This is a genomic window from Geotalea sp. SG265, assembly GCF_022808985.1.
Lineage (GTDB): Bacteria > Desulfobacterota > Desulfuromonadia > Geobacterales > Geobacteraceae > Geotalea.
This window is the reverse complement of sequence record NZ_JAKZFT010000002.1, coordinates 230,687-346,029: the sequence shown is the minus strand read 5'-3', so window position 1 is coordinate 346,029 and position 115,343 is coordinate 230,687. Positions and strand designations below refer to the sequence as shown.

Sequence of the window (115,343 nt, the reverse complement as noted above, 5' to 3'; positions counted from 1 at the left end):
CGGGACATGCGCTTCGCCACGGTGAAATCCCTGCTGAAGATCCCGCCGGTGGCCCTGGCCATCAGCCAGGACAAGTACGACACCGTGGTGCTGGATGCCATCCGGACCATGAGCGCGGAAGCATAAACCGGTGTCCCAGAGGTCCCTGGAAAATGCCGTCATCCGCCTGCTGAAGCAGTATCCTTTCTACGGGCAGTTCCTGCTCAATTTCCATCGTCAACAGGTGGACAGCAAAGAGCCGTTGGGGGTGACCATCCGTGGCGGGGTCCCGGTACTGACCTTCAATGGATCCTGTTTTGCCAAGCTTCAGCCCCGGGAGCAGGAGGCGCTTTTGCAGCACGGAGTGAAGCATGTCCTCCATCTGCACATGCTGCGCCGCAAGGGGCGCAATGGGCACGACTGGGACATTGCCTGTGATCTGGCTGTTAATCCGGGCATCGAGGGACTACCGGAGGAGGCGGCCTACCCTGCCCTGTTCGGGCAGCCGGATAGCCTTGCGGCAGAGGAATACTATGCCCGGCTTACCTCCCGGTTCGATATGGGGAACCTGGCCGGTGGAGGGATCGGCGATGCGTCCCGGGATGTTGGGGGACATGCGGGGCCGGACCAAAGCGGGGAAGCTGCCTGCCAGAGGGCAAGCACCATCGACAGCCATGCCTCTTGGCATGAGGCGGACAGTACGCCGCTGAAGCTGGGCGAAGAGGTGGTGCGGGGGATGGTTAACGAGGCGCTGAAGGCGGCAGATGGAGCGGTCCCGCCGGAACTGCGCCGGGTGGTGGAAGGCTACCTGCTCCCATCGCCGATACCGTGGAAACAGGTGTTGCGCCAGTTCATGGCCACTGCAGGACGGACCGGCAGGCGCACCACCTGGAGCCGCGAGCATCGCCGCTTCGAGCATATCACCCCCGGCATCAGGAAGAATCATAAACTGAATCTCCTGGTGGGGGTGGATGTGAGCGACTCCACCAATGCAGGTGAATTACGGGAAGCCTTTGCCCGGGAACTGCTGCACATCGCTCGCGGCCGTGAGGCGGTCATCACCGTGATCTACGCCAACAGCCGCATTCAGAAGATCGAAAGCCTGAACGGCAGGGGAGTGGTGCAGAGCTACCACGGTGGTGGCTTCACCGACCTGCGTCCACTCTTCGACTACGCCCGTATCTTGCAGCCGCGGCCGGCGGCGGTCATCTACCTTACGGACGGCTTCGGCCAGGCACCGGAAACCATGGAAATTCCGACGCTTTGGGTGTTGACCAGGGAGGGGGAGAGGCCGGTGCCGTGGGGACTCGAGCTGCGACTCGATATCTAGCAGTATTGAAGAACTACACGGTGTGTGACGGTGGTCGTGACTTCGTCCGTTCGTTCTGTCGCTACAGCTGCGGACCTTGCGCTGTCCCTCAATCTTATCGCCTGAAAGGGTAGTTTGTCGGGGCACGCCCTGTTCATCATCGGGCGGGTGTCCGCTCGCCGCTACGGCTCGGTCACTCACTTCCGAAGACACGACCACCGCCAGTATTTTTGCAGAGAGTAAAGGAAACCAATGGAAGAATTCAAGCCAATGACAGCAGCATCGGTCCAGGCACTGCTCGAGGATGCAGGGGCACAGACCATGGCCCGCGACGGGCGTTCGGAGAGCTACGGGTCTCCCCGGGAGTTCTCCTTCGAGGTGAAGGGGGCGTTTGCCAACGGCATGGGACTGCATGTGGTCGCCCGCCAGTTCAACTACCGCGATCCATGGGAGGCGGAGGGGCGGGTCAACGACCTAGTGGATGTGTCACTGCTGCGGGACGGCGGTTATTCGCCACTGCCCAAGGGATACCCTTTCTTTCAGGAAACGGACATGGAAGAGGGGGTGGATGATGCGCGGCTCAAGGAGATCATTGCCGCGGTCCGGGACCTTAACCCCAAGATCTACCTGCTTCAGGAGCTGACCGGGGGCTGAACCTGTTTGAAGCGAAACGCACCCGGGGTGATACACTTAAAAGAAAAAAACCGAGGTGAATCGCATGGTGAAGTTCTATGATCCGAAGAACGAGGAAGAGCTGGCCCGGGTGGAAAAGGTGCTCAAGGCTGAAGGGATCGAATATTTCCTCTCCCGGGAGCCGGTGCAGGGCATTGCCTCCCTTCAGGTGCTGGTGGCGGAAGAGGACCTGCCCCATGCCAACGACTTGATAAAGGAACTGAAGAAGTAATCCGGTTGTCAATGCCTGCCCCCTCCCAGCGGAGGGGGTATTCCTCTTACTTTTCCTTCCTGATGAACCGCTCCACCAGAAAATCCGTGACTGCTGCCGGATTGTTCAGGTCCAGCACTGGCACGTCCAGCGTTAACGGCTGATCGCTGGCGACTGCCACCAGCGTCGGATCATTCTTTTCCCCCCTGCAGATGAGAGTCTCGCTCCGTTCTTTCCGGTTAAGTTCGATCTTGGGCATCCCACCCATCTTGTACCCTTCCGTGATGACGATATCCACATCGTTGAAATAAGTTGCCACCAGTTCTTCCACGTTCGGCGCGGTCTCGTGCTGCTTGATCATGGCCAGTTTCTGTGGCGAGCAGATCAGCATGGTGTCGGCACCGGCGGCGGTGAGCCGGTAACTGTCCTTGCCGGGATAATCGATGTCGAAGCGATGGGCATCATGTTTGATCACCCCCACCCGATAGCCGCGCCCCTTTAAATCGGCGATGACCTTTTCCAGCAGGGTCGTCTTGCCGGTACCAGATTTTGCCACAAATGATACGGCACTTTTTTCCATTTATTACCTCGTTCTTTCAAGTCTGTGGGTGCTGCTTCCGTAACCGTTCCAGATCTGCCGGCGTATTGAGGTTGCAAAAGTCGGTGGCGGTGTCGCCAATGTTTGCCAGCTCCGCTTCCGATATGGTGCGGGTGTTGAGTTTTGGAAAGATATCGAGAATGCAGGGGTTGCCCGCCTCAAGCTGCAAGCGTATCGTCTCCAGGCATGACTTGCCATAAGCGGCGAAGAGTGGTTCGAGACCTGAGCTGGTCCTGGCGACGACGGTGTCGCATTCCTGGCGAAGGGAGAGCAACAGGTCCATCACCCGTTTTGACGGGTAAGGGAGATCGCATGCCGAGACGAAGATATTGGGGGTCTCTGCGTGGTAAAGGCCGGTGTAGAGCCCGCCGAGGGCGCAGCCGGGATAAATGTCGGGGTAGTGGGCCAGATTGTAGCCGGCGAAACGGTCAGGATCGCCGCCGATAATAAGTACCGAGGCGAAGCTGGCGGTAAAGAGCCGAATCACCCGCTCTACCATGGGGCGTCCGTCGATGGGGAGAAAGGCTTTGTCCCGTCCCATGCGCCGGCTTTTGCCGCCGGTAAGGATAATGCCCGTCACAGTGTGGAAATATGATGGTTCTTCGGCCATGGCAGCACGGGTCATGCGTCGGGAATAGCGGCAGAAGAGAGCGATTCCGGAGGATCAACGTTCAGCGCCCGGTAGATGCCGTGGATGAAATCGAGCAGGATCGGATCGATCTTCTGCCCTTCGTTGAGAACAAGGCTGCGGGCTCTGGAAGGTGCGAAACCCGCGGCATGATACGCCACGAGAGTACCTTCATCCAACTGCCTGCCGACCATGCTCCGGGAGATGAAGGTTATTCCTTCGTCGGCCATCACCTGGTCGATGATGAAGGGAATGTCGTCGAAGAAGACGGTGTTGGTGAAGTCGCTGCTGCTTCTCCCCAGGGCCAGCATACTTTTGTCCAGGAAGCGTCGGGCGCAACAGCCGGCCTTCTTGCAGTAGAGCCGCTCTTTGAGCAGTGTCTCGATTGGGACCGTTTTACCCGTGATTCCACGTTTTGGCGAACTGACGAAGATCATCTCATCATCGGGCAGGGGAAAAGTCTTGAATGCCGAGAGGTTCAGCTCTTCGCAGTATTCAATGAGCACCAGGTCGAAGATGCCATCCTTCAGCCCCTGCAGGGCAACCTCCGGCATCTCGAAAACGAAGCTCATTTCGCTGGTTTCGGCATGGGTCGCCATGAATTCCTTGAGAATCCCCGGCAGGTAGCTGGTGCCGAAGGGGAAGGTGCAGCAGAAGCTTTTTTTGCGCCTGCCTGCCTGGGCCTGCAATTCCTTTATCATCTCCCGCTCGATGTCCAGTACCTTTGCCGCCTTGGCGATAAGAATCTCACCCGCCCGGGTCGGCTTCAGTGCCGGCCCTGACCGATCAAGCAAGACCTGACCGTAGTGTTCCTCCAGGCATTGGATTCTTCTCGATACCGCCGATTGGGTGACGCACAGGCTGAGGGCGGCCTTGGAAAAACTGCCGACCTTGGCCAGTATGAGAAGGGTTTTCAGGTAGGTGAAATCCATGTCCTTACCCCAAAGGGTGCTCGTATGCGTAAAACGCATTATACCGATGAAAATCTTTCGTTTGAATATATTGCAGATATTCCGATAGATTACAAGGGTAAAGTTCTCTAATGACGCAACGTTTAGTGGTGAATGCGTAAGCTGTTAACCCCCCTGTTCTGGAGGGAATGTGAAAACGAAGGAGCTCTGATGTGCAGGAAGCGGCATGGTGGATATACGTAAGCCATAAAGGGATGAAAAAAATCAGTTTAAAAATTTTTTGAAATTCCGATGAGTTGAAGAGTGTGTCCGTAGATGGGCTTCCAAACTTCAGGCAAAGGAGGGTGCGGCTTTCTGATGACATGGATGTAAATTAGATTTCACACAAAGGAGGTTGTATGTCTGAAAAGGTGATGAACAAGAGCAGATTGATACTGTTTTCGCTATTGGGCATTCTCGCAATGGCCGCCTTCGCCATCTGGGGGTGCGGAACGAGCGGGTACGACAACCCTACAACCGAGGCGGTAACGACGAAAACCGCAACAGCGCTGATCCAGGCTTCGGATCTGAAACAGTGGGTTGATGCCGGGTTGGTGAATAAGGCTGGGGGGTATGATCGGGTGGTGATCATGGATGTAAGCTCAGCTCCCAACTACAGCACAGCCCACATACCCGGTGCGCAGTATGTCAGCCTGACAGACGATCTGACGCAAAGCCGTGTGGAAGGGCCGATGCTGACTGGGTCGATGGTGCCGGAGGGTGCCAAGATGGACGCACTGATCCAGAAACTGGGAATTGACGCCAATACGACTATTGTCTTTACATCGTCTGAGGCCGAGGTTGGTTCTCCGTGGAATCTTACCCGCGGCTATGCCACGTTCCGTTACTGGGGCTTCCCCAAAAACCGTCTGAAGGTGCTTGACGGTGGCAACAAAGCCTGGAAAGCGGCCGGCTTTGCCATGACCACCGATATTCCAACCATCGCCAGGTCCACCTATGTGGTAACTCCCAACAATGTCAATCGAGTGCGCACCGACCTGCGGGCTTCTCTGACCGACATGATAGCAGCGGTCACAGCAGGCACCGCCACCAACGACTTCATCGACGGCCGTGCTTCCTCACCTACTGTTCCTGGCCCAACTCAAGACTTGATTGATTTGTCAACTCCGCCAACCAAATATGTTGTTTTTGAGGGTCTGGTGAAGGGGGGACGGGCATACGGCTACGCCAACCTCATTGACGCAACGACGAAACAGTTCAAATCCATCGATGCCGTAAAGGCAGGGTTGAATATTTCTGCAACCGCAAAATCGGTCTATACCATCTGTCGTGCCGGCAACATTGCTTCAACACTGTTCTTCGCCATTGACGGTTACGCTTACTACAATGAAGTAGAAACGGGTGCTTTCAAGGCGGTCTGGTACGACGGCTCATGGGGACAGTGGGGGCTGCTGGCATCATCCAACAAGGTTGGCTCATCGACTGTAAACGCAGGTGGCAAACTGGCTGTGGGCTCGGTCTGGGATACTACGCTTCTTACCGACTCGATCTCCTACAATGTTGATGCGGTTCCTGCCCGTGCCATTGTTACCTATAACACCCGGCTTTCCAGTCCAGAGCCATCCCTTGCTGACGGCAACCAGCTTGAAAAGGCCGATGCAGCCTACCGTAGCCCTGTTACTTCATCGACCGGCGGCGCTGCTGCCGGCGGGGGAGGCGGCGGCTGCTGATTTGTGCCCGGTTCGACACCTCCTGCACAGGCAGGGGGGAAACCTGACAAGAAAAGGAGTGCATGCATGATAAAGATAACCAAGGCAGGAAGAAGCTTGACACTGGCCGCCGGTTTGCTTCTGGTCGCCGGCACCGCCTTCGCCGGTCCGCGCATGACCTTCGGTCCCGAGGAAGAGGGAGCGCTGCAGCTCGACTACAAGGGGCAGTTCCAGATGACGGTCCGGGACAGCGGCTCGGGGGCCAATAACGATGACACCACCACCAATTTCAACTTCCGGCGTAACCGCCTGGCACTCATGGGCAAGTATGGCGATATGCTCAGCCTCTATGTCCAGACGGAGTTCACCGAGGATCCCAACGTTACCACCCTCGGTGTCGCCAGCACCAACCAGGGGACGGAATTCCAGCTTCTCGACGCGGTAATGCGCTTCAAGCTCCATGACAGCTTCCGGATCAATGCCGGCAAGTTCAAGTACAATCTGTCCAGGGAAAACCTGGAGGCGTGCGAGATGCCACTGACCCTCGACAGATCGCTCTTCATCCGCACCGCCTACACAACTACCCGCGATACGGGTGTGGCGGTCTGGGGAAATCTCTTCAACGATATCTTTCAGTACCGCATCGATGCCATGGAGGGGCGCAAGGCCGTATCTGGAGAAACCGCACCCAGTTCCAATTTCCGTTATTCGTTCCGCGGACATTTGTCGGTTCTGGATCCGGAAAACGACTATGGCTACAAGGGAACCTACCTGGGCAAGAAGAAGGTGCTGACCGTTGGCGGCGCCTATCAGTTCGAGCCGGACGTGGCTTATGGGGATACGGTGGCCAGGGCCGACAAGAAGGATTACAAGGCCTGGACGGTTGACGGCTTCTTCGAATATCCTCTGGAAGGAATCGGCACCGTCACCGCTTCGGCAGCCTATGAGGACGTGGATTTGGACAATGCCCACAAGGGTGCCAATCCCGACCAGGGAACAATCGGTCTCAACGGACAGAAAAACGGTTGGTATGCCAAGGCGGGCTACATGCTTCCCAACCTGCCGTTGCAGTTCTTCGGCCGCTACGAGAAGTGGCGGTTTGCATCCCTCAATAATATCTTCGATCAGAAAGTTGACTGGTACGGTGGTGGCGCCAACTATTACTTCCGCGGTCAGAACCTGAAGCTTACTTTCGAGGCGTCCCGTACAGACTTCAATAGCGAAGGGACCGTCAACGGTGTCAGGAGCAAGGACTTCACCAGCTTTGTCACCCAATTGCAGCTGATTTTCTGATAACTCGGTCACGGCGGCGGTCCCCGAAGGACCGCCGCCGTAATGTCGCATCCTGCTTGGAAGGATAAACGAATGAAACCAGGAATATGGGCACTTGCCGTTGTATGCACGGCACTTGCGGGCATCGCCGATGCGGACCAGATGGTCATAACCTACCGGTCGGGGCGTATGCAGACCCTGCACCTGGATGAATCGAGCAGCGCCATATCGGGTATCAGCTACCAGCCGGACAACGCAGCAGCGACAGGATCCCCGTCCTCTTTCCTGCCACCGGCGGGTTCTACGGGTAAAACGGCAATAACCGCGGCACCAGGGGCGCAGGGTGCTCCGCAAACCGGCCGCAAGCCGCAGGTACATATGGAGTGGGCGCAGCCTCTGGAATGACCGCTTTTGCGGATCGCAACACCAACCGAAAAAGGAGAATCAGTGATGAAGAGATTGCTTGCAGGAATGTTTACCATCGTTGCCACGACCGCGTTCACCGCGGCCGCCTTTGCTGCAGGATCATGCAGTGGGAAAGTAACTGCCATCGACGGGGAGAAGGTCTCGGTGACGGTGGACAATAATCTGCCTGCCTGGGTGAAGAAGGGTGAGTCCGTTCAGGCCATGGGAGGGGCTCCCAAGATAGTCGATGTGAAGGGGAATGTGGTGGTTCTGAGATTCGGCAAGGCCAAGGCGGCTAAGATCAAGACTGGAAGTACCATGACCATTGGCGAAGCTGCAGGGGACGAGCTCCAGGGCTGTTGAACGATTGGGAGGAATGCGATGAAGCAACGCTTTTACGGCGCCATGGTTCTTCTTGCGGGCCTCTCCCTGCTCCCGGCTCCTGCCATAGCCGGCGGCAAGGCGGGGGTGGGCTGGCAGGAGACCATCGCTGCCAAATCGGGCAAGGCGAAGACCCTTGCCGAGCTGGCAAAGATGTATGACTCCAGTTCCTGCATCCAATGCCACCAGGACAAGCACGACGAAGCGCAGAAATCAATACATTCCCGCTCCATATACGGAACGGGCAGAACAGCATCGACTATCATTTCCGCCATTGAGAATGGCCTCATGGAGGAGCCTTACTCGGGGGTGAAAAGCCCGAAGGATGTGAAGGTGGAGCATCTGATGGGGTGCGCCAAGTGTCATCTGCCGCAGCTGAAAGATGCCGAGGACTCGGTGGCCCAAGAGCTTGTATCCACCCTGTACAGCTGGAAGGATGCCCAGAAGAAAAAGGACAAGGCGGCGGTAAAGCAGGCGGAAGACAAGCTGAAAAGCGTCAATATCAGCTGCCTGATCTGTCACAACCGCAACGCCATCACCCATAAGTGGCAGGATGGCTATCCCAAGGCGGGTGCGGTTTACGGCTCGAAGGACGGGGAACATCCTTCCGACCAGTTCCCAAAAATGGGAGTCAGTCCCATCATGGGCGAATCGATCCAGTGTGGCCAATGCCACGGCATGGGACCGAACATGGAGCTGGATGAGCCGACTCAGTGCTGCACCTCCTATGGCAGTTACCTCTGGGCCTACAAATCGGAAGGGGGCCAGGAGACCTGCCAGGAATGTCACATGAAGAAGAGCAAGCTCGGTCACAACATCCAGTCCTATCGTGATCCTGCCATGACCAAGGCGGCTGTCGATTTCAAGGTGGAGTCCTTCGGCTACCACTGGCGTGACGGTGCCGAGATCAAGCCCAAGGCGGTCGTCAAGGTGGAAATGACCAATCGGGCGGGGCATTCAATCCCCGATGGCTGACCGACTCCCAACCGACTGGTTCTGTCGGTCATTGCAACAACCAAGGATGGCAAGGAAGTTTTCAACCAAGAAAAAATATACATGCCTGTTCCGCAGCAGTTGGGACGGGGTGACCGGATGGGGCGCGGCCCCTACGAGAAGAGCGGCATGATCGAAGACACGGGGTTGCCGCCGGGGAAAACGGTCCATGAGCGATTCGATATCATGTTTCCCCTCGAAGAGGTGGAAGTGGATGGCAAGTTTGTCAACAAACCCACTGCTTACGACCTGGATGTGACCGTGCAGCTCTGGTATCTCCCCTTCGGCACGACAAAGACCGATCCCTTCCTCTGGCACGAAGCAAGCAAAACGATCAGCATCAGCAAGAGCGGCAAATAATCATTGTTGTACCTCCTTGTCATGACCGGCGGAACTCCCGCCGGTCTTTTTTTGTTGAATCCGGGAGTTTTGTGAAATAAAAGGCAGTCGCGACATCGTCCGTTCGCTCTGTCGCTACAGCTGCGGACCTTGCGGTGCCATCCGTTTAATCGTGCCTGACGCTTGAATCGGCGGGATTGCCTCCGTTAACATGCGGCGGGTGTCCGCTCGCCGCTGTAGCTCGTCGCTCTCTCACGATGCCACGACTGCCTTCACGGAAATGTACGAAGAACAAAAAAGGCCGTCCCCGGGAAGGGACAGCCTCAAAAATCGGCATCCGCAGGTGTTCTACTATGCCAGATGAAACTGGCCGATGAGCTGCTGCAGTTCACTGGAGAGGCCGGTGAGCCGGCGAGCCGCTGCCGCCGTTTCCTGGGCGCCCCGTGCCGTACCCTGGACAACGGTGGTGATCTGCAGGATGTTGCTGCTGATCTCTGCTGTGGTGGCGGTCTGCTGCTCGGCGGCCGTTGCCATCTGATTCACCTGCATGGTGACGCTCCCCACCTGATCGAGGATTTCTTCAAGGGCCTTGCCCGATTCGGCGGCTTCGGCGGTGCCCCGCTCAGCCTCAGTGACTCCTTGTTCCATGATGGCAACGGCATCTTCGGTTTCCTGCTGAATGGCCTTGATCATGACGCCGATTTCCTTGGTTGCCTTGGTGGTTCGTTCAGCCAGTGCCCGTACCTCGTCCGCCACCACGGCAAAGCCGCGCCCCTGCTCACCGGCACGGGCCGCCTCGATGGCAGCGTTCAGTGCCAGAAGGTTGGTCTGGTCGGCAATATCCTCGATCGTGCCGATGATTTCGCCGATCTGGTCGCTACGGGTGCCGAGGTTTTCCACCGTTTTTGCCGTCTCACGAACCCGCTCGGCGATTCTGGTCATCTCGGCCACCGTATGGCGGATTACCTCAGAGCCCTTGCCTGCTGTCTCGCTTGCCCGGCGCGCCTCTTCGGCAGCGTTTGAGCAGTTTGCCGCAATCTCGGTGGAAGTGGCGGCCATCTCTTCACTGGCGGTGGCGACGGTGCCGGTTTGGGCGGCTACTTCTTCTGCGCCGGTTGCCATCTGCTCGGCATTGGCGGTCAACTGACCGGCAGCCGCCGCCACCTGTGTGGCGTTGTCGGCTACACCGGCAATGAGCCGGTTGAGGCGGTCGGCCATGACGTTTACCGCTTCGGCCAGCTGGCCGGTTTCATCCTTCCGGTCCATCTGAAGGTGATGGGTAAGGTCGCCCTGGGCGATGGCCCGGGCGAAGTCGACTACACTCATGAGGGGGGCAGTGATCTGTCGCGCTATGAGCAGACCGAAAAGGATGGCGATGACCATGCCGGCGATGGCGAAGCTCGCCATCTCGATGGTTGCATTGCGGGCGGTAGAGTTATTGGCTTTGTTCCGCTGTTCTGCCATGGCAATTTTCATATCGAAGAGCTTTTTGATTGCCTCATCGATCTTGCGCTCGTAGGAGAGCCCCTGGGTCCGCATGATATCCAGGGCCGTCTCCCGGTCGCCACTAAGGGTTGCGGTAACGATTTCCTCCCGCACCGGTCCATACTCCTTGAGGAGATTGCGCAGGAGTGCGAATTGCTTTTTCCCCTCGGCGGTTTCCAGGGTTTTTTCCAGTGCTGTCAGCTGTTCGTCAATGTCAGCATAAAATTTGGTGATGGTCTTGGCATTGGCATGGGCACGCTGGGGGTTGTCGTCGAGGATCATGCCGCGCACATTCACCCGGGCCTTCTGGAAGGCGATTCCGACCATGCCGAATGTTCCCAATGGTTCAGTGTTGAAGATGAACATCTCCTCGGCCTCGTTGGCCAGCATGGTAATCTTCGACGTGCCGATGAAGCCGGCGATTCCGGCGATTAAGGCGACCAATGCGAAACTTGAAACCAATTTCCCTTTCAGATGTGCATTGCGGATGAAGTTCATGCAAAACTCCTTGGGTGAAGTGTTAGTAGAGACTGTGGTTCGGCGTCCGAAGACGAACTCCCTCGTGTGCTGTCCCCCTTTACTTTATGTATCGGTCGGTGGGCCAGTGAGTTTAGGAGCTTGTGGTGAAAAAATGCCCCATGGGGGCATGGCTAGAAATATGCTGTGGTTAGTTTTTGTCAATGATTTGACTTTTACGGTCGCCTCTGACGGGGCATCAGCTTCACAGAATATTGGGCCTCCTTGGGGCGCCGGCAGTAAGGGCCTATAAAAACAAATAGTTCTGCCCGGATTAGTGTCTGCATAATGTGTGGCACCGCGCTTGCACAATGGATGCATTGCCGGCTCCAGCTCCATTTGGGCAACTACAAAACACAGGAGGAAACAGCAGATGAAAAAGATCATGATGGCAGTCGCGGCGGCCCTTGCCGCCCTTTCCCTGGCGGCGGTCGCCTTTGCCGGTGGCTCCTTCTCGGGCAAGGTCACAAAGGTGGACGGTGAAAAAATCACCGTCAAGGCCGACAATGTACCCGCCTGGGTGAAGAAGGGGGCCAATGTGCAGGCCATGGGGGGGGCTCCCAAGGTGCTCAGCGTCAAAGGTGGTGAGATTGTCCTCAAGTTCGGCAAAGCTAAGGCTGCCAAAATCAAGGTCGATTCCACCCTGCGGGTCGGCGAGCTCGCCGGCGAAGAACTCCAGGGATGCTGACCCGAATGCCTCCCCGTCCCAAAAGGCCAGGGGAGGCATTTTTGTTTTTCTGCCTTCCCGGGGGCGTGTGAAGCTTTCTTTCATTTTTCCCGCTATCCATTGCAACCGGCTGGATATTTCCCGTTTGCTGCATTATAGTGACCCATCACCAATAGCGTCACTACAGACCATGGCAATGGAACCTTACATCGTCCCCAAGCTGATCCTTATTCCCAGTATGTTGTTGTTTTTCTTTCTTGCCGGATGCGGCCGGGGTGAATCGACCTGTGTATCGTGCCATCGCGGCATCGAGCATGCCTCTGCCAGCCATGCATCCTGTGTCGCCTGCCATGGCGGCAACGAAAAGGCTCGGAACAAGGATGTCAGCCACAACACCATGTTCGGCCCGAAGAATCCCGCCGACCCGGAACACTGGGAACGGACCTGCGGCGCCTGCCATGCCTATCAACTCGATCGGGTGCGGTCGAACCTCATGTATACCAATACCGGCATGATCAAGAACATCCAGCTGACCTGGGAAGGGGAGAACGGGCGACTTTATGGAGGTCGCGGCGACAAGGTTTTTGATGCTGCCGGTCGGGAGCACCTCCTGCAAGGAGTCAGCGGACTGGATAACCTGTCGGGCGAGCTGTACCGGAAATTCTGCTCCCAATGCCACGTGGGGATTGAAACCAGTGGTGTTTACAGCGCCGGTCACGGGTCGGGCTGCACTGCCTGTCACTTTCCATACAACGACGAGGCCACTTATGAAGGGAAGGACCGGACAGTGAGAGGAAAGGGCTCCTATTCGGCCAGCCATGCCATGGAAAAGCTGCCGGGCAACCAAGTCTGTTACCGCTGCCACAACCGCAGCGGCCGCATTGCACTTTCCTACGAGGGACTGTATGACGGCAATAACGGCCTTGTGCCGACCAGGAGGGGGCTGCCTGGGCCGGTAATGGCCAGCGGCGGCCGCAACCTGGTTCACATCGCCCCCGATGTCCATGCTGCCGCGGGTATGGATTGCATCGACTGTCACACCTCTCGTGACGTCATGGGAGACGGCTATGCCTACGAAAACATGTACCTGCAGACGGAGATAAGCTGTGAGGACTGCCACGGAGGTAGACGCAGCCCACGCCTGCTGGCGCTCGGACGGGAAAACGACCAGCCCCTGCGCGAGTCGCAGAACTACCGCATGCAGATGCGCCACGGCATGCGCATGGTGCTGACCGCCAAGGGGCGCCCCTATTCCAATGTCTTCTACCAGGACGGCACGATCTACGTGCTGGGGAAGAGGAGCGGCAAGCTGTTCAGGAGCAAGGTGATCACCGGCACTCCCGAGCATGCCGTGGTCGGTCACGGGCGGATGGAGTGCTACGCCTGCCATTCCCGGACCGTGGTCCAGTGCTACGGCTGCCACACCACCTACGACAAGGGGCGGATGGGCACCGATTTCATCCGCCAGGAAGAGACGCCGGGCCGGTTCAGCGAAAAGGAAGATTACCGCATGCTCTATCCCTTTCCCCTTGCCATCAATCAGCGGGGACGAATCTCCCCCGTGACTCCGGGCTGCCAGACCTTCATCACAGTCGTGGAGGAAACGGGACTTAGGTCGAAGAATGAATACGTGGCCCGCTACAAGGGAAAGAATCAGCTCCGTTTTGCCCCCTTTTATTCCCACAATACCGGCAAAAAAGCGGTCGGCTGCAAGGAGTGCCACGGCAATCCGGCCTTTCTCGGTTTCGGGCAGCATGTGATTGCGGGGAACAGTATCGAAGGCACCATGATCTGCGAGCGCTCAGCCGACAAGCCGTTGGACGGCTTCCTGACGCTGCAACAGGGAAGGGTGAAGGCCTACTCGGCGATCACCAGGGAGAAATCACGGCCGCTGGACGGCAAGGAAGTGAAAAGGACTCTTGCGGTCAATCTCTGCCTTGTCTGCCATCTGGGCGCCAAGGACCCCATTTACAGGAAGGAGCTGGATTATCGTGCGCTGGACGATGCTTTACATCGCCGCCTGCTTTCTGATCGCAGCCGCTAGTACCGTCGCGGCAGAAGAAAATTGCCGGGTCTGCCACCGGGTTGCCGTCAGCGGCATCCATGCCACCCTTGCCTGCAAGGATTGCCATGGTGATGATTCGGCTACCATTGCCGATCCAGCCTCAACCGTGCATAAGGCAAAAGGGTGCACCGGTTGCCACAACGGCTACGGCCGGTTTTTCGACCATGCCATGGCAACGCGAGTAAGGGAAAAACAGTTTGTGGAAAAATCTTTCGCAAAAGCTGACCCGCACTTTTTCGAGCGAAACTGCCAGTCCTGCCACCTGAGTGGGTGCACCGATTGTCATGGCGGCAGCGGTCACGCCCTGGCCGGGGCAAGGGATCGCAGCTGCTTTGCCTGCCACCGGGGCTACTTCGTTGGCGGCGAATACTACGGCATGGCGCCCCGGGAGGACAGTCTCCGCTATCAGCGGGGTGAGAGCGCCTATGGTGAGACTTTCCTCAAGATGCTCCCCGATGTCCACGCTGAGGCAGGCATTGCCTGCGGCACCTGCCATACCATGAAAAGCCTGATCGTCGGGGCCAGGGCGGCGAAAGCGTGCCGAGACTGCCATCTGCCCAGCAATAAGGTGCTGGAACACCGGATAAAGGGGCACCTGGAGCGGATGGAATGCTACGCCTGCCACTCGGCGTGGGGCGCCCAGGAGTACGGCACCTTCTATCTGCGCTTTACGGACAGTCCTTCCATTGAAAACTACCGGCTGAAGACCGTCAACGGCCAGTATGTTAAGAGCGCCTATCTGAAGAAGCAGGACGCCCCGCCGCTCGGGGTCAATGCCCGGGGCATGGTCAGTCCGATCCGTCCCCAGTTCGTCGCCTACTTCAGCGATATCCGCAACGATCGGGTGCAGGGGGAGGAGAACCGGCTGCTGACCGCTTCGTGGAAGGCCTTTTTCCCCCACACGGTGCGGCGGGGTACGGTCATGTGCGACGGTTGTCATGACGCGCCGCGGCGCTTCCTCATGGAAGGGAAGGAGGACCGCATCTACCGGTTGCAGGAGGACGGCATGAGGCTTCCTTCCTTTTGGGACCGGAGCGGGCAGGAGGTCACAAACGGCGCCTTTCTCAGTCCTGCCCGATACCGGGCGGTCACCGGCCGCAGTGCTGCATATCAAAGGGCCTATGTGGAAAAATGGAAAAGCTTGACAGATCGCGTCGACAATTCATCATCACCCTGATCAGCCTTCTCTCGGGCCTTTTTCTGCTGAGGAAGTTTCTGGTGACGGGAAAGGCGCGGAAGAAGGTGCTCCTTTCCGTGGCCAAGGCCGATATTCCTCCCCTGGGTGCCTTGGTCTATCGCCAGTCGCGGGTGGCGGTCATCGGGGGGGAGGGTCCCGTCACCGCCTTAAGCCTGGTCTGCACCCACCTGGGGTGTACGGTGACGGTGACCCCCCAGGGATTGACCTGCCCCTGCCACGGCAGTGCCTTCGACAGGCAGGGGAGGGTCCTCAAGGGGCCGGCCGACCGCCCACTTGTCCGCCTGCCCATCGAGGACCGGGGCGACCACATTGTCGTGCTGGCAGGGGGGTAGAGTGATCAAGGAATTTCTCAAACATCTCTTTCCGCGGGTCGTGCTGAAGGACAACCTCCGTTTCACCTATACCTTCTGCTTGGGGGGGATGGCCTTTACCGCCTTCTCCCTGCTCATTGCCTCGGGAATGCTGCTGCTCTTCTATTACCAGCCATCCCCGGACAAGGCCTTCGACTCCATTCTCCTGCTGGAGTCGTCGGTCTACGGCGGGCGCTATCTGCGCAGCCTGCATCGCCTTGCCTCCCATTTCTTTCTCGTGTTCATATTTCTCCATGCCCTGCGGGTCATTCTCACCGGTGCCTACCAGAGGCCCCGGCACCTGAACTGGGTGGTGGGCTTGTTCCTGCTCTGTCTGGCCGTGTTCGCCGCCTACACCGGCTATCTGCTCCCCATGGACCAACTCGCCCTCTGGGCGTCCCAGACCGGTATGGAACTGCTCAACACTGCACCCTTCGGCGGTGCCATCAGGGACGTGCTCGTCCCCGACGGGGTCGGCCAGCCCCTGTCGCTCCTTCGCTTCTATGTACTGCATATCGTGCTGGTGCCCCTGGCCGTTCTGCTCCTCTCGTTTCTCCATTTCTACCGGATCAGGAAAAACAAGGGAATTCTGCCGTATCTGTGAACCTTATCTCGGGAGCGTTATGAAACAGTACATAAAGAGTTCGCCCCACTTCTTTCGCCTGATCAAGATGGCGACGGTCGCTGCCGTTCTGGCGATCGCGCTCCTGGCGGTCCTTATCCCTGCCCCCCTCCAGGAGCCGGCTTCCCTGTCGAAGGTGCCCAATCCTGTCAAATCGGCCTGGTTTCTCCTCTGGATCCAGGAACTGGTCAGCTACTCCAAATACCTGATTTATGCCGTGGCCGCCACCGGGCTCTTTTTTCTCTTCCTTCCCTGGTTGCCGAGCCGTGAAGGGAGCGAGACCGCCCGCTGGTTCCCCGGAGGGCAGCGGTGGGTGACGGCAGTGACCCTCGCGGTCTTTGTCGCCATCGTAGCGTTAACCGTTATCGCCATGTTCTTCAGAGGTGCCAACTGGTCGCTGGTCGTCTTTTCATAATCATTCTCCTGATTCTTCCTGTCCCCGCCATGGCGGCGCAACGAAGTGTCTGCCTGTCCTGCCATCCGGTCCATCATGGGGATTGCGGCAATTGTACCGGTTGCCACCGGGGCAACGATCGCAGCGAGCGGAAAAACATCGCCCACGCCGGACTGATTGGTGGTTACTATGCCCACTTCACCATCCCGGGAAGTCCCATCGTGGCCGAGGGTAAAAAGCTCATCGATGCCGCTGGCTGCAGGCGCTGCCACCGGACTGGGGGAAAGGGGAATGGACTGGCTTCCGATCTGGATCGGTTCTTCCTTGAGGCCTCGCCGAAGGAGATCGCCTCCGCGATAAAGGAACCGGTGCTTTATATGCCGCATTTCCGCTTTACCGACGGGCAGCTAACGGCGCTGGTCAATGCCGTTGCAGAGGGAAGCAGACAGGAGGCGGAGCCTCGGGGCGAGACGGTGCGGGTGGTTCATTTTGCAGATAAAAATCTGGAAAATAGCTTTGTCAAACGATGTGGTTCCTGTCACAAACTGTTGAGCGAGGCCTACGGTGGCCTGGGGAGTGGCCGGATCGGTCCGAACCTCTCGGGGATTTTCAGCGAATTTTATCCCGTCACTTTTTCGGGGAAAGAGCGCTGGAACGAAGTAAACCTGAAAAGATGGCTGAAGAACCCACGCATGGTACGCCCCAATGCCCTGATGCCGCCCGTCCCCGTATCGGCCGCAGAGTTCAGGCAACTGCTGGATGCCCTGGTGGTAAGCCGTCGCGGCAAAGGTCCATTGCGAAAATAGTCGGTCAAAGCCCGTCCCTTGCACTCCTGCAGGTTGTTTATTACTGAACCCATGCTAATCTTTCTGTAGCAAGGCTGTGGAAACTTACCTAATTTCCGGGGGAGGTCGAGCTATGGCAAAGATAGCGTATGTGGATCAGGACGTATGCATCAGCTGCGGTCTGTGCGTGAACAATCTTTCGGCAGTGTTCCGCTTCAACGAGGACGGCAAGGCGGAGTGCTACAATCCGGAGGGTGCTGCAGAAGACGAAATTCAGCGGGAGGCCATCGATGCCTGTCCAGTTTCGTGCATCCACTGGAAGGAGTAACGAACGTTCTCCAATTCAGCGGCAGAGGAGGAAGCATGAGACGAAGCTATCATTTTATTTCGATTGCGGTCGGTCTGTTCGGCCTCTTCATCGCCCTATCTGCCAACGGGCTTGCTGCATCGCCAGGGGGGACGGGACAGAAGAAGGGCAAATCCCAGTGCATCAGCTGCCATGAAAAGGTTTCTGCCGGGATCGTCAGCCAGTTCCTTGCCGGAAAGATGGGGAAAGCTCTGGATTGTTCGGACTGCCATGGCTCCGAACACACATCAGAAGCGGATGTGGCCAAAGCAAAACTGCCCACCCCGGAGACCTGCGGAAGGTGCCATGCCGGTAGAGTTCAGCAGTACCGGGAAGGGAAACACGCCCTGGCCTGGGCTGCGATGAAGGCGATGCCGATGCTGAACCACCAACCTCCGGGGGTTGGCGGCGGGGGGCTGAAAGGGTGCTCAGCGTGCCATAAGATCGGTGAGAAGGCAGCATCCGAGCTGACCCGCTATGGCAGCGGCGCCTGCGATTCATGCCATACGCGGCACAGTTTTTCGGTGAAGGAGGCACGAGATCCGCGGGCCTGTCGGACCTGTCACATGGGCTTTGATCATCCCCAATGGGAAATGTGGCAGACCTCCAAGCATGGCACCATCTGGGAACTGGAGCCGACCAGCGGCCGGGCGCCCACCTGCCAGACCTGCCACATGCATGACGGCAACCATGGGGTCATGACCGCCTGGGGATTCCTCGCCCTGCGCATGCCGGAAGATGACAAGGCATGGTTGGAAGATCGCATCACCATCCTCAAGGCGATCGGCGTCCTGGATGAAAAGGGGAACCCGACGGAACGGTTCGATGCGGTGAAAGGGGCCAAGGTGGCCCGGTTGGACAAGGAGAGCTTCGACAGGGAACGGAACAAGATGATCCATACCTGCTCCAGCTGCCATTCCCGCAGCTATGCGGAGACGAACTTGAAGGCGGGAGACGACATCATTCGTGAAACCGACCGGATCTTTGCCGATTCCATCCGCACCGTCAAAGCTCTCTACGATGATGGGATTTTGAAAAAGCCTGCCGATTGGAAATACGCCCCCGATCTTTTACAGTTCTACGAGGCAAAAACAGCAGCCGAACAGGAACTGTACCTGATCTTCCTCGAATACCGGCAGCGGGCGTTCCAGGGCGCTTTCCACGCCAACCCCGACTACATGCACTGGTATGGGTGGGCCAAGGTGAAGGAGGCGGCGACACGCATCAAGGAGGATGCGGAAAACCTCAGGCGGGAGAAGAACAAATAATAGAACTAATGACAAACTGGAAAGAAAAGGCGGGGCAATCAAATGCTCCGCCTTTTTTGTACCTTACCAGCTCCAGCGCCAGGCGGCCAGGATCAGAATGATGCAGAAGACGATGGTGAGATTCATGTAGGCCATGAAGTAAAAGACCATTTCGTGGAGCGGGCGTCCTTGTTTAGTTTCCCCCGGCACCAGCGTGGCGACGACCGGCATGGCGAGTACCTTGTCTTCCCCGTGGGGGGCCAGCTTCAGCGCCTCCGTGAGGTTGGTGCCGGCGGCATGGCGGCGCATGTGGTCGCCGTCCTTCCAGAGCCTGCTCGCCGTAACGTCATAGACCCTCCCGTTGTATCCGAAGCAGGCAGGCATGCCTTCCTTGCCGTTGCAGTCATCCAGGTCCGCCGTTGTCATTTCCGGCTTGATGCTCCCTTTGCCCCCCTTTTTCTTCTGCCGCAGTCTGGGACCGATGACCAGCACCACGAATAGCGCCGAGATGACCATGATGAGAAACAGTCCGATCTTTACGGACAGGAGAATCCCGAAACGGCTCTGGAAGAGGTCGGCGAGGGATGAGAAGCGGAAGACCGTGAGAAATGCGCCGGTGAGCCCCATGACCAGCATGGAGACGAGCCCGACGAGCATTTCCCCCCGTGGCAAACCGTTGGCGGCGTAGGCGGGTTTGAGCACCAGGTGGACATAGAGGATGGTGCCGAACCAGAGGAAGGCAGTCAGGATGTGGAGATACCCGGCGCCAAACCTGAGCAGGCGCAAGCTCGACGGTGGGGACTGTCTCCAGTCGCTTAAGGTTGCCGCATACTCCTTCCCTGCCGGGGTCAGTTCTCCCCCACCCGAGCTGCTTACGTGGCAGGCGGAGCAGGCCCGGCCCGTTTTCTGCGCATATTCCTCGGTGCAGAAGGCGGCGGCCGGGAGCATGAGGGCCAAAATGGCGACTGCCAACAGGATCAGAAGGGTTCTTTTCATAGCAGCCTTATAACCCACGCCAATGCCAACTGTCAATTGCAGTCTGCCGCTGTTCATGGTACTTTTTCCGCTGTAGCCATTTCCATGGCTCATCTCTTGTCGGCACGGGGAAAGGTGCGGCGGAGATGACCGAACCGGGTGGTGTTATGGAGAAAGACATCCTGATAGTTATGCAGGAGGACCTGGAGCGCGCCCTGCAGAAACGGGCTGAGGACCGCCGCTGGGCCATGCTCATCGATACGCGCAAATGTGTCGGCTGCCATGCCTGCACCATTGGCTGCGTTTCGGAAAACAAGCTGCCGCCGAAGCTCTATTACCGGCCTGTTTACGAGTACGAGCGGGGGAAATTCCCCAGGGTAAAGCGGAGCTGGCTGCCCCGACCCTGCATGCAGTGCGACCGGCCACCCTGCGTCGGGGCCTGCCCGGTTAAAGGCCCGGACGGCGCCACCTGGAAGGAGAGCAAGGGCATCGGCAGCGGCATTGTACCCATCAACTATGCCAGGTGCATCGGTTGCGGCAAATGTGTTACCGCTTGCCCCTACCAGGCCAGGACCATGGACGACGGCTCATTCCATACGGTGGGGACACCGCAGCTGCAGGGCTACGAAGCGCTCTCCGCCTTCGAATACGGCAGAAGACTGGAGCGTAAGGATAAGGGACTCCCAGTGGGCAAAGCGCGCAAGTGCCACTTCTGCATCCACCGCCTGGCCAACGGCATGCTTCCCCAGTGCATCACCACCTGCATCGGCAGGGCAGGCTATTTCGGCGACGAGAGCGATCCCGGAAGCCTCATTGCCCAGGTGAAGAAAGGGCACAAGGTCCAGGTGCTGAAGAAGAAACTCGGCACGGAGCCGCGGGTTTACTACATAGCCGATGAAAAGCTGGAGGTGATCCATGGCTGACCGGGAAGAGAGGGACCTGCGCCCGGGCATGAGCCGCAGGAGGTTTCTCAAGACCAGTGCCATGGCCGGTTGTACCGCACTGGTTGCCTCCCAACTGGAATTCATCCATGGAGTCCTGGCACGGGTCGAGGCGGCGGAACTGACGGAGATGGAGGCCTACGAGTTGCTGCGGGTGGACCGAAATCTCCATACCGCCTGCTTGAACTGCAATACCGGCTGTGGACTGAAGGTGAAGATCATCGACGGCGTCATTGCCAAGATCGACGGTAACCCTTACAGCCCATTTACCCTCCATCCACATCTCTCCATGGCTGCATCCCCTTTCAAGACGCCCAAGGTGGATGGTGCCATCTGTGCAAAAGGGCAATCGGCCCACCAGGGGGCCTATGATCCCTACCGGATCCGCAAAGTCCTGAAGCGGGCGGGGAAGCGGGGGGAAGGCAAATGGATTTCCGTCCCCTTTCAGCAAGCCATCGATGAGATCGTCAATGGCGGGCAGCTTTTCCATCATGTGCCGGGGGAAGAAAAGCGGCAGGTGACAGGCCTCAAAGAGCTGTATGCCATGCGGGATCCGCAGCTCTTCCGGGAGATGGCGGATGATGTGACCCTTATTCGCAGCAAGAAAATGACGGTGGCCGAATTTAAGCTCAAGCACGCCGCCGACCTGCACCTGCTCATCGATCCGAATCATCCCGATTTCGGGCCGAAGAACAACCAGTTCATCCATTGCTGGGGGCGGATCAAGGGGGGGCGGAGCGACTTTGCCCGGCGTTTCACCGATGCCTTCGGCACGGTCAATACCCATGGGAATACCACCGTCTGCCAGGGCTCTCTCGCCTTTGCCTGCAAGGCCATGAGCGAGCAGTACGCGGGCAACGGCTTCGCGGATGGCCGGACCTTTTATTGGCAGGCGGACCAGGAATATGCCGAGTATATCCTCTTCGTCGGCGCCAACCTCTTCGAAGCCAACTTCGGTCCTCCCAACCGTACGCCGCGCATGACCGAACGGCTGGCGACGGGCAAGCTGAAGGTGACGGTCGTCGATCCGCGCTTCACCCGGCTTGCCGCCAAGGCCCAGCGGTGGGTGCCGATCAAGCCGGGAACTGACGCTGCCTTTGCCATGGGGATGACCCGCTGGATCCTTGAGAACAAACGCTTCGACGCCACCTACCTGGCCAATGCCAACAAAGCAGGCGCCACCAAGGATCAGGAGCCGACCTGGAGCAACGCCTCCTGGCTGGTGAAGATCGATGCTGACGGCAGACCCGGTGCCTTTCTCCGGGCTTCCGAAATCGGGCTGAAGCCCAAGGAGGTGCGGGCAGGCAGGGACGGCAAGCAATACGATTTCGAGTACCTGGTGGCCCTGCGGGACGGGGAGCCTGTTGCCTTCGATCCCAACGATACAAGGCTGCGGGTCAGGGGAGAGCTGTTCGTCGATATGGTGCTCAAGGGGGAACACGGCCCGGTGCGGGTGAAGAGCTCGCTGCAGCTCATGCTGGAGGAATCGCGGAAAAGAACATTGGCGGAATATGCGGCCATTTGCGGCATTGAGCCGGGGGTGATCGAGGCGGTGGCGCGGGAATTCACCTCCCACGGCAAGAAGGCCTGCGTCGAAATCCATCGCGGCGCCGTGCAGCACACCAACGGCTTTTATGCTGCGTCCGCACTGATGAACCTGAACCTGCTCGTTGGCAATTTCGACTGGAAGGGGGGCATGATCGCCCCTTCGACTTTCAACTATGACGGCAGCAGCAACGACCGTCAGCCTTACAGCCTGAAGAAACATACCCCGCACACCGGCACACCCTTCGGCCTTTCCGTCATCCGCCACGGTGCGACTTACGAGGAATCGACCCTCTTTGCCGGGTATCCGGCCAAACGCAACTGGTGGCCCCTTTCCGCCGATGTCTACCAGGAGATACTCCCCTCCATTGCCGAGGCCTACCCATATCCCATAAAGGCACTTTTCTCATACATGGGAAGCCCGTCCTATGCCCTTCCCGCCGGGGACAAAGGCATTGCCGCTCTCACCGACCTGGAACGGGTGCCCCTCTACTTTGCCAGCGATATAACAATCGGCAGCACCAGCATGTACGCCGATTATGTCTTCCCGGATCTCCATTTTCTGGAGCGGTGGGAATTCCAGGGTTCCCATCCCAATATGCCGCTCAAGGTGCAGCCGGTCCGGCATCCGCTGATCGTCTCCCCCAACGAGGTGGTGAAGGTATTCGGTGAGGACCAGCCTATCTCCTTTGAAACCCTCTGGCTGGCCCTGGCGGAAAAACTGGGATTGTCCGGCTTTGGCACGGAGGGCTTCGGACCGGGTCTGGACCTGAAAACTCCGGAGCAGTTTTACTGGCGGCTTGTCGCCAACCTTGCCTACGACGGCAGGGAGCCGGTGGCCGATGCGGGACACGAGGAGGTGGGCCTCTTCTTCGATGGCCATCGGCATCTCCCCAGAAGCGTCATGAGGATCGAACAGGCGGGGGACCTGGAAACCATCCAGTTGAGCAAAGCCATTCACATCCTCAACCGGGGGGGGCGCTTCGATCCTCCCGAGGCAGCCTATGACGGCGATTATGCGGCGAACCGCTACGGCCGGCTCATCAACCTCTACCAAGAAAAGACGGCCCTGGTGAAGGATGCCTTTACCGGCAAGAGCTTCCATGGTCTTCCAGGCTATCATCCCGTAGCTGACACCCTGGACCGGAAACCGGCGGCGCTGGCCAAAGGGTATCACCTCCAACTCATCAGCCAGAAGGACGTCAGGATGACCAATAGCCGCACCATCAGCAATCAGTACCTCAGCGAGCTGGTGCCTGAAAATACATTGGTTGTCAATGCGGCTGACGGCAGGAGGCTGGGTTTGAAAAACGGCGAGCGGGTCAAGGTGGTCTCAGCCAGCAACCCGCGGGGGGAGTGGGATCTGGGCAATGGCGTGAAGAAGCCGATTGTCGGGCGGGTACAGCTGAGCGAGGGAATTCGCCCCGGCGTCGTCACCTTCAGCCATGGTCACGGCCTCTGGGCGACCGGTGCCACAGATATGGTCATTGACGGCATACTAATCAAGGGGGATCCGCGCCGCGCCGGCGGGGTCAATGCCAATGCGTCCATGTGGCTCGATCCGCACCTGAAGAACACCTGCATGCTTGACAAGGTAGGGGGGAGCGTCTCCTTCTATGATACGCAGGTGCGCCTGGTGAAGGTTTAGCCCCTGGTGCCGTTCAGGAAGGTTCGACAATAAGGCGGGGGGCCGCAAATTTACGACCGACTATGGATGCGTGGCGCAGGCGCAGGTCGTCCATCGTTCCGTCCAGGAATGCCAGGTGCGATCTGTCCTCCAATCCCAGAAGGTAGCGGTCCACCAGGTTTGCCATGAGGGCGTTGTATCTTTTCGTCGAGCTGCCGTGGGCATAGTTTCGGCCTGGAAAGCGGCGGAGATCGCCGTTGAACCGTGGAGAGACGTGATAGAGCTCGTGGAAGACGGTAATGAGCTTCTCCCGTTGGGGGAGATTGAGAAAGCGCGGGACTAGAAAGTAGATGATGTAGAGGATTTCGGCGCCGCGGTGCTCCACCTGGGGCATGGTGCAGGTATAGGTGCGCCTGCCGCGCCGGGCGGTGGTGGTGCGGGCGCCTTCCGCGAAGCGCAGGGGATGGATCTTGGCATAGGTGCCGTGGATGCCACCGTTACGGGTGGTCGAGATGCAGACGAGGAGCTGGCGCGTGTCGATGTGGCCAAGTTCCGGCACCTCCCGGACGATGTGCCCGATGAGCCGTTCCAGCTCCTCCGTCAGGTTGAGGGTGGTCACTTGCCGGTCTGCTGCAGCTTGTGGCAGAACAGGCAGCGCATGGGGCCGTCCTTGGGCTTGACCGGATGCTTCGGCGGAAAGGGAATACCTCCCTGCTCGTTGTGGCAGGTGGGACAACCCTTGTCGGCCTCCATTTTGCTGCCGGTCTTGGCGACAATCTCGTAAAAGGGTTTGTGCTTGTCGTCCAGGGGGACCTTCTTCGTCTTCTCTTTGCCGGAAATGGCGAAGAAGATGATGAGGACGATGCCGATCAGGGCGATGAACAGCCAGTCTTTTTTGCCGATTTTCATTTGTTGTTCTCCATGGTTAAATGGTGGCACAGCCGATGGCGCCGTTGTGCTGGGGGTGGGGGGGGACGATGATGTTTCTGCCTATCTCCTTTTCCAGCAGTTTCACCAGGGCTCGGTTCAGAGCGACCCCTCCCGTCAGCACCAGGTTCTCGGAGGGAAACCTGTTGAGCATGGGCATGACTCGTTTGACCAGTGTCTGGTTGACCCCGGCGCAGAGCCGCTCCACGGGGAAGCCGCGCAGGATCTGGCCGATCAGCTCCGATTCGCCGAAGATGCCGCAGGTGGCATCCAGCGGTACCGGTTCTTCCCAGTGGGATGAGAGCTCCTCAAGGCTTACCTCCAGGATGGCGGCCATATTTTCCAGGTAACGGCCGCTGCTGGCGGCGCACTTGTCATTCATGACGAAATCGGCGAGCTTGCCGCTGGTGATGAGGGCGACCTTGGTGTCCTGCCCCCCCATGTCGAGCATGGTGAAGTTTTTCAGGCCGGTCTGCTTGATGGCGCCGGCAACATGAGCCCTGATCTCGGAGATGACTCTGGCTCCCCGCAGGGACAGGGTGTTGCGGCCATAGCCCGTAACTGTCACTGCAGACACCGACAATTCCTCCGGCGAAAAAAGCTCGCTTCCCGCCAGATCCAGGAGGAGTTCCCCCCCCTCCATCCTGCCGAAGCGCTTGTAGAAGGTTACCGTGTCCCGGTCGGCCAGTTTGGCGATATTGTTACCGACGAGCAGGGCGAATTTGGCCTTTCTGCTCCCCAGGTCGATGCCGATTCTGCTGCTGCCGCTCTCCATCAATCCTCCGCCATGGCCTGTTTGTCGGCAAGCATTTCCACGAATCCCTCCAGCCTGATCCTGGTCCTGGCATCCAGCCGTGCCGGCTTGTCCCCTTCCAGGGTCAGGATGGGCAGGTGGAGCTTCCTGCGGATGACCATGTCCTCGATCTGTCGAAAGCAGAAGGACTGGACGTAGTGGATGATACCGTCGATGCGCCGCCGGGCGATCTCCAACTCGATGTCGGTGATGCGGTGAAAGATGTCGTAGGGGTAGGTATAGCGCCGGTACTGCTCGACCAGATCAGCGGTGTCGTAAGGCATGGAGAATTGGCGCTGGGTTTCGTTGAAGATAACCCGGGCGCCAAGGCTTTCCAGGAACGGGTAAAGCTCGCTGAGGATCGGCGGCACCCCCAGGTAAGCGAGCCTGATCTGCCTGCCGAAGACTGGGCGTGCTGCCGCCTCTGCCAGAAAGGCATCCACCTCCTGTTCGAAGGTTGCGGGATCGCTGTTGAAATCGGAGGTACAGACCTGGAAATAGTGGTTTTCCTCGCCGGCGACCTTGTTCTCCTGCCAGGTGAGGCGGTCTATTTCCGCAACCTTCCGGCGAATGGCATCCAGGCGTGCCTTGGCCCGGTCCACTTCCTTCCAGTCCACTCCGAAGTGGGCCATGAGCTTTTCCATCTCCGCCTTGAGGGTTTGCGGATTACGGTCCATGGGATAGGCGAAGGGGACGACGGTGATGCCTCCCATGGAAAGGATCTCCATGAGTGCCTTGGTGTAGCTGCAATCCCCTTCCGTTACGGCGATCATTTCGTCGATGCCGCTTTCCAGGACGGTGGCGTAAATCCCCTTGATCCAGCCGCAGACATTACGGGGGAAGCCGGCAACTTCGGCTTCCTCTATGAGCTGTGCGCTCCGCTCGCTGGTAATGAAGATGTTGTTGAGATCCACCGGCGTCTTTCCGGCCGCCACCAGGATCTCGACGGGTATGGTTGAGGTAAAGCCGACTCGGGACAAGGACAGGCTACTCCGTCTTGATGAAAATGAAGTAAATCAGAGCTGCGCCGATGGCCAGACCGCCGAAGGCGAAGGGGAGCGTGGAACTGAGGGTGAGCTCGTTGCCGCCGTCGGCGGGGAGAGTGAAACGTATCAAGAGCATGATGGAGATGGCGGCAAAGAGGGAGGCGAGGACGAACTTGGACCGCTTGACCACCGCATAAAAGGCTAGGATGAGGAAAAAGCCGATGATCCATGGATTTTCCATGGCGCTCTTCATGGTCAAGTTCTGCATGAAATGAACGATGTTGCCCGTTTCGAAAGGGCTGAGGGTCTCGACGGTTTTCTCGATCAGTTCCTGTTTTTCCATATGGTCTCCAACCTTGCGAAGATTACTGAGGATACATAGCAGATTTTCCTGAGAAATTAAAGATTTATTGTATTCATAAAGTGGAGCAAATGCCTTGACAACGGGGGTAGGCTAAAATACTATTAAACGTTTCAATTCACGTCAACTGCGGTTTTGGGAGAGAGTGTGGCTTGGAAAGCTATCGGCATATTTGATTCCGGGGTTGGGGGGCTGACGGTCCTCAAGGAGATCATTAAGGTTCTGCCCCAGGAAGATACTATCTATCTTGGGGATACGGCGCGCGTGCCTTACGGAACCAAGTCCCCTGAAACGGTTACCCGCTACTCGCGGCAGATCACCTCGTTTCTGGTCAGTCGGGACATCAAGATGCTGGTGGTTGCCTGCAATACCGCCTCTGCTGTTTCCCTGGCGGCCTTGAAAAAGGAATTCTCCATTCCCATCGTCGGTGTTATCGAGCCGGGCGCCCGGCGGGCCGCCGCAGTTACCCGCAGCGGCAAGGTGGGGGTCATCGGCACGGCAGGTACGATCAAGAGCAGTGCCTATGCCAAGGCCATCAAACGCATCAATCCGGAGATCGAGGTGGTGACCCGGGCCTGCCCGCTGTTCGTCCCCCTGGCTGAGGAAGGGTGGATCGACAACGAGGTCGCCAGGCTGACGGCACAGGCCTATCTCAAGGGGCTCAAGGAAGAGGCGGTCGATACCCTGGTCCTGGGCTGCACCCATTATCCCATCCTCAAGGGGATCATCGCCGAGGTCATGGGGGATGGGGTGACCCTGGTGGACTCAGCCGAGGAAACCGCCTTCACCGTGGCGGAAATTCTTGGCAAAAAATCGCTGCTGCGCCCGTCGTCGGAAAAGGGAAACCACCACTTCTTTGTTACCGACGTTCCGGCCGGATTTATCCGGGTCGGTAACCGCTTTCTCGGCGAGCGCCTGGGAGATGTGTACCAGGTGAACCTGGACGATGAAACCCGTGAAGAGGAGCAACCCGGTGAAGAAAAATAGACAGCCCCGCAGGGGGATGCGGTTCATCGTCATTGCCTTTCTTGTCTTCGCCGCAATCGTTGGTGCCCTGGTGGTGAAGAAATACCGCATCAGCACCACTCCCAGGATCTCCCCCCCCATGGAGCAGGCCGGGACCATGATGGTCACCTTGTTTTTTGCCGATGAAAACGGCAATCTCGTTCGCGAAGGGCGGGAAATAGAGGCCGGAGCCAGCCCTGCCGAATCCATCGAGGCAATCATCGACGAGTTGGCCAGCGGCCCGGTGGGGGATTACGGCCCGGTCGTGCCCGACAGCACCCAGGTCAGGAGCGTCACCCTGCAGGTAGACGAGGCAGTTGTCGATTTCGGCAGGGAACTATACGACGATCTCCCTTCCGGGAGTGCAGCCGAAATGACGGCGGTGTACGCAGTTGTCGATACCATTGCCGTCAATTTCCCCCAGGTAAAAAAAGTTCTTTTTCTCAAGGAAGGACAACCGGTCACCACCATCAAGGGGCATCTGGACCTGCGCCAAGCGCTCGTTCCTGACTTTAACCTGGAAAAGCGGTAAATTCCGGGGCTGGCCTTCTGCTGATTGCCACTACATTACCTTTGCGAGGGGTACCAATGAAACAACCTTTCCTGCAGGCCATCAAAGAGCGGGTGCTGGTGCTGGATGGCGCCATGGGGACCATGCTCCAGCAGCGTGGGCTTAAGCCGGGGCAGTCTCCTGAGGAGTTGATCCTGACCCTGCCGGGGACTGTGGCAGAGGTGCACCGGCAATATTTGGATGCAGGCGCCGATATTATCGTTACCAATACCTTCGGTGGCAGCCGGGAAAAGCTCTCCCATTACGGCCTTGAAGGGCGGCTTGCAGAGATCAATGCCAGAGCGGTGGAAATTGCCCGCGGTGTGGCGGGGAAGCGGGCCTATGTGGCAGCTTCCATGGGGCCTACCGGGAAATTCGTGGAGCCGGTGGGAGACCTGACCTTTGACCAGATGGCAGCCCAGTTCCGCGAGCAGGCTGAGGCTCTCGTCGGTGCCGGTGCCGATCTCATCACCCTGGAAACCTTTCTGGATATCAAGGAGATCCGTGCTGCCATCATTGCCATCCGGGAAATTTCTGCGGAAATCCCCATCATAGCCATGCTTACCTTCGACGACAAGGGACGCACTGTGCTCGGCACGCCTCCTGAGGCTGCCGCCATCACCCTTGAGGCGGTCGGCGCTGACATCATAGGCTCAAACTGCGGCTTGGGAGTTGAGGGGATTTACGATATCCTCTCCGCCATGCGCCGCGTCTCCACCCTTCCCCTTATTTCCCAGGCCAATGCAGGTTTGCCGGTGCTGAAGGATGGCAATACCGTATTCCCTGCCACCCCCGACGAGATGACCGTCTACCATGAAAGGATGCTCGCACTGGGCGTGCGGATCATCGGTGGCTGCTGCGGTACCACCCCTGCACACATCCGGGCCATCAAGGATGCCTTGGCGGGCAAGGATCAGACCTTGCCGCAGTTTGCTTTCACCGACGGGACAACGTGGCTCTCCGGTCGTGGCGGTTGCGGGGCCATTGGTGGCGGCCGGCCGGTGGCCATCATCGGCGAGCGGATCAATCCTACCGGCAAGAAAGCCTTTGCTGCCGAGCTGCGGGAGGGGAAGGTTTCCTATATCCGGCGGGAAGCAATGGAACAGATTGCCGCCGGGGCGACACTCCTCGATGTGAATGTGGGTGCCCCAGGAATCGATGAGCCGGCTGCCATGGAACAGGCGGTGTTCTGCGCCGCCGGGGCTGCCTCTGTGCCGTTGGTCCTGGATTCCTCTAACCCAGAGGCTTTGGAGCGAGGGCTCAAGTCGGCCGACGGCAAGGTGCTGATCAATTCCGTCAACGGCGAGGAAAAGAGCCTGCGCCGCATCCTGCCGCTGGCAAAGAAATACGGCGCCGCCGTCATCGGCCTTACCCTGGACGAGAGCGGCATACCCGAGACTGCCGAGGCCCGCACTGCCATTGCCGCCACAATAGCAGAGAGAGCCGTTTCCCTGGGGATCAGGAGAAACGACGTGGTTATCGACTGCCTGACCCTGGCGGTCAGTGCCGAGCAGAAGCGGGCCATGGAAACACTCTCGGCCATCCGCCGGGTCAAGGGGGAGTTGCAACTCAACACGGTACTTGGTGTCAGTAACATCTCCTTTGGACTGCCGTGCCGCCCGCTCATTTCCTCGGCCTTTTTCGCCATGGCCATGGAGGCCGGACTCGATGCGGCGATCATCAATCCCAAGGAGCAGGCGATGATGGATGTCTGGCGCTCGGTCATGGTCCTGCTCAACCGTGATGCCAACGCTGCCGCCTACATCGATGCCTATAAGGGGACGGTCGCTGTTCAGCCGGGTGCGCCGGCGGAGCAGGCTCCTCTGGATATCCGGGGCATCCTGGCCAAGGCGGTCATTGACGGCGACGGGGAGAATATCGTCGCCCATGTGGAAGCCGCCTTGGCTCAGGGATTGAGCCCGCTGGAGATCAGCAACGAAGGACTTCTGCCGGGATTGGAAGAGGTGGGACGCCGTTTCGAGAAGAATATCGTCTATCTGCCCCAGGTGATGCTTTCGGCGGAGACCATGAAGACCGCCTTTGCCCGGCTGAAGCAGGAAATGCAGGGAATGAACCTGGCAAGCCTCGGCAGGATACTAATGGCCACGGTGGAGGGGGACATCCACGACATCGGCAAGAACATCGTCTGCACCCTCCTTGAAAATCACGGCTTCGAGGTGATCGATCTCGGCAAAAACGTCCCGGCGGCGAAAATTGTTGCCGAAGCCAAGGCCCGCAATGTGGATGCCGTCGGTCTTTCGGCCCTGATGACGACGACTATGGCCGAGATGGAGAATGTGGTGAGCCTGTTGCGGGAGGCCGGGGTCAAGACGTTTACCATGGTGGGTGGGGCTGTTCTGACCCAGGATTACGCCACCGAAATCGGTGCCGATCTCTATGCCAAGGATGCCATGGAAGCGGTATCGAAAATCAAGGTCCTTCTCGGCAAAAACAATGGAAACTGAGGTCCTTACCCAACCATAACCCATTGAGATATTCGCTGTTTTACTTGTTGCAACTCTCGGTTGCCTATGGTAGGTTGACAACTTGTACGTCATTTGGCGGAGAAACACATAATGGTAGGCGGATTCAATCACAACATCAGGTACAAGGGGGAAATATTCCATGTCCAGACAGAGGACAGCGGCATAGCCAATCCCCACATCATCACGCTCCTTTACCGGGGCGGTACTATTCTCGCCTCGATCAAGACAAGTTATGCGGACATCATCAAGGTTGACAACCTGGAACAGGTCGTCGAAGACCTGATGAAGGAGCAGCACAAGGATATGATGCGCCGGCTGAAGGCGGCGGAATTTGATCAGCGCATCTTCAATCAGCCGGGAGAAAATGTCGCGCCTCTCCCGTCTCCCGCAAAAGATACAACAGCAAAGCCTGCTGAAAACGGCCAGGCAAGCCAAAGTCTCGATGAGATCATCCTTGATTATCTCATTACCGACGACGACTAACTCATCGTCTGAAAGGAAGAGCTTCACGTGAACGATCGCATAACGCAACTGGAGGAAAAGGCCCGGCAACTTCGCATCTCCATAGTCAGGGCCCTGCACAAATCACAGTCCGGTCATACCGGCGGCTCACTGTCCGCCACCGACATGGTCACCGCCCTTTATTTTCACAAAATGCGCCACAACCCCGCCGACCCTGCATGGCCGGAACGGGATCGGTTCGTCCTCAGCAAAGGGCATGCTGCACCTGCACTCTATGCGGCTCTCGCTGAAGCAGGCTATTTTCCCAAAGAGGACATGATGATGTTGCGCCGTCTCGGCAGCCACCTCCAGGGCCACCCGGACTGCAAAGGAACTCCCGGCGTGGATGTCTGCACCGGCTCCCTTGGACAGGGGCTTTCCATGGCCAACGGCATGGCCCTCGGCCTCAAGACTGACGGCAAAGACAGCAGGGTTTATGCCATACTCGGAGATGGCGAACTTCAGGAGGGGCAGGTATGGGAAGCGGCCATGGCTAGCGCCCATTACCAGTTGGACAACCTCTGTGCCATGGTCGACGCCAACAACCTGCAAATCGACGGCGAGGTGAGCCGGGTCATGAATGTCGCCCCCATCACCGATAAGTTCCGGGCCTTCGGCTGGAACGTCCTGGATATCGACGGCCATGACATGGGGGCCATCATCGGCGCCCTCGATGCCGCCGAAACGGTCAAGGGGAAACCGACGATGATCGTCGCCAGGACGGTGAAGGGAAAAGGTGTATCCTTCTTCGAGAACAAAGCCTCCTACCATGGCGTTCCTCCCAGTGACGAGGAGCTGCCGCGGGCACTGGAGTGTCTCGGCTGCTTCTGCGAATAAAAACCTATAATAAGAAGGGATTGGATAAATGAGTAAAATGATTGCCACCAGGGACGCATATGGGGAGGCCCTTGCGGAACTGGGCGAGGAGAATATAGATATCGTCGCGCTGGATGCTGATCTTTCCGGCTCCACCAAGACCGGGGTGTTTGCAAAGAAATTTCCCGAGCGTTTTTTCAATATGGGCATTGCCGAGGCGAACATGATCGGTACTGCAGCAGGTCTGGCCGCTGTGGGGAAAATACCTTTTCTTTCCACCTTCGCCATTTTCGCTGCGGGGCGCGGCTGGGAACAGATTCGCCAGTCGGCCGCCTATCCGAAAGCCAATGTCAAGGTCGTTGCCACCCACGGCGGGGTTACGGTAGGTGAGGATGGCGGTTCCCACCAGTCGGTGGAGGATATTGCCATCATGCGCGCCATTCCCAACATGACCGTTATCGTTCCTGCCGACGGCGTCGAGACCAAAGGGGCGATCAGGGCTGCAGCCGCTGCGAAGGGGCCGTTCTACATCAGGCTCGGCCGCAACAAGGTGCCGACCGTCTTCCCTGAGGACCATGTCTTCCAGATCGGCAAAGGCTCTGAGCTTGCCAAGGGGACCGATATGACCTTCATCACCACCGGTCTCATGACCGCCCAGGCCCTTGCCGCTGCCGAACAACTGAAAAGCGAGGGCATATCGGCCCGTGTCGTCCACATCGGCACCATCAAGCCCCTGGATGGGGAGATTGTTATCAAGGCAGCAAAGGAAACGGGGGCCATCGTCACCGCCGAGGAGCATTCCATAATCGGCGGTCTGGGGGGGGCAGTCGCCGAGCTGCTTGCCGAAAACTGCCCCACACCCGTGAAGAGGGTCGGCATCAACGACCGCTTCGGTACCTCGGGCAAGGCGGATGAACTGCTCAAATATTTCAACCTCATGCCGGAAAATCTCGTTGAAGCTGCAAAGGACGTGCTTGCGAGGAAATAAATGTTCCTGCACCCGCTCAAATCCACTGCCGGATTCACCTATCTTGCTGCCCTGATGATCGTCGTCATCATGGGGATCATGATGGGAGTGGCGGGACAGTCCTGGAAGATGATCATGGACCGGGAGCGGGAAGAAGAGCTTTTGTGGGCCGGGACCCAGTACAGGGATGCCATGATCCGCTGGTATAAGCCGAGACCGGGACAGCATGTGGCCACCCCCTTGCGAGACCTGAAAGACCTGCTGAAGGATCCACGATCCCTGCAGAATGTTCGATACCTTCGCAGACTGTATCCGGACCCGATAACCGGCGAGAACTGGGTCCCGATCAAGGACGCCAACCAGGGCATCGTCGGCGTAGCCAGCTCCAGTGAGAAGGAGCCCATCAAACAGGCCAACTTCCCCAAAGACTTCATTGACTTCGAAGGGAAGAAGAAATATAGCGACTGGCAATTTATCTGGAACAAAGTGCCGGCACCACGTGGGACAAAAACAACCATAACCGGATTGCCCACACCACCGGGAAAACCTTCACCGTAATCAGCGAAACCTTCCGCCACTGCCGCACGGGAGTCTGATTGATCTTTAAGAGTCTCACCACACGGGTTATAGTCATCTCCATCCTGCTGCTCGTTTTCGGCATCAGCACCTTTACCTTCGTCACCCTGAGGCGGGAGCAGATGCAGCTGATCGATGCCGCCAGGGAGAGCAGCGAACTCCTGCTCAGTACCATCGAACGCAGTACCTACAACTCCATGCGCATCGGCAACAGCGAAGATGTGCAGACCATTCTGGAGCTGGTGGGGCAGAACCAGAAGCTGCTCGCTGTTCGCATCTTCCATCCCCACGGCGTTGTGCTCAAATCTTCCCGCCCGAGCGAAGTCGGTAAGGCGGTCGATGACCGTGATTATCAGCTGTTCATCAACAACCGGAAAGAGGGGGTCTTCTTCCTGGAGGGACATGGGGAAGTCCTCGGCATGCTGAAGCCGATCTATAACGACGAACAGTGCCATGTCTGTCACGGCCACAAAAGCCGCATTATTGGCCTGCTCAACGTGAACTATTCCTTGGTGGAGACACGGAAGCGGATCATGGATGCGTCGAAACTGTTCGTTTTTTCCACCATCGCCATCATATCCTTCCTCTCCCTTGCCATTGCCATGGTCATGCTGAAATTCGTCAAGAAGCCGCTCCATCTGCTGGCGGAAAATATGGCCCGGGTCGAGCAGGGCGATCTGTCCGTACGGATGAAACCCGACGGTAAAGATGAGATCGGCCGACTCATCATCAGTTTCGACTCCATGGTGGACCGCCTCGATACGGCAAAGCAGGAACTGGAGCATTACCATTTCCAGCAGATGGAGCGGGCGGATCGTTTGGCTTCCGTCGGCGAAATGGCCTCCGGCATTGCCCATGAGATAAAGAATCCCCTGACCGGCATCGCCTCGGCCATGACCATCATAAAAGAGGATTTTGCCCCTTCCGATTCACGCATATCCATTGTCGACGAGGTGCTGGAGCAGATCAACAGGCTCGATAAGACGGTCAACGATCTGCTGTTCTTCGGCAAGCCGGCTCAACCGGAACCGACCTTCATCGACATCAACTCTACCATTCGCAAGACGCTCAAGTTTGCATCCCAGCATCGGGGCAGCAGGGATATAGAGAAAAAGCTGGAGCTCCAGGAGGACCTGCCTCCGGTTTATGTGGACCCGAAGCAGATCCAGCAGGTTCTGCTCAATTTAATCCTTAATGCCATGCAGGCAATGCAGGATGGTGGCACCCTGACCATCACCACCGCTCTGGAGAATTCCGATCCCGAACGGGTTCTCATCATGGTAAAGGATACGGGGCAGGGGATTCCTCCCCAGATCCTGGAGAAGATATTTACGCCGTTCTTTACGACAAAAGCCCAGGGAACGGGGCTGGGACTGGCCATCTGCCACAAGCTGGTGTCACAGCATAACGGAACGCTGACCGTTTCCAGCAAGGACGGCAAAGGGACAGAATTTACCGTATCTTTGCCGGCGCTGCCTATGCCGACCTCGGAAAATCTGGTTGAGGCGGCTGCCATATAAAGTACGACTGCTTTTGAATACTTCCGAAAAGGGGAATTGCCTTGAGAAAAACGAAAATACTGGTGGTTGACGACGAACATCTGATCCGTTGGTCCCTTGAGCAGAACCTGAAAAAGCAGGGTTATGAGGTCTATACTGCCGGAAACGGCGAAGATGCCCTTCGCCTTGTGCGTGAGGAGCAGCCCGAACTGGTGCTTCTCGATATTCAACTTCCCGGCATCGGGGGCTTGGAGGTTCTGGAAAAGATCAAGGAATTCGACGATGACATAATCGTCATCATGCTCACGGCCCATGGTGGGCTGGAGACGGCCGTGAATACCATGCGTATGGGGGCCTATGATTACATCAATAAGCCTTTCAACCTAGATGAGCTATCCATTGTCATAAAGAAGGCCCTGGAGACCTCAGACCTGCGTCGCGAAGTGGTGCAGCTGAGGAGTGAGCACAAGAAGCTGGGACCCCCGAAGATTATCGGCACCAGCAAGCACATGAAAAACGTCCTGGACATGATGGGGAAGGTTGCCAAGAGCGAAGCCTCGACAGTTCTCGTTCAGGGTGAATCGGGTACCGGCAAGGAACTTGTTGCCAAGTGGATCCACTATCAGTCGAGCAGGGCGGAGAAGCCATTTGTCGCCATAAATTGCGCCGCTGTCCCTGCGACCCTTCTTGAAAGCGAGCTTTTTGGCCACGAGAAAGGGGCTTTTACCGATGCCAAGACCGCAAAAAAAGGATTGTTCGAGCTCGCCGACGGTGGGACGGTATTCCTCGACGAGATCGGCGATATGGAGATGGGAATGCAGGCCAAGCTCCTCAGGTTCCTCGAAGACCGGACCTTCAGGCGTATCGGCGGCGCCAAGGTTATTTCAGTCGATGTGCGGATTATTTCCGCCACCAATAAGGAGTTGCTCAAGGCCATCGAGGAGAAGTCGTTCCGTAACGACCTCTATTACCGGCTGCAGGTAATTCCCATCTTCCTGCCGGCGCTGCGTGAGCGGAAGGAAGACATTATTCAGCTCGCTAATCACTTTATGGAATCCTTCGGCAAGGAATTCAACAAGTCGGTGAAATCCATTTCCAGCATGGCAGAGAAGATGCTCCTTGACTATAGCTGGCCCGGCAATATCAGAGAGCTGAAAAATGTTATCGAGCGGGCTATCATACTCGGAACGGAAGATACTCTGCTCATCGAAAATCTGCCCCTGGAGATCATCGCCAAAAGCTCAGCCTCCTCAGTCCCTGTCTCCACCTTCAAACTCCCCCCAGAAGGAGTCGATATCGAAGAGGTGGAAAAGGAACTGATCCGGCAATCGCTGGAGATGACCGACTGGAACCAATCAAAAGCCGCCAAAAAACTTAGCCTTGGCATCGATGCCTTTCGTTATCGAATGAAAAAGTTTGGTTTTTTAAAATAAGTTATATTAATGCCTGTTTGAGAAATTTTCTGATTTAAATGAAATAACCTTCGTCCTAATCTTGCCCTTCAAGGCGTCGCTCGTAAGCTGAGGCTTCGTTTCTTCCGAAACGAAGCCTCGCGTCCTTTGCTCAAGCCCTTCACTTAATCCTCATATCCCTCCTTTACCTTTCATTAAACTCGATAAAAATCATAGGTGCGGGCACTGATGTTGCAACGTATGGGGAACGGTATCTTTCCAAGATGTCTTGGATTTAAATTTAGATTAGAATATCTCCAATAAAAACGGAGGCTTTCACATGATTCACGCAAAGCGCAACTTTACAACAGTGCTTGTCGTCTCACTGCTTCTCGCAGTCATTTCACTGTCAGGGGCAATTTCCTCGGCAGCGGTGGCTCCTCCCGGGATTTCTGCAAGGACTCCTATAAGGGATGGCATGTTGACGCCTGTGCGAATGGCGCTGCATCCCTCCGGAAATTATATTTACGTGACCGATGCCAGGAATCAGGCGGTCTTGAAGTACAATCTCTATGGCCGCCTGCTAAAAACTTTTAAAACTGCCGGCATACCTCTTGGCGTTGCTTTGACCAACGATGCCAGCCCCAAAATTATCGTCACCCAGGGTAAGTACGTTGCTATTCTGGATCCTGTTACCGGTGCGGAAATTACCCGCGTAGGGGAAGGCGTTATTGGTAGGGCTAACGGGGTTGCAGTCAATGGTTTTAACGGGGATATCTGTGTTACTGATGGTGCATTGAATAAGGTGCATGTTTTTGATTCAACAGGTGCGACTCTTAAAAAGACCTTTGGCGGTTATGGTTTGTCTGACTCAACGGGTTTGGGGGCTTGGGGATTATTCTTTAATCCGTCAGGGATAGCCTATGAAAAAGATGCTAAACGTATTGTCGTTGCAGATACTGCGAATGGCAGAATTCAGTTTTTCGATGCAACCGACCCCAATTATCCAGTTGTCAATGTTATAGGTAAAGGCTTAAATGATGCTCCGATGAATTTCGTCTCCGTCCAGGGGTTTGCCTTTGAATATGATCAGCTTGGCAAACTGAAGCGACTGTACGTGGTTGATACCTGGAAAGGTGGAATTCAGGTTATCGATCCGGTGACTGTTGTCTCCGGTACTTATCTGTCGTTCATAGGGGCTGGAAGCACGTACTATGCGGTTGGTGGCTATCCCTATGGAGTTTTAAGCGGGGCTCAGGATTATCAGTTTTTATTGCCCACCGATGCGCAATTTGATTCAGTATATGGCAGGCTTCTTGTTGTATCTGCCGACAGCAGTATTAAAATCCTCGATATTGACGGCAGAGGTGTGCCTGTAACCAATGATCCTCTTGCAATCACAATAAATCCTTCTCCTGAAAATACCAATGTTTCCACATATTCCATTAGCGGAACGCTCTCACCTGCTTACCCTCTTTCCGATGTTACACTTTCGACCGATACTGGTGCAGTTGCAGGAGCTGTTACATATGATGGTACAGGTAGAACTTGGAGTGCCGTCATAACCGGCCTGACTTTGGGTGCAAACAAGATTACGGCTCTTGCTACCGATGTGGAAGGGATTAAAAAGTCAGCTGTAAAGACGGTCGTCTACACAATGAGTGCGCCTTCCCTGACCATAACGACCCCTGCCAATACCGTAACCAGTGAGCTTAGCGCTATACTGGAAGGTACTGTAGAGGCTGGATGCACGGTGACGATCAGAAATAACACTACACAAACAGATAGCGTTGCTACGATAACAGGGGCAGGTACAACTTGGACCGGGACTTCGCTTCTCAGAAACAACACTGCAAACAGCTTCACTGTTACAGCTACCAAGCCGGGCTACAATACTGCCTCTGCCGGCGTTACCATTATTAGTGACACAACAGCGCCCCTTCTGAATATTTCGGCACTTCCCGACGGCAGCTTCAGCAGCGGCACCATGACTCAGAATATCTCCGGCTACGTACAGGATGCCAACCCCAGCACCGTATCTGTTACAGTTAACAGCGGTGCTGCGACGGTTGTTTCCACGCCCTTGCCGGCAGCTTCCTTCAGTGTACCGGTCACCCTGCAGCCGGGTGCCAATACCATAACCGTCCAGGCGACCGACCTGGGGGGCAAGACATCTTTTGTCAATACCAGGACAATTAATTATGATGCTACCAGACCGGTACTGGCAATCGATGCCACCCCAGCCGACAATTCCTTTACCAGAACGGCTTCAGCCTCGCTGAGTGGCTCGGTAACCCCAGTAGATGCTACCGTTACTGTAACTAATAACGGTGTGGCCGTTGCAGGCGTCACCAACACTGCCGGTAGCTGGTCCGTGCCGATCACCCTGACGAGCGGCCAGAATACCCTAGTTGCCACCGCAACTTCAGGGGCCAAGGAAGCAAGCCTCAAACGCACCGTCACCCTTGACAGCACTGCACCCGCTCTGGCAATCACTGCACCGGCAAATGATATCGCCACCAATCTGCCGAATATTGAAGTATCCGGAACCATCTCCGGTGATGCTGACGGTTACCCTGCATTGGTGGCTACCATCAATGCAACACCGGTTACGCCTGCCCCCGCCGTCAATAATGGAACCTTTACCTTCAACACCGGCGCTTCTCTTGTGGCCGGGGCTAATCTGATCACGGTGACTGCGACCGATTCGGCAGGCAATGCCACTTCCGTGACACGGTCCGTCAATTATGACACGGTAGCTCCCAGTCTTACACTCGTTCCGAGCGCCGCCGGCTATCCTAAGAACATTAACGGTACGGTCGAGGCCTCTGCCAGCGTATCGGTTACCGACGGAGCTAAATCCTTTGCCGTGACAATCAACGGTACATCATGGAGTGCCGATCTGACCACCTCAAGCTACAACGCCGGTACTATCCAGATCAAGGCAACCGACGCGGCCGGCAACATAAGTGTCATTACCGGTCTGACCTACAATAAGCCCGATGGCGATATTGATCAGAATGGAGTTGTCGATGCCAACGACGCACAGCTTGCCAGGCAACTGGCAATGGGTGTGAGACAGCCTACGGCAGCAGAACTTGCCCACGGAGATATCGGTCCTCTGTTGAAAGGCGCCGCCAATCCCAATGGCAAGATTGACTTGATAGACGCAATCCTCATTCAAAGGAAAGCACAGGATAGTACTTTTAGCTGGTAGCTCTGAACCGTGCAATGATGACAACGTATATAAATGCTTTTAGGAGCGTAAATATGAATCGACCAATTAAAAATGCTCTGCTGACACTGATCATGGTTATTACAACCGCGACTGCAGTAAGGGCGATGAACCTGCCGCCGTCACACTCTTTCCTTAGTGGACGGTGTGGAGTATGTCATGCCAGTGCCGACGGTTCAACCAGCGCCAGGAACAATGTTTGTTTGGTCTGCCATAAGTCGGGTGGCGCTTATCTCACGAACAAGCAATTCTTTTTAGGTGACATGGCCAATCCCTTCGGAACGACCATCGAGAGTGCAGAAAAGGATTCTTATACCCACAGTTCCCACGAATGGTCTGCCACGGATAATAATCCAGCAGCAGGTGCGCTTCCACCTGTTTCTTCCATCATGAATAAAATCACTGCCAATAATGGCTCTCTTAGCTGTAACCGTTGTCACTCGTTGCATAATGAGCCGTTTCTGCCACATTTGACCAAGCTGTCCATGACCAATGACGAGCTCTGTCTCGATTGTCATCGCATGAGAAACAGCCAAAGCCATGCTTTCGGTTCTCATCCCGTGAATATCGACTATGCTGCCAAGGCGGCTGCCAAGCCATCGAAATTCGCTCCGGTGCCGACAAATAGTAATTCCGCCAACCCCACATCGGAGATGAAGCTTGCCAACGGAAAGGTTGTTTGTACTACCTGCCATAATCCACACTTTGCCGACTCCAACAGCAAAACCCTTGATAACTTCTCCACTGCCATGGTAAACGGTCTGAAACCGTCCAAGGGCTTTCTCTTGAGAACGGACTACCGGTACGAGAATTACACGACCCTGGACAGCCCCAATATCTGTACCAACTGCCACACCAACAAACACGAGCATAACGGCGGCAACCAGCGTGTCCGCTGTACCGATTGCCATAGCGGCCACGTGGATTATGACCCCTTCGCCACCGACGCTGCCACCATGGTGCCGAACGTCTACATGGTCAAGCGCTATATGAACTGGTCCTCGGCAACAGGATGGAAGGACAACAAGAAACTCACAACCCCGAAGCCCACTTTTTTCCAGTCTACTTCTGCACAAAGGCTCTATAAAGACCAGAACGGAACGGGAGTTTGCCAAGCATGCCATGTTGTACCAGTAAGCGGTCCTGGCGACAATAAATATCCTGAAGCACACACGATTGCCAACGCAACTGCTGCGCAATGCAATGGCTGTCACAGCCACGACAGCCGATGGAGTTTCGACGCTTCCTGTCTGAATTGTCACGGTCAGCCTCCGACGGCAACCACTGCAGCTGCCGGTTATGACTCAGCGAAGGAGGCAACTTCAGCCCATACTACCCACGCCAGCTATACGAACTACAAGTGTCTTGAGTGCCATTATCCCAGTGCTCCCCTGGCTCTCCATCAGAACGGCGGCTACCAGGATGTCTTCGTCCAGCCGGGCTACGTAGCTGCACTTGCTGCCAAGCTTGGTTCCACGCCGACCTACAACACAACTGCCAACACCTGTTCTGCCGTTTACTGTCACAGTAATGGTGCGCCTACGACTGCCTTCAAACAATACTCAGTTGTCTACCGTGCAACCCCTAAATGGTTCGGAGAAAAAACCACTTGCGGTTCCTGTCATGAGGCCTCTCCGACTACCAATGCCCATGGTGCTCATCTTGCTAAGAATTATGTCTGCCAGAACTGCCACGCCGCAACAGCCAGCGGTTCCACAGCCATCGCCGACAAGACCAAGCATGCGGATGGCAACAAGCAGGTTCAGTTTGCCTCGGTAAGCTTGCCGTTCGCCCTCGGTGGTGCTTCCTCCTTTAATGCAGATGGTACCTGTACTTCAATCTACTGCCACAGCGATGGGTCGGGCAATGCACCTGTCACTACGCCTAAATGGACTGATCCCAGCACCGGTAAATGCGGGTCTTGTCACGGTACTACCGACAGAACCAGCGGTGCTCACCAGGCGCACCTTTCCACAAGTGTCCCCTATGGTCCACAACTGTCCACACTTCCTACTGTGCCGGATGCATGTAATAAATGCCACGGCCCCGACTACACCACTAAGCACCTTAACGGTACCACGGTTGACGTTAGTTCCAGCACCTGTTCAGCTTCCTGCCATGCCAATCAGCTTGGTTCCGCATCCTGGGTCACCGGCCGCACCGGTGTCACCTGCGAAAGCTGTCATACCGGCACCCTTTCCACCGTCAATGGTCTGCAGGCTCCCGACAAATCTCTTGCCGCCACCAAAGGGCACAACATGAACTCCAGCAGCACCGGAGTGATCATGAATTACAATTGTACCTCCTGTCATGATGCCAATGCCAAGCACATCGATCCGGCAGCACATGATACGAGGCTTTTGCCGGCCTACACAGGTGCACTCAATAACGAATGTAATGCTTGTCACAACAATACAACGACCGTTCCCACCGATAACAAGAACAACATGTACACCCACATTACCGACTATATCGGTACTTCGGCTGACGTGAACAGTAAGCCCAGCGCCTGTAACACCTGTCACGATCCCCATGGTTCGACCAATCGCAATATGATCAGGGCAAAGATCGTCACCTGGGATAGAGTGGTGCTGAAAAATATCACCTGTGATATTTCCTATAATAACACCACTTCTCTGATCAGCACTGTCAAGGTCGGCAACCTGTACACAGGCCTCTGTCAGGTGTGCCATACCAAGACGAAGTTTTTCAGCAACTACAGTGCGCCGCAGCATTACACCAGCGGATGTCTTGGCTGCCATCAGCATAAGAACGACAAAACCGTATATGCCTTCCAGCCGATGGGTGGTTGCGACGGGTGCCACGGGTATCCGCCGGTCCAGACGATGCTGGCAAGTTACGGCCACATAGATAACTACTCCAGCGCCAGACTGCAGAACTACACAGGTGGCGGTGGTGCTCATGATGTTGCGGGACACGTCCTTGCCAGCGCAAAAGCATCACAGACATGGACTAACTGTCTGAAGTGTCATTACGGATCGGATACCAACGGCCTGCACATGCGCGGCGATTACACCAAGCCGAGCACCATCAATGTCCAGGTTGATCCGAAATACAAATTCGACTCCAAATTGCCGATTACTTACACGGGTAATAAGTCTGACGATCGCAGCACTTACAAATCCGGCAGCTGTTCCAACGTCAGCTGTCACTTCCAGCCGTCACCGAATTGGAGCAGCCAGAAATAACGGCGGGCAGTGTCCAGTTTCATGGATAAATATTACGTCAAAGGGAGGGCTTTGGCCCTCCCCGTTGAGGATGACAGTATGAGATTACAATCGTTTTCAGTTATATTTAAGGAGTCACGTATGAAGACATGTCACAGCGCAGGATACTTCAAACAACTGATTCTATGCTTGCTGTTGTCCTTAACGACTGTGTTTATCTTTTCCGGGAAGGTGCTGGCACTGACCGGCAATAAGATCGACAGCTGCGCTGACTGTCATGGCAATAGACTGACTGGAGATGTGAGGCCTATAGATGCTGCGTACCGGAACATTACAACCGGTGGCTTTGTCGGTAGCCACAGTACCCATATGGCTCCAGGGACATCAGTCGCTAGCTGCGACAATTGCCATGTGCAGAATACCACCTTCGGTCACCGCGATGGAAAGATCAGCTTCCAGCCAAACATCAAAAACTCGCCGTCCACTGCCACCTATTTCAAGGCCGGCGGGGTCGGTTTTGTCAACCAGACCTCGAATCAAGTTATGACCAATGCTACTTGTTCAAGTGTCAACTGTCACTTTCAGACTACCACCCCAACCTGGGGCTCCACTCCTTTCAGTTACGCTAGCTCTTCCAGCAACAACTGCAACGCCTGCCATGGTAACGTCAACTTTCCGGCCCCTCAGGACAGAAGCCATCCAGGGACCGGATCCAGACATGGTGTCTATTTTGGTACAGATGCAGCGTCCTGCGCCAAGTGCCATGCAGACCATACTTTAGGGACCGATATTGCCAAATTTGCCCATGCTACCAGCGCTGGGAGCCGTGGGCTTGTTCTCAATGGCAGTGAGCTTAAGGGCACATCATACAGCTTGAGTGTAACGAACCTCGCATATCCGACCTACATGACCAATGCCGATGCCAACCGCAATGGTACCTGCTCGAACCTTTATTGCCATAGTAACGGCACCATCAACCCTTCTTCCAGCACTTTCGTTCAGAATCAGGCTCCAACCTGGGGAGGCACCGGCTCCTGTACTCTCTGCCACAAGGGCGATTCCGCCGATCCCATGGCGACCAACAGCCATGGCAAGCATGTTGCCGGCAACTATAGCTTCGGTTGTGTCAAATGCCACGCAGCAACTGTCAGCGACAACAATACCATCGCCAGCACAGCAGATCACGTTGACAAGAAGGTCACAGTTAAATTCAATAACTCCACTACTGCGGTAGGTGGAACCTTTGCTGGAAATTCGTTTTCCCAAAGAACCCCTGGCACTCCCATGACCGGTGCGTACTGTGCTAATATCTATTGCCATAGTCAGGGCACCTCTGCCACTGCGTTGCAAAAGCCATATTCAACGGTTCGTTGGGGTGGAGCGCTTCCTGCCAATTGTACCGGTTGCCATGGTGGTGATAATACGACGTCGAAACAGATTGCGTCGGTCGCTCACCCGAAGCATATTGGTACTTATGGTTTCGCCTGTAACTCCTGCCATGCACAGACTGCCGGCAGTGCCAACAACCAGAGCATCAATAATTACGGCACCCATGTCAACTTTGCCATCAACGTTGACCTGAACGCCAACTACGGCGGCAGCTACTCCAATAACGGCCACAAACCAGGCGACGCCCCTGGCACTTGCAGCACCACCTACTGCCATAGCAACGGGCAAGTGACGACGCCGGTTTATAAAACACCAACTTGGGCAACTGGATCATTGGCCTGTAACGCCTGTCACGGTGATGCAGCTGGCTCCAGCACACTTAGTGTCAATCATACGGCTCATGTGAACAACAACACTGTACTCGGCTCCAGCTACAGCTGTGATACCTGCCACAGCCGTACCATGGCGGTTGGCAGCAGCTCTGTCCTGAAAACGTATTCTGGCGTTAAGCTCCATGTGAACAAATCAAAGGATGTCGCCTTCACCAGTCTCAATAGCGGCGCCACCCCTTATGGCGGCACCTGCGCTACACTGTACTGTCATAGCGACGGTAACCCCGTTACTGCATCCAGAACCTACACCAATCCTTCGTGGGGTGGTGCGGTCATCGGCTGCGACGGCTGCCATGGCGTAGGCACCGCCGGCTTGGGCTACCCGAACCGTCCCAGTGCCGGTGTCGGTGTGACCGGGGCGAACAGCCATGTCAAACACGTTGCCAGCAGCGGTCTCACCTGTAAAGAGTGCCACTGGAACACCACGCAGAACAACACCAGCATTGTTGCCGGCGGCAAGCACTTGGACGGCAAAGGTAATGTCAATGGCGAAGACGTCAAGTTCATGGTTGGTGGCAACAACGCTTCCGGCTCCTACGACTCTACTGCCAAAACCTGTTCCGCAACCTATTGCCACGGTTCCAACTCCGCCCTCCCCTGGGGTGGCACAACCATGTGCAACAGCTGTCACAGTGCCACACCTAACGATGCTGGCTGGGCCAACAATGCCCACAAGATTCACTACAACTCAACTGCTTTGCCGAGCACCTACAGCAATATGTCCGGCAACGTCAGCTCTATAAGTTCCTATCGCTTCACCTGCTCCACCTGTCACGATCCCCGCAAAGCTAAGCATGCTGGCAATGCCGTAGACCCCGTCCGTGCAGCAGAGGTATACTTTACTTACACGTCTGCCGGCAGAAACCCCGTATATGTATCGGGAACCTTGGCAGGCAATGATAATGGTTTCAACTGGTCCAACGGCAGCACTACTGCCTGTAATGCAACCTACTGTCATAGCAACGGCCAGACAGGGATAGGCTCCGCCAATGGGTCTGCTGTTTCCTGGAGCACCAGCGCTTCCACTGGCTGTACCGCTTGTCATGGTAATGCTGCCACTGCGAGCAGTCTGTCCGGCAAACATGCCAAGCATCTCACCGATCCATTGGGTGGCGGTAGCTTTGGCTGTAAGGACTGCCATTCCAAGACCGTCAGCAGCGATACGAACATCATCGATAAGTCCAAGCACATCAACAAATTCAGGGATTACTCAGGGTTGAAGGCAGGCAAAGATATCGCTTCCTGTAACACCAGCTACTGTCACAGCAATGGCAAAGGCGGTCAGGGAGCTCTAGTTACCTGGACAGGCACCATGACCATGGGATGCACTGGCTGCCACACCAATAACACCTTAACCCATCCAAAGCATCTGGCCATTTCATCCATCACCTGTGATAAATGCCATGCCGACACTGCAGCTGCAGGTAGCAGCACCACCATCAAAACTGGTTCTGTTACCCATATCAACGGCTCCTACAAGACCGACGTGAAATTTGCCAATATCTCAGCAGCCTGGAAAGCTTCCTACAGTGGCACGACCTGTAGCACCGTTTACTGCCACAGTAACGGCAAGGGAGCTTATGTCAATGTCGCATGGGGCAGCACACTAGGCTGCACCGGTTGTCACCCGAATCTTTCCGGTGCCCATGCCAAACACACCGGCAACCTCCTGAGCAGCGTCACTTTCTATGCTTACACGGCCAACAAGTCTACCGGCGACGATACCACCGGAAGCTACAAATTCGGTTGCGCCAACTGTCACCCGATTACACCTGCCACCCATGCGGACGGGAATATTGACGTTGTTGTCAGTCAGTTGACTGTTGCCAATGGCGGCAGCAGCCTGAAGGCGAAAAACGATCCGGCAGCAGCGTACGTTGCCGGCACCGGCTGCGATTTGGTCTACTGTCACAGCGATGGGAGGAATCCCATGGTTGCCGCAGGCAACGGCCACGCTCCTGCCTGGAACGTCACCTTTACGGCAGCAGAGCGTTGCGGCAAGTGCCATGGTAACTCTCCTGCCGACGCCACTCACCAGGCCCATGTGAATGGAAGCATCCACGCCGACAACATTTACAACGGCACCAGCGGCCTGCTGCCCGCCGGGAATACCGGCTCGGTCAGCCATGGTATTTCCGGCCAAGCCACGACCATTAACTGTAACATCTGTCACAATGGGACCGTTACTTCAGCGCGCAACGCTGCCAACAATGCCTGTGTTTCCTGCCATGGCGGCGATGCCACCCCCATTTACGGTTCAATCGCCAACCGCGGCAACCACGTCAACGGCAATGTCGACGTCTTCTTTGCCTACACGACCATTTACTCCAAGGCACAGCTCAGGCCTGCCAGCTTTGCCGGTTACACCAGCGGCGCAACTGGGTGGGTTCGTAACGGCGACAACTACAAAAATGGCGCTGCTGCCTACGACTACTCGAAAAACAGGTTGAGCTCACAGGCCACCTATACTGCAGGCACTCCCGGTAACGGCTCCTGCTCGAACGTTGTCTGTCACAACATGAAGGCAGGTCAACCCGCAGTAAACTGGAGCGATTCACTCTCCTGCGAAAGCTGCCATAAAAGCCTGTAAGATTTAAAACTTATGCTGTGTTTATACAGCAAGGCCCATCTTTTCAAAAGATGGGCCTTTTTTTTGAGGATCACGCGGGCATTTCAGGAAATCCTGTAAGTGCTGCGGGCCCTGAACCGATAGCTATAGCGGACGAATTCGAGATGGACTGGCCAGCCGCCTAGGCGTGGTTCCATACCACGGTCGTTAAGGAGACACAACCAGGGTATGCTCATGCTGTTTCTGGTGTGCCATGAGTGTGCGTCTGTTATTGTACCCTGCAAAGGCATGAGAAAAGGAGTTTAAACGCTGTAGAAGTAATGGCTGGGGACGGTGCGACCTATGGAATAATGGTATTTGAGAGTGAAAACCTAGAGTAAAAAAGGGGCAAGATCTACTGTTTATGTGATTAGAATCTCCGCCGTATCTATGGTGAGTCAGAAAGGATGATGTCAAAATCGCTCTGATCGAGCCCCACATCGGGTTTGACGGGAAACATAGAGTGCGGATCTTTGTTCGCCAGGCCGATTGCCAGGATCATGAAGTCCCTGTCCCTTGGCATGAGCGGCCGAGGTCCCCATTGCAGAAAAATAACCCGGTTGTCTTTGCTGGCCAGGGGGACCCGTTCCTTTTCCTCGGCGAATTGCCCCTCTTTGTTGGAGAAATAGACCAGATTGGGTTTGTTATCCCCGATCCACTCGATAAAATTGGCCTTTCCCGAAAAGGAAGAACCCTTTTCCCCGAGGATCATCGGGTTGCCAATGTCATACATGCCTGCATAGGAGTATTGTCGCGGGTCAACGGACCCCTCGAAGTAAAAAAGCCGCCCCTTTGCCCAGCCGATATTGCCCCCCGAACTACCGAATTGGCCCACCCACGGCTCATCGCCATACACATAGTAATAGTAGGCAGGGGTATTGCCGATGTTGGTCAGTTTCATCAGCAGGATGAAGTAATTCTCCCCCGCCCGGAAAATGGCATACCGATCGATGCGCAGAGTCGTTGCTCCGAAGGGCACACTGTGGCTGCTACGGATGATCAGTTTTTTGTCGTCGCTAAACAATACTTTGCTGCCAAGGAAGTCCCAGGTGGATGGATCATGCTTGTCATCCGGGGACGAGGCGATTGTTTCGTTGGCATTGCACCAGAGGTGATGCCATGATTTGCCGTCGAAGTGGGCCATGCCGGTGGCGCTCATGGTCAGCTGGGCATTATCGTGTTTGGAATAGGGGAGACCTCCGCCGACAAAAACTCCTTTAGGAATCTCGCCGCGGCTGTCCCGGAATCTGCTGAAGCAGGTCAGGAGCATGGTCCCGTCGTCGTGGTAATTGAATACATAACCACTGCCGTTCAGCCGGTTCCAGCTGTAGGTGAGGTGGGGGTGGTTCGGTTTGTGGCTGTGCTCGTAACGGAAAAAGTCGAGAATGGGATCGAATTCGAACTTGGCCAACAACCGGTTTTCTTCGCCGAGCAGCAGATCTCCTTTGAGGTCGAACAAACGCCCACGGTCGCAGCTGAGGAGGTAAAAGCCATGGAGCTCGTCCGAAAAATCGAAATGGCCAGCAAAATAGATGGCGATGAAAATGCAAGCGGAGGTGAAGGCTACTACAAGCCTTCTGCTTTTAAGGCGGCTGAAAAGGGGGAGACGAAAGGGAAAAATGTTCACTAGGCAAAGTCCTTCTGCTTGTTCTTTACGCACAAACAATCGAAGTGCAGATGCTGCGCTGGTAGTACTGAACTGCGCAGCGGCAGTATCTCTCATTAGATTTTAGATGACCCGGCAAATCCATTCAACAGGAATATGAAAAAAAGGTCTTAATGTGTCCGGGTGATGAAGGAGGAAATGCATTTAAGAAGGGGCGAGACATGCCTGGACAGGGAAGCAGAAAGGTACGATGCATTCGAGCAAAACCAACGGTGATGAATGTAGAAGCCGGCGAGCCTTTTAGATCCTTACCAAGTCGTAGTTTCTGGTCCCAATGCCAAGTTTTTGTGCGTGCTCAAGCTGAATTTCCCAGTCAATGTCAGGGTGAACGCCGCGGAATTTATCACCACCCGGCTCCATACCTGTCTTGAGTGCGGTATTTGCATTGCCGGGGGCTCCATTGACCAGGTCGGCACAAGCCTGATCGAGGGCGACAGGATCTGTGGACGCGCAGATGCCGATGTCGTTGACAATGGGGGCGTCAGCATGGCCGTAGCAATCGCAGGAAGGGGAAACCTGGGTGATGAAATTAAGATAAATATTTTTATCTTCCTTGCCGAAGACGGCCCCTTTGGCATACTCGCACATCTTTTTCATGATAAGTTCAGATGCCTCGTTCCATTGGATATTTACTGCCTTCCGTATGCAAGCTGTGACACAGCGGCCGCAGCCGACGCATTTTTCCTGGTCGATGGCAGCTCTTCCTTCGATTATGGCTACGGCTTCATGGGCGCATGCTTTCAAGCAGGTACCGCAGCCGGTGCAAAATTCTTCGGCTACTCTAGGAGCAACGGTCGAATGTTGAACGAGCTTGCCGTTGCGGCTGGAGCAGCCCATGCCGAGGTTCTTGAGGGCGCCGCCGAAACCGGTCAGGTCGTGGCACTTGAAGTGGGAGACTGTCACCATCGCGTCGGCTTCGGCTATTTCCTGGCCGATGCTCACCGTTTTGAGAATTTCGCCGTCAATGGCTACGTCAACTGCAGAGTGGCCTCGCAGGCCGTCGCACATGATGAGCGGGGCATTGACCACGGCAAAGGCAAAGCCGTTTTCCACGGCGCAGGTCAAGGCGGAGACCGCTTCCTTGCGCTCACCAGGATAGAGAGTCGAGGAGTCAGTCAGGAAGGGCAGCCCGCCGCAGGCTTTAATTTCATCCACAATCCGCCGGATGAAGACGGGACGGATGAAGGTGTGGTTGCCCCGCTCGCCGAAGTGTAGTTTTACAGCCACAAGATTTCCTGCTCCAATACGTTCCTGCATGCGGCATTTGTTAAGGAGTGTGCCGATTTTGGTGAAAAGATTCGTACGGCTGTCTGTTCTCATACCGGTGAAAAAAACGGTGCTTTTCATGGGGACGCTACCTCGGTGTTGGCTTGAAGAAGCAAGTGCTTTACAGGTCTATGTAGCATATGCGTAACGGCTTTTCAATGGTCGGAGCTTAGCAGGGCAAAGTTTTTCTTGCGGTTGGCCTAAAATATGCTATTACATTAGAAAATTATACTGGCCACGAGGAGTTTCATGAAAGAATGCTCTGAGCGCGAGCTCTGGATCTTGGGCTTGGGTGAAAACCCTGAACGAGGCGCGCTGATTTGCAGTTACCTTGCCGAAGCTGGTTACTGGGCCAGAACAGCCTCCCTGTCCGAACTTTCCATCTGCAAGCCGCTCGGCATTCTCTTGGATATTTCTCCCTATTCAAAGGATGGCTGGGGGATTCTCCTGGATATAAAATCCAACAGAGAGACCCGCGACATTCCGGTCCTTCCTCTCTACCTGAGCCAGGAGGGTAAGGTGGGGGAGGTTTTTCCCGTTGCCGGTTTCTTCACCCTGCCCATCGATCCCGAATATGTGATGGAGCGATTGGCCGTGTTCGGACTCATCGAAGACATTCAGGATTACGACCTGCAGGTCCTGGTCATTTCACGCAAAGGCGAGGAGCAGGTGGCCAAGACGCTGGAAGGTCTCGGCTTCGAGGCCATTAATGCCTATACGGGCAAGGAGGGGGTCGCGGTTGCCACAATCAGCCACCCGTACCTGATTTTCAGCACTCTGATGCTGCAGGATATGGGCGCCTTCGAGATGCTTGAGCGTTTCCGGCTCTATCCCCAGACGCGGAACATCCCCTTTTTCATTCTCCTGAAAGATACCATGAAGGCCGGGGAGCGGACGGCCATGAGCCGCCAGGTGGATCACCTGGTGCGGAAAAAGGTCCTCACCAAGGATGAATTTCTCAGCTACCTGCGCAAAAAAATGTGAAAGGCAAACAGCAGCAAAGATAAGGGTGGAGCAACCGGGATTGCTCCACCCTTTTTTTGCTACAGCCTGAGAGGGTTATTGTTCTTCGACTACTTTCCAGGTCAGGTCGGGGTTATAGGCTTTTATTTCCTTAGCGATCCTTGCCGTCGCAGGACCAAGGTTTTTTTGGTAGACCCTGCCACGCTGGTTGACAATGAAGGTCATGACGCCGGAGACCCCCCATTTGGCAGGATAGGCAATGAGGGCATGTCCAGCTACCATATTGCCGTTGATGATGTAGCTGAATTTCCCTCCCGGAGCACTGGGCCCTTGCCGTTTGAGGATGCGGAAGTAATATCCGCTGAAAAGGATGGGGCCTTTCCCCCTGGGGGCCTGTTCCGGCACATACCCCTTTTCCTTTGCTTTTGTGATGAATGACCCAAGAGGGCTTTCCTTGCTGCCGGGCATGGTCGGCCAGTACAAGCCGTCATGTTTGTCCGGGGAACTGATCAGGCGCTGGGCATATTTCGGAATTTGCACACCTTCAGGTTCGGAAAGATCATAGTATTCGCGCTGTGCTGCCACGTAGGCCAAGCAGGCATTGATGGCAAGCAATTCGTCCCGCCCGATCCTGCGGTTTAGAATCTCGTCGCGTCCGGCTTTCGTGTCAAAGAACCACCCGCTTCCCTGGCGGACGATCGGTACCGGGAAAGGCCATTTCTCCTTGCCGATCTGTAACATGGCTCTGGATTCTCCTTCCTGAACCAATACCACCCCCTCCTTCAGATGCTGCGATAAGTGCCTCAACTCTGCAGCTCTCTGGACCGGGTCTCCCGGGTCCAGATCCCCGTAAGCAGGACCGAATATTTTTTCCAGTTCGGGTAAATCTTTCGAAACCACCGCTTTCAGCAATTGATCCCGCGCTTCTTCCGGTGAGGAAAAAGAACGCTGCGGCATGTCATTTTCAACTGCGTCGAGGTGGAGGGGGAAGAGCACAGACGCCATTATGGAAAGCATCAACAGTGCTGGGCGCAAGGCTGAATATATGAACCTATGCATAGTAGGATCCTTTCTCAACAGTGGGAGCACAACAGGGAACGCAATTATCGCTGCCTGGTCGGACGTTCCCCACCGGATGTGGCAGGAGCGCGGGGGGCAGATCTTATGGATGGTGCAGGTGCAGAGCGCGGCATAGTTCTTGTGCCCTGCACTCCAGGCCCGGTAGTTGTCAATGGCTGTCGGTTTAATTGATGAATGGTATCACGGCTCATCCTGCCGCGCTGGCGGTAGGTCCGCAATTCACGTTCGCTGCCATAGCCGCCGAAACCGGTGTACGGCGCTTCAGTTCCCCGCTGTATTCGGCGGTCGAAGGTTCTTCTTTGCGTTGGGGAAGCAGGTCCTGGAGCAGGAACAGCTTGAGGAGCAACCCTGTTTCGACTGGGACGGGCAGTCGGCGTGCGGGGTACGGTGCCCCGTTCCCTGCGCAACTCATTGCGATACCGGATGGTGTCGCGTTGTACGATTCTGGGGTTTATGCGGATATCTCTGAGCCGATTGTTAATGTAAGTGCGATTACGGATATTGATGTAGGGCCGCGCCCGGTTAATCCACCCTCTTCCGCGCCAGCCATGGTAGTAGATGCGATGTCGGTGCCAGTCGCAATCCCTGTTCAACCAGGCACCGATGCCGAAGCCGACGCCGAAGGAGATGAATCCATAGGAGGGATAGAGCTCCTCCGTATATACGGCGACCGGGTCGTACTGGGGCACGTAGATGACCTCCGGCTCGGCAGGCACTATGCGGATCAGTTGATCCTCAACGAGCACCTGCTGCTGAGGGGTGGAAACAAGGCTTCCGGCTGTCTTTGCTTCGGCTCGCAACCGCTGAATGGTATCCATCACCTCCTGCTCCTGATTGACGAAGGCTTGCCCAAGAGAGACGGTCCAATCGTATTTGCTGTCCATCATGAACAGCACGGTCTGGTAATGGGCAACAGCCTTGACGCTCACATCCCACGGCTGATTTTCAATCCGTGCCGATTCTCCATATTGCCTGACAAATCGAGCTGCTTCATCGATCTGGTCGACGAAGGTCGCTGCGGGTAATATCTGGGCAATTAACGGGTCGGGATACAGGGCAATGGGGGCGAGCAGGTCCTCCAATTCTTCGGCGGTGAAGAATTCTCCTCCCGCCTCATGGGCCTGGTCGGCGGTATACTCTTCGGCCATGGCACCAGTAACGGAAAGACAGAGCAGGATCAGACAAAGGACAGAGCTGATTATTCTCATGGTACCCTCACGGGTTAAGGTCAGGGCAGGAAACCTTCCCCTAGTGTAACAGAATCCCTGCGGGCATCAAGGAGGCACCAGAGACAGGATGGTAGGCAGGATCGTCAGCAAAAAGCCATTGCCTCTGCTGACCAGAAATCTAGTGGCATTGAAGCAAAGAATGAAACACTTGGCAATGGAGCCATTGAGTTCGGAAGGCATGTCGCCAAGCTGCTTCAAGGGAGGACGAGAAAAAGCTCCTAGTAGATACCCAGGTTTATGATTTCCTGCAGAAGGTCTTCAGCGGTAAATGGTTTGACCAAAAAGGCAGTGGATTTGTTCATGAAAGTAGGATCCATTCGAGTCTTGGGATCATCACAAGCTGTTATCATGATGACCTTGACCTGATGAACAGCTGAGATTCTCGATGCCTGCTCTATGGCTCTGATGGATCGCAGTGCCTGGGTACCGTCCATGACCGGCATCATCATATCCATACAGATCAAGTCATATGGTTTCTGCGCCTCGAAGGCCAGTTTGTAAGCTAATATTGCCTCCTCTCCGTTGGCTGCTATATCGCAATCCCCCAACGGAGAGAGCGTGTCCTTGATCCACTGCCTAGTAATAAAGCTGTCATCCACAAGTAGAATTTTCATCATTTCTCTCCGTCGCTGATATGCCCGTCTGTTACTTCCTTCGGCATTTGCGCCGCCAACTTTAGCAGGTTGTTGAAAAACAATTGCGGGGTCACTCTGCTGCGTTGCCGCTCGCTCGGAAACTCAACGTACCTAGAGTACGCCTCGTCCCCTCGCTCGCTTGAGCCTTGCATAGCGGCCTCTTTAGGCCCTGTGGGTCCTCATGGCGTTTTTCAACAACTTGTTAGGCCCTTCGTCGAATAATTCACCGGCTAAAGTTTCTCCCTGCCCTAACCGATAGATGTTCCAAGCAGATAACGTTTTGTCGCCCCAGACGACGCAATGGAATCGGGGCCTTTTACGGGGAACTTCAGTGAAGACCGTCAGCATGAGCATCAAAACCAAAACCACCATCCTCATTTCCGTCTTCGTTTCGCTTCTGCTGGGGGTGATCAGTGTCATCGGCCATGATTACGTGGTTGAAGTACTCAAGGGTGAGATCGGCAAGCACCAGTACGCGATCCTTTCCTTGGTCGCGGAGCAGTTGGACGAGGACGTGGCCCATTCACGGGAAATGCTGGAGAAGATGGCGACAAATTTACCTGACAACGGCCTTGGAAATGGTGCAGCCGTCGAAAAAGTTCTAACTACGTGGCCGGACACAAAGCACTTCAATGGCGGCCTGCGCATTATCGACCTCAATGGAAGGCTTATTGCGGAAACGACAACCGCAGGTATGCCCCGAACAGCTCCTCACGGGTCCCTCCTCAGTAGGGATTATGTTTCCGTTCCTCTGAAAACCGGTAAACCTTTTCTTTCCGATCCATACATGTCTGCCGCTCCTTCGCTCCAGCCTATGGTTACCATGAGTGTTCCGATTACCCGTAGCGGCAGGATCATCGGCATCCTTGCCGGCTCACATTATTTGCTGAAGGGCAGCTACCTTGCCGATCTGAATAAAATGCGGATTGGCCAGACGGGATACATCTACCTGATCAACAAGAAGCGCATGATGATCATGCATCCAGACCAGAAATGGATCGCCCAGGCTCTTAATCCGGGAATAAACCATGGGCTCGACTTGGCCATCGGCAGCGGCTTTACCGGCACCATGGAAAATGCTAACTATGTCGGCGTCAAAGGGATCTCTTCCTTCAAACAGCTGGTCAATGCAGACTGGATTGTCGCCGTCCACTATCCCCTCGCCGAAGCCTATGCACCCATAACCAGGATCAACTATTTCCTGGCCGCCATCTTCTGCCTTGGTCTTGTTGCATCTGTAGTCATTTCATGTCTGGTGACCGGAAAAATCATCGGCCCCGTGGTTAAGCTGACCACCCACGTGAAGGAGATGCAGACAAAACGGGATAGAGACCGATTCATTCAGTTTCATACCAACGATGAACTTGATTCTTTGGCGGCAGCCTTCAACGACATGATTGACCAGATGGACGAAAAGCAGGAACTGCTCTACGAGAACCGGGAGCTATACAAGATTCTCGCAGATTTCACTTCGGAACTGGCCCTTCTGCTCAATCCTGACCAGTCTGTACGCTATGTGTCTGGTAACTGCTTTAAACTGACCGGCTATACGGAAGAGGAGTTCTATAATACCCCCCGTTTAGTGGATGGGCTCATTCATCCCGATGATCTGGAGACATGGCTCCATCACCGGGATGCAAGGGACGAAGATGGGCATTGTGGCCCTATCGATATCAGGATCATCACCAAGACCGGGGAAATTCGCTGGTTCAACCATGTCTGCCATACGGTCTCCGCCGAGGACGGCAGCTACAGCGCCATCCGCGCCGGTTTCCGAGATATCACCAACAGAATAGCATTGGATCAGAAGCTGAATGAACAGCGGGCCTTCAGCGAAAGCATCGTCGAGAGCATACTGACGCCAGTTTTTGTTATCGATGCCGATCATAAGGTTATTGCCTGGAACCGAGCCATGGCCGATCTTACAGGGTGTCAGCCGGAAGAGATCATCGGAACGAACCTGCATTGGCAGCCGTTCTACAAGGAACAGCGGCCGACTTTGAGCGATCTCCTCCTGGATGGTGAGGAAGTGGGTATAGATCGCTGGTACGACCATTGTTCCTGCGATCCCGGCAATCCGGAATCTATCCGTTGCGAGCAGTGGTTTGAAATGCTCAATGGGAAAAAACGCTACCTTATCTTCGATGCGGCCCCCATCTTCAGCGACGGCAGAAAGATCGCCGTCGTCGAAACGGTTTACGATATGACGGAACGGAAGCTGGCAGAGGAGAGCATGAGGCTCTTTTCCCAGGCGATCAATCAAAGCGCCAGCTCAATTATCATCACCGATATGGAAGGCTCTATCCAGTATGTGAATCGGAAATTCTGCGAAATTACCGGATATACCGAAGAGGAGATACTGGGGCGAAAACCGTCGGTTCTAGATCCGGAACAACAATCACCGCAGTTGTACGAGCAAGTGTGGCAGACGGTGACTGAGGGCAATACCTGGCAACGGCAGCTCAAGAGCCGGAAGAAAGATGGAAGTTCTTTTTGGCAGACTGTCACGGTGATGCCGGTGACGAATCCGGATGGGATAATAACCAACCTCGTTATTGCCAAGGATGATATTACCGAGCTGAAAAAAAACGAGCGCGTTCTGAAAAAGCAGCAGACTGAGCTGGTGCAAAAACATGAAGAGCTCCGCAACCTGTTCACGCTGGTGCAGCAGGGCAAGCGGGAGTGGGAAAAAACCATGGACTGCATCGATGACATGATCGTCCTCATAGACGACCAGGACAATATCAGACGCTGCAACAAGTCGTTCATGGAATTTTGCGGCATCCCCTACGCTACCCTCATTTCCAGCAACTGGCCCGATATCTGTGCCTCCCTCGGTATTACCTTCGTCCGTGACAGCAGTAAGACCGAGTTCCATCACGCTCCAACCAACCGCTGGTTCCATCTGAGCTGCTACCCATACGGCGACGCCGACGGAGCGGTCATAACCCTCCACGATCTGACCCGGATCAAGCTGGTTTCCCAGGAGTTGCTCCAGGCTTACGAAGACTTGAAAAGTACCCACAAACAATTGCTGCAGAGCGAGAAGATGGCTTCCATCGGCCAGCTTGCGGCGGGTGTTGCCCATGAAATCAACAACCCCATCGGTTTTATTTCAAGCAATCTGGGAACGATGGGCAAGTACCTGGAACGGCTTCAGGGATTCATTGCCGCTCAAAGCGCTGCCATTAACGACACTGCCCCTGCCGACGTCAGGGCAGAAATCAGCGAACTGAGCACCAAGTACAAACTGGATTATATACTCAATGATTCTCGGAGCCTGTTGTCCGAGTCAATGGAGGGGGCCGAGCGAGTTAAGCATATCGTCCAGAACCTTAAATCCTTTTCTCGCATCGACGATGCGGAAGCAAAATACGCTGACATCCACGAGTGCCTGGAGAGCACCATCATGATCGCTTGGAACGAGTTGAAGTACAAGGCATCGTTGGTCCGGGACTATGGTGAATTGCCACTCGTCAAATGTTTTCCCCAGCAGCTGAACCAGGTATTTCTCAACCTCCTGATAAATGCCGCACATGCAATCGAGCAACAGGGCGAGATCAGGATTGCGACCTGGTGCGAGAACAAGACCGCCTGCATTGCTATTAGCGACACCGGCTGCGGGATTCCGCCAGAGGTCATTGGCAAGATTTTCGATCCGTTCTTTACCACTAAGGAAGTGGGAAAAGGGACAGGGCTTGGCCTTTCCATAAGTTTCGACATTATCAATAAACATAAAGGAACGATAGAGGTTACCAGTGAACCGGGACGGGGAACGACCTTCACTACCCGTATTCCGGTCGAGGGGTAGCAGAATGGACGACACGGTGAGAATACTTTGCGTCGATGACGAACGGAACGTGCTCCGTGCAGTGGAAAGAATGTTTCTTGATGAAAATTACCAGGTCATAACCGCTTCTTCCGGGGAAGAGGGATTGGAGAGGCTTGCCAGCTGTGAGAATATCCAGGTGATCATCTCGGACTATCGCATGCCCGGCATGAACGGGGTGGAATTCCTCAAGAAGGCCTGTAGCCTCCGCCCGGAAACCATCCGTATCGTCCTCTCTGGATATGCGGATACTGCAGCTGTCGTCGCGGCAATCAACGAGGGGGAGATCTATCGGTTCATTCCCAAGCCTTGGAACGATGATGAGCTGAAGATGACCATTGCCAAGGCAGTGGAGATGTTCGCCCTTCATCGGGAAAACGCCAAGTTGTCCGAAGAACTCCATGCCAAGACCCAGGCTTTGGAACAGCTGCATTGTGCAGTTGATCAGCAACAAATCACCATGACTGGTAGTCCTCACGGCCTCGATCCTGCCAGAATATTGGATAGCCTTCCTTTTGGCGTGCTGTCGGTCCTCACCGACATGGTCATGCAGATGAACAAGGCTGCCGCCTTGCTACTGGGCCAGGACAGGGATGAATGCCTGAATCGGCCCATTGACCAGGTGCTCCCAGCCGATATCTGTGGGTTTATCGGCCGGGCTTTGGCAGGAGAGAAGAGCTGGACCGGCGTCGCCGCCGACGGCAGGATGTTGCGTGCTGACTCAGCCCCTTTGGATCGGAGTACAGCACCTGCCATCGTCATAGTCCTGACAGGAGAGCCTTCAGCATGAGCGAACCGATTCTTTTTGTCGATGATGAACAGCATGTGCTAAACGCACTGCAGCGAGTCTTCTCGGATAGCGGCCTGGAAACCGTTTTCACCCGGAGCCCCGTGGAGGCATTGAACCTGTGCCGCAACAAAAGGTTTGCCGTTGTTGTTTCGGACAACATGATGCCCGAAATGAAAGGAATCGAACTTTTGACGCGGATCAAGGAAGAATCTCCGGAGACCGTCAAGTGTCTGCTGACGGCCCATGCCGATCTGGCTACGGCACTGCAGGCGATCAACAGTGGCGAGGTATTCAGATTCATCGTTAAACCCTGGGTAAATGAGGAGTTATACCAGGCGGTCAGCGAAGGAATTGCCCGTTTCCGTATCTGGGACGCACTCAGGCAAAAGGATGAGGGTGTTCTGCATTCCCTGGCCGAGACCATAGCGCTGAAAGACAATTATACCCGCGGGCACTGTGAGCGGGTTGCCGACTATGCTCTTAATATATGCGAGATGCTGGGGCTTCCGTCGACGACATCCCGGGAGATCCGTTACGGCAGTTGGCTGCACGACTGCGGCAAGATCGGCGTGCCGGAGACGATCCTTAATTCTTCTTGCATGCTTTCGGAGCAGGAAATGATCGTTGTCGGGAAGCATCCCGAATGGGGAGCCAATGTGGCCCAGCAGGCCAGCCTGTCCCCTACCGTGATCAACATCATCCGTCACCACCATGAGCGTTTCGATGGAACAGGGTATCCATTCGGCCTGAAAGGGGTCTCGATTCCCCTGGAAGCCCGGATAGTTGCTGTTGCCGACGTTTTCGACGCTCTGACGACGGAACGACCATATAAGGCCGCCATGAGTTTCGCAAAGGCAAGAAAAGTCATGGGAGATATGCGAGGGAATCACCTGGAAGGACGGTTGGTGGATTTGTTTTTTCAGACACTGGACACAGCAAAGCAGACCCAGAGGGTTAATGAATAATGGTAGCCAAGAACCTGAACACTCTACTTATCGTCGATGACGAAGAAAATATCCTCCGGGCTGTTACCCGGCTGCTGCTGGAAGAGGACGACATCCAAGTGTTAACTGCGAACTCGGGAAGTGAAGGGCTCAAGATTCTGCAGGCGCACCCTGATGTTGCGTTGATCCTTTCCGACCAGCGCATGCCTGGAATGACCGGAGCGGAGTTTCTGCAGCAGGCGAAAAGCGTGGCTCCCGAGGCAATACGCATGGTGCTGACCGGTTATGCCGATATTAACGCCACCATGGATGCCATCAACAAGGGGGGAGCGTCGTGCTACATCACCAAGCCGTGGGATGACGGCATGCTGGTGCAAACCCTGACCGAAGGCATCCAGCGTTACCGGATGACCATGGAGAACAAGCGGCTTTCCGCCCTGGTCCAGCAGCAGAATGCCGAGCTGCAGGAGTGGAACAAGGGGTTGAAAAGCCGGGTCATGGAGCAGACGATGCGCATCAGGCAGCAGATGGAAGAATTGCGCCTGAGCGGCGAGATCGCAACCAGGAACTGGCAGAATACCATCCTTGCCTTTTCCAGTGCCATCGGTCTGCTCGACCCCATGGCCCGGAGCCATTCCAGCAATGTTTCCGCCGTTGCTGAGGAGTCGGCCCGCAAGCTCCTGTTGACCTCGGAAGAGGTGGAAACAGTGCGGGTCGCGGCTCTGCTCCATGATATCGGCAAGATTGGCATGGAACCAAGTATTGTTGGTAAGAATCCAGAGCTGCTTAGTGATGTGGAACAGGCGGAGTATACCCTTCACCCGGTGCGGGGGCAGGCGGTGGTCGATGTGGTGGAGGGACTCCGTTCGGCGGGGCAGTTGATTCGCTGCCACCATGAAAACTACGACGGCACGGGATTTCCTGACCGCCTTGCCGGTGGTGATATCCCCCTCGGGGGGCGCATTATCGCTGTCGCCGACTACATAGACGGAGTGATCGCCCGGATGGGAGCCTCCTTTACCATCGCCTCGGTCATGGAGAAGGTAAAGAAAAAGGCGGGGAGCTGGTTTGACCCGGAACTGCTCTCCACCATTCAGGATGTGGCCACAGGCCACTATATCGTCCTTGGCCAGCAATCCTTGCATGAAGAGCAAGTGGACCCGGAGGACCTCTGTCCTGGAATGGTCCTGGCCCGGGAGGTGACCAGCGGTACCGGACTGCTTCTTCTCAACAAGGGAGCGACTTTGGATGCGGCAAAGATCCACTCCCTCAAGCGGTATTACCGGCTCGATCCTCCTGCCCAAGGAGTGTTCGTCTTTGTTCCTGCTGGCCAGACCGGATCTTGAAAAAGCAGAAAATTCTTCAAGGCAGAAACAGGATTTACAACATGATTGAATACAACGAATCAGAACAGCGCATGGTCCTCAAACTCGTTTATTACGGCCCTGCCATGTCCGGCAAGACGACAAACCTACTGCAGCTGCACGAACTTTTGCCCCATGAAGGGCGTGGGGACCTGATGGTCCTCGATACCACTGACGACAGGACCATCTATTTTGATCTGCTGCCCTTCTTCATCGTCGCTCCCAGCGGCCTCAAGATCAAGATCAAGGTTTATACCGTTCCCGGCCAGGTGCGGCATGATGCCACCCGCAAAGCGGTATTGCAACGAACCGACGGGGTTGCTTTTATTGCCGATTCCCAGCTTTCGGAGAGCACCAACAACCTGGCCAGCTTCGAAAGCCTTGAAAACAACCTGGCATTGGTCGGGCTTAATATCGACTCCCTTCCCTTGGTGATCCAGTTCAACAAGCGGGACCTGAAAACTGTTGTCGAAGAGGGCGATATTCACCGCACCTGGGGGCCTACGGGCATTCCGGTGACCATGGCGTCGGCCATCAACGGGACTGGGGTTGTGGAAACCTTTTCCCTGCTCGTTGACCGGCTTTACGACAAAATCGACTATCGGTACCGCTTGGCAGATGATCACGGACTGGAAAAAGGGATGTTTCTGCAGCGTATGATCTCCGTGGTCGAACGAGAAGGAGACGAGTGATGATGTCGTCGCAGGAAAGGCTGTCCTATGTGGTCGGGGAAGAAAAACGCCTGCGTGAGGTGCTTGCCGATGGGGAGGTTAGCCCTCTGCTTCAGGGACTTGTCCGGGCCGGAGCTGACAATGTGACGATCGTCGATGCCGAAGGAACAGAATTATGGGCCGCCAGGGATATTGCTTTCGCTGGTGAGCCGCTGGTGGCCCTGCCGCTGAATCTGGAGGGAGAGCCGGTGGGGAAGGTGCTTGTTTTCGGCGACGGCACGGCCAGGCCGGAACTTCCGGCAATGGGCAAGCTTCTGGCCCTGGCCCTCAATACGGTCATTACCAACAACCTTAAGCGCATTCTCACCACGGAGATTCACACTACGGTGGTCAATACCTCGTTTGAGCAGTTGGTAGAGATAAACCAGCAGTTAACCCAGTCGGAGGCCCGGTACCGGGAACTGGCGGAAAGCCTCGAAAGACGGGTTAATGAGCGGACTGCCGAGCTGAAGAAGGCCCATTCGCACCTGCTCCAGCAGGAGAAGATGGCAGCAATCGGCCAACTGGCAGCAGGGATAGCCCACGAGATAAACAATCCCCTCGGGTTCATCACCAGTAATCTCCATACGCTGCAGAAATACGTCAATCGCTTCGGAGCGATGCTCTACTTTTTCAGGGACCAGCAGCGGCTGGGCACCTCAATTGCCGAAGTGAGGGAGCTGTCCGACCGTAAATGGCAGGAACTGAAGCTGGATGTCGTTTCCGCCGATGTGGGTGACCTCCTTTCGCAGACGCTGGCCGGTGCGGAGCGGGTTTCGGGGATTGTCGCCGACTTGAAGGGTTTTTCTCACGTGGATGAGCTAGGGGTGGTAGCGGTGGATGTGAACCGTGAGATAGAGCTGACCTTGAGTGTACTATCGCACCAACTGAACGGAACGGTGGAAATCGTTCGCGAACTGCAGCCACTTCCCCCCGTTAAGGCTCAACCGGCGGTGCTCAGTCAGGTATTCCTCAATATCATCCAGAACGCGCTTCAATCAAAGGCGGAAGGCCTCCGCTTGACTTTGTCAACGGCCTGGGACGGCAATCGGATCCGGATCAGCATTGCCGACAATGGGCCGGGAATCCCCCCTGAGCACCGCGGAAGGATTTTTGAGCCATTCTTCACCACTCGGGAGGTAGGTGAGGGCAAGGGGATGGGGCTCGCAGTTGTTTACGATTCCGTACTGAAGCTCGGTGGGACCATTGCCGTTGCGGATGCAGCCGACGGCGGAGCGGATTTTATCATTACCATGCCGCTGAATAAGGAATAACAATGGCCAAGTATTCCAACCTTTTCCGCAGTATTACCAATTCCGGTGCAGCCAATGAGCCAGGGGGAGATGTCGCCATTCCAGAATCCCCGCCGGAAGTGGTGGAAAAATTCACCATCCTTTTCGTTGATGATGAAGAGGGGGTGCTGTCGGCCATGCGGCGGATCTTCATGGAGGAGAATTATAAGATACTTACCGCTGCCAATGGAGAAAAGGCCCTGGCCATATTTGATGCCGAGCCCGTTCACCTGGTGGTTTCCGATCACCGCATGCCGGGCATGACCGGAGCGGAACTGCTCAAGGCAATCAAGGAACGTTCTCCCCAGACCATCCGCATCATGCTTACTGGTCATGCCGATGTTAATTCCATCATGGGGGCCGTCAAGGAAGGCGCCGTCTATAAATTCATCACCAAACCCTGGAATGACGAAGACCTGCGCCTGACGGTCAGCCTGGCTCTCCAGCAGTATACCCTCATTCAGGAAAACAAGCGGCTCAAGGATCTCGCCCGCAGCCAGCAGCTCAAGCTGAAGAACTACAGCAGTCTTTTCGACGAAAACCATGGGATGATGGGGAAAATCCTGGTGCAAAGCGGCGTCATCAAACAGGACGAGCTCGATCTGGCCATGGAAAAGATGGAGAAGGGGGAATTCCTCAGCGAGGCGGTCGTTCGTCTCCGTTATTCCAACGAGGCTAAAATCATCAAGGCACTCCAGGAAAGCCTGAATATAGAATATGTGGATTTGCGTGAATACGAGGTCAATCCGATTGCCGCCAAGTTTCTCCCCCGCGACCTCTGCGAACGAAACCGGATGGTGCCTATCAAGATGGACGGACGGCAAATGACCTTGGCCATGGCCGATCCTTCCGACATCTACAAGATCGACAATATATCATCCATGACCGGGCTCAAAGTCATTCCTCTGCTGAGCGCCTCTTCGGAAATAATGGCCCTCCTGAAGCGGCTCTATGGTGAAAACAGCATCGACGACATCGATGAGTGTTCAGATCTTGAGCCGCTGGATGAGATCGACATAGTCATTGAAGAAGACGAAAAGGATGTGAGCATTCAGGAGCTGGTCGGCTCGTCAGAGGTGCCGCCGGTCATCCGCATTGTCAACGCCATTATTTCCGAGGCCGTTCGTTTCAGAGCCAGTGATATCCATGTGGAGGCAAAGACCAAGTACACCTTGATCCGTTTCCGGATCGACGGGCTTCTGCACAGCAAGATCAAGATCCCTGCCGATCTCCACGCGGCGATCATCTCTCGCCTGAAGATACTGGCCAAAATGGACATTTCAGAACGGCGCAAGCCTCAAGACGGGCGGATCACCGTCAAAGCAGGGACCCGCATTGTCGATATGCGGGTTTCGTCGCTGCCCACCCTGAACGGCGAGAAAATCGTCATGCGGGTTCTGGACAAGAGTTCGGCCATCAGGAGCCTCAATGAACTGGGGGTCCTGGAGGATGATCTGAAGAAGATCTCCATGATCGTCAAGAAGCCCCAGGGGGTGATCGTTACCACTGGACCGACGGGAAGCGGCAAGACCACCATGCTCTATTCGATTCTTGCAGCGATGCTTGAGACGAGTAAGAATTTCGAGACCATCGAGGAGCCGGTGGAGTATTTCCTGGAGGATGCAAACCAAGTGGCGGTGCGGGATAAGATAGGATTGACCTTTGCCCAGGTCCTCCGCGCCACCCTGCGCCAGGACCCGGATGTAATCCTGGTGGGAGAGATCCGCGACCAGGAGACTGCCGATGTGGCCTTCAAGGCGTCCCTCACCGGGCACATGGTGCTCTCCACCCTCCATACCAATAGCTCGGTGGCGTCCATCACTCGACTTATCGACATGGGGGTCAAGCCATATATCATCGGTTCGGCATTGGAGGGAATCATCGCTCAGCGGCTGGTTCGGCAGATCTGCCCCCACTGCAAGACGACGGTACCTCCCGATCCGGACATCCTGGAGCTCCTGCGGGTGTCTGGCGACGCCTTCCCCGAAGGGGTCAGCAAGGGAAAAGGGTGTGACCAGTGCAACAAAACCGGCTATCTGTCGCGGACCGGCATCTATGAGGTGTTCGTCATGAACGAGGACTTCAGGCACTTGATCAGCACAGGCTACCGTGAAACGGAGCTTTTCGAGATGGCGCGCGCCGCCGGGATGCGGACGTTGGTTGAAGACGGCCTGGAAAAGGTCCGCCGTGGGCTCACCACCCTCGAAGAATTGTTGCGAGTCATCGGGCCACAGCTTGTCTACGAGCGAAGCTGTGACAACTGCCACAGGAATTTCGATGCCAAATTCCTCTTCTGCCCTTACTGCGGCTCTTTCCGCCATAACTTCTGCAAAACCTGCAAGATTTCTCTGGAAAGCAGCTGGCTGAACTGTCCCAACTGTGGCAGCCCTAAAGATATTCTATAACCCAATTTATTATCCAGGGGAGGTACCCTATGAATTCACGCAGCAACATAATGTTGGTAGACGACGAGGCCTATGTCGTATCGGCGCTTCGGCGCGCCCTTGAAGATGAAGCCTACGAAACGACCGGGGCCGCCAGTGGTGAGGAGGCTTTACGGTTGATGGAGGAAAAGCCGTACAAGGTGGTTGTTTCAGACGAAAGAATGCCCGGTATGGACGGCGCCGTCTTTTTGGCTCTAGTGAAGGAACATTATCCTGAGACGGTGCGGATCATGCTCACCGGCCACGCAAGCATCGACGCTACCATGAACGCGGTCAATAATGGCGAGATTTACCGTTTCTTTGTCAAGCCCTGGGACGAAGTCCAATTGAAGCTGGCGATTAGATCTGCAATCGAAAAGTACGACCTCGAAGCGGAAAACAGGAAATTGCTGAGGGCGGTCAGGCGGCAAAGCCATGAGATAAAATATCTGGAGGAACATTACCCGGGCATAACGGAATTGCGCCGCGATGGCGACGGTGCGATCTGTCTGGATGACGATATGTCAGAGGAAGAACTGGCGGAAATCGTTGCCCAATGCAACCGCGACCTCTAAGAATGTCCTCTGGAGCGGATTTATCTTTGTGTCGGGTCGAACCTGGCAGGCATCGAAGGACTGACGGGTGACCGTTTCAGCAATTGGTTTATGCAAGATTAGGAATTATCCCTATTTTCAATACATCTTTTAAAACTAGATTTTCACCGTCTTGTAGAGGAAATTCTTGAACTTGAAGAATCGGCGCCGCTCCTCTTCGTCGTTGTTCACATCCCCTCGGACCGCCTTCAGGTAGCGGGCGAGTTGGGGCATGCCTTTGCCCGCTGCCGCTTTGGATTTTTCGATGACCAGCTTGACCACATCTCGGGAAATGAGGTTCTGGGAGTAGGGTTCATAGACGGCGGCCCAGAAATCCCGGTCCTGGGCGATCTGAGAAAGGATCTCATCGGCGACTTCCTCGGTCAGCCGGGTGGTGGCCTGGGGCGCGCCTTCGCGCATGCCGTCGGTGATGGCCCGGCGGATATCGTTAGCTCCAAGGGCCTTGCCGGTTCTGAAGAAGAGCGCACGCAGCAGGATACTCCGAAGCTCCCTGATGTTGCCTTTGTAGTTATGCTTGACCAGCACCTGTTTTGCCTCTTCGGTCAGGAAGGGGGTGTCTTCCCGGGGGTCGTCCTTGCCCCGGTAGGTGCGGTAGAGCTTGCCCAGGAAATGGGTTGCCAGGTCTGGGATGTCCTCCCGCCGCTCGTTCAGGGAGGGAACGCGCACCGAGAGCTCCGAGAGGCGGTGGTAAAGATCCTCGCGGAAATTGCCCCGTTCGATCTCCTCCTTAAGGTTCTTGTTGGTGGCCGCCACCAGCAGAACCCTGCTGTACCGCTCCTGGTTGTCACCCAGGCGGACGAATCCTCCGTTATCCAGGAATCGAAGGAGCTGGACCTGTGTTTTCAGGTCGGCATCGCCGATTTCGTCGAGAAAGACGATGCCTCCACCCGTCTCTTCCAGAATCCCCTTCCGGTCGCTGTAGGCCCCGGTGAAAGCCCCTTTCTTGTGGCCGAACAATTCCGAATAGGTCAATTCGCCGCTATAGGCGGCAATGTTGGTTTTCTTCACCAGCAGCTCTCCTGCCGGGTCGATTTCCTGGCGGTAGAGTTCGTTGAGCTTGTTGTAAAAGTTATTGAAGAAAAATTCCTTGCCCGCTCCGGTCTGGCCGAGGACGAGAATGGAGGGGAGGCCGATGGTCGCTTCCTGGAGCACGTTTTTGCTCCAGAGGACGATGCGGTTGAAGAGCGGCTGTGAAACGGTGTTGATGAACTCGACGATCTCCTGGGATTTACGGCTGTTGCCGATGATGTTGCCCAACCGGTAGGACGAGACCTGGGGGTCCTTGTAAGCGACATCGCTCTGCAGCCTCGTTACCTCGTTCTGCAGCCGTTCGATCCGCTGAATGTCCGAGATGTGGTGGGAGGTGAGGCGGTCGATGATCTGCAGAATCCGTTTGTGTTCTTCGGTGAAGTAGGCCGGCTTCAATGAATTGAGGCAGATGACTGCCGTCAGCTCGTCGCCGCTGATAACCGGCACAGCGATTTCACTCTTGATCAGGTCGCTCATGGAGCGGTGGAAACCGCCGCCACGATGCTCATCCTCAATGCTGGCAATGATCTTCGGTTGCTTTGACCAGGCAACGTAGCCGGTCAGGCTGCGCTCCTCGGGGGGCAGCTCAAGCCCGCCGATCTTGAAAGGGGGGATATATTTTTTCAGCCACTCCTTGTTCTTGGCCCCGATGATGTTGCCATCCTCATCCTCCACCACCAGCCAGCGCTCCCCTTCACGTTCCTCGACAATGGCGATGCTGCCCGTGTCGGCACCGATCAGTTCCGTTGCCTTGGAAAGTACCTTGGTGAGGAACGGCTGCAATTCTTCATTGCGGTCCTGGAGAAGATCTGTTATCTCGGCAAGAACGCGGATTTCCAGGTGCTCACTGCCGATCTCGTTGATGACGCTTTCGACCATTTCCGCGTGGGTCTGGAGCAGCCCCATTTCGAATTCGGAGAAGCGGTAGCGGTCGCGGGTGAAGTAATTTACCAGGCAGATGAGGCGCCGCGTTTCATGGTCGAAGCGGGGGACCACGTAAAGGGAGCTGAGGGCCATCTGCTCGGTCAGGGCCCGCTTCTGCAGGTTGTATTGAGTGAGATCGGCGAAGAAGATCGGACGCAGCAGTCTATCATCGGTGATGACCCCCTGGTCGTCCACATAGCGGGAGATGAGAGATTTCCCCTTTTCCAGATCGATGGCTCCCTGTTCATCATAAAGGGCCTTGAGGCCGGGCTCCTGGGAATGGCTGGCGAGGATTGCCAACGCACCCTCCCCCCCCTTGCCGGAAACCGGGATCAATACCGATGCCAGGGAGAGCCGGTCGATCAGCCGTACGGCCGATCTGACCATGAAAGCAGCGGTTTCCCGTTTCTTGTACTCTTCTACGCTGCGGGCCAGAAGGAGTTGCTGGTGGTATTTCCTGGCGGAGTCGAGGTGGTTGCCGATCATTGACAGAAAATCGCCGATCATTGTTTTGCCGCGGGCGTGGATGATCTCGCCGGGATTCTGCCGATCGACGCAGATGACGCCGATGGATTTTCCCAGGCTTGTGAGGGGCACCAGGTAGCTGGCGGAGATGTCGAACTTTTCGGCGAATCCCTTGTCGAGGCTGAGGCCGGTGGCCTTGGCGTTGCGGAACTCAGCGGGGTATTGGGAGACGAAGACGCTGGAAACCATGGCGTCACGGGAGATGATGGGAAAGGTGACCTCACGGATGTCGTCGCTGAAGGGGCCGGAAGCGTAGGCGCAGGCAAGCGCCCCCTTGGTCAGGTCTTCCAGATAGATGCGGACCGATTCCTGTCCGGACACCAGGCGAAATCCCTCCGCTGCTGCATGGAGCATCTCATCCAGGTTTTCTTTGCCGAATCCGGAGATCTTTTCGCCAAGTTTGTCAAGTCTCGATTTCAAGGACTCCATGGACACCTCTGAGTAGAAAAATTACACAGGGGCTACTCTAGATAAAAAGAGGGGGGGAGTCAAGGGGGATGAATGGCGGCAGGCAAGGCCGGCGACGATCCGCAGCAGGTAATGAGCCATTCAGACTTCCGTCAGTTGAGTCCTTTTCTGATCTGATACAGCTCTTCCATGTTCAGATCGTTCAGCTCGTAGTATTCCCGCTCAAGCTCTTCCACATAAAAGCGGTCGAGACCGGAGTTTTCCAGGAAGTCTTCACGCAGGGAGATGTCTTTCTGGGAGATGATGGTGGGGAGCAGGTTGTGCAGGTAGACGGCTTCCTTTTTGATGGCAAGGATGGTCTCGTCGAAGAGCCGGTCAGGAATCTGGCCATTCAGAAGCTTTTTATGGTTGAGCTCCTCGCAGACTTCCCGCTTCAGTGCCTCCTGATCGGCTTTGGTGGCATATTTCGAGTAGAAATTGCGAATCCGCTCCCGCACATGCTCCAGCAGGGTTATGAAAATCCGCTCCTCTTCGTCGATCTGCAGCAGTTGCTCCAGAAGTGCGGCTATGGAAAGTCGATTTTCTTCGATGAGGTTCAGCCCCTTGATCAGGGTCGAGACCTTCTTGCGGCCGTAGGCACCGAGGTACTTGTTCTCGAAAATGCCGGCCAGGAAAAGCTTGGCGAACAGATCCGGGGCAAGCCCGTCGAATTCGCTCTTGTTGCCCAAAAGGCTCCTGATCATGTCTTCGCTGACCCGGACGTTTTCCATGAAGGCCAGCTGGTTGATGATGGATGATGTGGCGTCGTAGCGGTCGAAATAGGTGATGATGTGGGAAAAGCCCTCCAGGAGCTTGATGTCGGCGCCGTCGCGTATTTTCTCGTCGCAGAGCTTGCTGGCGTCCAGGAGGATCTCCTCGAAGGTGTGGTCGCGATTTTCGGCAGCCTGCTTCTTGGCGAAGAGCAGCTTCAGGAGGTCGTCCCGGTCGATGGCATTTTCGATCTGCCGTTCGCTGAGGAACATCCCTTCCAGTATCTGCCGTGTTTCGGAAATGTAATTGTTCTCTTCCAGGTCAATCAATTTCTTGTCCTTTTTCAGCATCTCGTCCAGGGTGTAGAAAAGGGCGCCGGGTATCTTATTGCGGACGGAAAGAGTTTTCAGCCTGGTCAGGCGGGCATTTTCCAGCTTGTTTATTTCGCCTTTGCGGTTGCAGGCGATGAGGATGTTCTTGTATTCGTCGACGATCCGCTTGTTGTCCGGGTGTTTGTACATGATGTCGATGCGGATACGTTCCTGCTGATAGCGGTCGATGGCAAACTTGTCCGCCAGTTCCGATAGTTTGGCAAAATCCTCGTCGGCAATCTTCTTATTCTTGAAATAGAGGGTTTTGAAGAAGTTGCTGTACTTCTCGTGTTTCTTGTTGATGAGCTTGAAGAGGAAAAGCTGGGCTTTGGGATCGTTCAGGAGGTTGAACAACTCGGAGATGATGCCGTTGTCATCCTCCTCCCAGACGCACACGGACCGCTTCAGGGCCTTGCCGAGCCGCCTGACGATGACTTCCTGCTGTTTCTCCAGGGAACCGCCGGTCACTTCCGAGTTGATGCAGAAGAAATAGTTGCAGACGGCGTTGCCGTCGAAGAAGATCTTTTCGTAGCTCTGGCTGCCGTCGGTGCGGTCGCTGAACTTGAGGCTGCCGGTCTTGTTGTCGTAACGGGTGCCGTACATGACCAGGCGGTTGATCACATCCCCCTTGGCCAGGTCGGCAATGGGCTGATCGACGCCGAACATGTACTCGCAGAAGGAGCCGCCGTTGCCGTGGTGGCTGATGGAGTCTTCGCCGATGATGAATTCGCTGCCCGGGCAGAAGAAGCGTAGTTTTTTCCCTTCACCCTGATCCGTATTGAAGAAGTAGCGGTTGTGGGCGTCATTGCCGGCGACAATGGCATAATACTCGATATATTCGTCGACGAAGCCATGGAGGCGAATATCGTTATGCATCGAAATCCTTCCGTTCACCGAAACTGCGTAATGTTACCCTAATGAAGCCGCGATTGCAAGGCGGCTTATGGGGGCTAGAAAGCAAAAGACATGCCATCATAGGCAAACTCCACGCCTTGTGGCAGCTTCACTCCGTCGGCATAGGAAACCTCGTGGGTCAGGTGGGTAAGGATGGCGTGCTGTGGCCGGAGGTCCTCCACCACCTGCAGTGCCCCCTGGATGTTGTAGTGGTTGGGATGGGGAGTGTAGCGAAGAGCATCCAGTATCAGCAGCCTGAGGCCGGTAAGCTTTTCCCTCGATGCATCGGGGATGGCACTGCAGTCGGTCAGGTAGGCCGCATCGTCGAAGCGGTAGCCGGTCGTGGGCATGCTGCCGTGCAGAAGCGGTATCGGCTCCACGCGGAGGCCGAACAGGTCCATGGGACCGCTGATGATGTGCTGCTCCATGAGCGGCGCGTAACCGGCGGTTTCCATGCCTTTGAAGATGTAAGAGAAGTTACGGCCGATGATCTTCATGGATTCATCGCTACCGTAGCAGGGAATGATCCTTTTATGGATGAAGTGGAAACCCCGCAGGTCGTCGATGCCGTGGATGTGGTCGGCGTGGGAGTGGGTGAAGAGGACTGCATCGATGTGCGGGATGTGCTCGCGGATAACCTGCTTTCTCAGGTCCGTTGATGTATCCACGAGGATATATTTGCCGCAATTCTCGATGACGATCGAGGCACGGGTCCGCTTGTCGCGGCGATCATCAGATGAGCAGACGGGACAGCTGCAGCCGACCATGGGGACGCCGGTTGAGGTTCCAGAGCCGAGAATTGTCAGTTTCATAACAGGTTTCCTTAAGAACGTCTCTTAAATAGCATTTTTTTGACGCTCCAGGCAAGGCCTTTGTCCCGCTGGCCGCTCGCAAGAGCTTGCAATAACCGGCAATGAAAAGTATTAATTGATCCATGTGGAAACGCCGGTCCCTGTGCCGAATCATCTTGAAAGGCCAAGAATGAAGATAGCTCTTATCACCCCCCATTATTTCCCGCTCATGCGCGGCAACGCGGTGACGGTAAGCCGCATCGAAAAGAACCTTGTCAAGGCCGGGATTACCGTCGCCGTCCACTCCCTGGACGCTGCAGCCGGGGAAGAGATCGGCAACGAGGTTGCAGCTGCAAGACCCGACCTGATCCATGCCTTCCATGGCCATAGCGGGGGCAGGATAGCCCATGAACTGCAGCAGCGCTATGGAATCCCATATGTGATAACCCTTACGGGCACCGACGTTTACGAAGCGCTGACCGACCACCGCCGGGATGAAACCCTGGCCGCACTGGACCGAGCCGCGTACCTGGCGGTCTTCCACGAAAGCATACGCGACCGGCTCTTGCAGCACATTCCTGATGCGGCGGAAAAGACAGTCGTCATCCCCCAGGGGGTCGAACTGCCGGAGGAGCCATGTCCGGGGAACCGGGAATTCCCCCATTCCCCCGGAACTTTCACCTTTTTCCTGCCGGCCGGGCTGCGCCCGGTCAAGAATGTGCTGTTCCCTCTCGGGCCGCTGGCTGTGCTTCACGGTCGGTACCCACAGGTTCGCCTGATCCTGGCGGGACCGGTGCTTGACCCTGCCTATGCGGCGCAGGTCATGGAAACCCTGGAAGGCTACTCCTTCGCCCATTACCTGGGGGGGATCGGCCATGAATCCATGGGTTGCCTCTACAATAAGGCCCAGGTGGTGCTGAATACCTCCCTCTTCGAAGGGGGCATGGCCAACAGTGTGCTGGAGGCCCTTGCCTATGGCAGGGCGGTCCTGGCCGCCGACATCGAGGGCAACCGTTCGCTCATTGCCGACGGAACAACGGGTTTCCTCTATAACGACGAGCGGCTATTTCTGCAGAAGGCGGAGCTGCTTCTAAGAAGGGAAGATGTGCGTGCGGCCCTCGGCGCGGCGGGGCGGGGATTGGTCAGGGATAAATTCGCGCCGGAGAGGGAAACCGCGGCATATCTGGGGCTGTATGAAAGGGTGAAGGGTGAAGGGTGAAGGGTGAAGGGTGAAGGGTGAAGGGTGAAGGGTGAAGGGTGAAGGGTGAAGGGTGAAGGGTGAAGGGTGAAGGGCGCGCCCTTATTTTCCGTCAGTCGGCTTTAGTGGTGAAAAGGTCGGCCGGGATCTTTTCGGTTGCTTCCGGCAGCTGCAGGTTGCGCGGGGCCTTGTCCAGCCCCTCCACCCGCTCGATGTCCTTGCCGGTGGAGGCACCCAGTTCCTTGAAGCGGCGGGCGGTGACCAGGACCCGTGTCTCCATGGAGCCCACTGCCTTGTTGTAGGATTCGACCGCCCGCTCCAATCCCTTGCGCATATCGGAAAAATGGCCGGCCAGGGTGGCGATCCGGTCGTAGAGGGACTTCCCCAGCTCGGAGATGGCCTGGGCGTTTTCGGCGATCTGCTCCTGTCTCCAGCCGTAGGCCACGGCCCGGAGCAGGGCGATGAGGGTGGTAGGCGTGGCTAGGATCACCTTCTGCTCCACGCCGAATTCGATCAGGCTCGGGTCCTGCTCCAGGGCGGCGCTGAAGAAGGTCTCCCCCGGCAGAAAGAGCACGACGAACTCCGGCGTTGGCTGAAACTGGTCCCAATATGACTTGGCAGACAGTTTCGTCAAGTGGACCCTGATGTGGCGGCTGTGTTCCTTCAGCTGGCGCAGGCGGTCCTCCTCGCTGGGCGCTTCCAGTGCCTCAAGGTAGGCCATGAGCGGCGCCTTGGAGTCAACGACGATGTTCTTGCCGTTGGGGAGCTTGATGACCATGTCCGGCCGCAGCCGTCCCTCCTCCGAGCTGGTCGATTCCTGTTCCTGAAAGTCGCAGTAGTTGACCATGCCGCACATTTCCACCACCCGCTTCAACTGAATTTCACCCCAGCGCCCGCGGACGGTCGGGGCGCGCAGGGCCTTGACCAGGTTGGCAGTCTCCCCCTGGAGCTGCATCTGCCCGGCGGTCATGGCTTTGATCTGCTCGGTCAGCCCGGCATAGGCGGTAAGGCGGGTCTTTTCCAGTTCATGGATCTTGGTATCGACCTTTTCCATGGACTCACGCATGGGCCTGACCAATTCGTCGATGGCCTTCTGGCGCAGTGCCAGGTCACCTTTAGCCCCCTCCTGGAATTTTTCCAGGGAGGCCTTGGCCAGATCGAGGAATGCCTGGTTGTTGCTGTTCAGCGCTTCGGCGGACAGGGATTTGAAGGCATCGGAGAGTTTTGTCTGGGCCGCATCCAGGATGGCGAGCTTCTCCTCGGCGGCCTTGCGCTCCTCTCCAAGCTGGGTGGCCATGGCCGATAACCGGGCCTTCAATGATGAATTTTCCTCGAATGTCTGCCGGAGGTGTTCTTCCCTTGCCCGCAGCTGCTCCTCCAGCTGGGGAATACGGTTCACCTTTTCCTCGGCCGCCGCCTTCTTCTCGGCGACCGTCTGCAGCTCCGCCTGCAACGCCCCCTTTTCGCAGGCGGCATCACTCAGGGCGTTGCGCAGCTCGGCTATCTGCTGCTCCCTGTTCAACAATCGCTCATTGAGCGCTGCCGTAGCCCCTTCAGATTCCCTTTTCCATTGTTCACGGGCATTTTTCAGCCTCGTGCCGCAGACAAACCATATGGCAACGGCCAGTGCCAGTCCTGCTAAAAGTATCGCATATTCCATCGGTTGCACCTGTACGTTTCAACTGTTTTGAGATTTGAGCCCCTGCAGGAACCTCAGCAGGCAGGCATTGAACTCCTCGGCCTTTTCCATGTTGACCATGTGTCCCGCCCCGGCGATCATGCAGCTGCCGGCGTGGGACAGCCCGGCAGCGAGGATGTGGAAATATTCCCGGGCCATGGCCCGGTCTTCCGCGGCACCGATGACCAATGCCGGTTGGGCGATTGTTGTCAACAGGGGGGTATGGTCGGGCCGGTCCCGCATGGCCAGAAGCCCGCAGGCCATGCCGGCTGGGTTTGCATCACGCATCCATGCGGCAACCTGGGCAACCAGCTCCGGCTTCTGTGTGACGGTCTCTTCGGCAAAGAGCAGCTTGGCGAAGATGTCGGCCACGATTCGTGCGCCGAATTTTTTCGCATCATCGGCCATGGCCGTACGCTTCGCCTTGCCCGCGTCGTCGTCTGCGCCGCTCCGGGTGACGATGAAACAGGGGGCGGCTATGCGCTGCGGATAGCGGGCGAGCAGGTCGAGGAGCACATAGCCCCCCATGGACATGCCGCCGACCACCGCCTTTTCCAGTGCCAGATGGTCCATCAGGGCAATGACATCATCGGCATAGGTATCCATGGTACAAAGTCCCGTCCCGACATCGCTCTCGCCGAAGCCACGCAGATCGGGGGTCACAAGCCTGAACCCCGCAGCAGTAACGGCTTTGACCTGTGGTGCCCACATCTGCCGGTTGAGGGGGAAGCCGTGGATGAGGATCATCGGGAGACCGGCACCCGCATCCTCATAGGACAGGGACAGCCCTTGTCGTTGGAATCTCATGGTCAGCTCCTTGTGCAGGTGGTGTCGCAACCAACTGTACCATGCTTTTCCCGGGAAGGGAGAAGATAATTTACCGGTATGGGAGGACCTTCAGGCCTTGCCCCACAAGGCGTCGCGCAATCCGGAGCTGCGCACTGTCCGGGAGGCTGTGGCCCTGACGAAAACGTCGCCTGAACCACATATTTCCACGGCATGTTTCGCGCGGGTCAGGGCGGTGTAGATGAGCTCCCTGGTGAGCACCTCGGAATGCCGGTCGGGAAGGAGCAGCAAGATCCGGTCGAATTCCGAGCCCTGGCTTTTGTGGACGGTCATGGCGAATGCGGTCTCATGCTCGGGAAGACGCAGGGGGAGTACGGACTTCAAAGTCCCCTCTCCGGTGGCGAAAAAGGCGCGCAATTCGTTGTTTGCCGCTGGGTCAGGGAGAATGATACCCATATCGCCGTTGAACAGCCGGAGGCTGTAATCGTTCCTGGTCACCATCACCGGTTGTCCCGCGTACCAGCGTCCCTGGGGGTGGATGAGCCCCTTTCCGGCAAGCACCTTTGCCACCAGGCGGTTGACAGCCTCCGTACCGAAAGGTCCCTGTCGCAGGGGGCAGAGGATGCGGAAACGGTCCAGGGCGGCAAAGGCACCCTCCGGGGTACCGGCGGTCAGGTAGGGTTGGAATCCGTCGATGATGGCGGCTGTCAGGGCTTCTTCCAAATGTGCAGCGCCGGGATTGTCCCGAAAAGCGAGATCTGCATAGTGCTGTGCGGTCAACACTTCCAAGGCGGCAGTTCCGTTTCCTCCGTTCACCAGCCGGCTCAGAGTGCCGATGCCGCTTTCAGCACCGAAGCGATAACTTCTGCGCAGTACGACGATGCTGTCGTTCAATGGATGAACGGTCTCTCCGGCGCTCTCCCGGGCCGGCGCCGTGCCGATGGTCTCCTCTGCCAGCCGCGTAAAGGGCGCGGAAAAGCAATGGCTGCCGCCGGTGTTGCAGATATCTCCCAGGACGGCTCCCGCCTCCACTGAGGCCAGCTGGTCCCGGTCCCCAAGGAGAATGAGGCGCGCCGAATCACGCAGGGCATCCACCAGCTTGGCCATGAGCGGCAGGGAAACCATGGATGCCTCATCCACCACCACCACGTCGTAGGGAAGGGGATTATCCCGGTTGTAGCGGAAGCGGTTCGAGCCGGGCACAAACCCCAACAGCCGGTGGAGGGTCATGACCTGGTCGGGGATCTGCTGCAGCACCAGCTCGCTTATGGCCGCTCCCTGTCTCGCCCCGGCGATGGATTCGCCGAGTCTCGCAGCCGCCTTGCCGGTGGGCGCGGCAAGGGCAATATGGCATCGGCTCCCGGCGGCCTGTTCCACGAGCAGGATCAGGACGCGGAAGACGGTGGAGGTCTTCCCCGTGCCCGGGCCTCCGGCGATGACGGCAATGGAGCGGCTGATGCAGGCCAGGGCCGCCACCTGCTGCCAGTCCGTTTCCTCTGCTGGCGGGGAAGGAAAGAGGCGTTTCATTCCCGCGGCGAGCAGCTCCCGGTCGAAGGGGGGGGATTGGAGCGCACGGCGCAGCAGCTCCTTTGCAAGGGAGGTTTCATAGCTCCAGTAGCGGTGCAGATAGAGACGGTCGGCGCTGTCCAGGACCAGGGGGGTAAATTCTCCAGGTGCGCCGACCACCGGCCATTTCCTGAGGTGATCGCTCCATGCTGCAGGATCGTCGATGGCGTATCCAGCTGCAGAGGCAGATATCGCCGCATTGGCCAGATCAAGGCAGACGTTGCCGTTGCTGACGGCCTGGCTGGCAAGGGCGGTGGCAAGCCAGAGCAGGTAGTCGTCGGTCCCGGCCAGCCGGCAGACGAATGAGGCAAAGTGCCGGTCCATGTGGCTGAATGAAAGGCTATCGGCCATGGCGGCCATTCCTCCATCCCTGTTCATGGCAGCTTCTCCACCAGTAGCCGGGAGAGCTCCTCGATGACTCCAATGGAGGGGCGGGCATGGAAAACGCCCTGGCTGCCGCCTCTGTTGCCGACGCCTCGGAGGAAGATATAAAACACGCCGCCGAAATGCCGTTCATAGTCGTAACCGGCCAGACGCAGGGCGAGATAGCTGTGCAAGGCCACGGTATAGAGCAGGTATTGCAGGTGGTAGAGATTTTCGGCCATCGCGCCGGCAAGGGCCTCTAATCCGTACTCTTCCGCTCCGTTGCCCAGGTGGTTCGATTTCCAGTCGACGATGTAGTACCGTCCGTCGCGTTCGAAAACCAGGTCGATGAAACCGCGCAGCATCCCCTTGACGGGAGCGAAAGACAGCTTCCCGGCAAGGTCAGCCAAGTTCAGATCTCCCCCGGCCACCCCCCACCGTGCAGCTGCCTCCCGAAAACTGTCACTGGAAAGGGGGGCAAGTGGGAAAAAGAACTCCAGCTCCGTGAGTCTTCGGTCCAGACCAATCTCCCCCAGGGTGAGCGGTGGAAAGTCGCCTGCCAGGGGTACCGAGAGGATGTTTTCTACCATGACCAGCACTGTTTCCTGCCACTCGCCGGCAAAGCCGTGCTTCTTCAGCAGGCTCTCCACCAGGAAGGGGGCAGCGGAGCTATTGGTGAAATCCAGGTTTTCGAAAAGTTCGTGGAAGAAAATCCCTGCGGCTGCTCCCCGGGGAAAGGCAAATATCCCAGCCGGGGGACTGGCGGCATCCTCCCGGGGGACGACGGCTGCGGCGTCCCGGTCTGGAAGCTCTGCGGCATGCGCACCGTGTCGCACGGAAGAGGAAAAGGAGGTAAAACTTGCGACCCGCCATTCCCGGTCGATGCCGCCGGTGAAGGTGCGGGATGCACAGTTTTCAGCCTCAGGCACCGGGGCGCGGTACGGCTGGGTAGTGCCCTGGAACGGCGATTCTACGGCGATGCTGCCGCCGGCATGCTCCACGATTCGGCACAGGTCGGCAAGGATCTCCTCGTCCGTTAACGAGACCTGCCCCCCTGCGGCGGGGGAGTGGGGATGGAGCAGGTAATGGAGGGCGGAATTGCCGGCATCCTTAAAGGCGCCCCAGACCAGATAGCAGCGGTGGCGGGCGCGGGTGACGGCAACGTAGAGCAGGCGAAGATTTTCCGCCATGGCTTCATGAGCGGCCTTTTGCCGGTGCAGTTCCATGAGAGGGGAGCCTATGTCCATGGCGGCCCTGCGGTCGTCGTCGTGGAAGGCGACGGTTCTTTCCTTCCTGCCGTATTCGGCCCAGTTGAACGGGCAGAAAACGATGGGATATTCCAGACCTTTGCTCTTGTGGATCGTCACCAGCTGCACCGCATCTGCGTCCGTCTCCAGGCGTATCTCGTGCTCTTCCCGGTCCTCATGGCCGTTTATCTGCTCCGCCAGCCAGGAAACCGTTCCTTCCATGCCCAGCCGCCGGGAGACGGCCGCTTCGTGGACCGCTTCAAAGCAGTGGAGGATGTTGGTCAGCCTCCTTCTTCCGGAGGGAAGACCCAGTGTTCGGCTGCGAACCTGCCTTGCCGCCATGAAGTTCATGGCCATGGCCATGCAACCGCTTGTCTGCCACTGGTCATGGTAACGGCCGAATTCCGCCAGCACCTCTTCCCACTGGGGTTCATGGGCAACGAGCAGGGCCAGGTCGTCGCCGGATATCCCGACCAGGTCCGTGACCAGCGCGGCCTTCACCTGCCGTTCATTGGCCGGATCGGCGATGGCGGCAAGGAAATGGAGCACTTCCCTGGCCTCTGCCGACTGGAAGAGGTTGCCGGCACTGCAAACAACGCTGGGAATGCCCAATCGGGAAAGTGCCCGCTGTACGAGCCTTGCCTGGCGGTTGGCCCGGACCAGGACGGCCATGTCTCCCGGCGCGACCGGTCTGCTGCCGATGCACAGCCTGCCTTGCCTTCCTTCGGCCAAAAGCCGTGATATTTCTCCAGCCACGGCATCTGAAAGCAGCTGCCAGGCATCACCTTTGTTGATGGGTTTGCCCGGCTCCATGCGTCCGGCAAACCAGAAGCGGAACGGTGCCGTATCGGTCTTGCCGTCAAGGGTCAGGAACTCCCGCTCGCAATCGGCGGGAGCCACCGGATGGAACGGGATCTCCTCCATGGCGAAGGGGGCGGGACGGGAAGAAAAGAGGCCGTTGACCGCTTGTATTAGCTGCGGTTCCGAGCGCCAGTTCTTTGCCAGGGAGTGGCCGGTAAGGGAGCTCTCGGCGGCATCCAGGTAGGCAAAGATGTCGGCACCCCGGAAGCTGTAGATGGCCTGCTTAGGGTCGCCGATTAGAAAAAAGGGGGTCGGGTCACCGGGGGGATAGATGCGGTCGAAGATGCCGAACTGGATTGGATCGGTATCCTGGAACTCATCGATCAGGGCAGCCCGGTAGCGCTCGTGGACTATGGGGGCGAGGGACGAAACGCCGGTGCCGACGGCGGCATGGAAGTCCAGGAGAAAGTCCTGGAAGAAGCGGATGTTCTTCTGTCGCTTCCGTTTCGGCAGTTCGGCAGCCAGGTAGTCGAAAAAGCCCCGCTTCAGGGAGAGCAGCCGGTATTTGATTTCGTCACTCCCGGTGGCAACAAAAGCCGCTTCCGGAAATATCTTCATAAGAGGTGCGCCACTGTAGCGGCTTGCCAGATCCAGGAGCGTTTCCGGGGTCAGCCCGTCTTCCACGGCTGCTGCAATCAGGACAGGGTCTCCCTGGTAGCAGTTAAGGCGCCAGTAGTCGGCGGCAATTTCCCGAAGCACCGGCCGTTCATCGGTCACCAGTTGGGTATCGTAGAGGGAACCGCTCTCGAAGGGGTTTTCCTGGAGCATGCGCTGACAAAAACCATGGATGGTGAAGATGGCAGCTTCGTCGAAGGAGCGCAGTGCATTGATCAGGGCCTGCCGCGCGGCTGGCCGGTCGCCGATGCGGGCGACGAGTCCGCAGAGGAAGGGATCGGTGCTTGTTCCTGCTGCAAAGCTATCCTCTGCCTCGGTGAGCCGCTTTCTGATCCGCTCCCGGAGTTCCTTGGTCGCCGCCTCGGTAAAGGTTACCACCAGGATCTGTTCCACCGGCAGAAGTTGTTCGAGGACCAGGCGCAGATAGAGGGCGGCGATGGCAAAGGTTTTGCCGGTGCCGGCGCTGGCTTCGATCAGGTTGCGCCCGGTGATGGGGGTATGGAGGAGGTCGAAAGGCCTCATGTTCCTCCTTCCTTCCTTATCTTTTTCCCACACAGGTGGGCCAGCAGGGGAGCGTAGACTGCCGTGGCGAGCTCAATGAATTCATCGTCCAGGGGATTGCCGTCACCGAAGCAGCGCTGGAACCAGGGGTCGCTCTTTTCTCCCGGATACTCTTCGGAGCCCTGCCATTTCTTTGCCGCATCGGCCAGGGCTCGTGCCCCCTTTTTCGGGTCGGCAGCTTTTTTTGCGTATTCCAGGGAAGTTTCCGGAAAAAAATGCAGGGGGGCGGCTATGCCTCTGCCGTAGATGGCCAGAAGCTGCTCTAGTTGGCGATGGCTGTCTGAGACCGGGTCGCCGGTGAGGATGCCGTCACTTCCCAGGAGGAAGGCGTTACAGGGGTAGTTCTCGGTTGCGGCAAAGTTCAGACATAGATATTCGATCCACATGCGCAGGCGGTCTTTAGCCTTGAGTTTTGCATAGCGGTAGTGAACGAGGCCGGTGGGCCAGATGCGCTCGATGCGCCCGACAAGACGCACTCCGCAGCAGTCGATGGCGATTTCCAGCGGGGGAAGGGATGGGCCGGAGGCCACTGCCGTCACTTGGGCGGAAAATTCCGTTGCCGCCGCTGCCGACCGGTCATAGATAACCAGTCCCGGCTCCCCTGGGGGAAGGATTCCGCGGCATATGGCTGCGGCTCGATGGAGGGTGAGATCCTCATCTTCCACCAGCCTCGCCACCATCTCCTGTTCCAGGGCATACTTGCCCAGAGGGTCCAGGATGAAAGATTCCTCTTCCTTCATGGCTTCGTGGCGCAGTTCCAGGGAGACCCCTAGTTGCCGTTGTAGCAGGTGCCGGCACGGATTGACGAAGAAATCCACCAGCTCGCTGATGTTGAGCACGGTATCCGTTTCTTTCGGCAGCGGGCCGACGAGAAATGGCACTGGTTCGGCTGCGCTGGGGGAGGCAAAGGCGGCCAGGCGGTTTTCCCTGCTGTAGCTGAAGAGCTGGCCGTTGCCGGGACAGAAGTATCGCTCGCTGAAAGGCTGCAGTGGGTGATCGACGCAGAGAGCCTCCTGCATTGTCCGGTCATCATACTCGCGGCCGGCAGTGCGGAAGGCTTTGCTGCAGTAGTCGATCAGTTCGCCGACCAGTGGTGAAGGAGGCAAGGTGCTGTTGTCCTTGATGCTGCGCCCCACGTAGCTGATGTGAAAGTGGTCGCGGGCGGAGAGGAGCGCTTCGAGAAACAGGTACCGGTCCTCATCCCGCTGGTTGCGGTCTCCCCGACGCGGTGCCGCTGCCATGAGGTCGAAGCCGCTTTTGCGGTTGCGCCGGGGAAAGACGCCGTCGTTCATACCCATGAGGCAGATTACCCTGAAGGGGATGCTGCGCATGGGGAGCATGGCGCAGAAGGTGACCCCCCCGGTGAGAAAGCCGAAGCCCCGCTGCTGCCGGTCGAGCTTCTCCCCCAGCCAGGATCTGATTACCGCTATGCCGACGGAGCCGGTATAGCGGGACATGGTGCCGCAGGTTTCCAGCAGGTCCAGGACCCGGAGCAGGCCCCCCAGGTCGTCTTCGGGACTGGTATCATCGGCGGCGATGAAGGTGGAGGCTATCAGCCGGAGTTCCGCTGCCCACTCCGGCAAGGTGCGGGGGATGCCCATGCTGCCAACCGTCCGGGACAGGGCCTCCCACAGTTCTAGAAAGCGGCCCAGTACCACCGTATCGGCTCCCTCCACATGATCATAGGGGAGCATGCCGGCGAAGAACTCCCTGTCGTTGCCGGCCATGGCATAGCCTAGCAGGAGCCGGTCGAGACCGGCGCGCCAAGAGTTTTCGTCGAAAGGGGGAAGGCCGTTCCTGTTGCGGGTGCCGGCATCTATGCCCCAGCGGATATTGGTGGCAGAAAGCCACTGCCGGATCAGGTCCATATCGGCCGCTGCCAACCCGAAACGCCGCAGTACGGGCGCCTTTTCCACGATATTGAGGACCTGTGTGACAGTGAAGCGGCTGCCGAAGAGGTCCAGTATGGCGAGGAAGGTTTCGGCTGCTTCCCCTTCCCGGCGCAGGCTGCGGTCGGCGATGGAGAAGGGAATGCGCTCCTCTGCACGTTCCGGACTGCCAAAGACGGCGGAGATATAAGGGGCATAGCTTTCGATGTCCGGGGTCATGACCAGAATGTCCCGTTGCGCAAGGGACGGGTTCCGGTCGAGCAGGTGGAGCAGCTGATCGTAGAGGACTTCCACTTCACGCATGGGGCTGTGGCAGGCGTGGATGCGCAGGGAATCGTCGCTGGGGGAGATGGTTGCCGTGGCGGCATGCCTGCGATCACGCAGGTCGAGGATGTCCCCCTGGAGGAGGTGAAGCAGGCTGTCTTCCCCAGGCTCGGTGAAAGACTCTTCTGGGGAGACATCTTCGCCTGCCCCCATGAGTATTTCAAAAAAGTCTCTTCCCGTGCGGCCGAAAGAGGCGAGCAGGGGGTTGCCCGTTTCAAAATATCCGCTGCTGCCGCTGAAATCGAATTCCTGCTGGCCGGTCCTGGGGAGCGCCCGTTCCGGCACAATCCCTCCCCAGTATTGTCGGCAGGGATTGAGGAGGAAGAGATTGACCTCCGTGTGTCGGGCGATGGCGGCCAGTACCTCCAGGTGGAATGGGGGGAGTGAGGAGATGCCGATCAGGGAGATGCGTCGGGGAAGGTCGGCTGGCTTGAATTTCCCCCGGGCAAGCTGGCGGCGAAATTGACTCAGCAGGGCGGCCCGGTGGCGCCGGGGAGTGCTTATTGCCAGTTCCCGCCACAGCGATGCCTGCCAGCCGGCCGATTCTCCTTTTTCCCAGGCGGAAACCATGTCGGCGCGATAGATAGTGTACTGGTCATAGGTATCGGCGATTACCCCTGCCAGTTGCAGGAGCTTGAGCCCGTTGTCATCATCGGCCAGATAGGCTGCCACTGACTGGAAAGAGGATTCGTGCAGATGGCGGGGCAAAAGCTCCATGATGCGCCAGGTGAGCACATCGGGGTGAAAGGGGGAAGTTTCCGGTACCTCGGCGCAGTCGGGAATGATGCTGGCGAAAAGCCGGTCGATGAGGGCATTGGGGAACGGGTAGCGGGCATTGGCCCATACCCCCAGTTTCCGTGCCAGTTCCATGGCCAGCCAGCGCTGCATTCCCTTGCTCTGGACAACGATGATTTCCGGGATGAAGGCATCGGCAAGGGGCATCTTCACCACCGCAGCCAGCCGCTCGATAAGGAGTTCCATCCGGTTGCTGGTGATGATGTTCAACGCCATTGGCCTGCCTCAGGGCATCGCCCGTTATGCACGGGTCTTTTCCAGGAACTCCCGGACCATTGGGGTAAAGGTCTCATGCTCAAGGAGAAAGGCGTCGTGCCCATAGGAAGAGGTGATCAGGTGGTATTCAACGGGCTTGCCCAGCTTTTCCATGGTCCTGACCATCTCTTCCGTCTGTGCCGGGGGATAGAGCCAGTCCGAGGTGAAGGCGAAAAACTGTATGGGGGCTGTAACCCGGGCAAAGGCATCTTCAAGGGATTCATAACCCCAGGCCACATCGTAGAGGTCCAATGCCTTGGCCAGGTAAAGAAAAGAGTTGGTGTCGAACCGGTCGACGAAGTTGTAGCCGTTGTAGCTCAGGTAGCGCTCCACTTCGAATTGCCCGAAGAAATCGAACTGGCCGTCCTTGGCGGAAAAGCGCCGGCCGAACTTGGCGGTCATGGATTCGTCGGAGAGGAAGGTGATGTGGCCGATGCCGCGGGCCAGGGCAAGCCCGTCCCGGGGGTTCTTGCGGTATTCCCCCTTTTTCCAGGTGGGGTCGTTGAAGATGGCCCAGCGGGCTACGGCATTGAGACTGATGGCTTGGGCAGAGGGGCGTGGCGTGGTGGCGAGGATGACGGCCGAGGCAACGCGCTCCGGGAACTGGGTCGCCCACTCCAGGGCCTGCATTCCTCCCATGCTCCCGCCCATGACCGCCAGCAGGCGCTCGATGCCCAGGTGGTCAATGAGCAGCGCCTGGGCGCACACCATGTCCCGTACTGTGATGACCGGAAATGAGAGGGCGTACCGCTTGCCGGTCTTGGGGTTGATGGAGGCGGGCCCGGTAGAGCCGAAGCAGGAACCGATGACATTGGAACAGATGATGAAATAGCGGTCGGTATCAAGCAGCTTGCCGGGGCCGACGATCTCGTTCCACCACCCGGGTTTCTGTTCGCTTTCGCTGTGTCTGCCGGCCAGATGGGCGCTGCCGGTCCAGGCATGGGCAACGAGGATGGCGTTGGACCGCTCCCTGTTGAGGGTGCCGTAAGTCTCGTAAGCGAGGGTGATCGGACCGAGAATACGACCGCTCTCCAGGCGGAGATCCTTTTCGAAGCTGATGGATTTTTCTGCAACTATGCCGACGGTCATAGCATCCTTGTATGAAAAAAGCCCCTTCGGTAACGAGAAGGGGCTTTGTTGCATGTACGATAACGGAAAGCGCCTCTCTCATCTTCGCCCCATGGGCAGGATTTAGCACCTGGCGCTGTCCTTTCGGAGAACCGGTTGCTGTGGCTTCGCAGGGCCTTTTCCCTCCACCACTCTTGATAAGCAGGTTTGCGTATTTAATTGTAGGGCAAAGGATAAGGGAGCGCCCCTTTTTTGTCAACGGCAAATTTAGAGCTGGTCGTGGTACTTGACGAGCAGATAAAGGCAGAGCATTCCACCTGCGGCCATGGCAAGGTCGCGCAGCCATGGGACCGGCTTGTCCAAACCGGAGTATATGAGCGGATCGAGGAAGGCAGAGATAAGGAGGCTAGTGCCTCCCCAGGTCAGAAGTTTCTTCATCTCTTCAAGCTCCTTTCACCCGGCTGTTTCTGGAAGACTGCACACTTCCCTGATGGGACAGGTCAGGCATCTGGCCAGATCCTTGCCGTTGCATCCTTCGGAGATACCAAGGTGGCAGAGGCTGAAATCGTATTTAACCGGGTCGTCCGGGTCCAGCTGCTTCAGCGCCGCCGTGATTTCTCGTGCCATGCGCCAGTCGGCCTGTTTGCGCCGGGTGAGGTTGAGGAACCGGCCGATGCGCTGGATGTGTGCATCAACCGGAATGACAAGTTGCGAAGGGGATACCCCTTTCCAAAGACCCAGGTCGATGCCGTCCGCAGGCCGAACCATCCAGCGCAGAAACATGCAGAGCCTTTTGCAGGCGCTTCCCGAGGCGGGGGAGGGGAAGAAAAAGCGGAAGTACGAATCTGCCGGGATGGTCGGCGAACCGAAGACCGGCGAGAAATCCATGGCGAGGATGCTTTCCGTGAACAGGATCAGGGAGCCTGTAATGTCTTCGGCGGCGGCATCATGACAGCCGAGGAAGTACTCGCCGATGGAATCGGCATCGTCGATCATGGTGCGGCAGGCAAGGAGCAGGGCGCAGAGGTCGCGGCCGTCGTTGAAGCGATGCTTTAAACGGGCAAAGAGCGGCAGTGCGGCGGCTGGCTCGAATTCTTCCACGAATCTCCGGGGGGAAGGACCCATGGCGCCGAAGATCGATTCCAGGTTCTTGAGGATGATCTTGACGTTGCCGTAGGCAAAGGCGGAGGCGATGAACCCGGCTATTTCCCGGTCTGCCGGGTCCCGGTACCGGTGACAGAAGGAAAGGGGATCGTTCGCCAGGTGAACGGAAGACCGGTTGGCGTAGAGGGATTCGAGAAGCGGTTTCAACTGCATGGGGGCTGCTGTTCTCCCGATGGACAATCATTCCGGAAGTGGTAAATTAATGTTTATACATCGAAGGTGAGGTGGCACCGTTTGGCTGTGAACCAGAGTAGCACGCCCCACCGAAGGGGGGAAGCAAAAAGAAGGAAAGGAGAACATATGAATTTGGCAGAGCTTTTTCCCGAAGGTGGACGCGGTGTCATTGCAACGGCGGATGCTTCCGGGCAGGTCAATACGGCGGTCTATGCCGTTCCCCATGTTATGGATGGAGAAACCCTGGCCTGGGGGATGAGCCAGGGGCGGACCCACAGCAACCTGCTTGTCAATCCCCATGCCTCGTACCTGTACCTGGCTCCCTCCCGCGGTGGGAACGGATGGCGGCTGACCCTGCAGCTGAAGGATATCAAGGATTCGGGAGAAATGCTCCAGCGGATACGGGAGCATACGGCAAGGGTCGTATCGCCCCAGGCCGGAGAGGCGGTGCGGTATGTGGCGCAGTTCACGGTCAGTGAAATCCGGCCTTTGGTATGATCAGGAAGGCTTGGTCCGTGGCGTCTCCAGGATGAAGGTGACCGGGCCGTCGTTGATCAGCGAGACCTTCATGTCTGCCTGGAAAATTCCGGACTGAACCGGCACCCCTAGCTCCCACAGCTTGCCGTTGAAGTACTGGTAGAGGTGGTTAGCCTCTTCAGGCGGCGCAGCTGTATCGAAAGAAGGGCGGCGCCCCTTGCCGCAGTTGCCGGCCAGGGTGAACTGGGAGACAGAGAGCAGCTCCCCCTTGGTATCCAGGAGGGAGAGGTTCATTTTCCCTGCCTCATCCTCGAATATGCGCAGGTTGATGATCTTTTCCGCCAGCCAGTCCGCATCCCTTGTCTCATCACCCTTTTCAACGCCTAAAAGGATGAGAATGCCCCGTTCGATGCTGCCGCAGGTCTTGCCATCCACCTTCACGCATGCTTCGCTGACCCTCTGTATCACCGCTTTCATGGGAAAAGTGTCTTGAACTGGCGTTGATAGATGGCCAGGGCGCCGTCGCTGAAGGTGACGAAGACGATTTTTTCCAGCTCCGGGTAGTGCTCCAGTGCCGCTTTCGCTTCGTCCATGGCGACACTGCAGGCTTCTTCCATGGGGTAGCCATAAACCCCGGCGCTGATGGCCGGGAAAGCGATCGACTTTACGCTGTTTGTATGGGCGACCGCAAAGCAGCTCCGGTAGGCACGCCGCAATAATTCCGGCTCTCCCTTGTGTCCTCCGTGCCAGACCGGTCCCACCGTATGGATAACATGACAGGCAGGGAGCTTGTACCCTTTGGTGATCTTGGCATCCCCCGTCTCGCAGCCACCGAGGGTGGCGCATTCGGCCACCAAGTCGGGACCTGCCGCACGGTGGATGGCCCCGTCGACGCCGCCTCCCCCAAGGAGCGTGTTGTTGGCGGCATTGACGATGGCATCCACGGCCAGTGTCGTGATGTCCCCTTTGATGATCTCGATTTTAGCCATGGTGCCTCCTGCTATGCCTTTTCTGCCATGTCGCGCAGCACCTTGAGGTTGATCTCGTCCATTTCGTTGTTGTCTCCCTTGGGCGTTTCGAGAATTTTCGGAATGCGCGCAAAGCGGGGATCGTTCATGATCAGTGAGAAACCGGCGGCGCCGATGGCCCCCTTGCCGATATGCTCGTGACGATCGACGCGGCAGTTGAGCCCCTTTTTCGAATCGTTGAGATGGAAGCACTGCAGGCGGTCCAGGCCGATGACCCGGTCAAATTCATCCCAGACCTTGTGGTAGGCGGCTTCGGAGGTGATGTCGTAACCGGCGGCAAAGGTGTGGCAGGTGTCGTAGCAGACACCGAAACGGTCGGGATGGGCGGAGCCGTCGATGATGGTTCTGAGATGTTCGAAGGTATAGCCCAGGTTTGTTCCCTGGCCGGCGGTGGTCTCCAGGAGGATCTTGCCGGTGTAGGCAGGGGCTTCGGCAATCAGCTGGTCAAAGGCTTCGATGATGCGCCGAAGGCCGACCTCTTCCCCATCGCCGTTATGTGCCCCGGGATGCATGACGATTTTGCCGATACCCAGGCGTGCGCAACGGATCATTTCCTCGCGAAAGCCGTTCAGGCTCTTGTCGCGCAGCTCTCCGGGAGCCGCGGCCAGGTTGATGAGATAGATGTCGTGACTGATGACCTCGTTGAGGCCCGATTCGGCCAGCTTTTCCCTGAAGAGCAGGATGTCGGGGTCGGAGATCAGTTTGCCGCGCCACTGATTGGTATTCTGGGTGAAGACCTGGATGACGCCGCAACCTGCCTTGGCGCCCCGTTCCGGGGCGTTGTAGATCCCGCCGGCAATGGAGACGTGCGCGCCGAGAAAGTCGTTCATAGGCACCTCTGTGGCGGGATTGCGGAGGATAGTGCTTCCCTGACCGACGAAATGCGTTCGGTGTACTCTTTTTCGCCGAGTACGACCTCCCGATGGGGCTCGGACCAGATGGGGCGCGGCCAGAGCGGATCCTGGGCAAAGCGGGGAATCAGGTGCCAGTGTATGTGGGGGACCATGTTGCCCAGAAGTTCATAGTTTATTTTATCTGGATGAAAGAGCTTGTAAAGCGCCGCGGCAACCGCGGAAACTTCTTCCATGACGCCGGTCCTGATGGCCTGGTCCAGATGGAAGAGCTCGGTGACATGGCTGCGGGTGAAGACAAAGGTATAGCCGGGAAAAAACTGGTCGCCGTTGAGCATGACCCGGCAATGTTCCAGCTCGGCGACCCGCAGGTTCGGTTCATCATGCCATTTGCTGCACATGGGGCAACTGTCCATGAAAATCTCCTTCCTAAGCGACAAAGGCGAAGATTATATTCTTCGCCTTTGCCTTGATTCCATTTCCCACAGAATTGCTCAGATGGCTATCTCTCCGGAGAAGACCTCCACGGCGGGACCGGTCATGTAGAGGAAGCCATCCTCGGCCCATTCCAGTTCCAGATCGCCACCGGAGAGGTGATTGAGGATCTTCTTTTCAGTGAGGCCGTTGAGAGCCCCGGCAACACAAACGGCGCTGGCGCCGGTACCGCAGGCAAGGGTTTCCCCCGCCCCCCGTTCCCAGGTGCGCTGGCGCACTTCGCTCCGGGAGATGATCTGGACGAACTCCACATTGGTGCGCCGTGGAAAGAGCTCGTGGTTCTCGATGAGCGGCCCGTATTTTTCCACCTGGAAGTTTTCCACGTCATCTACGAAAATCACGCAATGGGGGTTGCCCATGGAGGCGCAGGTGATTGTAAAAGTGGTATGGAGAATATTGAGCGGTTCGTTTACCACCCGGGCATCGGCCGGGCCGGTCATGGGAATTTCGCCGCGGGTCAGGCGGGGTTTGCCCATGTTGACGCGGACTTTTTCAACTTTGTTGCTGCAGTCGGTGAAAAGTTGCAGGGTCAGTATGCCGGCGCCGGTTTCGGCGGTGATCTCCTTTTTGTTGACGATACCGTGATCGTAGGCATATTTGGCGACGCAGCGGATTCCGTTGCCGCACATCTCCGATTCGGAGCCGTCGGAGTTGAACATGCGCATCCGCACATCGGCCTTTTCGGAAGGCATGATGAGAATTAGACCGTCGGAACCGATGCCGAAGTTGCGATTGGATACCTTGATGGCCACGTCAGCCGGGTTTTCCACCTGTTCGGAAAAACAGTTCACATAGACATAATCGTTGCCGGCGCCGTGCATTTTGGTAAATTTCATGTGTAGGAACTCCCTTAACCGTATGAATGTTCCCCTGTAATAACAAAAACTCATTTCTGCAACAAGAAAAAAAACCGTGATGCTTGACCTGGATGTTCGGGTTTCGGTACAATCCATATCCTTTTGCGGAGGATATATGGAACTCAAGAACAAGATCTGGATGAACGGCAACCTGGAGTGGTTTGCCTATATCGGTGAGGACGAAGTCTTTCTCGGCAGCCGGGAAGTTCCCTTTCCCCTTGAAGAAGGGGATGAGTGGGTAAATCAGTATGGGGACCATTTCCAGGTGGTGGAGGGGGAAATACGGCATTTGGGCAGGATCGAGCCGCCGGAGCGACACTGGTAGCACCTGATCCTTGCACCCGGGCTGGGCGATGATAAGCTTTCAGTAATGACGAACCGGCAATGCAATGAATAGCGGAGTCTGGAGGCGTCCATGCCCAAGATACTCTTTCTGTTCAGCCTTGTGCTCGTTCTGTTCCCACAATACAAAGCTGCCGGAGCCGGCCTGGTACCCCACCACGGCTACATGGTCAATTGTCTGGCAGGTTCCCATGAATGCCTCGCCTGCCATGACGGATCGACGGCAAGCCCCATTACCAGCTGCTTGCGAGGTCAATGCCCCTTGGATGGACCCCATCCCATCGAGGTACCTTATCCACCTGCAGGCCATGAGGGTGAATATGTCCCCGTGGTAGACGGGTCCGTAAGACTGCTGAACGGACTGGTCACCTGCATTTCCTGTCACAATCTGGAAAACCCCCAACAGGGCCATCCCATCGTCGATCTTGCCACCACCAATCTTTGCCTGAAATGCCACCTCATGTAGCTCTCTTTTTTGCGAACCTTTAAAAAACATGAATAAAATATAATGTATTTCAGTTATTTACAAAGGATTGAATGGGGGTATTTTAATCTCAGAAAGCGCCAACGCGTGTAACATTAATTTACACCTTCGATGCCAGACGGCCGGTAAGGGAATATCTGCCGCACATCTGCATTTCGAGGAGGTAAATCATGTTCAAGACACTGTGCGTATCCAGCCTCCTTTTCATGCTGCTTCTGCTGCTCCTCTCGCTGAAGTCTCCCCGAGCTGAAATGACCGAGCACCATGGTTTTATGGTAACCGTGGAGGAAACCACCTCCGGCTGCCTTGTCTGCCATGACGGTACGTCTGCCAAGTCCGTTGCCAGCTGCAGCGGTGTCGATTGCCGGCTTTACGGTTCCCACGGCGTCAATATGCCTTATCCCCCCGAGGGGAAGGAAGACCAGTACAAGCCGGTCGAGCGCTTGACCGCGGCAAGGATAAAACTGATAAACGACCAGGTCAGCTGCATCTCCTGCCATGACTTGAACAATCATGTCGGCGCCCATTTGGTCATGGACAATGCAGGAAGCAGTCTGTGTTTCGGTTGCCACAACAAATAGACAGATCTTCCTCCAATTCCCTTTCCGGTTCTCCTCCTGTGGCACAATAACGAATCTTTCCACTCTCCATCCCGGTCATCCGCCCCAGATGTCCCGTCGTGTACCGTTCAAGCCACTGTGTCAAACTAGAGCATGAATGTGGAGAATTAAAAGCCATGCCTTTTTAATTCTTGACGGTTTAAGTAAAGGATTGTATATTTCTGTTTATTTCACATGGAGTAGAACCTATGAGGCTTTCAACTAAGAGCCGTTACGGCTTACGGGCACTTTTCGACATTGCGTACAATTCTGGAAACCTGCCTGCCCAGATACAGGACATATCCCGCCGCCAGAATATCTCTCCCCGCTATCTTGAACAGATCTTCCAGTCCCTGAAAAAAAAGGGCATCCTGAACAGCAAAAGGGGGCCGCAGGGGGGCTACTGTCTTGCCAAGAAGCCCGAAGAGATAACGGTGAAGGATATCGTCCAGGCGACGGAAGGCGATACGCTGCTGGTCGATTGTACGGGCGGCAAGAAAAAAAAGCAGCAATGCGACTTTGACGGCGGCTGTGTGACCCAGACGGTTTGGGATGAAGCAAGTCGAGAGCTGAATGCTCTTTTCGGCTCGATCACCCTGAAGACCTTGTGTGAACGAGGGCACGCCATGGGCATCAAGCGGGAGCAGGACCACCGGTTCATGTACTTCATATAAGCAAAAAGGAGATTCCTGATATGCCGATTTCAAGAAGCGAAGACGTTATCAAACAGATAGGCAATACCCCGCTGGTAAGGCTGAGCAGGTTCGAAGAAAGCGGTTCCGCAGCACTATGGGGAAAAGTGGAGGCATTCAACCCCGGTGGCAGCATCAAGGACCGCATCTGCCTTGCCATGATCGAGGCTGCGGAAAAGGACGGCTGCCTCAAGCCGGGCGCCACTGTGGTAGAGCCAACCAGCGGCAATACGGGCATCGGCCTTTCCATGGTCTGTGCCGTCAAAGGATACAAGCTGATCCTGGTCATGCCCGACACCATGACCATTGAAAGAAGACGCCTCCTGGCCGCTTACGGTGCCGAACTGGTTCTGACCCCGGGGGCTCAGGGAATGCGGGGGGCCGTGCAGAAGGCCGAGGAGCTGGCTGCAGAGAATGGTTACCTTCTGCCCCAGCAGTTCAAGAATGCTGCGAATCCAGAAGTACACCGGCTGACGACAGGGCCGGAGATCATCAAGGGAATGGAAGGCCTTTCCATTGACGGCTTCGTGGCGGGGGTCGGCACCGGCGGAACCATTACCGGGACCGGCGAGGCATTGAGGAAGCACAATCCTGCCATCCATATTGCCGCAGTAGAGCCAGCCGATTCGTCCGTACTGTCCGGTGGCGATCCGGGCCCCCACAAGATCCAGGGCATCGGCGCGGGCTTCATTCCCGATGTGCTGAATCCTAAGATATACGATGAAGTCATCCGCGTGTCCAACGATGCCGCATATGGAGCGACGAAGCGGCTGTCCATGGAAGCCGGCCTTCTCGTGGGAATATCCTCCGGCGCCGCCCTTGTCGGTGGCATCCAGGTGGCAAAGAAGCTTGGCACCGGGAAGAACGTGGTGGTGATCCTGCCCGATACGGGAGAGCGGTATCTTTCCACTGGTGTTTTTGATTAGCCATCCTTGCTGCTGTGAGAAAAAAATCGGACGGCCCGTTCAACGGGCCGTCTTTGTTTGAGGCCTCCATGGATGAACTGCACGGTAAATACGAAAAACTGAAGGATATCCTCCGGGAGATGGGCTCGGTGCTGGTGGCTTTTTCCGGCGGCGTCGATTCCACGTTCCTTCTCAGGGTCGCCCACGACCTTCTGGGAGACCGTGCCTGCGCCATCACCGCCACATCCCCCACCTATCCTGCTTCGGAATTCAGGGAAGCGACTGCCCTGGCATCGTCCATGGGGGTGCGACAGATCGTCATCGAGTCCAATGAGCTGGAAATTCCCGGATTTTCCGGCAATCCCAAGGACCGTTGCTATCATTGCAAGAAAGAGCTCTTTCAGCACTGCGTGGAAAAGGCGGCTGTGGAAGGATTTTCCTTCATTGCCGACGGCAGCAACACCGACGACTTGGGCGATTACCGGCCCGGACGTATTGCCATAGGCGAACTCAAGGTGCGCAGCCCGCTGCTTGAGGCAGGGCTCAGCAAAGGCGATATTCGCGCTCTCAGCCGCGAACTGGGGCTTCCCACCTGGGACAAGCAGCCCTATGCCTGTCTTGCCAGCCGTTTCCCCTATGGAGTTGAGATTACGCCGGAACGGCTGGCGATGATCGAATCGTGCGAGGACTTTCTCAAGGGGCAGGGCTTTGCACTCTATCGGGTGCGGTTCCATCACGAGACGGCGCGTATCGAGCTTGCCGAGGAGGAGTTGGGGCGGCTTCTGCAGCCGGAACTGCGCCGCTCGGTGGTCACATTTTTCAAGAAGGCGGGGTTTACCTACGTGGCGGTGGATTTGGAGGGATACCGCACCGGCAGCATGAACGAAACCATGTGAAAGGCGCCTTTACAACATATCTTGCGTAAGTAGCCGGAATGGCAGGGCGGCTTTGTGCCGCCTATTTTATCTCCACCTTGATCTTTTTCGGCTTGGTCTCTTCCATTTTCGGCAGGACGATGGTCAGGACCCCCCGGTCGCATGATGCCTGTACCTGGTCCTGAGCGATGTTCTCGGGGAGGGTGAAGCTGCGCTGGAAGGTGCCGAAGTACCGTTCCACCCGGTGGTAGTTCTCTTTCCTGATATCGGTATTCTGTTTCCGCTCACCTCGCAGCGTCAGGGTATTGTTCTCGATCCGCACCTCGATATCCTTCTGGTCGATGTCGGGTACCTCGGCCTTGATGACGACAGTCTCCGGGTTTTCGTAGATATCCACCGGCGGCTGCCATATTCCTTCGTTCAGTTCCTCACCCGATTCCCGGTTCCAGGCCAGATCGAGCAGGTGGTTCATTTCCTCCTGCATGGCCCGAAGATCCTTGAACGGGTTGTATTTGACCAGTGCCATTTGTGACTTCTCCTTACCAGCTGTGATTTCATAAACATAATCAGTTTACCGGCAATGTCAAGGGGGAGAAAACACTACGGTTTTCTCCCCCTTCGTGACCATGGTTTTATTTGGTTGTGATTATACCCTTTTCCCTTTCGGTACGCTGTGTTTCAGTTTCTTTGATCCATCGTAGAGGGTTTGTTTCGTAATCGCCCGCCGTTCTTTCAGGTCTTTTTTGTCATAGTCGAATTTAAGGGTAGTTTCCGCGTCCTTTGCCAGTTGATCGATTTCTTCCACTTCTCTCTCTGTCATACAGACTCCCTTTTGGTTGTGATGCGGTTTACAGTAGGTGGTTTCGGCGATTGCTGAAAAAAAAGACCTCCTCTTTTTTCTCCCATGATAACAGTTTTTTCAGTCGATGCAACAGCTCTTTTTGCCGCACGGATCAAGGCTCTTGGGGATATTATTACCCTTGATGCCACCGGATTTATGGGCTACTATTGGCACGAAATCAACATGGGGGGTAGCAATGGAGATATATAAGGTCGTGGAGCTCAGTTCGGTAGCTGAGGATACCCTGGAGGATGTCCTCAACGAGTGGACCGGCAAGGGGTGGCTCCTTGACCGCATCCAGTTCGCTATGCGCGAGTCGAGCAAGCGGCCGAGCATGGCCTTTGTCATCTTTACCAGGGAACAGCAGGAATAGGGGAACCATAATGCCGGAAAAACCAACTCTTTACCTCATCGACGGCTCATCGTACATCTATCGCGCCTACTATGCCATCCGGCATCTCTCCTCGCCGAAAGGGTTTCCCACCAACGCCCTTTACGGCTTTATCCAGATGCTGCTCAAGGTGGTCAAGGACCGGAAGCCGGACCATCTGGCTGTTGTCTTCGATGCGGGGCGGCAGACCTTCCGCAATGATATCTATCCTGCCTATAAAGCGAACCGTTCGGCCATGCCCGAGGATCTGCGCATGCAGATCGAGCCCATCAAGGAGGCGGTCCGCGGTTTCAGGATTCCGGTCCTGGAGCTGCCCGGTTTCGAGGCGGACGACATCATCGGCACCATCGCCTGCGACTGTGAGAAGAAGGGGATGAACGCTGTCATCGTTACCGGTGACAAGGACCTGATGCAGATCGTCACCGACAGCGTCACTTTACTGGACACCATGAAGGACAAGGCGTCGGGGACTGCCGAGGTGGTGGAGCGTTTCGGCGTTCCCCCGGAGCGGGTGGTCGATATTCTCGGTCTGGCGGGGGATACGTCGGACAATATCCCAGGGGTTCCCGGCATCGGCGAAAAGACCGCCATCAAGCTGATCCAGGAATATGGTTCCCTCGACCGGCTCCTGGAAAATGCCGCGGTCGTCAAGGGAAAGGTGGGGGAACGCCTCCGTGAGTTTGCAGACCAAGCCCGCCTGTCGCGACAGCTGGCTACGATTGCCTGCGACGTTCCGGTTCCATATTCCTATGATGATTTTGCCGCCTCCCCTCCAGACAACCGACTGCTTGGCGACCTGTTTCGGGAGTACGGCTTTACGACGCTCATGAAGGAACTGACCAGCGTCGCCACCCTTTCCAGCGATGACTACCGTACTGTCCTGACCGCCGAAGATTTCAATGCCCTGGTGGAAAAGCTCGCTGCCCAGCCCGCCTTCGCCATTGATCTGGAGACAACCAGCCTCAACCCCTTCGAGGCCGAGATTGTTGGTTTTTCCTTCAGCTTCAGTGATCACGAGGCCTATTACGTGCCGGTTGCTCACCATTACCTGGGTGTTCCCGACCAGCTTTCCCTCGGCCATGTCCTTGAACGACTGCGCCCCCTGTTGGTAGACCCGGCTAAGAAAAAGATCGGCCAGAACATTAAATATGATTATCAGGTGCTGCGCAAGGCGGGGGTCGAGATGGAGGGGGTCTGGCTGGATACCATGCTGGCGTCCTACCTGCTCAATCCCAACCGCTCCAGCCACGGTCTCAATGCCCTGGCGGTGGAACTGCTCGACCACAAGATGATTTCATATGAAGATGTGGCGGGCAGCGGCAAGGGGCAGAAAAACTTTGCCCAGGTGGAGGTGGAAAAAGCTGCTGTCTATTCCTGTGAAGATGCCGACGCCACCTGGCTGCTGCACCGGCTGTTCCTGCCCCAGGTAATGGAGTCGGACATGGAGAGGTTGCTCTTCGAGCTGGAGATGCCGCTGGTGAAGATTCTTGCCGAGATGGAGCTTTTCGGCGTCAAGCTGGACCTCGCCCTGCTGCAGAAGCTCTCGGCAGGCTTCGGCACCCAGCTTGCCGAGCTGGAGCGTGAAATCTTCCGCTGCGCCGGGACCACTTTCAATATCAATTCCCCAAAGCAGCTGGGAGAGGTGCTTTTCGAACGGCTGCAGCTCCCTTGCGGGAAAAAGACCAAGACCAAGACCGGCTGGTCCACCAATGTGGACGAACTGGAGCGGCTCGCCGTCGATCATGAGATCGGCAGACTCATTCTCCAGTACCGCAGCCTGTCCAAGCTGAAATCCACCTACACCGATGCTCTTCCAAAGCTGGTCTACGGGGAGTCGGGGCGCATCCATACCTCTTACAACCAGGCGGTTACCAATACCGGTCGCCTCTCCTCCTCCGAACCGAACCTGCAGAACATCCCGATCCGTTCCGAGGAGGGGCGCAGCATCAGGCATGCCTTCATTGCCGAAGAGGGGTGTCTGATCCTTTCTGCCGATTACTCCCAGATCGAGCTGCGGGTCCTGGCCCATCTTTCCGAAGACAGGGTCTTCTGTGATGCCTTTGCCAAGGACGAAGATATCCATACCCGGACTGCCGCCGAGGTCTTCGGCCTCTTTCCCGAGATGGTCACTCCGGAGATGCGCCGCCAGGCCAAGACCATCAACTTCGGCGTCATTTACGGTCAGGGAGCCTTCAGTCTGGCAAAAGAACTGGGAGTCTCTACCAAGATTGCCAAAGACTTCATCGACAACTATTTCGCCCGCCATGCCGGCGCCCGGGCCTTTCTTGACGGACGCGTACGGGAGGCGGAGGAACGGGGCTACGTGACGACCATTCTCGGCCGTCGCCTTCCCATTCCCGACATCAACAGCACCAACGGCAACATCCGCTCCTTTGCCCAGCGCAACGCCATCAACTATCCCATCCAGGGTTCAGCAGCGGATATCATCAAACAGGCGATGGTTCGGGTCAACGGGCGAATGCGGCGTGAAGGGCTGAAAAGCCGGTTGATTATACAGGTTCATGACGAACTGGTCTTCGAGGTGCCGCTGGAGGAAAAGCTGGTCATGGAAAAACTGGTCAGCCATGAGATGGAGCATGCGCTGGAGTTGCGGGTGCCGCTGAAGGTGGAGGTGAATTTTGGCGCCAACTGGAGTGAAGCACATTAATCGCCAATTTTTAAGGGTTGAGAAGAGGTTGGTGGCGCGGAGCTGCGTCAGGAAGGGGCCGGTCTAGAGATTGCCGGCTACCAGCAGAGCTTCGCTGACGGTTTCCGGTGTCTTTCTACATGCTTTCGCCAGGGCATTGCTCTTTTCCGTGTGGATGCAGACCCTGTTCTTTCCTTCCCGTTTTGCCCGGTACAGGGCCATATCGGCACGATGCACCAATTCGCTGATCGGTATTTTTTTCGTATCGAAGGTACAGGCAATGCCGATACTGACGGTCTGGCAGAAGTGCTGGCCTTCAAAGGCGAAGGTCGTTGCCGCGAAGCGCATCCTCATTCGCTGGGCGATTTCCGTGGCCTTGGTCGATGGTGTGGCAGGCAGAATGATGGCGAATTCCTCTCCTCCATAGCGTGCGACCAAGTCCGCTCCCCGGCAGCTTTCCCTGAGAATGGTGCCGAATGTTGCCAGTACCTGGTCGCCGGCTGCATGGCCGAAGGTATCGTTGACCTGCTTGAAATCATCCATATCCAGGAGTAGCAGTGACAGGGGCATCAGCTTGTGCAACCCCCCTTCGATGGTGAGAATCTCATCGAAAACCCGCCGGTTGTAGAGCCCCGTCAAGCCGTCGCGCATTGCCAGTTCCTTGACTCTATAGAACTCCATGGAGTTCTTGAGCGCTTGGGCGAAGTTTTCGGTGACGGCAGCAAGAAAAGGCCGGGAGAAGCTGCCCACCGCCTCCCTGTCGAGGCAGATTTCAACCTTCCCGATCTTTTCCGGCAGCTGAAATGTGAAACAGCGTGTGGCCCTGCGGAAACTTTCCTCGGCGAGCTTTTCTTCCTGTGGCGAGAAGGTGAAGGTTTTGCAGCCTCCATCCAGGGACAGGGTGAAGACGATCCGGCGATAGGCAATGAAATCGAAAAGCACCCTTGAGGCTATGGCACAGACATCGTCGGGGTCGAGGCTGGCATTGACTGCCCCCATGAATTTTGTAAGGAACAGTGCCTCGTTCAGCTGCCGGATGAGGTTGGGCCCCTGGGTGGCAACGTCGTCGTTAACGCCGGCCGGACCGAACCGGTCGCCGTTTTCTGCAGAGGAGAGCATCTGTTCCTTTTCCATGGTCGATCACTCCTGGAATTGCAGCTGAAATGGCTGAGGAATGGTGAAGTGACACTCTTTATGCAATATGTTTGCCGTTTCTGTTGTAGTACTGCTGAATGCTGATTTCATCGGCATTTACCCATAATCTCCTTCCACGAGAATAATTTCAATATCGCCGTGAAAGTCAAATTAGTGACACAGTAGCGCCGGATAAGTATACTTTCGCTTTACCTGAAGATGTGGTAACCTGACAGCGTTTTTTTGACCGCCAAAGGTGTGGGCAAGAAAGGATCAGCTTCGTGACCCAAAGAAAATTCGACCGATTCCAATGCAAGGCAGATGCGCAGATTACCTGGAACGATGAAACATTTACGGGAGAAGTGGCGGACCTGAGTCTCAAGGGGATGTTTGTCAAGACTGCCCGGGCCGTAGCCGTCGATGAACCGGTAAAGGTCAGCATCATCTTCAGGGGGGCTGAGGAAAAATTTTCCTTTACCATCCCGGCGACTGTCGTCCGCAGTACCGATACGGGAGTCGGCCTCAGTTTCAGGAGGATCGACATGGATTCGGTGCTCTGTGAGAAACGCGCCACGGGCGGCCATGAAGAAGCGGAAAGTTTGAGGGAAATTGTCGGCGAAGGGCCTGGCTCTCCTTGATTGTCACCCCATGCCTTTGGAAAGCTCCTAATTCCCTTGCCGGATGATCGTTTGAAGTTACAGGTGCCCCAGTGTTGCTGGCGGCCGCCCAAACAAAGGAGGAGGTTGATCATGGTGAAAAAGGTCTGCTTACTGGTAACGGTGTTACTGCTTTCTCTCGGACTATCAGGGTGCCTGGTGGGCGAGGGCAAATATCTTAAAAAGGTGGAAGAGGCGGAATCCCTGGATAAGAGCCTGACCTCGCTGCAGCAGCAATATAAGGTCCTGTCGGCAGAGAATGATACATTGAAATCCACGGTTGAGAAATTGAGCAAGGATTTGAACACGGCAACCAAGGAAAAGGAAAAACTTCTGGCCGACAACAAGGAACTGGACAAGGTGCTGAAGGCAAAGTCGGATACGCTCTCGAAGAATATTGCCGACCTGAGGCAGAAGATTGCCGCCCTTGAGGGGGAAAACGCTGCGCTTAAGGATGAGATAGCGAACCTGAAGAAGGCCAAGGAGGAAGAGGTCCAGAAGACCAGCAAGACCTATGAGGATCTGCTTGAGAAGATGAAGAGCGAGATATCCCAGGGGCAGGTGACCATCTCCGAGCTGAAGGGAAAGCTGACGGTGAATATGGTGGATGCCGTTCTTTTCGACTCAGGCAAGGCGGAAGTGAAGCCCGAAGGGCTCGTCGTCCTGCAGAAGGTCGTCGACATCGTCAAAAATATCAAGGATAAGGCGATCCGCATTGAAGGGCATACTGACAACGACCAGATTGTCGGCGCACTCGCCAAAAAATATCCCACCAACTGGGAACTTTCCGCTGCCCGTGCCATTAATGTTACCCGGTATCTACAGCAGCAGGGTATAGATCCCCTCAACCTGTCGGCCATCGCCTACGGGGAGTTCAAGCCCGTTGCCGACAATACTTCACGGGAAGGCAAAGCCAAGAACCGGCGTATCGAAATTATCCTCGTTCCCAAAGAATAGCCGGACTGCCGACTCTGGTCGCCACTATCTGAAAGGACTGGAGCCCATCGGCTCCTTCTGGTACTGGATGAAGAAAGAGAAAAAAGGAGCTCTGCCGAAGGAAGGCAGCTTTTCCCATAACCCCTTTAAATCCTTGAAGGGGCTGGAAACGAAAAAGGCCGTTGGCCCTGCGAAGCCGGCTGCCCCTCCTGCCGTCAAGCCGCCCCCTGCCATCGATGATGATCTGGCGCTGTTTCTCCGCGAAGTGGCCGACGTGGCGCGACTGGAGGGGGAGGCCAAGGCACCGGGCAAGGGGGCATCACCGAAGCCGCCTGCGGTGCAGCGGATTGAGGAGAGCGAAAGGAAGATTTTTCTCCAGGCCCTGGAAAAGCTGGAGATGGATGTGGTCTTCCAGGATGAACTGCCTGACGATGTTGAGCCCCTGCGGCCCCTGAACCAGAACAGGTTACGGCAGCTCAAGCGCGGGGCGATCCGCATCGATTTTCAGCTGGATCTGCATGGTCTGACCAGAGATGAGGCACTGGAAAACCTGGCCCGCTTCGTGACCGGAGCCTACAACCGCTCCCAGAAAGCGGTGCTGGTCATTTCCGGCAAAGGGAACAATTCTCCCGGCGAGCCGGTATTGCAGGCGGCCGTTGCCGGCTGGCTGCGCGACAAAGGGAAGGAGATGGTTGCCGAATATGCGCCTGCTCCGCGCCAGATGGGGGGAAATGGTGCTTTCGTCGTTTTTCTCAAGGACAAGAATAAAGTGGCACAATCAGGAAAAAATGATTGACATAAGACTATCACCTTGGTAGCCTTTGTGTACGCTGTACTGCAAGTGAAGCAGTAAACAAACCAACAACTGAATAAAAACCATTCTTATCAAGAGCGACTGAGGGACCGGCCCTGTGACGTCGCGGCAACCCCCGAAAGGGAAGGTGCCAAATCCTGCGAAACTTAGGTTTCGGGAGATAAGGAAGAGAAAAGCTCACCAGATCCTCTTCCTGCCCCGGAAGGGGATTTTTTGTTTTTGCGGTTCCAAATCACAAGGGGCGCGCATTGGTGAGAAAACAAGGGGGTGACGCGATGCACATTTCGACAGAGGCAGTACAGATCGGCCTGGACTGGGATTCAAGGACGGGGGCGGTGACCGTCCCGATTTATCAAACGGCGACATTCAGGCATCCGGGACTGGGGCAGAGCACCGGCTATGATTACAGCCGCTCGGGCAATCCCACCCGGCAATCCCTGGAAGATGGCATTGCCCGTCTCGATGGGGGAGTGCGGGGCTTTGCCTACGCTTCGGGAATGGCGGCTATCGCCAACCTGCTGCTGTTGTTTCAGCGGGGCGACCATCTCATCGTCACCGAGGACCTTTATGGCGGGACCTACCGGCTTTTCGAGCAGATCTTCCACCAGTACGGCCTGGAGTTTACCTATGTGGACACGTCATCGATTAATGCGGTACAAGCGGCTATCCGCCAAAATACCAAGGCGCTCTTTGTCGAGTCTCTGACCAATCCGCTGCTCAAGGTCGCCGACATCAGGGCATTGAGCGGTCTGTGCAGGGAGCGGCAACTGCTCCATATTGTCGACAATACCTTCCTGACGCCGTACCTGCTCAGGCCGCTGGACCTGGGAGCGGATATTACAGTCTACAGTGCCTCCAAGTATCTTGCAGGGCACAACGATACCATTGCCGGACTGGTGGTGGCGAAAGATCCCCAGCTTGCCGAGCGCATATATTTCCTGCAGAACTCGGTGGGAGCGGTGCTCGGCCCACAAGATTCCTGGCTGGTCATCCGGGGGATGAAAACCCTGGGGGTCAGGATGGACCGGCAGCAGGAAAATGCGGCAACCTTGGCGGCGTGGCTGGACCGTCATCCCCTGGTGGCCAGGGTTCATTACCCCGGTCTTTCAGAGCATGCAGGACATAATCTGCTACAATCTCAGGCAAAAGGATGGGGCGCCATGGTCGCCTTCGAGGTCACCGATCCGGCACTGGTGGAGACGCTCCTGGTCAAGACAAAATTGATATCCTTTGCCGAAAGCCTCGGCGGTGTGGAGACGCTGGTTACCTTTCCCGAGCTGCAGACCCATGCGGACATTCAGCCGGAGATACGGGCAAGGCTGGGAATCAACAACGTCCTCTTGCGGTTGTCCGTGGGTATTGAAGACGTCAACGATCTCATCGCGGATCTGGAACAGGCATTTACACAGGAAGAAAAGGGGGAAGCATGAAGTTCGGCACGAAGATCATTCACAACAAACACAGCGTGGATCCCTATACCGGCGGGCTTTCGGTGCCCATCTACCAGGTATCCACCTTTGCCCAGGAGTCCGTGGATCATTTCGGCAAGTACGACTATGCCCGCTCGGGCAATCCCACCCGCGATGCTCTGGAGGAGACGGTGGCGCTTCTGGAGAATGGCAGCCATGGTTTTGCCTTTGCCTCGGGGATGGCGGCCATCTCCTCGGTACTTCTGCTCTTCTCCCCCGGTGACCACCTGGTGGTCTGCGAGGATGTCTATGGCGGCGCCTTCCGGGTGCTGACCGTCCTATTCAGGCGTCTGGGCATCCAATCGACCTTTGTGGATGCCACCGATCCGGCAAAAATTGCCGAGGCCATCACTCCGGCCACCAAGGCCATCTACCTGGAAACACCATCCAATCCCCTGCTGAAGATTACCGATCTGCGAGCTGCCGCGGCTTTAGCAAGGGAGCATGGGCTCCTGACCCTGGTGGACAATACTTTCATGACCCCCTACCTGCAGAGACCGCTGGATCTGGGGTGCGATATCGTCCTCCACAGCGGCACCAAGTTCCTCAATGGCCACAGCGACGTCATCTGCGGTTTTGCCGTGGTCAAGGACAAGGAGTTGGGCAAGCGGATCAAGTTCATCCAGAACGCCTTCGGCGCGATTCTCGGTCCCCAGGATTGCTGGCTGGTGCTGCGCGGTTTGAAAACCCTGCGGGTCAGGATGGATGAGAGCCAGAAGAGTGCAGTGGCTGTCGCAAAATGGCTGGCCGAACAGCGGCGGGTGACGGAGGTCTTCTATCCCGGCCTTGAGCAGCACCCGGGATATGCGGTGCACAATGCCCAGGCGGCGGGGCCGGGGGCGGTGTTGTCTTTCAAGCTGGAAACGGTGGAACTGACCCACCGGGTGCTGGAAAAGGCAGAGTGTGCAGCATTTGCCGTCAGTCTAGGCGGCGTGGAAACGATCATTTCCTATCCGCCGAAGATGTCCCATGCGGCCATGCCTGCTGAGGAACGTGCCGCGCGTGGGGTGACCGACAACCTGGTGCGGTTGTCAGTAGGGCTGGAGGAGACTGAGGACCTCATCGCCGATCTGGACCGGGTGATTAACTCATAAGAACTGTGCCGGCAGGTGGAGGTCTGATGGAAACAACGATCAGCGACCTGATATGCCGCTTTGTCAGTGAAGTTAGTACCGTGCGAGGCTGCGGTGCCACCGGGCAGAAAAATAGTCGCCTAATGATTGGTACCTGTAGCAAACAAAAAGGGTTTACAGCTGCGTGCCGTAAACCCTTGTCTTTTTCTGGAGCCGTTAAGCGGAATCGAACCGCTGACCTGCTGATTACGAATCAGCTGCTCTACCATCTGAGCTATAACGGCAAATGAAGCTATTCTATTATATCAATTCCTGCGTCAAGTCAACCCATTTGGGCTACTTGGCCTTGGCCGCCTGCTTTTCCATGGCGTCGTCCATTACTTTATAGGCGCAGAACTCGCCGCACATGGTGCAGGCGCCATGGTCGGCAACGCCCGATTCAGCGCGCAGGCGCCGGGCCTTGTCCGGGTCGAGGGCCAGGGCAAATTGGCCTTCCCAGTCGAGTTTTTTTCGGCAGCGGGCCATCTGGATATCCTTGTCCATGGCTCCTTTCACCCCTTTGACGATATCGGCGGCGTGGCCGGCGATGCGGGAGGCGATGACTCCTTCCCTGACGTCGTCCACGCTGGGCAGGCGGAGATGTTCGCTGGGGGTGACGTAACAGAGGAAGTCGGCGCCTGCGGCAGCGGCGATGGTGCCGCCGATGGCGCTGGTGATGTGATCGTAGCCGGGGGCAATATCGGTGACCAGCGGACCGAGCACGTAGAACGGCGCCCCGTGGCAGAGCCTTTTCTGCAGATGGATGTTGGCTTCTATCTGGTGGAGGGGCATGTGACCGGGACCCTCGATCATCACCTGGACGCCGAAATCCTGGGCTCGTTGGGTAAGCTCGCCTAAAAGGATCAGTTCATGGATCTGCGCCCGGTCGGTGGCATCGGCCAGACAGCCGGGACGGAAGCCGTCGCCCAGGGAAAGGGTCATATCGTAGGCCTTGGTGATCTCCAGAAGGCGATCGAAGTGTTCGAAGAGCGGATTTTCCTTCCTGTTGTAGGTCATCCATTCGATGGTGAAGGCACCGCCGCGGGAGACCACATCCATGATCCTCCCTTCGTTGCGCATCCTTTCAACGGTGCTTCTGGTGACGCCGCAGTGGACGGTGATGAAGTCGACGCCGTCCTCGGCGTGCTTGATGATTCCCTCGAAAATATCGTCCACGGTCATGTCGACGATGGCCTTGTTTTTGGTCCTGACCGCATCGAGAGCGGCCTGGTACAGGGGCACCGAGCCGATGCAGGCGGTAGTTTCGGCGATGATGGCGCGCCGTATTTCATCGACGGGGCCGCCGGTGGAAAGATCCATGATGGCATCGGCGCCGTGCCTGACGGCAACCCGGGCCTTTTCCAACTCCTTGGCGATGTCCAGATCGTCGGCGGAACTGCCGATATTGGCATTGATCTTGGTGCGGAGCCCTTTGCCCACCGCCAGGGGGCGACCATTGCCATGCTTGATGTTATGGCAGATGATGATCGACCCTGCAGCTATGCCGTCACGGATGAATTCCGGGGAAACGCTCTCGGCGAAGGCCGCTTCCTTCATTTCCTTGGTAATTGTGCCCTGGCGGGCGGACTCAAGCTGTGTCTTCTCCATAGGTTACTCCTGATGTGGCGCGCCCTGACGGCAGCGGACCTGCTGTGCAGCCATATAGTGGTTTACCGGTCCATGCCCTTTGCCCAAGGGTTGTGCCAGCTTTATTGCAATGGTGATGAATCCTTTGGCGGCGGCTATGGCCTGTGGCAGCGGCTCTCCTTGGGCAAGGAAGGCGGCGATGGCCGATGCCAGCGTGCAGCCGGTTCCATGGGTGTTTTTCGTCAGAATGCGCGGCACGGGATACCGGCTGAAGTCCTTGCCGTCAAAAAGAATATCGACGGCCGTTCCTTCGGCAAGATGACCCCCTTTTATCAGCACATTTCCGGCTCCCAGACGGTGCAGTATTTCGGCGGCCCGGCACATGTCATCTTCGTTATGGATGGTGCAGCCGGTCAGTTTTTCCGCCTCAGGTATATTCGGTGTCAGCAGATAGGCGGCGGGGAGGAGCCTGTCTTTGAAGAGGGTCAGCGCCTTGCGGTCGATCAGTTCCGCCCCCCCCTTGGCCAGCATCACCGGATCGATGACGACGATCCTCCTGCCGTACTGCAGCAGTTTGTCGGCGATGATGCCGATGTTTTCCCCGGAGAAGAGCATGCCGGTCTTGATCACGTCCACCGGGATGTCCGACAGTACCGCATCCAGCTGCTGGGAAAGGAATGCTGCCGGTACCCCATGGATGGCGGTTACACCGCGGGTATTCTGGGCCGTAAGGGCGGTCATTGCCGATGCCCCGTAAGTGCCGAGCAGGGTGACGGTTTTCAGGTCCGCCTGAATCCCGGCTCCGCCGCCGGAGTCGCTGCCGGCGATGGTAAGGACGCTGCCGCGAGGGTAAGGCTCCCGGCGGTTGAAGAGCAGTGCCAGCTCGGCAGCCGCCAGCCCTGGGTCCCTGCTTCCCAGTATGGCCGAAATGACCGCCAGTGCATCAGCGCCGTTATCGAGCACCCGGCTGCCGTTGTCGCGGTCGATACCCCCGATGGCCACGAGGGGGATCTTCACCTGTGCCTTTATTGCCGGTATCGCCTCCGGTCCCGCCAGATGACTGATTTCCTTGCTGCCGGTGGGAAACATGGCGCCGAAGCCGATATAATCGGCACCATCGGCCTCGGCTTTGAGCGCTTCGGCCAGGTTGTGGGTGGAGATGCCGATAATCTTCTGCTGGCCGAGCTCCCGGCGGGCTTCCTGCGGATTGCCGTCTTCCTGCCCCAGATGGAGGCCGTCGGCATCGAGTGCCCTGGCCAATGCCAGGTCGTCATTGACTATAAAGGTTGCGCCTGCCTCGGCGCATTGTCTTTTCAACTGCAGGCCGGTGGATAATATTTCGCCGGACGCGCCCGCTTTTCTCCGGTACTGGAGAAGCTTGACCCCGCTTGCCAGGGCTTGTGTAACGCGCTCGACAAGCCGGGCTCCATCATCGGTGATGAGATAGATCCCCCTGACGGGAGAAGCACTCGGGTGCCGATCGACGACAAGGCGAAGAAAATCTTTTTTCTGTTCCATGCCGACCCACGGTGTCAAAGCAGGAAAAGCCGCGGCAATAAAGGTCGCGGCTTTTCAGGAGTTGAAATGGTTTATGTCTGGCCACTTTCCTGCGCCGGAGAATCCGGCCAGTGCAAATGATTTCAGCGTCAGCCAAACTCATTTTTGTCTTGTATACGAAGTCACATAACCTAGAATAAATTTGCTGTTTAGTCAATGATTTATTGCGGGTGGAAGATCGGCGGACGGGGGTAAAAGGCATCTGACCCGGGGGAGACCAATTCCCTTTACAGTGCCTGTGATACGTGCTAGAACTCCCAAAGCCCCCCCTGGGGGGAATTTTTCGGTCTGCTAGAGGGAGCCTGTGATCATCGATAGCCGTCCTACCATAGCCGAGATAGATCTGTCCGCTCTGCGGCATAACTTCCTTGAGGTGAAAAAGGCGGCCAGACCCGGCTGTGGCCTTTTGGCCGTGGTCAAGGCAGATGCTTACGGCCACGGTTTCATGGACATTTCCCTGGAGCTGGAGTCGCTGGGAGTTACTGCGTTCGGTGTCGCCTTTTTGGCAGAGGGGATTCAGCTGCGCAAAAGCGGCATCGACCGTCCCATTCTCATCCTTGGCGGCATCTATCCGGGACAGGAAAAGAAATGCGTCGGCTTCAACATTTCCACGGCCCTCTTCACCTTGGAGCAGGCCAAGGCTTTGGATGAAGCGGCGCGAAAGCTCTACCGCAATGCCAAGGTCCACCTCAAGGTGGATACGGGTATGGGGCGCCTCGGCATCTCCCCTGGCGAGGCGGAGGGGTTCCTGCGGGAGTTGCGGGGACTGAAAAACATCGAGCTTGAAGGAATATTCTCCCATTTTGCGTCGGCCGATGAGCTTGATGCGAGCGGCAGCAACTATACGGTCCGCCAGACGGAACTGTTCACCGGGGTGCTGCAGGAGGCAAAGAAGCAGGGGTTTTCACCCACCTATGTCCATATTGCCAACAGCGCCGCTGCCTTCAGTAGGGATCTTCCCTTCTGCAACCTGATGAGGCCGGGCATTGTCCTTTACGGTGCCCTGCCATCCGCTGACTTCAAAGGGAAAATAGACGTGAAACCGGTTATGCGCCTGAAAAGCAGAGTTGCCATGCTGAAATGGGTGGAGGCGGATACCTCCATCAGCTATGCCCGGCGCTTCGTAAGCACTGGGAAAACCCTGGTGGCGAGCGTACCGGTAGGTTATGCCGATGGTTACGACCGGGGTCTGACCAACAAAGGAGAGGCGCTGATCCGCGGCCGCCGGGCACAGGTGGCGGGTACGGTCTGCATGGACTGGATCATGCTCGACGTCACCCACATTCCCGATATCCAGGTGGGGGACGAGGTGACACTCCTGGGGTGCGATGAGCAGGGGAACTGCATCCATGCCGAGGAGCTGGCGGAGCAGGCCGGCACCATCCCCTACGAGATATTCTGCGGGATCAGCAAAAGGGTGCCGCGGGTATATATCTAAGGGGACCCTATTGATTACACAACTGAAAAGCCTGCGTCACAGCCGCTCCCTGCACATGAGCCTGCTGTTCCTTCTCGGCGTCATTACCTATGGTAGTTCACTCCGCAATGGTTTCAATATCGACGATCCAGGTGTACTGCTCAATGTCAAGGCAGTCCATGGCCTGAATCTAGAGAACGTCAAAAGAATTTTCACCTCGGTGCCCAATGGTGTGGAATATCTTCCGCTGCGGGATATCACTTACTGTCTCGACTTTGAAATCTGGGGCTTAAACCCTTTCGGTTACCACCTTTCCAACCTTTTCTTCTACCTTGCCTGCTGCTTGACCTTGTACTTGTTACTCGCTCGGCTGGCTGCCCGATGGTCTGCAGCGCCAGCAGCGGTTGCCTTCTTCTCGACACTTCTGTTCGTGGTACATCCGGTCCATGTGGAGTCAGTTGCCGGCATAGCACAGCGCAAGGACTTGGTCAGCGGGCTGTTTGCATTTCTCTGCCTGCTTAGCTATTGTCTTTTCAAGGAGCGCGAATCCAGAAAGTTTTACATGCTGTCCCTGGGGTTCTTCCTGCTGGCGCTGCTTGGAAAGGCGACGGTGGTGATACTGCCGCTGCTCATCCTGCTAGTGGAGTGGGCGTATTCAGCCGAAGGAGAAAATAGTTCCTGGAAAGGGAGGTTCATCCTCGGAACTCCGTTTCTTGTGCTGGCGATACTGTTCACCGTGCTCCAGACGAGGATCACCCAGGCTGCCGGCATCGTCAACAACAGCTACTACGGATTTGGCAGCGGTTACGAGATTCGGGTCTATACCGCCTTCAGGGCTATCTTCCATTACATCAAGCTCCTGCTTTTCCCCTATCCGCTGAACATTCTGCGTCGCTTCCCGTTTTCGCACGCTTTCCTCGAGGTGCCGGTCCTTTTGTCCGTTGCCGGCGTGGGGGTTCTCATTTACCTCATCTATCGCTGGAGAAAGAGCGACCGGCTCATCTCCTTCTCGCTCGCCTTTTTCCTTGTGGCGCTGCTACCCGTAGTGGGGCTGGTTCCGGCTACCACAGTGGTTGCCGAGCGGTATCTGTTCATTCCTTCTGCCGGCTTCTGTCTGCTGATGGGGGGGCTGGTCGAACGGTGGGTGACCAGGGGAAGCCTGCGCCAGCTGATTCTGGTCATTTTTTCAGTTCTGATTATCGCTTTCAGCGGCTTCTCCTTTCAGCGTACCGGCGATTGGAAGGACGCTTTGCACCTGTACCTTGCCGGGCTCAAGGTCGATCCACAGAGCCCTCGCTTGCACTGGCTCGCAGGAAGGGAGCTTTTCAATGCCGAATTGTATGGCGATGCCTTCGCCTATTTGGAAAAGGCTCGAAGGCTGGACCCACCATATGCGATTGATTATCTGGTGTTTTCCGCCTTGAGGGAGTACCGGGAGCACAGGGTGGTTGAGGCCCTGGCCGTCCTTGAACAGCTTCAGTCTCCGGTGAAATTTCAGATCATGGATGTAAACTACCTGTATGGTCTCGTGTACAAATCGCTGGGAGAACGGGCCAAGGCAGCTTACTATCTTAGGCGAGCAGCTGCAGGCGGTGTAGAACTAGGCATCATCAACAGGAATGACGCAAAATCCAGCAGCTGATGCTGGTTTGAGTGTGGCGACGCTGATTGTTCTGGTGAACTAACAAGGGGAAAGTTGGGGGTAAACATGGCGCAGCCGAGATTGACGGCTTTGGTCAAAGCGGCGGGATGAGCTGCAAAACTGGGCCCGGCGGGCCTGGAGAGTGCTCTGGCCGGTCTTCTGCATGCGGATGATCCGGCCCTTATTGTCGGTGCCGAGACTGCCGACGATGCGGGAGTTTACCGCATCGGACCGGACTTGGCCCTGGTGGAGACTACCGACATCATTACGCCGCTGGTGGACGACCCGTTCACCTTTGGCCGCATAGCCGCCGTCAATGCCCTTTCCGACATCTATGCCATGGGGGGACGGCCGGTTACTGCCATGAATCTGGCCTTCTTCCCTGCCTGCGATCTGCCTGGTGACGTGCTTGCCCGCATACTCGCCGGGGGCAAGGAGGCCATGGCAGAGGCAGGGGCATGCCTTGTGGGTGGGCACACGGTGGAAGACGACGAGCTGAAGTATGGCCTTGCCGTTACCGGCCTTATCCATCCCGACCGTGTGGTGAGGAATTCCACCGCCAAGCCGGGAGACAGGCTGATCCTGACCAAACCGCTGGGTACGGGCATAGTTTCCACGGCGATAAAGGCCGACATGGTTTCTCCGGCAGAGGCGGATGAAGCTATCGGCTGGATGTGCCGTCTGAATAAGGCTGCTGCAGAATTGATGCTGGAATGCGGTGCCCATGCGGCTACCGATGTTACCGGTTTCGGGCTCATTGGCCATGCCTGTGAGATGGCGCGTGGCGCGGCTGTCACCATCCGCCTCGATCTTTCGGTTATTCCGATCTTTTCTGCGGTGCCTGCCCTTGCCAAAGATGGCCTGATCCCCGCCGGCTGCTACCGCAACCGCGATTACTATGCTCCTTTGACCGGCGGTTTCATTCCAAGGGATGAACTCCTGCCGCTCTTCGATCCCCAAACCTCGGGGGGGCTGCTCATTTCTCTTGCCCCGGCGGCGGCCGAACAGTTTCTCGCCCGTGCTGCGGAATCTGGCTCTTTTGCCGTCGGAATCGGCGAGATTCTGCCCTTTGGAGGGTATACTGTTGAGATCATCTGAGGCGCTGGCCCTGGCCTTCGATCTGGGGACGACGACTATCGCCGCCTCTCTTCTGAATCCTGAGACCGGCGAGCGCCTTGCCTCAGCGGTCCGGCTCAATCCCCAGCGAAGCTATGGCGCCGACGTGGTCACACGCCTTGCCGCTGCCCTCAGATCGCCTGATGCGGCAGGTTCCATGAGATCCCTGGCCAACGGGGAGCTGGATTCGATGGCTGCCGAGCTTGCGGATACCGCCGGCGTCGCACCGGATGCGCTGATCAGCGCTGCCGTTGCCGGTAACTCGGTCATGGAGCACCTGCTCCTGGGGCTTCCCGTCAATTCTCTCGCCTATCCCCCATATCGCCCCCTCTCTCCTGCCGGATGTACGTTGCGTACCCGAGACCTGGGCTGGGCCATGGACATGACCTGCCGCACATTCCCCATGCCTGGTGGATATGTGGGGGGGGACCTGGTGGCGTTTCTCTTCGGGGCGGCGGGGGGGGAGACTCCATGCCTTTACCTGGACTTGGGAACCAACGGCGAGATTGCCCTGGCGGAGGGGGAGCGGCTCTTTGCCACCTCGGCAGCTGCTGGCCCTGCCTTTGAAGGGGGCAACCTGGCCTGTGGCATGGTGGCTCTCCCCGGAGCCATTGACCGGGTGTTTTTGGATAAGGGCAGATTGCAGATGACGACCATCAGCGGTTGCGCGCCGGCCGGGCTCTGCGGATCGGGAGCCATTGCCGCACTTTCCCTCCTGCTGGAACAGGGGGTGGTGGATGAGACCGGTCGTTTGCTGGCACCTGCAGAAATTTCGTCCAATCTGGCAAATCATATCCGGGAAATGCACGGGGAACCCTCCTTTGTGCTCTATCGTGATGCCAAAAGCAGTATCTACCTGAGCCAAAACGATATCCGCCAGATACAGTTGGCAAAGAGCGCCATCTGCACCGGCATTGAGGTGCTGCTTTCCCATGCAGGGCTGAAAAGAACGGACCTGAAACAGGTGGTGCTGACCGGTTCCTTCGGTGCTGTGCTCTTGCCACAAGATCTAAAAAATATTGGAATTTTCGACGAAAACATGGTAAAAATCAGTCGCTTTGTCCACGAAGGTGCACTGCGTGGGGTGGAAGCCGCCACCCTTGCCGCAGATGATTTTGCTTCTCTGGATCGACTTTCTGAGGCAATCACCGTTATCCCCTTGTCTGGCACCCCTGCCTTCGAGAAAAATTTTTTCACGTACATGAATTTCCCGAAGCACTGAAGGCCGCTTTGTCCGATGCCTTTTCTTCACGGCCTGTGGATGCGTCCTTGTCCGTTGCCTGGCAACCAGCATATTTCAGGACCAACCTGCAAAAGACCGCAATCGGGGAAGGCACAATGCCCTCAATCGATTCGGATACATCGATGAAAGACCGGCTTAAAAGCCGCAAAACTGGATAGTGCCGCAAGAACATTGCAGAATGAGCATCAGGCAATTGGGCTGTGCGGTGAAAACAAAAAGGAGCAATGAACATGGCTAAAATTTCCCGTGCGCTGGTCAGCGTATCCGACAAGACAGGAATCGTGGAATTTGCAAAGGAACTTGCCGCGTATGGCATCGAGATTCTTTCCACCGGCGGCACCGCCAAGCTGCTGCGCGAAGCGGGGCTTGCGGTCAAAGACGTCTCCGAGTTCACCGGCTTTCCCGAGATGCTCGACGGCCGGGTGAAAACCCTCCACCCCAAGGTCCATGGCGGCCTTTTGGGCATGAGGAGCAATCCCGAGCACGTGGCAACCATGAAGGCCCACGGTATCGAGCCCATCGACATGGTGGTGGTCAATCTCTACCCCTTTGAGGCGACCGTTGCCAAACCTGACTGCACCCTTGATGATGCCATCGAGAACATCGATATCGGCGGCCCGACCATGCTCCGTTCGGCAGCGAAAAACAATGCCGATGTGACGGTGCTTGTGGATCACAGCGATTACCGGCTGGTTCTGGACGAGATGAAGGAGAATGGTGGTGCGGTCTCGCCCGCCACTAATTTTCGGCTGGCGGTGAAGGTCTACCAGCATACTGCGGCCTATGACGGCGCCATCTCCAACTGGTTGGGCGCCAGGACCGGGGAAGGTGTTGCCCAGTATCCCGATACCCTGACCCTGCAGTTTAATAAGGCCCAGGGGATGCGCTACGGTGAAAATCCCCATCAGACTGCGGCATTTTACGTGGAGCGGGACGTCAAGGAGGTGTCTATTGCCACTGCGCGTCAGCTTCAGGGTAAGGAGCTTTCCTACAACAACATCGGCGACACGGATGCTGCACTGGAATGTGTCAAACAGTTCAACGAGGGTCCTGCCTGCGTCATCGTCAAACATGCCAACCCCTGTGGCGTTGCCATAGGTGCGACGCTGCTGGAAGCCTACGACCGGGCCTACAAGACCGATCCCGAATCCGCCTTCGGCGGCATCATCGCCTTTAACGGAGAGCTGGACGAAGCAGCGGCCAAGGCCATTGTGGACCGCCAGTTCGTGGAGGTGATAATTGCTCCCAAGGTCTCCGCCGGGGCCAGTGCCGTTGTCGCGGCAAAAAAGAACGTGCGGCTTCTCGAATGCGGCCAGTGGCAGGCGTCTCTGCCTCGGCTTGACCTGAAGCGGGTCAATGGTGGACTGCTGGTCCAGGAGGCCGACCTCTCACTCCACGGCGATCTGCGGGTGGTAACCAAGCGCCAGCCGACGGAAAAGGAGATGATCGATCTGCTCTTCACCTGGCGGGTGGCGAAATTCGTCAAGTCCAATGCCATTGTCTACGGCAAGGATGGCATGACCATAGGTGTAGGTGCCGGACAGATGAGCCGGGTCAATTCGGCACGCATCGCTGCCATCAAGGCCGAGCATGCCGGCCTCCAGGTGGCCGGTGCCGTTATGGCCTCCGATGCTTTCTTCCCGTTCCGCGACGGCATCGATAATGCCGCACAGGCTGGAATTACCGCCGTCATCCAGCCCGGGGGCAGCATGCGTGATGAGGAAGTGATCGCCGCAGCCGACGAGCACGGCATGGCCATGGTCTTCACCTCCATGCGCCACTTCCGCCATTGATCAGGGGATCGAGCAAACGTCCATGGACCGCAGGCGCCTGTTGGACCAATTGAAGACACACTGGCTGCCTCTTGTCGTGCTGGTTGCCCTCGGCTTTCTGGTCTTCGGAGGAAGTATCGGCCACCAGTTCCTTTCCAACTGGGACGACAACAAGTACATCACGGCCAATGAAACTATTTATGGGTTTACCTGGGGACACCTCAAGGGGGTATTCAGCACCTTTTACGTGGGCAACTATGCTCCGGTGCAAATGGTGTCCTACATGGCGGACTATGAGCTGTGGGGCCTAAAGGCTTCCGGCTTCATCCTGACCAATATCCTGCTGCACATCCTGAATGCGTTGCTCCTCTACCGGATACTCTTGCCCCTCGTCGGTGGGCGGTCCGGCGCCTTCTTCGGCGCGGTCCTGTTTCTGCTGCACCCGGTGCAGGTGGAATCGGTCGATTGGATTTCCCAGCGGAAAAACCTATTGAGCATGTTCTTTTTTCTTCTTTCCTGGACC

98 protein-coding genes, 1 tRNA gene and 2 riboswitches (2 of these 101 running past the window's edge) are annotated in these 115,343 nt (G+C 56.6%); of the genes, 62 read left to right on the top strand and 37 right to left on the bottom strand.

Features of this window, described 5'->3' with window-relative positions; genetic code table 11:
* From ML541_RS04060 to ML541_RS04045, 4 genes are all read left to right on the top strand, one after another.
* Positions 1–126: the final stretch of a hypothetical protein gene (locus ML541_RS04060; RefSeq protein WP_243371060.1), read on the top strand. The gene continues 933 nt to the left of window position 1, outside the view; only the last 126 of its 1,059 coding nucleotides appear in the window; its start codon lies off the left edge, out of view; its stop codon occupies positions 124–126.
* 4 nt (positions 127–130) lie between these two features.
* A complete protein-coding gene (locus ML541_RS04055; protein WP_243371058.1) occupies positions 131–1,309 on the top strand; it encodes a VWA-like domain-containing protein in 1,179 nt (392 codons plus the stop codon).
* Between the two features lie 231 nt (positions 1,310–1,540).
* Positions 1,541–1,942, top strand: a complete 402-nt coding sequence (locus tag ML541_RS04050) for a hypothetical protein (RefSeq protein WP_243371056.1) — start codon at positions 1,541–1,543, stop codon at positions 1,940–1,942.
* 64 nt (positions 1,943–2,006) lie between these two features.
* The gene (locus tag ML541_RS04045; protein WP_243371054.1) at positions 2,007–2,192 is read left to right on the top strand and encodes a DUF2007 domain-containing protein; all 186 of its coding nucleotides are present in this window, start codon (positions 2,007–2,009) and stop codon (positions 2,190–2,192) included.
* 46 nt (positions 2,193–2,238) lie between these two features.
* Here the strand turns inward: ML541_RS04045 and mobB are convergent, their stop codons facing one another.
* Genes mobB through ML541_RS04030 form a run of 3 tightly spaced genes read right to left on the bottom strand, consistent with a single transcriptional unit; the run spans position 2,239 to position 4,329 of the window.
* Positions 2,239–2,751: a molybdopterin-guanine dinucleotide biosynthesis protein B gene (gene mobB / locus ML541_RS04040; protein ID WP_243371052.1), complete on the bottom strand. Its 513-nt coding sequence runs from the start codon at positions 2,749–2,751 to the stop codon at positions 2,239–2,241.
* A 16-nt stretch (positions 2,752–2,767) separates the two neighbouring features.
* Positions 2,768–3,379 (bottom strand): molybdenum cofactor guanylyltransferase, encoded by a 612-nt coding sequence (locus ML541_RS04035; RefSeq protein WP_243371050.1) that lies wholly within the window; start codon positions 3,377–3,379, stop codon positions 2,768–2,770.
* An 11-nt stretch (positions 3,380–3,390) separates the two neighbouring features.
* A complete protein-coding gene (locus ML541_RS04030) occupies positions 3,391–4,329 on the bottom strand; it encodes a LysR family transcriptional regulator (RefSeq protein WP_243371048.1) in 939 nt (312 codons plus the stop codon).
* Positions 4,330–4,706: 377 nt separating this feature from the next.
* Here ML541_RS04030 and extH point away from each other — a divergent pair, with 377 nt between their 5' ends.
* From extH to extKL, 5 genes are all read left to right on the top strand, one after another.
* Positions 4,707–6,038, top strand: coding sequence for a selenite/tellurite reduction operon rhodanese-like protein ExtH (gene extH / locus ML541_RS04025; RefSeq protein ID WP_243371046.1), 1,332 nt, complete (start codon positions 4,707–4,709; stop codon positions 6,036–6,038).
* A 66-nt stretch (positions 6,039–6,104) separates the two neighbouring features.
* Positions 6,105–7,310 carry a selenite/tellurite reduction operon porin ExtI gene (extI, locus tag ML541_RS04020; protein WP_243371044.1) on the top strand — a complete coding sequence of 402 codons (1,206 nt, stop codon included), beginning with the start codon at positions 6,105–6,107 and terminating at the stop codon, positions 7,308–7,310.
* Between the two features lie 72 nt (positions 7,311–7,382).
* A complete protein-coding gene (locus tag ML541_RS04015; RefSeq protein WP_243371042.1) occupies positions 7,383–7,694 on the top strand; it encodes a hypothetical protein in 312 nt (103 codons plus the stop codon).
* A gap of 45 nt (positions 7,695–7,739) precedes the next feature.
* Positions 7,740–8,057, top strand: a complete 318-nt coding sequence (extJ, locus tag ML541_RS04010; protein ID WP_243371040.1) for a selenite/tellurite reduction operon protein ExtJ — start codon at positions 7,740–7,742, stop codon at positions 8,055–8,057.
* Between the two features lie 42 nt (positions 8,058–8,099).
* A complete protein-coding gene (gene extKL / locus ML541_RS04005; RefSeq protein ID WP_279342352.1) occupies positions 8,100–9,428 on the top strand; it encodes a multiheme c-type cytochrome ExtKL in 1,329 nt (442 codons plus the stop codon).
* A 330-nt stretch (positions 9,429–9,758) separates the two neighbouring features.
* Here the strand turns inward: extKL and ML541_RS03995 are convergent, their stop codons facing one another.
* Positions 9,759–11,390, bottom strand: coding sequence for a methyl-accepting chemotaxis protein (locus ML541_RS03995; protein WP_243371036.1), 1,632 nt, complete (start codon positions 11,388–11,390; stop codon positions 9,759–9,761).
* A 391-nt stretch (positions 11,391–11,781) separates the two neighbouring features.
* Here ML541_RS03995 and extJ (ML541_RS03990) point away from each other — a divergent pair, with 391 nt between their 5' ends.
* The 9 genes from extJ (ML541_RS03990) (at position 11,782) to ML541_RS03950 (ending at position 19,103) form a co-directional block, all read left to right on the top strand.
* The gene (gene extJ / locus ML541_RS03990) at positions 11,782–12,096 is read left to right on the top strand and encodes a selenite/tellurite reduction operon protein ExtJ (RefSeq protein WP_243371034.1); all 315 of its coding nucleotides are present in this window, start codon (positions 11,782–11,784) and stop codon (positions 12,094–12,096) included.
* A gap of 217 nt (positions 12,097–12,313) precedes the next feature.
* Positions 12,314–14,119, top strand: a complete 1,806-nt coding sequence (gene extM, locus ML541_RS03985) for a selenite/tellurite reduction operon c-type cytochrome ExtM (RefSeq protein ID WP_243371134.1) — start codon at positions 12,314–12,316, stop codon at positions 14,117–14,119.
* Complete coding sequence (gene extO, locus ML541_RS03980; RefSeq protein ID WP_243371032.1) at positions 14,067–15,317, top strand: selenite/tellurite reduction operon b-type cytochrome iron-sulfur cluster-binding subunit ExtO; 1,251 nt, start codon at positions 14,067–14,069, stop codon at positions 15,315–15,317. The genes extM and extO overlap by 53 nt, the downstream gene beginning before the upstream one ends.
* Positions 15,272–15,670, top strand: coding sequence for a ubiquinol-cytochrome c reductase iron-sulfur subunit (locus ML541_RS03975; protein WP_243371031.1), 399 nt, complete (start codon positions 15,272–15,274; stop codon positions 15,668–15,670). Before extO ends, ML541_RS03975 begins: the two co-directional genes overlap by 46 nt.
* A gap of 1 nt (position 15,671) precedes the next feature.
* Positions 15,672–16,292: a cytochrome b N-terminal domain-containing protein gene (locus ML541_RS03970; RefSeq protein ID WP_243371029.1), complete on the top strand. Its 621-nt coding sequence runs from the start codon at positions 15,672–15,674 to the stop codon at positions 16,290–16,292.
* 19 nt (positions 16,293–16,311) lie between these two features.
* A complete protein-coding gene (gene extQ, locus ML541_RS03965; protein WP_243371027.1) occupies positions 16,312–16,725 on the top strand; it encodes a selenite/tellurite reduction operon b-type cytochrome membrane protein ExtQ in 414 nt (137 codons plus the stop codon).
* Positions 16,726–16,754: 29 nt separating this feature from the next.
* The gene (extS, locus tag ML541_RS03960; RefSeq protein ID WP_243371025.1) at positions 16,755–17,510 is read left to right on the top strand and encodes a selenite/tellurite reduction operon c-type cytochrome lipoprotein ExtS; all 756 of its coding nucleotides are present in this window, start codon (positions 16,755–16,757) and stop codon (positions 17,508–17,510) included.
* 112 nt (positions 17,511–17,622) lie between these two features.
* Positions 17,623–17,817: a ferredoxin gene (locus ML541_RS03955; protein ID WP_243371023.1), complete on the top strand. Its 195-nt coding sequence runs from the start codon at positions 17,623–17,625 to the stop codon at positions 17,815–17,817.
* A gap of 35 nt (positions 17,818–17,852) precedes the next feature.
* Entirely contained in the window at positions 17,853–19,103 is a 1,251-nt protein-coding gene (locus tag ML541_RS03950; RefSeq protein ID WP_243371022.1) for a multiheme c-type cytochrome, read from the top strand.
* A 63-nt stretch (positions 19,104–19,166) separates the two neighbouring features.
* Here the strand turns inward: ML541_RS03950 and ML541_RS03945 are convergent, their stop codons facing one another.
* A complete protein-coding gene (locus ML541_RS03945) occupies positions 19,167–20,078 on the bottom strand; it encodes a CopD family protein (protein WP_243371020.1) in 912 nt (303 codons plus the stop codon).
* A 146-nt stretch (positions 20,079–20,224) separates the two neighbouring features.
* Here ML541_RS03945 and ML541_RS03940 point away from each other — a divergent pair, with 146 nt between their 5' ends.
* Positions 20,225–20,980 carry a 4Fe-4S dicluster domain-containing protein gene (locus ML541_RS03940; RefSeq protein WP_243371018.1) on the top strand — a complete coding sequence of 252 codons (756 nt, stop codon included), beginning with the start codon at positions 20,225–20,227 and terminating at the stop codon, positions 20,978–20,980.
* Positions 20,973–24,191: a molybdopterin-dependent oxidoreductase gene (locus ML541_RS03935; protein ID WP_243371017.1), complete on the top strand. Its 3,219-nt coding sequence runs from the start codon at positions 20,973–20,975 to the stop codon at positions 24,189–24,191. Before ML541_RS03940 ends, ML541_RS03935 begins: the two co-directional genes overlap by 8 nt.
* 13 nt (positions 24,192–24,204) lie before the next feature.
* Here ML541_RS03935 and ML541_RS03930 read toward each other — a convergent pair whose 3' ends face one another.
* Genes ML541_RS03930 through ML541_RS03910 form a run of 5 tightly spaced genes read right to left on the bottom strand, consistent with a single transcriptional unit; the run spans position 24,205 to position 27,219 of the window.
* Positions 24,205–24,789 (bottom strand): putative metallopeptidase, encoded by a 585-nt coding sequence (locus tag ML541_RS03930; RefSeq protein WP_243371016.1) that lies wholly within the window; start codon positions 24,787–24,789, stop codon positions 24,205–24,207.
* Positions 24,786–25,079: a cytochrome C gene (locus ML541_RS03925; protein WP_243371015.1), complete on the bottom strand. Its 294-nt coding sequence runs from the start codon at positions 25,077–25,079 to the stop codon at positions 24,786–24,788. The genes ML541_RS03930 and ML541_RS03925 overlap by 4 nt, the downstream gene beginning before the upstream one ends.
* A 16-nt stretch (positions 25,080–25,095) precedes the next feature.
* Positions 25,096–25,872, bottom strand: a complete 777-nt coding sequence (locus ML541_RS03920; protein ID WP_243371014.1) for an acyl-CoA dehydratase activase — start codon at positions 25,870–25,872, stop codon at positions 25,096–25,098.
* Positions 25,872–26,870, bottom strand: coding sequence for a 2-hydroxyacyl-CoA dehydratase (locus ML541_RS03915; protein WP_243371013.1), 999 nt, complete (start codon positions 26,868–26,870; stop codon positions 25,872–25,874). Before ML541_RS03915 ends, ML541_RS03920 begins: the two co-directional genes overlap by 1 nt.
* Before the next feature lie 7 nt (positions 26,871–26,877).
* Entirely contained in the window at positions 26,878–27,219 is a 342-nt protein-coding gene (locus tag ML541_RS03910) for a hypothetical protein (protein WP_243371012.1), read from the bottom strand.
* 165 nt (positions 27,220–27,384) lie between these two features.
* On the opposite strand from ML541_RS03910, the gene murI reads away from it, so the two are divergent.
* The 12 genes from murI (at position 27,385) to ML541_RS03850 (ending at position 47,822) form a co-directional block, all read left to right on the top strand.
* Positions 27,385–28,224, top strand: coding sequence for a glutamate racemase (gene murI, locus ML541_RS03905; RefSeq protein ID WP_243371010.1), 840 nt, complete (start codon positions 27,385–27,387; stop codon positions 28,222–28,224).
* Positions 28,211–28,774 carry a GerMN domain-containing protein gene (locus ML541_RS03900; protein ID WP_243371009.1) on the top strand — a complete coding sequence of 188 codons (564 nt, stop codon included), beginning with the start codon at positions 28,211–28,213 and terminating at the stop codon, positions 28,772–28,774. Before murI ends, ML541_RS03900 begins: the two co-directional genes overlap by 14 nt.
* A 56-nt stretch (positions 28,775–28,830) precedes the next feature.
* Positions 28,831–31,257, top strand: a complete 2,427-nt coding sequence (locus ML541_RS03895) for a homocysteine S-methyltransferase family protein (protein WP_243371007.1) — start codon at positions 28,831–28,833, stop codon at positions 31,255–31,257.
* 111 nt (positions 31,258–31,368) lie between these two features.
* Complete coding sequence (locus ML541_RS03890) at positions 31,369–31,761, top strand: hypothetical protein (protein ID WP_243371005.1); 393 nt, start codon at positions 31,369–31,371, stop codon at positions 31,759–31,761.
* Positions 31,762–31,788: 27 nt separating this feature from the next.
* On the top strand, positions 31,789–32,616 hold the full coding sequence (locus ML541_RS03885) for a transketolase (protein WP_243371004.1): 828 nt from the start codon (positions 31,789–31,791) through the stop codon (positions 32,614–32,616).
* A 28-nt stretch (positions 32,617–32,644) separates the two neighbouring features.
* A complete protein-coding gene (locus ML541_RS03880) occupies positions 32,645–33,583 on the top strand; it encodes a transketolase family protein (protein WP_243371003.1) in 939 nt (312 codons plus the stop codon).
* Positions 33,584–34,120, top strand: a complete 537-nt coding sequence (locus ML541_RS03875) for a type II secretion system protein (protein WP_243371002.1) — start codon at positions 33,584–33,586, stop codon at positions 34,118–34,120.
* 38 nt (positions 34,121–34,158) lie between these two features.
* Entirely contained in the window at positions 34,159–35,658 is a 1,500-nt protein-coding gene (locus tag ML541_RS03870; RefSeq protein ID WP_243371001.1) for a HAMP domain-containing sensor histidine kinase, read from the top strand.
* Between the two features lie 41 nt (positions 35,659–35,699).
* On the top strand, positions 35,700–37,070 hold the full coding sequence (locus ML541_RS03865; protein WP_243371000.1) for a sigma-54 dependent transcriptional regulator: 1,371 nt from the start codon (positions 35,700–35,702) through the stop codon (positions 37,068–37,070).
* A 298-nt stretch (positions 37,071–37,368) separates the two neighbouring features.
* The gene (locus ML541_RS03860) at positions 37,369–40,245 is read left to right on the top strand and encodes a hypothetical protein (RefSeq protein WP_243370999.1); all 2,877 of its coding nucleotides are present in this window, start codon (positions 37,369–37,371) and stop codon (positions 40,243–40,245) included.
* A 53-nt stretch (positions 40,246–40,298) separates the two neighbouring features.
* Complete coding sequence (locus ML541_RS03855) at positions 40,299–43,472, top strand: CxxxxCH/CxxCH domain-containing protein (protein ID WP_243370998.1); 3,174 nt, start codon at positions 40,299–40,301, stop codon at positions 43,470–43,472.
* 120 nt (positions 43,473–43,592) lie between these two features.
* Positions 43,593–47,822 carry a CxxxxCH/CxxCH domain-containing protein gene (locus tag ML541_RS03850; RefSeq protein ID WP_243370997.1) on the top strand — a complete coding sequence of 1,410 codons (4,230 nt, stop codon included), beginning with the start codon at positions 43,593–43,595 and terminating at the stop codon, positions 47,820–47,822.
* A 406-nt stretch (positions 47,823–48,228) separates the two neighbouring features.
* Here ML541_RS03850 and ML541_RS03845 read toward each other — a convergent pair whose 3' ends face one another.
* Both ML541_RS03845 and ML541_RS03840 read right to left on the bottom strand, forming a co-directional pair.
* Complete coding sequence (locus ML541_RS03845) at positions 48,229–49,467, bottom strand: hypothetical protein (RefSeq protein WP_243370996.1); 1,239 nt, start codon at positions 49,465–49,467, stop codon at positions 48,229–48,231.
* Between the two features lie 279 nt (positions 49,468–49,746).
* Positions 49,747–50,853, bottom strand: a complete 1,107-nt coding sequence (locus tag ML541_RS03840) for a DUF362 domain-containing protein (RefSeq protein WP_243370995.1) — start codon at positions 50,851–50,853, stop codon at positions 49,747–49,749.
* A 168-nt stretch (positions 50,854–51,021) separates the two neighbouring features.
* Between ML541_RS03840 and ML541_RS03835 the strand changes: the two genes are divergently transcribed.
* Positions 51,022–51,756, top strand: coding sequence for a response regulator (locus ML541_RS03835; protein ID WP_243370994.1), 735 nt, complete (start codon positions 51,022–51,024; stop codon positions 51,754–51,756).
* Positions 51,757–51,831: 75 nt separating this feature from the next.
* Here ML541_RS03835 and ML541_RS03830 read toward each other — a convergent pair whose 3' ends face one another.
* The 3 genes from ML541_RS03830 to ML541_RS03820 all read right to left on the bottom strand — a co-directional run bounded on the left by ML541_RS03830 (position 51,832) and on the right by ML541_RS03820 (position 54,658).
* Positions 51,832–52,794 carry a DUF2950 domain-containing protein gene (locus tag ML541_RS03830; protein WP_243370992.1) on the bottom strand — a complete coding sequence of 321 codons (963 nt, stop codon included), beginning with the start codon at positions 52,792–52,794 and terminating at the stop codon, positions 51,832–51,834.
* 44 nt (positions 52,795–52,838) lie between these two features.
* Entirely contained in the window at positions 52,839–54,023 is a 1,185-nt protein-coding gene (locus ML541_RS03825; protein WP_243370990.1) for a DUF3300 domain-containing protein, read from the bottom strand.
* A gap of 239 nt (positions 54,024–54,262) precedes the next feature.
* Positions 54,263–54,658 carry a response regulator gene (locus ML541_RS03820; RefSeq protein ID WP_243370988.1) on the bottom strand — a complete coding sequence of 132 codons (396 nt, stop codon included), beginning with the start codon at positions 54,656–54,658 and terminating at the stop codon, positions 54,263–54,265.
* 367 nt (positions 54,659–55,025) lie between these two features.
* Between ML541_RS03820 and ML541_RS03815 the strand changes: the two genes are divergently transcribed.
* From ML541_RS03815 to ML541_RS03780, 8 genes are read left to right on the top strand one after another with little or no spacing between them, the layout of a single operon-like run.
* A complete protein-coding gene (locus ML541_RS03815; RefSeq protein ID WP_243370986.1) occupies positions 55,026–58,490 on the top strand; it encodes a PAS domain S-box protein in 3,465 nt (1,154 codons plus the stop codon).
* 4 nt (positions 58,491–58,494) lie between these two features.
* Entirely contained in the window at positions 58,495–59,298 is an 804-nt protein-coding gene (locus ML541_RS03810; protein ID WP_243370984.1) for a response regulator, read from the top strand.
* On the top strand, positions 59,295–60,263 hold the full coding sequence (locus ML541_RS03805) for an HD domain-containing phosphohydrolase (RefSeq protein WP_243370982.1): 969 nt from the start codon (positions 59,295–59,297) through the stop codon (positions 60,261–60,263). Before ML541_RS03810 ends, ML541_RS03805 begins: the two co-directional genes overlap by 4 nt.
* Positions 60,263–61,588, top strand: coding sequence for an HD domain-containing phosphohydrolase (locus ML541_RS03800; protein WP_243370981.1), 1,326 nt, complete (start codon positions 60,263–60,265; stop codon positions 61,586–61,588). Before ML541_RS03805 ends, ML541_RS03800 begins: the two co-directional genes overlap by 1 nt.
* A gap of 41 nt (positions 61,589–61,629) precedes the next feature.
* Positions 61,630–62,298, top strand: coding sequence for a Rab family GTPase (locus tag ML541_RS03795; RefSeq protein WP_243370980.1), 669 nt, complete (start codon positions 61,630–61,632; stop codon positions 62,296–62,298).
* A gap of 2 nt (positions 62,299–62,300) precedes the next feature.
* Positions 62,301–63,590 carry an ATP-binding protein gene (locus tag ML541_RS03790; protein ID WP_243370979.1) on the top strand — a complete coding sequence of 430 codons (1,290 nt, stop codon included), beginning with the start codon at positions 62,301–62,303 and terminating at the stop codon, positions 63,588–63,590.
* A gap of 2 nt (positions 63,591–63,592) precedes the next feature.
* Positions 63,593–66,013 (top strand): ATPase, T2SS/T4P/T4SS family, encoded by a 2,421-nt coding sequence (locus tag ML541_RS03785; protein ID WP_243370978.1) that lies wholly within the window; start codon positions 63,593–63,595, stop codon positions 66,011–66,013.
* A 29-nt stretch (positions 66,014–66,042) separates the two neighbouring features.
* Positions 66,043–66,606 carry a response regulator gene (locus ML541_RS03780; protein WP_243370977.1) on the top strand — a complete coding sequence of 188 codons (564 nt, stop codon included), beginning with the start codon at positions 66,043–66,045 and terminating at the stop codon, positions 66,604–66,606.
* A 135-nt stretch (positions 66,607–66,741) separates the two neighbouring features.
* On the opposite strand, the gene ML541_RS03775 is transcribed toward ML541_RS03780, so the two are convergent.
* From ML541_RS03775 to ML541_RS03765, 3 genes are all read right to left on the bottom strand, one after another.
* On the bottom strand, positions 66,742–69,552 hold the full coding sequence (locus tag ML541_RS03775; protein ID WP_243370976.1) for a GPMC system transcriptional regulator: 2,811 nt from the start codon (positions 69,550–69,552) through the stop codon (positions 66,742–66,744).
* A gap of 131 nt (positions 69,553–69,683) precedes the next feature.
* Positions 69,684–71,528, bottom strand: a complete 1,845-nt coding sequence (locus tag ML541_RS03770) for a TIGR04442 family protein (RefSeq protein ID WP_243370974.1) — start codon at positions 71,526–71,528, stop codon at positions 69,684–69,686.
* Positions 71,529–71,602: 74 nt separating this feature from the next.
* Complete coding sequence (locus ML541_RS03765; protein WP_243370973.1) at positions 71,603–72,358, bottom strand: GPMC system MBL fold metallohydrolase; 756 nt, start codon at positions 72,356–72,358, stop codon at positions 71,603–71,605.
* A gap of 169 nt (positions 72,359–72,527) precedes the next feature.
* Here ML541_RS03765 and ML541_RS03760 point away from each other — a divergent pair, with 169 nt between their 5' ends.
* On the top strand, positions 72,528–73,556 hold the full coding sequence (locus ML541_RS03760) for a GPMC system family 4 glycosyltransferase (protein ID WP_243370972.1): 1,029 nt from the start codon (positions 72,528–72,530) through the stop codon (positions 73,554–73,556).
* 91 nt (positions 73,557–73,647) lie between these two features.
* Here ML541_RS03760 and rmuC read toward each other — a convergent pair whose 3' ends face one another.
* The 8 genes from rmuC to ML541_RS03720 all read right to left on the bottom strand — a co-directional run bounded on the left by rmuC (position 73,648) and on the right by ML541_RS03720 (position 86,860).
* Positions 73,648–75,195 (bottom strand): DNA recombination protein RmuC, encoded by a 1,548-nt coding sequence (gene rmuC / locus ML541_RS03755; protein WP_243370970.1) that lies wholly within the window; start codon positions 75,193–75,195, stop codon positions 73,648–73,650.
* A gap of 18 nt (positions 75,196–75,213) precedes the next feature.
* The gene (locus ML541_RS03750; protein ID WP_243370968.1) at positions 75,214–76,020 is read right to left on the bottom strand and encodes an alpha/beta hydrolase; all 807 of its coding nucleotides are present in this window, start codon (positions 76,018–76,020) and stop codon (positions 75,214–75,216) included.
* A gap of 90 nt (positions 76,021–76,110) precedes the next feature.
* A complete protein-coding gene (gene recD / locus ML541_RS03745; protein WP_243370966.1) occupies positions 76,111–77,943 on the bottom strand; it encodes an exodeoxyribonuclease V subunit alpha in 1,833 nt (610 codons plus the stop codon).
* The gene (locus ML541_RS03740) at positions 77,940–81,173 is read right to left on the bottom strand and encodes a UvrD-helicase domain-containing protein (RefSeq protein WP_243370964.1); all 3,234 of its coding nucleotides are present in this window, start codon (positions 81,171–81,173) and stop codon (positions 77,940–77,942) included. The genes recD and ML541_RS03740 overlap by 4 nt, the downstream gene beginning before the upstream one ends.
* On the bottom strand, positions 81,170–84,436 hold the full coding sequence (gene recC, locus ML541_RS03735) for an exodeoxyribonuclease V subunit gamma (protein WP_243370963.1): 3,267 nt from the start codon (positions 84,434–84,436) through the stop codon (positions 81,170–81,172). Before recC ends, ML541_RS03740 begins: the two co-directional genes overlap by 4 nt.
* Before the next feature lie 24 nt (positions 84,437–84,460).
* Positions 84,461–85,564: a homoserine O-acetyltransferase gene (locus ML541_RS03730; RefSeq protein WP_243370962.1), complete on the bottom strand. Its 1,104-nt coding sequence runs from the start codon at positions 85,562–85,564 to the stop codon at positions 84,461–84,463.
* Positions 85,565–85,639: 75 nt separating this feature from the next.
* A riboswitch (SAM riboswitch) is annotated at positions 85,640–85,747 on the bottom strand.
* Positions 85,748–85,810: 63 nt separating this feature from the next.
* On the bottom strand, positions 85,811–85,981 hold the full coding sequence (locus ML541_RS03725) for a hypothetical protein (protein ID WP_243370961.1): 171 nt from the start codon (positions 85,979–85,981) through the stop codon (positions 85,811–85,813).
* A 15-nt stretch (positions 85,982–85,996) separates the two neighbouring features.
* Positions 85,997–86,860, bottom strand: a complete 864-nt coding sequence (locus ML541_RS03720) for a TIGR02757 family protein (RefSeq protein ID WP_243370960.1) — start codon at positions 86,858–86,860, stop codon at positions 85,997–85,999.
* Positions 86,861–87,007: 147 nt separating this feature from the next.
* Here ML541_RS03720 and ML541_RS03715 point away from each other — a divergent pair, with 147 nt between their 5' ends.
* Positions 87,008–87,379, top strand: coding sequence for a pyridoxamine 5'-phosphate oxidase family protein (locus ML541_RS03715; RefSeq protein WP_243370959.1), 372 nt, complete (start codon positions 87,008–87,010; stop codon positions 87,377–87,379).
* Here the strand turns inward: ML541_RS03715 and dtd are convergent, their stop codons facing one another.
* The 5 genes from dtd to dapF form a co-directional block, all read right to left on the bottom strand.
* On the bottom strand, positions 87,380–87,835 hold the full coding sequence (dtd, locus tag ML541_RS03710) for a D-aminoacyl-tRNA deacylase (protein WP_243370958.1): 456 nt from the start codon (positions 87,833–87,835) through the stop codon (positions 87,380–87,382).
* Positions 87,832–88,347 carry an O-acetyl-ADP-ribose deacetylase gene (locus ML541_RS03705; RefSeq protein WP_243370956.1) on the bottom strand — a complete coding sequence of 172 codons (516 nt, stop codon included), beginning with the start codon at positions 88,345–88,347 and terminating at the stop codon, positions 87,832–87,834. Before ML541_RS03705 ends, dtd begins: the two co-directional genes overlap by 4 nt.
* 11 nt (positions 88,348–88,358) lie before the next feature.
* Entirely contained in the window at positions 88,359–89,216 is an 858-nt protein-coding gene (locus ML541_RS03700; RefSeq protein ID WP_243370955.1) for a deoxyribonuclease IV, read from the bottom strand.
* On the bottom strand, positions 89,213–89,653 hold the full coding sequence (locus ML541_RS03695; RefSeq protein WP_243370954.1) for an HIT family protein: 441 nt from the start codon (positions 89,651–89,653) through the stop codon (positions 89,213–89,215). The genes ML541_RS03700 and ML541_RS03695 overlap by 4 nt, the downstream gene beginning before the upstream one ends.
* A 78-nt stretch (positions 89,654–89,731) precedes the next feature.
* A complete protein-coding gene (gene dapF / locus ML541_RS03690) occupies positions 89,732–90,568 on the bottom strand; it encodes a diaminopimelate epimerase (RefSeq protein WP_243370953.1) in 837 nt (278 codons plus the stop codon).
* 136 nt (positions 90,569–90,704) lie between these two features.
* Between dapF and ML541_RS03685 the strand changes: the two genes are divergently transcribed.
* The 6 genes from ML541_RS03685 to larE all read left to right on the top strand — a co-directional run bounded on the left by ML541_RS03685 (position 90,705) and on the right by larE (position 94,507).
* Positions 90,705–90,914, top strand: a complete 210-nt coding sequence (locus ML541_RS03685) for a hypothetical protein (protein ID WP_243370951.1) — start codon at positions 90,705–90,707, stop codon at positions 90,912–90,914.
* Positions 90,915–91,004: 90 nt separating this feature from the next.
* Positions 91,005–91,397 (top strand): hypothetical protein, encoded by a 393-nt coding sequence (locus tag ML541_RS03680; RefSeq protein ID WP_243370950.1) that lies wholly within the window; start codon positions 91,005–91,007, stop codon positions 91,395–91,397.
* 188 nt (positions 91,398–91,585) lie between these two features.
* A complete protein-coding gene (locus ML541_RS03675; protein WP_243370949.1) occupies positions 91,586–91,996 on the top strand; it encodes a cytochrome c3 family protein in 411 nt (136 codons plus the stop codon).
* A 227-nt stretch (positions 91,997–92,223) separates the two neighbouring features.
* Positions 92,224–92,688: an Rrf2 family transcriptional regulator gene (locus ML541_RS03670; protein ID WP_243370946.1), complete on the top strand. Its 465-nt coding sequence runs from the start codon at positions 92,224–92,226 to the stop codon at positions 92,686–92,688.
* 20 nt (positions 92,689–92,708) lie between these two features.
* Positions 92,709–93,632, top strand: a complete 924-nt coding sequence (cysK, locus tag ML541_RS03665; RefSeq protein ID WP_279342331.1) for a cysteine synthase A — start codon at positions 92,709–92,711, stop codon at positions 93,630–93,632.
* Between the two features lie 68 nt (positions 93,633–93,700).
* Positions 93,701–94,507 (top strand): ATP-dependent sacrificial sulfur transferase LarE, encoded by an 807-nt coding sequence (gene larE, locus ML541_RS03660; RefSeq protein ID WP_243370944.1) that lies wholly within the window; start codon positions 93,701–93,703, stop codon positions 94,505–94,507.
* Between the two features lie 61 nt (positions 94,508–94,568).
* On the opposite strand, the gene ML541_RS03655 is transcribed toward larE, so the two are convergent.
* Entirely contained in the window at positions 94,569–95,012 is a 444-nt protein-coding gene (locus ML541_RS03655) for an Hsp20/alpha crystallin family protein (RefSeq protein ID WP_243370941.1), read from the bottom strand.
* A 120-nt stretch (positions 95,013–95,132) separates the two neighbouring features.
* Positions 95,133–95,306 carry a hypothetical protein gene (locus ML541_RS03650; protein WP_243370938.1) on the bottom strand — a complete coding sequence of 58 codons (174 nt, stop codon included), beginning with the start codon at positions 95,304–95,306 and terminating at the stop codon, positions 95,133–95,135.
* 217 nt (positions 95,307–95,523) lie between these two features.
* Here ML541_RS03650 and ML541_RS03645 point away from each other — a divergent pair, with 217 nt between their 5' ends.
* Complete coding sequence (locus tag ML541_RS03645) at positions 95,524–95,700, top strand: DUF4177 domain-containing protein (RefSeq protein ID WP_243370937.1); 177 nt, start codon at positions 95,524–95,526, stop codon at positions 95,698–95,700.
* 10 nt (positions 95,701–95,710) lie between these two features.
* Complete coding sequence (polA, locus tag ML541_RS03640) at positions 95,711–98,386, top strand: DNA polymerase I (protein WP_243370935.1); 2,676 nt, start codon at positions 95,711–95,713, stop codon at positions 98,384–98,386.
* Positions 98,387–98,449: 63 nt separating this feature from the next.
* On the opposite strand, the gene ML541_RS03635 is transcribed toward polA, so the two are convergent.
* A complete protein-coding gene (locus ML541_RS03635) occupies positions 98,450–99,499 on the bottom strand; it encodes a GGDEF domain-containing protein (RefSeq protein ID WP_243370934.1) in 1,050 nt (349 codons plus the stop codon).
* 281 nt (positions 99,500–99,780) lie between these two features.
* On the opposite strand from ML541_RS03635, the gene ML541_RS03630 reads away from it, so the two are divergent.
* The 5 genes from ML541_RS03630 (at position 99,781) to ML541_RS03610 (ending at position 104,468) form a co-directional block, all read left to right on the top strand.
* Positions 99,781–100,137, top strand: coding sequence for a PilZ domain-containing protein (locus tag ML541_RS03630; RefSeq protein ID WP_243370932.1), 357 nt, complete (start codon positions 99,781–99,783; stop codon positions 100,135–100,137).
* Between the two features lie 111 nt (positions 100,138–100,248).
* A complete protein-coding gene (locus ML541_RS03625; RefSeq protein WP_243370930.1) occupies positions 100,249–101,112 on the top strand; it encodes an OmpA family protein in 864 nt (287 codons plus the stop codon).
* On the top strand, positions 101,039–101,887 hold the full coding sequence (locus tag ML541_RS03620; RefSeq protein WP_347710780.1) for a Smr/MutS family protein: 849 nt from the start codon (positions 101,039–101,041) through the stop codon (positions 101,885–101,887). Before ML541_RS03625 ends, ML541_RS03620 begins: the two co-directional genes overlap by 74 nt.
* A gap of 83 nt (positions 101,888–101,970) precedes the next feature.
* Positions 101,971–102,072, top strand: a riboswitch (SAM riboswitch).
* Between the two features lie 108 nt (positions 102,073–102,180).
* Entirely contained in the window at positions 102,181–103,335 is a 1,155-nt protein-coding gene (locus ML541_RS03615) for a PLP-dependent aspartate aminotransferase family protein (protein WP_243370928.1), read from the top strand.
* Entirely contained in the window at positions 103,332–104,468 is a 1,137-nt protein-coding gene (locus ML541_RS03610) for an aminotransferase class I/II-fold pyridoxal phosphate-dependent enzyme (RefSeq protein ID WP_243370926.1), read from the top strand. Before ML541_RS03615 ends, ML541_RS03610 begins: the two co-directional genes overlap by 4 nt.
* Before the next feature lie 187 nt (positions 104,469–104,655).
* Here ML541_RS03610 and ML541_RS03605 read toward each other — a convergent pair.
* From ML541_RS03605 to thiD, 3 genes are all read right to left on the bottom strand, one after another.
* Positions 104,656–104,731 (bottom strand) — tRNA-Thr (locus ML541_RS03605).
* Positions 104,732–104,783: 52 nt separating this feature from the next.
* A complete protein-coding gene (gene thiC / locus ML541_RS03600; protein ID WP_243370922.1) occupies positions 104,784–106,094 on the bottom strand; it encodes a phosphomethylpyrimidine synthase ThiC in 1,311 nt (436 codons plus the stop codon).
* Between the two features lie 3 nt (positions 106,095–106,097).
* Complete coding sequence (gene thiD / locus ML541_RS03595; RefSeq protein WP_243370919.1) at positions 106,098–107,591, bottom strand: bifunctional hydroxymethylpyrimidine kinase/phosphomethylpyrimidine kinase; 1,494 nt, start codon at positions 107,589–107,591, stop codon at positions 106,098–106,100.
* 349 nt (positions 107,592–107,940) lie between these two features.
* On the opposite strand from thiD, the gene alr reads away from it, so the two are divergent.
* The 6 genes from alr to ML541_RS03565 all read left to right on the top strand — a co-directional run.
* Positions 107,941–109,068, top strand: coding sequence for an alanine racemase (gene alr, locus ML541_RS03590; protein ID WP_243371130.1), 1,128 nt, complete (start codon positions 107,941–107,943; stop codon positions 109,066–109,068).
* A 10-nt stretch (positions 109,069–109,078) separates the two neighbouring features.
* Positions 109,079–110,689, top strand: coding sequence for a tetratricopeptide repeat protein (locus ML541_RS03585; protein ID WP_243370917.1), 1,611 nt, complete (start codon positions 109,079–109,081; stop codon positions 110,687–110,689).
* 66 nt (positions 110,690–110,755) lie between these two features.
* Positions 110,756–111,787: a selenide, water dikinase SelD gene (gene selD, locus ML541_RS03580; protein ID WP_243370916.1), complete on the top strand. Its 1,032-nt coding sequence runs from the start codon at positions 110,756–110,758 to the stop codon at positions 111,785–111,787.
* A complete protein-coding gene (locus tag ML541_RS03575; protein WP_243370915.1) occupies positions 111,774–113,027 on the top strand; it encodes an ASKHA domain-containing protein in 1,254 nt (417 codons plus the stop codon). The genes selD and ML541_RS03575 overlap by 14 nt, the downstream gene beginning before the upstream one ends.
* 251 nt (positions 113,028–113,278) lie before the next feature.
* Entirely contained in the window at positions 113,279–114,841 is a 1,563-nt protein-coding gene (gene purH, locus ML541_RS03570) for a bifunctional phosphoribosylaminoimidazolecarboxamide formyltransferase/IMP cyclohydrolase (RefSeq protein ID WP_243370914.1), read from the top strand.
* Between the two features lie 22 nt (positions 114,842–114,863).
* Positions 114,864–115,343, top strand: the beginning of a protein-coding gene (locus tag ML541_RS03565) for a tetratricopeptide repeat protein (RefSeq protein WP_243370912.1). 1,368 nt of this gene lie beyond the right edge of the window; only the first 480 of its 1,848 coding nucleotides appear in the window; the start codon lies at positions 114,864–114,866; the stop codon falls past the right edge of the window.

What these genes read in the sequence shown, in the direction of transcription:
- ML541_RS03785 (WP_243370978.1), top strand. Translation starts at nt 63,593, where the DNA reads ATGGCCAAGTATTCCAACCTTTTCCGCAGTATTACCAATTCCGGTGCA.
- ML541_RS03675 (WP_243370949.1), top strand. Translation starts at nt 91,586, where the DNA reads ATGTTCAAGACACTGTGCGTATCCAGCCTCCTTTTCATGCTGCTTCTG.
- ML541_RS03655 (WP_243370941.1), bottom strand. Translation starts at nt 95,012, where the DNA reads ATGGCACTGGTCAAATACAACCCGTTCAAGGATCTTCGGGCCATGCAG.
- ML541_RS03695 (WP_243370954.1), bottom strand. Translation starts at nt 89,653, where the DNA reads ATGGACAGTTGCCCCATGTGCAGCAAATGGCATGATGAACCGAACCTG.
- ML541_RS03800 (WP_243370981.1), top strand. Translation starts at nt 60,263, where the DNA reads ATGGTAGCCAAGAACCTGAACACTCTACTTATCGTCGATGACGAAGAA.
- ML541_RS03935 (WP_243371017.1), top strand. Translation starts at nt 20,973, where the DNA reads ATGGCTGACCGGGAAGAGAGGGACCTGCGCCCGGGCATGAGCCGCAGG.
- purH (WP_243370914.1), top strand. Translation starts at nt 113,279, where the DNA reads ATGGCTAAAATTTCCCGTGCGCTGGTCAGCGTATCCGACAAGACAGGA.
- ML541_RS03890 (WP_243371005.1), top strand. Translation starts at nt 31,369, where the DNA reads ATGGTAGGCGGATTCAATCACAACATCAGGTACAAGGGGGAAATATTC.
- ML541_RS03835 (WP_243370994.1), top strand. Translation starts at nt 51,022, where the DNA reads ATGAAAGAATGCTCTGAGCGCGAGCTCTGGATCTTGGGCTTGGGTGAA.
- recC (WP_243370963.1), bottom strand. Translation starts at nt 84,436, where the DNA reads ATGGCGTTGAACATCATCACCAGCAACCGGATGGAACTCCTTATCGAG.
- ML541_RS03875 (WP_243371002.1), top strand. Translation starts at nt 33,584, where the DNA reads ATGTTCCTGCACCCGCTCAAATCCACTGCCGGATTCACCTATCTTGCT.
- ML541_RS03895 (WP_243371007.1), top strand. Translation starts at nt 28,831, where the DNA reads ATGAAACAACCTTTCCTGCAGGCCATCAAAGAGCGGGTGCTGGTGCTG.
- recD (WP_243370966.1), bottom strand. Translation starts at nt 77,943, where the DNA reads ATGAACAGGGATGGAGGAATGGCCGCCATGGCCGATAGCCTTTCATTC.
- ML541_RS03925 (WP_243371015.1), bottom strand. Translation starts at nt 25,079, where the DNA reads ATGAAAATCGGCAAAAAAGACTGGCTGTTCATCGCCCTGATCGGCATC.
- ML541_RS03635 (WP_243370934.1), bottom strand. Translation starts at nt 99,499, where the DNA reads ATGGAAAAGGAACAGATGCTCTCCTCTGCAGAAAACGGCGACCGGTTC.
- ML541_RS03805 (WP_243370982.1), top strand. Translation starts at nt 59,295, where the DNA reads ATGAGCGAACCGATTCTTTTTGTCGATGATGAACAGCATGTGCTAAAC.
- ML541_RS03830 (WP_243370992.1), bottom strand. Translation starts at nt 52,794, where the DNA reads ATGCATAGGTTCATATATTCAGCCTTGCGCCCAGCACTGTTGATGCTT.
- ML541_RS03810 (WP_243370984.1), top strand. Translation starts at nt 58,495, where the DNA reads ATGGACGACACGGTGAGAATACTTTGCGTCGATGACGAACGGAACGTG.
- ML541_RS03880 (WP_243371003.1), top strand. Translation starts at nt 32,645, where the DNA reads ATGAGTAAAATGATTGCCACCAGGGACGCATATGGGGAGGCCCTTGCG.
- ML541_RS03615 (WP_243370928.1), top strand. Translation starts at nt 102,181, where the DNA reads ATGCACATTTCGACAGAGGCAGTACAGATCGGCCTGGACTGGGATTCA.
- ML541_RS03920 (WP_243371014.1), bottom strand. Translation starts at nt 25,872, where the DNA reads ATGGAGAGCGGCAGCAGCAGAATCGGCATCGACCTGGGGAGCAGAAAG.
- ML541_RS03700 (WP_243370955.1), bottom strand. Translation starts at nt 89,216, where the DNA reads ATGAACGACTTTCTCGGCGCGCACGTCTCCATTGCCGGCGGGATCTAC.
- rmuC (WP_243370970.1), bottom strand. Translation starts at nt 75,195, where the DNA reads ATGGAATATGCGATACTTTTAGCAGGACTGGCACTGGCCGTTGCCATA.
- ML541_RS03995 (WP_243371036.1), bottom strand. Translation starts at nt 11,390, where the DNA reads ATGAACTTCATCCGCAATGCACATCTGAAAGGGAAATTGGTTTCAAGT.
- ML541_RS03775 (WP_243370976.1), bottom strand. Translation starts at nt 69,552, where the DNA reads ATGGAGTCCTTGAAATCGAGACTTGACAAACTTGGCGAAAAGATCTCC.
- extM (WP_243371134.1), top strand. Translation starts at nt 12,314, where the DNA reads ATGTTGTTGTTTTTCTTTCTTGCCGGATGCGGCCGGGGTGAATCGACC.
- ML541_RS03625 (WP_243370930.1), top strand. Translation starts at nt 100,249, where the DNA reads ATGGTGAAAAAGGTCTGCTTACTGGTAACGGTGTTACTGCTTTCTCTC.
- thiC (WP_243370922.1), bottom strand. Translation starts at nt 106,094, where the DNA reads ATGGAGAAGACACAGCTTGAGTCCGCCCGCCAGGGCACAATTACCAAG.
- ML541_RS03940 (WP_243371018.1), top strand. Translation starts at nt 20,225, where the DNA reads ATGGAGAAAGACATCCTGATAGTTATGCAGGAGGACCTGGAGCGCGCC.
- cysK (WP_279342331.1), top strand. Translation starts at nt 92,709, where the DNA reads ATGCCGATTTCAAGAAGCGAAGACGTTATCAAACAGATAGGCAATACC.
- ML541_RS03765 (WP_243370973.1), bottom strand. Translation starts at nt 72,358, where the DNA reads ATGAAACTGACAATTCTCGGCTCTGGAACCTCAACCGGCGTCCCCATG.
- ML541_RS03670 (WP_243370946.1), top strand. Translation starts at nt 92,224, where the DNA reads ATGAGGCTTTCAACTAAGAGCCGTTACGGCTTACGGGCACTTTTCGAC.
- dtd (WP_243370958.1), bottom strand. Translation starts at nt 87,835, where the DNA reads ATGAAAGCGGTGATACAGAGGGTCAGCGAAGCATGCGTGAAGGTGGAT.
- ML541_RS03750 (WP_243370968.1), bottom strand. Translation starts at nt 76,020, where the DNA reads ATGAGATTCCAACGACAAGGGCTGTCCCTGTCCTATGAGGATGCGGGT.
- ML541_RS03715 (WP_243370959.1), top strand. Translation starts at nt 87,008, where the DNA reads ATGAATTTGGCAGAGCTTTTTCCCGAAGGTGGACGCGGTGTCATTGCA.
- ML541_RS03685 (WP_243370951.1), top strand. Translation starts at nt 90,705, where the DNA reads ATGGAACTCAAGAACAAGATCTGGATGAACGGCAACCTGGAGTGGTTT.
- mobB (WP_243371052.1), bottom strand. Translation starts at nt 2,751, where the DNA reads ATGGAAAAAAGTGCCGTATCATTTGTGGCAAAATCTGGTACCGGCAAG.
- ML541_RS03730 (WP_243370962.1), bottom strand. Translation starts at nt 85,564, where the DNA reads ATGACCGTCGGCATAGTTGCAGAAAAATCCATCAGCTTCGAAAAGGAT.
- ML541_RS03815 (WP_243370986.1), top strand. Translation starts at nt 55,026, where the DNA reads ATGAGCATCAAAACCAAAACCACCATCCTCATTTCCGTCTTCGTTTCG.
- ML541_RS03790 (WP_243370979.1), top strand. Translation starts at nt 62,301, where the DNA reads ATGTCGTCGCAGGAAAGGCTGTCCTATGTGGTCGGGGAAGAAAAACGC.
- extH (WP_243371046.1), top strand. Translation starts at nt 4,707, where the DNA reads ATGTCTGAAAAGGTGATGAACAAGAGCAGATTGATACTGTTTTCGCTA.
- ML541_RS03820 (WP_243370988.1), bottom strand. Translation starts at nt 54,658, where the DNA reads ATGAAAATTCTACTTGTGGATGACAGCTTTATTACTAGGCAGTGGATC.
- ML541_RS03795 (WP_243370980.1), top strand. Translation starts at nt 61,630, where the DNA reads ATGATTGAATACAACGAATCAGAACAGCGCATGGTCCTCAAACTCGTT.
- ML541_RS03680 (WP_243370950.1), top strand. Translation starts at nt 91,005, where the DNA reads ATGCCCAAGATACTCTTTCTGTTCAGCCTTGTGCTCGTTCTGTTCCCA.
- ML541_RS03840 (WP_243370995.1), bottom strand. Translation starts at nt 50,853, where the DNA reads ATGAAAAGCACCGTTTTTTTCACCGGTATGAGAACAGACAGCCGTACG.
- ML541_RS03975 (WP_243371031.1), top strand. Translation starts at nt 15,272, where the DNA reads ATGGAAAAGCTTGACAGATCGCGTCGACAATTCATCATCACCCTGATC.
- extS (WP_243371025.1), top strand. Translation starts at nt 16,755, where the DNA reads ATGGCGGCGCAACGAAGTGTCTGCCTGTCCTGCCATCCGGTCCATCAT.
- ML541_RS03645 (WP_243370937.1), top strand. Translation starts at nt 95,524, where the DNA reads ATGGAGATATATAAGGTCGTGGAGCTCAGTTCGGTAGCTGAGGATACC.
- polA (WP_243370935.1), top strand. Translation starts at nt 95,711, where the DNA reads ATGCCGGAAAAACCAACTCTTTACCTCATCGACGGCTCATCGTACATC.
- ML541_RS03780 (WP_243370977.1), top strand. Translation starts at nt 66,043, where the DNA reads ATGAATTCACGCAGCAACATAATGTTGGTAGACGACGAGGCCTATGTC.
- ML541_RS03740 (WP_243370964.1), bottom strand. Translation starts at nt 81,173, where the DNA reads ATGAGGCCTTTCGACCTCCTCCATACCCCCATCACCGGGCGCAACCTG.
- ML541_RS03610 (WP_243370926.1), top strand. Translation starts at nt 103,332, where the DNA reads ATGAAGTTCGGCACGAAGATCATTCACAACAAACACAGCGTGGATCCC.
- ML541_RS03725 (WP_243370961.1), bottom strand. Translation starts at nt 85,981, where the DNA reads ATGAAGAAACTTCTGACCTGGGGAGGCACTAGCCTCCTTATCTCTGCC.
- thiD (WP_243370919.1), bottom strand. Translation starts at nt 107,591, where the DNA reads ATGGAACAGAAAAAAGATTTTCTTCGCCTTGTCGTCGATCGGCACCCG.
- extJ (WP_243371040.1), top strand. Translation starts at nt 7,740, where the DNA reads ATGAAGAGATTGCTTGCAGGAATGTTTACCATCGTTGCCACGACCGCG.
- ML541_RS03760 (WP_243370972.1), top strand. Translation starts at nt 72,528, where the DNA reads ATGAAGATAGCTCTTATCACCCCCCATTATTTCCCGCTCATGCGCGGC.
- ML541_RS03855 (WP_243370998.1), top strand. Translation starts at nt 40,299, where the DNA reads ATGAATCGACCAATTAAAAATGCTCTGCTGACACTGATCATGGTTATT.
- extQ (WP_243371027.1), top strand. Translation starts at nt 16,312, where the DNA reads ATGAAACAGTACATAAAGAGTTCGCCCCACTTCTTTCGCCTGATCAAG.
- ML541_RS03850 (WP_243370997.1), top strand. Translation starts at nt 43,593, where the DNA reads ATGAAGACATGTCACAGCGCAGGATACTTCAAACAACTGATTCTATGC.
- ML541_RS03860 (WP_243370999.1), top strand. Translation starts at nt 37,369, where the DNA reads ATGATTCACGCAAAGCGCAACTTTACAACAGTGCTTGTCGTCTCACTG.
- ML541_RS04035 (WP_243371050.1), bottom strand. Translation starts at nt 3,379, where the DNA reads ATGGCCGAAGAACCATCATATTTCCACACTGTGACGGGCATTATCCTT.
- dapF (WP_243370953.1), bottom strand. Translation starts at nt 90,568, where the DNA reads ATGAAATTTACCAAAATGCACGGCGCCGGCAACGATTATGTCTATGTG.
- ML541_RS04050 (WP_243371056.1), top strand. Translation starts at nt 1,541, where the DNA reads ATGGAAGAATTCAAGCCAATGACAGCAGCATCGGTCCAGGCACTGCTC.
- ML541_RS03720 (WP_243370960.1), bottom strand. Translation starts at nt 86,860, where the DNA reads ATGCAGTTGAAACCGCTTCTCGAATCCCTCTACGCCAACCGGTCTTCC.
- ML541_RS03650 (WP_243370938.1), bottom strand. Translation starts at nt 95,306, where the DNA reads ATGACAGAGAGAGAAGTGGAAGAAATCGATCAACTGGCAAAGGACGCG.
- ML541_RS03910 (WP_243371012.1), bottom strand. Translation starts at nt 27,219, where the DNA reads ATGGAAAAACAGGAACTGATCGAGAAAACCGTCGAGACCCTCAGCCCT.
- larE (WP_243370944.1), top strand. Translation starts at nt 93,701, where the DNA reads ATGGATGAACTGCACGGTAAATACGAAAAACTGAAGGATATCCTCCGG.
- ML541_RS03770 (WP_243370974.1), bottom strand. Translation starts at nt 71,528, where the DNA reads ATGCATAACGATATTCGCCTCCATGGCTTCGTCGACGAATATATCGAG.
- ML541_RS04015 (WP_243371042.1), top strand. Translation starts at nt 7,383, where the DNA reads ATGAAACCAGGAATATGGGCACTTGCCGTTGTATGCACGGCACTTGCG.
- ML541_RS03825 (WP_243370990.1), bottom strand. Translation starts at nt 54,023, where the DNA reads ATGAGAATAATCAGCTCTGTCCTTTGTCTGATCCTGCTCTGTCTTTCC.
- extI (WP_243371044.1), top strand. Translation starts at nt 6,105, where the DNA reads ATGATAAAGATAACCAAGGCAGGAAGAAGCTTGACACTGGCCGCCGGT.
- ML541_RS04030 (WP_243371048.1), bottom strand. Translation starts at nt 4,329, where the DNA reads ATGGATTTCACCTACCTGAAAACCCTTCTCATACTGGCCAAGGTCGGC.
- ML541_RS03955 (WP_243371023.1), top strand. Translation starts at nt 17,623, where the DNA reads ATGGCAAAGATAGCGTATGTGGATCAGGACGTATGCATCAGCTGCGGT.
- ML541_RS04045 (WP_243371054.1), top strand. Translation starts at nt 2,007, where the DNA reads ATGGTGAAGTTCTATGATCCGAAGAACGAGGAAGAGCTGGCCCGGGTG.
- extJ (WP_243371034.1), top strand. Translation starts at nt 11,782, where the DNA reads ATGAAAAAGATCATGATGGCAGTCGCGGCGGCCCTTGCCGCCCTTTCC.
- ML541_RS03705 (WP_243370956.1), bottom strand. Translation starts at nt 88,347, where the DNA reads ATGGCTAAAATCGAGATCATCAAAGGGGACATCACGACACTGGCCGTG.
- ML541_RS03945 (WP_243371020.1), bottom strand. Translation starts at nt 20,078, where the DNA reads ATGAAAAGAACCCTTCTGATCCTGTTGGCAGTCGCCATTTTGGCCCTC.
- ML541_RS03950 (WP_243371022.1), top strand. Translation starts at nt 17,853, where the DNA reads ATGAGACGAAGCTATCATTTTATTTCGATTGCGGTCGGTCTGTTCGGC.